At 30.1% G+C, this 115,343-nt stretch carries 134 protein-coding genes, 11 tRNA genes, 3 pseudogenes and 1 riboswitch (2 of these 149 cut by a window edge); of the genes and pseudogenes, 14 read left to right on the forward strand and 134 right to left on the reverse strand.

Going from position 1 to position 115,343, the window contains the following annotated elements:
- The 4 genes from eno to P344_RS06160 all read right to left on the reverse strand — a co-directional run.
- On the reverse strand, positions 1–518 hold the 5' end (the start) of the coding sequence (gene eno, locus P344_RS04365; RefSeq protein ID WP_025317667.1) for a phosphopyruvate hydratase. The gene continues 856 nt to the left of window position 1, outside the view; the window shows 518 of its 1,374 coding nt (coding positions 1–518); it begins with the start codon at positions 516–518; its stop codon lies off the left edge, out of view.
- A gap of 180 nt (positions 519–698) precedes the next feature.
- A complete protein-coding gene (locus tag P344_RS07590) occupies positions 699–866 on the reverse strand; it encodes an ATP synthase subunit c family protein (protein WP_236681366.1) in 168 nt (55 codons plus the stop codon).
- A gap of 348 nt (positions 867–1,214) precedes the next feature.
- Positions 1,215–1,997 (reverse strand): sodium/calcium exchanger protein, encoded by a 783-nt coding sequence (locus P344_RS04375; protein WP_025317668.1) that lies wholly within the window; start codon positions 1,995–1,997, stop codon positions 1,215–1,217.
- Positions 1,998–2,058: 61 nt separating this feature from the next.
- Positions 2,059–2,385 (reverse strand): hypothetical protein, encoded by a 327-nt coding sequence (locus tag P344_RS06160; RefSeq protein ID WP_051413787.1) that lies wholly within the window; start codon positions 2,383–2,385, stop codon positions 2,059–2,061.
- A 210-nt stretch (positions 2,386–2,595) separates the two neighbouring features.
- Between P344_RS06160 and trpS the strand changes: the two genes are divergently transcribed.
- On the forward strand, positions 2,596–3,618 hold the full coding sequence (trpS, locus tag P344_RS04380; RefSeq protein WP_025317670.1) for a tryptophan--tRNA ligase: 1,023 nt from the start codon (positions 2,596–2,598) through the stop codon (positions 3,616–3,618).
- A 35-nt stretch (positions 3,619–3,653) separates the two neighbouring features.
- Here the strand turns inward: trpS and P344_RS04385 are convergent, their stop codons facing one another.
- From P344_RS04385 to P344_RS04395, 4 genes and pseudogenes are all read right to left on the reverse strand, one after another.
- Positions 3,654–3,938: a beta/alpha barrel domain-containing protein gene (locus P344_RS04385; RefSeq protein WP_148552327.1), complete on the reverse strand. Its 285-nt coding sequence runs from the start codon at positions 3,936–3,938 to the stop codon at positions 3,654–3,656.
- Positions 3,886–4,777, reverse strand: a pseudogene (locus tag P344_RS04390) (PTS transporter subunit IIC). The gene P344_RS04385 and the pseudogene P344_RS04390 overlap by 53 nt, the downstream one beginning before the upstream one ends.
- Positions 4,725–4,892 (reverse strand): PTS transporter subunit IIC, encoded by a 168-nt coding sequence (locus P344_RS07950; protein ID WP_269078589.1) that lies wholly within the window; start codon positions 4,890–4,892, stop codon positions 4,725–4,727. Before P344_RS07950 ends, P344_RS04390 begins: the two are co-directional and overlap by 53 nt.
- A gap of 125 nt (positions 4,893–5,017) precedes the next feature.
- Positions 5,018–5,467 (reverse strand): PTS sugar transporter subunit IIA, encoded by a 450-nt coding sequence (locus tag P344_RS04395; RefSeq protein WP_025317674.1) that lies wholly within the window; start codon positions 5,465–5,467, stop codon positions 5,018–5,020.
- A gap of 153 nt (positions 5,468–5,620) precedes the next feature.
- On the opposite strand from P344_RS04395, the gene P344_RS07600 reads away from it, so the two are divergent.
- Both P344_RS07600 and P344_RS07955 read left to right on the forward strand, forming a co-directional pair.
- Positions 5,621–5,773, forward strand: a complete 153-nt coding sequence (locus P344_RS07600; RefSeq protein WP_236681368.1) for a hypothetical protein — start codon at positions 5,621–5,623, stop codon at positions 5,771–5,773.
- Between the two features lie 496 nt (positions 5,774–6,269).
- Positions 6,270–6,404, forward strand: coding sequence for a hypothetical protein (locus tag P344_RS07955; protein WP_269078590.1), 135 nt, complete (start codon positions 6,270–6,272; stop codon positions 6,402–6,404).
- Positions 6,405–6,461: 57 nt separating this feature from the next.
- Here the strand turns inward: P344_RS07955 and P344_RS04405 are convergent, their stop codons facing one another.
- The 10 genes from P344_RS04405 to P344_RS04445 form a co-directional block, all read right to left on the reverse strand.
- On the reverse strand, positions 6,462–7,340 hold the full coding sequence (locus tag P344_RS04405; protein ID WP_025317675.1) for a hypothetical protein: 879 nt from the start codon (positions 7,338–7,340) through the stop codon (positions 6,462–6,464).
- Positions 7,341–7,396: 56 nt separating this feature from the next.
- Positions 7,397–7,747 carry an aldo/keto reductase gene (locus tag P344_RS07105; protein ID WP_201773783.1) on the reverse strand — a complete coding sequence of 117 codons (351 nt, stop codon included), beginning with the start codon at positions 7,745–7,747 and terminating at the stop codon, positions 7,397–7,399.
- Between the two features lie 18 nt (positions 7,748–7,765).
- Positions 7,766–8,221: an aldo/keto reductase gene (locus tag P344_RS07110; RefSeq protein ID WP_201773784.1), complete on the reverse strand. Its 456-nt coding sequence runs from the start codon at positions 8,219–8,221 to the stop codon at positions 7,766–7,768.
- 70 nt (positions 8,222–8,291) lie between these two features.
- A complete protein-coding gene (locus P344_RS04415) occupies positions 8,292–9,482 on the reverse strand; it encodes an acetate kinase (protein ID WP_025317676.1) in 1,191 nt (396 codons plus the stop codon).
- A 19-nt stretch (positions 9,483–9,501) separates the two neighbouring features.
- Entirely contained in the window at positions 9,502–10,473 is a 972-nt protein-coding gene (gene pta / locus P344_RS04420; protein ID WP_025317677.1) for a phosphate acetyltransferase, read from the reverse strand.
- A gap of 259 nt (positions 10,474–10,732) precedes the next feature.
- Positions 10,733–11,386: a copper homeostasis protein CutC gene (locus P344_RS04425; protein WP_025317678.1), complete on the reverse strand. Its 654-nt coding sequence runs from the start codon at positions 11,384–11,386 to the stop codon at positions 10,733–10,735.
- A complete protein-coding gene (locus P344_RS04430; RefSeq protein WP_025317679.1) occupies positions 11,387–14,434 on the reverse strand; it encodes a DNA polymerase III subunit alpha in 3,048 nt (1,015 codons plus the stop codon).
- A gap of 11 nt (positions 14,435–14,445) precedes the next feature.
- Positions 14,446–14,802 carry a hypothetical protein gene (locus tag P344_RS04435; RefSeq protein WP_025317680.1) on the reverse strand — a complete coding sequence of 119 codons (357 nt, stop codon included), beginning with the start codon at positions 14,800–14,802 and terminating at the stop codon, positions 14,446–14,448.
- Positions 14,789–15,988, reverse strand: a complete 1,200-nt coding sequence (gene thiI, locus P344_RS04440; protein WP_025317681.1) for a tRNA uracil 4-sulfurtransferase ThiI — start codon at positions 15,986–15,988, stop codon at positions 14,789–14,791. Before thiI ends, P344_RS04435 begins: the two co-directional genes overlap by 14 nt.
- 17 nt (positions 15,989–16,005) lie before the next feature.
- On the reverse strand, positions 16,006–17,733 hold the full coding sequence (locus tag P344_RS04445) for a septation ring formation regulator EzrA (RefSeq protein WP_025317682.1): 1,728 nt from the start codon (positions 17,731–17,733) through the stop codon (positions 16,006–16,008).
- A 297-nt stretch (positions 17,734–18,030) separates the two neighbouring features.
- On the opposite strand from P344_RS04445, the gene rpsD reads away from it, so the two are divergent.
- Entirely contained in the window at positions 18,031–18,645 is a 615-nt protein-coding gene (rpsD, locus tag P344_RS04450; protein WP_025317683.1) for a 30S ribosomal protein S4, read from the forward strand.
- Positions 18,646–18,688: 43 nt separating this feature from the next.
- Here rpsD and nagB read toward each other — a convergent pair whose 3' ends face one another.
- The 26 genes from nagB to P344_RS06825 all read right to left on the reverse strand — a co-directional run bounded on the left by nagB (position 18,689) and on the right by P344_RS06825 (position 28,648).
- Positions 18,689–19,447 (reverse strand): glucosamine-6-phosphate deaminase, encoded by a 759-nt coding sequence (nagB, locus tag P344_RS04455; protein WP_025317684.1) that lies wholly within the window; start codon positions 19,445–19,447, stop codon positions 18,689–18,691.
- An 81-nt stretch (positions 19,448–19,528) separates the two neighbouring features.
- Positions 19,529–20,236: a hypothetical protein gene (locus P344_RS04460; protein WP_025317685.1), complete on the reverse strand. Its 708-nt coding sequence runs from the start codon at positions 20,234–20,236 to the stop codon at positions 19,529–19,531.
- Between the two features lie 197 nt (positions 20,237–20,433).
- Complete coding sequence (locus P344_RS04465) at positions 20,434–20,691, reverse strand: hypothetical protein (protein WP_025317686.1); 258 nt, start codon at positions 20,689–20,691, stop codon at positions 20,434–20,436.
- Positions 20,692–20,721: 30 nt separating this feature from the next.
- Positions 20,722–20,982, reverse strand: coding sequence for a hypothetical protein (locus tag P344_RS04470; protein ID WP_025317687.1), 261 nt, complete (start codon positions 20,980–20,982; stop codon positions 20,722–20,724).
- A 265-nt stretch (positions 20,983–21,247) separates the two neighbouring features.
- The gene (locus P344_RS04475) at positions 21,248–21,442 is read right to left on the reverse strand and encodes a hypothetical protein (RefSeq protein ID WP_025317688.1); all 195 of its coding nucleotides are present in this window, start codon (positions 21,440–21,442) and stop codon (positions 21,248–21,250) included.
- A 281-nt stretch (positions 21,443–21,723) separates the two neighbouring features.
- Positions 21,724–21,799, reverse strand: a tRNA-Phe gene (locus P344_RS04480).
- A 7-nt stretch (positions 21,800–21,806) separates the two neighbouring features.
- Positions 21,807–21,882 (reverse strand) — tRNA-Asp (locus P344_RS04485).
- A gap of 3 nt (positions 21,883–21,885) precedes the next feature.
- Positions 21,886–21,962, reverse strand: a tRNA-Met gene (locus tag P344_RS04490).
- A gap of 61 nt (positions 21,963–22,023) precedes the next feature.
- Positions 22,024–22,116, reverse strand: a tRNA-Ser gene (locus tag P344_RS04495).
- Between the two features lie 22 nt (positions 22,117–22,138).
- A tRNA-Ile gene (locus P344_RS04500) sits at positions 22,139–22,215 on the reverse strand.
- Between the two features lies 1 nt (position 22,216).
- Positions 22,217–22,293: transfer RNA gene (locus P344_RS04505), tRNA-Met, on the reverse strand.
- Positions 22,294–22,323: 30 nt separating this feature from the next.
- A tRNA-Ala gene (locus P344_RS04510) sits at positions 22,324–22,399 on the reverse strand.
- A 15-nt stretch (positions 22,400–22,414) separates the two neighbouring features.
- Positions 22,415–22,491: transfer RNA gene (locus P344_RS04515), tRNA-Pro, on the reverse strand.
- A gap of 27 nt (positions 22,492–22,518) precedes the next feature.
- Positions 22,519–22,595 (reverse strand) — tRNA-Arg (locus P344_RS04520).
- A 71-nt stretch (positions 22,596–22,666) separates the two neighbouring features.
- Positions 22,667–22,742: transfer RNA gene (locus P344_RS04525), tRNA-Cys, on the reverse strand.
- Between the two features lie 121 nt (positions 22,743–22,863).
- On the reverse strand, positions 22,864–24,483 hold the full coding sequence (locus P344_RS04530; RefSeq protein WP_038677621.1) for a DAK2 domain-containing protein: 1,620 nt from the start codon (positions 24,481–24,483) through the stop codon (positions 22,864–22,866).
- A 98-nt stretch (positions 24,484–24,581) separates the two neighbouring features.
- Entirely contained in the window at positions 24,582–24,911 is a 330-nt protein-coding gene (locus P344_RS04535; protein ID WP_025317690.1) for an Asp23/Gls24 family envelope stress response protein, read from the reverse strand.
- Between the two features lie 689 nt (positions 24,912–25,600).
- Positions 25,601–26,071 carry a lipoprotein gene (locus P344_RS04540; protein ID WP_025317691.1) on the reverse strand — a complete coding sequence of 157 codons (471 nt, stop codon included), beginning with the start codon at positions 26,069–26,071 and terminating at the stop codon, positions 25,601–25,603.
- A gap of 18 nt (positions 26,072–26,089) precedes the next feature.
- On the reverse strand, positions 26,090–26,359 hold the full coding sequence (locus P344_RS04545) for a hypothetical protein (protein WP_025317692.1): 270 nt from the start codon (positions 26,357–26,359) through the stop codon (positions 26,090–26,092).
- A gap of 26 nt (positions 26,360–26,385) precedes the next feature.
- Complete coding sequence (locus tag P344_RS07605) at positions 26,386–26,808, reverse strand: PTS sugar transporter subunit IIB (protein WP_025317693.1); 423 nt, start codon at positions 26,806–26,808, stop codon at positions 26,386–26,388.
- 32 nt (positions 26,809–26,840) lie between these two features.
- Positions 26,841–27,215 carry a hypothetical protein gene (locus P344_RS07610; protein ID WP_245565517.1) on the reverse strand — a complete coding sequence of 125 codons (375 nt, stop codon included), beginning with the start codon at positions 27,213–27,215 and terminating at the stop codon, positions 26,841–26,843.
- A 54-nt stretch (positions 27,216–27,269) separates the two neighbouring features.
- Positions 27,270–27,443, reverse strand: a complete 174-nt coding sequence (locus P344_RS07615) for a hypothetical protein (protein WP_236681370.1) — start codon at positions 27,441–27,443, stop codon at positions 27,270–27,272.
- Positions 27,444–27,472: 29 nt separating this feature from the next.
- A complete protein-coding gene (locus tag P344_RS07960; protein WP_269078591.1) occupies positions 27,473–27,604 on the reverse strand; it encodes a hypothetical protein in 132 nt (43 codons plus the stop codon).
- A gap of 396 nt (positions 27,605–28,000) precedes the next feature.
- On the reverse strand, positions 28,001–28,213 hold the full coding sequence (locus P344_RS06175; protein WP_025317695.1) for a hypothetical protein: 213 nt from the start codon (positions 28,211–28,213) through the stop codon (positions 28,001–28,003).
- A gap of 30 nt (positions 28,214–28,243) precedes the next feature.
- Positions 28,244–28,471 (reverse strand): hypothetical protein, encoded by a 228-nt coding sequence (locus P344_RS06180; RefSeq protein ID WP_025317696.1) that lies wholly within the window; start codon positions 28,469–28,471, stop codon positions 28,244–28,246.
- 9 nt (positions 28,472–28,480) lie between these two features.
- The gene (locus tag P344_RS06825; RefSeq protein ID WP_156028576.1) at positions 28,481–28,648 is read right to left on the reverse strand and encodes a hypothetical protein; all 168 of its coding nucleotides are present in this window, start codon (positions 28,646–28,648) and stop codon (positions 28,481–28,483) included.
- A 210-nt stretch (positions 28,649–28,858) separates the two neighbouring features.
- On the opposite strand from P344_RS06825, the gene P344_RS04560 reads away from it, so the two are divergent.
- From P344_RS04560 to P344_RS04570, 3 genes are all read left to right on the forward strand, one after another.
- Entirely contained in the window at positions 28,859–29,611 is a 753-nt protein-coding gene (locus P344_RS04560; RefSeq protein ID WP_025317697.1) for a DeoR/GlpR family DNA-binding transcription regulator, read from the forward strand.
- A gap of 112 nt (positions 29,612–29,723) precedes the next feature.
- On the forward strand, positions 29,724–29,921 hold the full coding sequence (rpmB, locus tag P344_RS04565; RefSeq protein ID WP_025317698.1) for a 50S ribosomal protein L28: 198 nt from the start codon (positions 29,724–29,726) through the stop codon (positions 29,919–29,921).
- Positions 29,922–30,009: 88 nt separating this feature from the next.
- Positions 30,010–30,094, forward strand: a tRNA-Leu gene (locus P344_RS04570).
- A 68-nt stretch (positions 30,095–30,162) separates the two neighbouring features.
- On the opposite strand, the gene P344_RS04575 is transcribed toward P344_RS04570, so the two are convergent.
- The 8 genes from P344_RS04575 to P344_RS06830 form a co-directional block, all read right to left on the reverse strand.
- Positions 30,163–30,783 (reverse strand): thiamine diphosphokinase, encoded by a 621-nt coding sequence (locus P344_RS04575; protein WP_025317699.1) that lies wholly within the window; start codon positions 30,781–30,783, stop codon positions 30,163–30,165.
- Positions 30,783–31,454 (reverse strand): ribulose-phosphate 3-epimerase, encoded by a 672-nt coding sequence (gene rpe / locus P344_RS04580; protein ID WP_025317700.1) that lies wholly within the window; start codon positions 31,452–31,454, stop codon positions 30,783–30,785. Before rpe ends, P344_RS04575 begins: the two co-directional genes overlap by 1 nt.
- 4 nt (positions 31,455–31,458) lie before the next feature.
- Positions 31,459–32,340, reverse strand: coding sequence for a ribosome small subunit-dependent GTPase A (gene rsgA, locus P344_RS04585; RefSeq protein WP_025317701.1), 882 nt, complete (start codon positions 32,338–32,340; stop codon positions 31,459–31,461).
- Between the two features lie 5 nt (positions 32,341–32,345).
- Complete coding sequence (locus P344_RS04590) at positions 32,346–33,356, reverse strand: protein kinase domain-containing protein (protein ID WP_025317702.1); 1,011 nt, start codon at positions 33,354–33,356, stop codon at positions 32,346–32,348.
- Positions 33,357–33,878: 522 nt separating this feature from the next.
- Positions 33,879–34,637, reverse strand: coding sequence for a PP2C family protein-serine/threonine phosphatase (locus tag P344_RS04595; protein ID WP_025317703.1), 759 nt, complete (start codon positions 34,635–34,637; stop codon positions 33,879–33,881).
- A gap of 5 nt (positions 34,638–34,642) precedes the next feature.
- Positions 34,643–35,680 carry a dual-specificity RNA methyltransferase RlmN gene (rlmN, locus tag P344_RS04600; RefSeq protein ID WP_025317704.1) on the reverse strand — a complete coding sequence of 346 codons (1,038 nt, stop codon included), beginning with the start codon at positions 35,678–35,680 and terminating at the stop codon, positions 34,643–34,645.
- 147 nt (positions 35,681–35,827) lie between these two features.
- The gene (locus P344_RS04605) at positions 35,828–37,927 is read right to left on the reverse strand and encodes a PTS transporter subunit EIIC (RefSeq protein WP_025317705.1); all 2,100 of its coding nucleotides are present in this window, start codon (positions 37,925–37,927) and stop codon (positions 35,828–35,830) included.
- Positions 37,928–37,975: 48 nt separating this feature from the next.
- Positions 37,976–38,206 (reverse strand): hypothetical protein, encoded by a 231-nt coding sequence (locus P344_RS06830; protein WP_148552328.1) that lies wholly within the window; start codon positions 38,204–38,206, stop codon positions 37,976–37,978.
- Between the two features lie 426 nt (positions 38,207–38,632).
- Between P344_RS06830 and P344_RS04610 the strand changes: the two genes are divergently transcribed.
- A complete protein-coding gene (locus P344_RS04610) occupies positions 38,633–39,478 on the forward strand; it encodes a MurR/RpiR family transcriptional regulator (protein WP_025317706.1) in 846 nt (281 codons plus the stop codon).
- A 148-nt stretch (positions 39,479–39,626) separates the two neighbouring features.
- Here the strand turns inward: P344_RS04610 and P344_RS07620 are convergent, their stop codons facing one another.
- The 11 genes and pseudogenes from P344_RS07620 to P344_RS06190 form a co-directional block, all read right to left on the reverse strand.
- The gene (locus tag P344_RS07620; protein ID WP_236681371.1) at positions 39,627–39,797 is read right to left on the reverse strand and encodes a hypothetical protein; all 171 of its coding nucleotides are present in this window, start codon (positions 39,795–39,797) and stop codon (positions 39,627–39,629) included.
- Position 39,798: 1 nt separating this feature from the next.
- Entirely contained in the window at positions 39,799–40,104 is a 306-nt protein-coding gene (locus tag P344_RS07625; protein ID WP_236681372.1) for an ATP-binding cassette domain-containing protein, read from the reverse strand.
- Between the two features lie 68 nt (positions 40,105–40,172).
- Positions 40,173–40,370: a hypothetical protein gene (locus P344_RS07630; RefSeq protein WP_236681373.1), complete on the reverse strand. Its 198-nt coding sequence runs from the start codon at positions 40,368–40,370 to the stop codon at positions 40,173–40,175.
- A 152-nt stretch (positions 40,371–40,522) separates the two neighbouring features.
- Positions 40,523–42,377 (reverse strand): annotated as a pseudogene (gene infB, locus P344_RS04620) (translation initiation factor IF-2).
- Positions 42,378–42,398: 21 nt separating this feature from the next.
- On the reverse strand, positions 42,399–42,698 hold the full coding sequence (locus P344_RS04625) for a L7Ae/L30e/S12e/Gadd45 family ribosomal protein (RefSeq protein WP_025317707.1): 300 nt from the start codon (positions 42,696–42,698) through the stop codon (positions 42,399–42,401).
- Positions 42,699–42,974 (reverse strand): RNase P modulator RnpM, encoded by a 276-nt coding sequence (gene rnpM / locus P344_RS04630; protein ID WP_025317708.1) that lies wholly within the window; start codon positions 42,972–42,974, stop codon positions 42,699–42,701.
- Positions 42,975–42,997: 23 nt separating this feature from the next.
- Positions 42,998–44,425 carry a transcription termination factor NusA gene (nusA, locus tag P344_RS04635; RefSeq protein WP_025317709.1) on the reverse strand — a complete coding sequence of 476 codons (1,428 nt, stop codon included), beginning with the start codon at positions 44,423–44,425 and terminating at the stop codon, positions 42,998–43,000.
- Between the two features lie 69 nt (positions 44,426–44,494).
- Complete coding sequence (locus tag P344_RS07640; protein ID WP_236681374.1) at positions 44,495–44,647, reverse strand: LSm family protein; 153 nt, start codon at positions 44,645–44,647, stop codon at positions 44,495–44,497.
- A gap of 58 nt (positions 44,648–44,705) precedes the next feature.
- Positions 44,706–44,867: a hypothetical protein gene (locus P344_RS07645; protein WP_330216938.1), complete on the reverse strand. Its 162-nt coding sequence runs from the start codon at positions 44,865–44,867 to the stop codon at positions 44,706–44,708.
- Between the two features lie 325 nt (positions 44,868–45,192).
- Positions 45,193–45,423: a hypothetical protein gene (locus tag P344_RS07115; RefSeq protein WP_025317710.1), complete on the reverse strand. Its 231-nt coding sequence runs from the start codon at positions 45,421–45,423 to the stop codon at positions 45,193–45,195.
- Positions 45,378–45,911 carry a methyltransferase domain-containing protein gene (locus P344_RS06190; RefSeq protein ID WP_051413795.1) on the reverse strand — a complete coding sequence of 178 codons (534 nt, stop codon included), beginning with the start codon at positions 45,909–45,911 and terminating at the stop codon, positions 45,378–45,380. Before P344_RS06190 ends, P344_RS07115 begins: the two co-directional genes overlap by 46 nt.
- A 316-nt stretch (positions 45,912–46,227) precedes the next feature.
- Between P344_RS06190 and P344_RS06195 the strand changes: the two genes are divergently transcribed.
- Positions 46,228–46,704, forward strand: coding sequence for a protein-tyrosine phosphatase family protein (locus P344_RS06195; protein WP_081717405.1), 477 nt, complete (start codon positions 46,228–46,230; stop codon positions 46,702–46,704).
- Positions 46,705–46,723: 19 nt separating this feature from the next.
- On the opposite strand, the gene P344_RS04655 is transcribed toward P344_RS06195, so the two are convergent.
- The 39 genes and pseudogenes from P344_RS04655 to tpiA all read right to left on the reverse strand — a co-directional run bounded on the left by P344_RS04655 (position 46,724) and on the right by tpiA (position 82,591).
- Positions 46,724–47,668 (reverse strand): 3'-5' exoribonuclease YhaM family protein, encoded by a 945-nt coding sequence (locus P344_RS04655; protein ID WP_025317712.1) that lies wholly within the window; start codon positions 47,666–47,668, stop codon positions 46,724–46,726.
- A gap of 57 nt (positions 47,669–47,725) precedes the next feature.
- Positions 47,726–49,555, reverse strand: coding sequence for a 2-oxo acid dehydrogenase subunit E2 (locus P344_RS04660; RefSeq protein ID WP_025317713.1), 1,830 nt, complete (start codon positions 49,553–49,555; stop codon positions 47,726–47,728).
- Between the two features lie 117 nt (positions 49,556–49,672).
- Positions 49,673–51,379 (reverse strand): phospho-sugar mutase, encoded by a 1,707-nt coding sequence (locus P344_RS04665; RefSeq protein ID WP_236681375.1) that lies wholly within the window; start codon positions 51,377–51,379, stop codon positions 49,673–49,675.
- Between the two features lie 104 nt (positions 51,380–51,483).
- Positions 51,484–52,143, reverse strand: a complete 660-nt coding sequence (gene phoU / locus P344_RS04670) for a phosphate signaling complex protein PhoU (protein WP_025317715.1) — start codon at positions 52,141–52,143, stop codon at positions 51,484–51,486.
- A 15-nt stretch (positions 52,144–52,158) separates the two neighbouring features.
- Positions 52,159–52,968, reverse strand: coding sequence for a phosphate ABC transporter ATP-binding protein PstB (pstB, locus tag P344_RS04675; protein WP_025317716.1), 810 nt, complete (start codon positions 52,966–52,968; stop codon positions 52,159–52,161).
- Positions 52,969–52,971: 3 nt separating this feature from the next.
- Positions 52,972–55,053, reverse strand: a complete 2,082-nt coding sequence (gene pstA, locus P344_RS04680; RefSeq protein WP_025317717.1) for a phosphate ABC transporter permease PstA — start codon at positions 55,051–55,053, stop codon at positions 52,972–52,974.
- Complete coding sequence (gene ptsS, locus P344_RS04685) at positions 55,053–56,309, reverse strand: phosphate ABC transporter substrate-binding protein (protein ID WP_025317718.1); 1,257 nt, start codon at positions 56,307–56,309, stop codon at positions 55,053–55,055. Before ptsS ends, pstA begins: the two co-directional genes overlap by 1 nt.
- Before the next feature lie 143 nt (positions 56,310–56,452).
- Positions 56,453–59,399, reverse strand: a pseudogene (locus P344_RS08130) (chromosome segregation protein SMC).
- A 126-nt stretch (positions 59,400–59,525) separates the two neighbouring features.
- Positions 59,526–61,058 (reverse strand): glutamine-hydrolyzing GMP synthase, encoded by a 1,533-nt coding sequence (guaA, locus tag P344_RS04695; protein ID WP_025317719.1) that lies wholly within the window; start codon positions 61,056–61,058, stop codon positions 59,526–59,528.
- A 4-nt stretch (positions 61,059–61,062) separates the two neighbouring features.
- Complete coding sequence (locus P344_RS04700; protein ID WP_025317720.1) at positions 61,063–61,587, reverse strand: phosphoribosyltransferase; 525 nt, start codon at positions 61,585–61,587, stop codon at positions 61,063–61,065.
- 79 nt (positions 61,588–61,666) lie between these two features.
- A riboswitch (purine riboswitch) is annotated at positions 61,667–61,764 on the reverse strand.
- A gap of 165 nt (positions 61,765–61,929) precedes the next feature.
- Positions 61,930–62,154: a hypothetical protein gene (locus P344_RS04705; protein WP_025317721.1), complete on the reverse strand. Its 225-nt coding sequence runs from the start codon at positions 62,152–62,154 to the stop codon at positions 61,930–61,932.
- Positions 62,155–62,178: 24 nt separating this feature from the next.
- Entirely contained in the window at positions 62,179–62,385 is a 207-nt protein-coding gene (locus P344_RS04710) for a hypothetical protein (protein WP_025317722.1), read from the reverse strand.
- The gene (locus P344_RS04715) at positions 62,375–62,842 is read right to left on the reverse strand and encodes a hypothetical protein (RefSeq protein WP_025317723.1); all 468 of its coding nucleotides are present in this window, start codon (positions 62,840–62,842) and stop codon (positions 62,375–62,377) included. The genes P344_RS04710 and P344_RS04715 overlap by 11 nt, the downstream gene beginning before the upstream one ends.
- 778 nt (positions 62,843–63,620) lie before the next feature.
- Positions 63,621–63,992 carry a DNA-processing protein DprA gene (locus P344_RS06200; protein ID WP_025317724.1) on the reverse strand — a complete coding sequence of 124 codons (372 nt, stop codon included), beginning with the start codon at positions 63,990–63,992 and terminating at the stop codon, positions 63,621–63,623.
- A 259-nt stretch (positions 63,993–64,251) separates the two neighbouring features.
- The gene (locus P344_RS06205; protein ID WP_025317725.1) at positions 64,252–64,689 is read right to left on the reverse strand and encodes a hypothetical protein; all 438 of its coding nucleotides are present in this window, start codon (positions 64,687–64,689) and stop codon (positions 64,252–64,254) included.
- Between the two features lie 140 nt (positions 64,690–64,829).
- On the reverse strand, positions 64,830–65,435 hold the full coding sequence (locus P344_RS04730; protein ID WP_025317726.1) for a ribonuclease HII: 606 nt from the start codon (positions 65,433–65,435) through the stop codon (positions 64,830–64,832).
- A 3-nt stretch (positions 65,436–65,438) separates the two neighbouring features.
- Positions 65,439–66,317 carry a ribosome biogenesis GTPase YlqF gene (ylqF, locus tag P344_RS04735; protein WP_025317727.1) on the reverse strand — a complete coding sequence of 293 codons (879 nt, stop codon included), beginning with the start codon at positions 66,315–66,317 and terminating at the stop codon, positions 65,439–65,441.
- A 74-nt stretch (positions 66,318–66,391) separates the two neighbouring features.
- Positions 66,392–67,267, reverse strand: coding sequence for a P-loop NTPase family protein (locus P344_RS04740; RefSeq protein ID WP_025317728.1), 876 nt, complete (start codon positions 67,265–67,267; stop codon positions 66,392–66,394).
- Between the two features lie 50 nt (positions 67,268–67,317).
- Complete coding sequence (gene rplS, locus P344_RS04745; protein ID WP_025317729.1) at positions 67,318–67,671, reverse strand: 50S ribosomal protein L19; 354 nt, start codon at positions 67,669–67,671, stop codon at positions 67,318–67,320.
- A 93-nt stretch (positions 67,672–67,764) separates the two neighbouring features.
- Positions 67,765–68,496, reverse strand: coding sequence for a tRNA (guanosine(37)-N1)-methyltransferase TrmD (gene trmD / locus P344_RS04750; RefSeq protein WP_025317730.1), 732 nt, complete (start codon positions 68,494–68,496; stop codon positions 67,765–67,767).
- On the reverse strand, positions 68,497–68,991 hold the full coding sequence (gene rimM, locus P344_RS04755) for a ribosome maturation factor RimM (RefSeq protein WP_025317731.1): 495 nt from the start codon (positions 68,989–68,991) through the stop codon (positions 68,497–68,499). It abuts the gene before it with no gap.
- A 2-nt stretch (positions 68,992–68,993) separates the two neighbouring features.
- Positions 68,994–69,245, reverse strand: a complete 252-nt coding sequence (locus P344_RS04760; protein ID WP_025317732.1) for a KH domain-containing protein — start codon at positions 69,243–69,245, stop codon at positions 68,994–68,996.
- A gap of 16 nt (positions 69,246–69,261) precedes the next feature.
- On the reverse strand, positions 69,262–69,564 hold the full coding sequence (gene rpsP / locus P344_RS04765; protein WP_025317733.1) for a 30S ribosomal protein S16: 303 nt from the start codon (positions 69,562–69,564) through the stop codon (positions 69,262–69,264).
- A 198-nt stretch (positions 69,565–69,762) separates the two neighbouring features.
- Positions 69,763–70,077 (reverse strand): hypothetical protein, encoded by a 315-nt coding sequence (locus tag P344_RS04770; RefSeq protein ID WP_025331902.1) that lies wholly within the window; start codon positions 70,075–70,077, stop codon positions 69,763–69,765.
- A gap of 367 nt (positions 70,078–70,444) precedes the next feature.
- Positions 70,445–71,443, reverse strand: coding sequence for a type I glyceraldehyde-3-phosphate dehydrogenase (gene gap / locus P344_RS04775; protein ID WP_038677626.1), 999 nt, complete (start codon positions 71,441–71,443; stop codon positions 70,445–70,447).
- A gap of 184 nt (positions 71,444–71,627) precedes the next feature.
- Positions 71,628–71,918 (reverse strand): hypothetical protein, encoded by a 291-nt coding sequence (locus tag P344_RS04780; protein ID WP_025331903.1) that lies wholly within the window; start codon positions 71,916–71,918, stop codon positions 71,628–71,630.
- A 342-nt stretch (positions 71,919–72,260) separates the two neighbouring features.
- Positions 72,261–72,497, reverse strand: a complete 237-nt coding sequence (locus P344_RS04785; protein WP_025317737.1) for a hypothetical protein — start codon at positions 72,495–72,497, stop codon at positions 72,261–72,263.
- Positions 72,498–72,752 carry a hypothetical protein gene (locus P344_RS04790; RefSeq protein WP_025317738.1) on the reverse strand — a complete coding sequence of 85 codons (255 nt, stop codon included), beginning with the start codon at positions 72,750–72,752 and terminating at the stop codon, positions 72,498–72,500.
- A 198-nt stretch (positions 72,753–72,950) separates the two neighbouring features.
- Entirely contained in the window at positions 72,951–73,223 is a 273-nt protein-coding gene (locus P344_RS04795) for a hypothetical protein (RefSeq protein WP_025317739.1), read from the reverse strand.
- A complete protein-coding gene (locus P344_RS06835) occupies positions 73,201–73,347 on the reverse strand; it encodes a hypothetical protein (RefSeq protein ID WP_156028578.1) in 147 nt (48 codons plus the stop codon). The genes P344_RS04795 and P344_RS06835 overlap by 23 nt, the downstream gene beginning before the upstream one ends.
- A gap of 57 nt (positions 73,348–73,404) precedes the next feature.
- Positions 73,405–73,569, reverse strand: a complete 165-nt coding sequence (locus tag P344_RS06840) for a hypothetical protein (protein WP_156028580.1) — start codon at positions 73,567–73,569, stop codon at positions 73,405–73,407.
- A complete protein-coding gene (locus tag P344_RS04800) occupies positions 73,570–74,460 on the reverse strand; it encodes an ATP-binding protein (RefSeq protein WP_025317740.1) in 891 nt (296 codons plus the stop codon).
- An 18-nt stretch (positions 74,461–74,478) separates the two neighbouring features.
- The gene (locus tag P344_RS04805) at positions 74,479–75,738 is read right to left on the reverse strand and encodes a DnaD domain protein (RefSeq protein ID WP_038677628.1); all 1,260 of its coding nucleotides are present in this window, start codon (positions 75,736–75,738) and stop codon (positions 74,479–74,481) included.
- Positions 75,739–75,962: 224 nt separating this feature from the next.
- Complete coding sequence (locus tag P344_RS04810; protein ID WP_025317742.1) at positions 75,963–76,661, reverse strand: folate family ECF transporter S component; 699 nt, start codon at positions 76,659–76,661, stop codon at positions 75,963–75,965.
- Positions 76,661–77,791, reverse strand: coding sequence for a bifunctional folylpolyglutamate synthase/dihydrofolate synthase (locus P344_RS04815; RefSeq protein ID WP_025317743.1), 1,131 nt, complete (start codon positions 77,789–77,791; stop codon positions 76,661–76,663). Before P344_RS04815 ends, P344_RS04810 begins: the two co-directional genes overlap by 1 nt.
- A gap of 8 nt (positions 77,792–77,799) precedes the next feature.
- Positions 77,800–80,640 (reverse strand): excinuclease ABC subunit UvrA, encoded by a 2,841-nt coding sequence (uvrA, locus tag P344_RS04820; RefSeq protein ID WP_025317744.1) that lies wholly within the window; start codon positions 80,638–80,640, stop codon positions 77,800–77,802.
- Between the two features lie 134 nt (positions 80,641–80,774).
- The gene (locus tag P344_RS04825) at positions 80,775–81,098 is read right to left on the reverse strand and encodes a hypothetical protein (protein ID WP_025317745.1); all 324 of its coding nucleotides are present in this window, start codon (positions 81,096–81,098) and stop codon (positions 80,775–80,777) included.
- A gap of 55 nt (positions 81,099–81,153) precedes the next feature.
- Positions 81,154–81,606: a hypothetical protein gene (locus P344_RS04830; RefSeq protein ID WP_025317746.1), complete on the reverse strand. Its 453-nt coding sequence runs from the start codon at positions 81,604–81,606 to the stop codon at positions 81,154–81,156.
- A 247-nt stretch (positions 81,607–81,853) separates the two neighbouring features.
- A complete protein-coding gene (gene tpiA / locus P344_RS04835) occupies positions 81,854–82,591 on the reverse strand; it encodes a triose-phosphate isomerase (RefSeq protein ID WP_025317747.1) in 738 nt (245 codons plus the stop codon).
- Positions 82,592–82,736: 145 nt separating this feature from the next.
- Between tpiA and P344_RS04840 the strand changes: the two genes are divergently transcribed.
- A complete protein-coding gene (locus P344_RS04840; protein WP_236681376.1) occupies positions 82,737–83,096 on the forward strand; it encodes a rhodanese-like domain-containing protein in 360 nt (119 codons plus the stop codon).
- Here the strand turns inward: P344_RS04840 and whiA are convergent, their stop codons facing one another.
- From whiA to P344_RS04895, 12 genes are all read right to left on the reverse strand, one after another.
- Positions 83,097–84,032 (reverse strand): DNA-binding protein WhiA, encoded by a 936-nt coding sequence (whiA, locus tag P344_RS04845; protein ID WP_025317749.1) that lies wholly within the window; start codon positions 84,030–84,032, stop codon positions 83,097–83,099. It lies immediately after the preceding gene.
- Between the two features lie 30 nt (positions 84,033–84,062).
- A complete protein-coding gene (gene secA / locus P344_RS04850) occupies positions 84,063–86,453 on the reverse strand; it encodes a preprotein translocase subunit SecA (RefSeq protein ID WP_025317750.1) in 2,391 nt (796 codons plus the stop codon).
- Between the two features lie 297 nt (positions 86,454–86,750).
- Positions 86,751–87,107, reverse strand: a complete 357-nt coding sequence (locus tag P344_RS04855; RefSeq protein ID WP_025317751.1) for a hypothetical protein — start codon at positions 87,105–87,107, stop codon at positions 86,751–86,753.
- Between the two features lie 114 nt (positions 87,108–87,221).
- Positions 87,222–89,165 (reverse strand): ABC transporter ATP-binding protein, encoded by a 1,944-nt coding sequence (locus P344_RS04860; protein ID WP_025317752.1) that lies wholly within the window; start codon positions 89,163–89,165, stop codon positions 87,222–87,224.
- Between the two features lie 112 nt (positions 89,166–89,277).
- Positions 89,278–90,513: a phosphoglycerate kinase gene (locus tag P344_RS04865; protein WP_025317753.1), complete on the reverse strand. Its 1,236-nt coding sequence runs from the start codon at positions 90,511–90,513 to the stop codon at positions 89,278–89,280.
- A 63-nt stretch (positions 90,514–90,576) separates the two neighbouring features.
- Complete coding sequence (gene trxB, locus P344_RS04870) at positions 90,577–91,524, reverse strand: thioredoxin-disulfide reductase (RefSeq protein ID WP_025317754.1); 948 nt, start codon at positions 91,522–91,524, stop codon at positions 90,577–90,579.
- Positions 91,508–92,716, reverse strand: a complete 1,209-nt coding sequence (locus P344_RS04875) for a prolipoprotein diacylglyceryl transferase (protein ID WP_025317755.1) — start codon at positions 92,714–92,716, stop codon at positions 91,508–91,510. The genes trxB and P344_RS04875 overlap by 17 nt, the downstream gene beginning before the upstream one ends.
- A gap of 20 nt (positions 92,717–92,736) precedes the next feature.
- Complete coding sequence (hprK, locus tag P344_RS04880) at positions 92,737–93,663, reverse strand: HPr(Ser) kinase/phosphatase (RefSeq protein WP_025317756.1); 927 nt, start codon at positions 93,661–93,663, stop codon at positions 92,737–92,739.
- Between the two features lie 103 nt (positions 93,664–93,766).
- Positions 93,767–95,731 carry an excinuclease ABC subunit UvrB gene (uvrB, locus tag P344_RS04885; protein WP_025317757.1) on the reverse strand — a complete coding sequence of 655 codons (1,965 nt, stop codon included), beginning with the start codon at positions 95,729–95,731 and terminating at the stop codon, positions 93,767–93,769.
- Between the two features lie 100 nt (positions 95,732–95,831).
- Positions 95,832–96,005 (reverse strand): hypothetical protein, encoded by a 174-nt coding sequence (locus P344_RS06845; RefSeq protein WP_156028582.1) that lies wholly within the window; start codon positions 96,003–96,005, stop codon positions 95,832–95,834.
- 30 nt (positions 96,006–96,035) lie between these two features.
- Positions 96,036–96,425 carry a hypothetical protein gene (locus tag P344_RS04890; RefSeq protein ID WP_025317758.1) on the reverse strand — a complete coding sequence of 130 codons (390 nt, stop codon included), beginning with the start codon at positions 96,423–96,425 and terminating at the stop codon, positions 96,036–96,038.
- Positions 96,426–96,461: 36 nt separating this feature from the next.
- On the reverse strand, positions 96,462–96,842 hold the full coding sequence (locus P344_RS04895; protein ID WP_156028584.1) for a hypothetical protein: 381 nt from the start codon (positions 96,840–96,842) through the stop codon (positions 96,462–96,464).
- A gap of 155 nt (positions 96,843–96,997) precedes the next feature.
- Here P344_RS04895 and P344_RS04900 point away from each other — a divergent pair, with 155 nt between their 5' ends.
- Entirely contained in the window at positions 96,998–97,270 is a 273-nt protein-coding gene (locus P344_RS04900) for a hypothetical protein (protein ID WP_025317760.1), read from the forward strand.
- A gap of 34 nt (positions 97,271–97,304) precedes the next feature.
- On the opposite strand, the gene P344_RS04905 is transcribed toward P344_RS04900, so the two are convergent.
- The gene (locus P344_RS04905) at positions 97,305–98,327 is read right to left on the reverse strand and encodes a ribose-phosphate diphosphokinase (RefSeq protein WP_025317761.1); all 1,023 of its coding nucleotides are present in this window, start codon (positions 98,325–98,327) and stop codon (positions 97,305–97,307) included.
- A 141-nt stretch (positions 98,328–98,468) separates the two neighbouring features.
- Between P344_RS04905 and P344_RS04910 the strand changes: the two genes are divergently transcribed.
- Positions 98,469–98,699 (forward strand): NifU family protein, encoded by a 231-nt coding sequence (locus tag P344_RS04910; RefSeq protein ID WP_236681377.1) that lies wholly within the window; start codon positions 98,469–98,471, stop codon positions 98,697–98,699.
- 561 nt (positions 98,700–99,260) lie between these two features.
- Here P344_RS04910 and P344_RS06210 read toward each other — a convergent pair.
- From P344_RS06210 to P344_RS04965, 10 genes are all read right to left on the reverse strand, one after another.
- A complete protein-coding gene (locus tag P344_RS06210; RefSeq protein ID WP_025317763.1) occupies positions 99,261–99,539 on the reverse strand; it encodes a hypothetical protein in 279 nt (92 codons plus the stop codon).
- A gap of 600 nt (positions 99,540–100,139) precedes the next feature.
- Positions 100,140–100,571, reverse strand: a complete 432-nt coding sequence (gene rpiB, locus P344_RS04920) for a ribose 5-phosphate isomerase B (RefSeq protein ID WP_025317764.1) — start codon at positions 100,569–100,571, stop codon at positions 100,140–100,142.
- Positions 100,572–100,661: 90 nt separating this feature from the next.
- On the reverse strand, positions 100,662–100,880 hold the full coding sequence (locus tag P344_RS04925; protein WP_025317765.1) for a hypothetical protein: 219 nt from the start codon (positions 100,878–100,880) through the stop codon (positions 100,662–100,664).
- A gap of 8 nt (positions 100,881–100,888) precedes the next feature.
- A complete protein-coding gene (locus P344_RS04930; RefSeq protein WP_025317766.1) occupies positions 100,889–101,506 on the reverse strand; it encodes a hypothetical protein in 618 nt (205 codons plus the stop codon).
- A 75-nt stretch (positions 101,507–101,581) separates the two neighbouring features.
- A complete protein-coding gene (locus P344_RS04935) occupies positions 101,582–101,869 on the reverse strand; it encodes a hypothetical protein (RefSeq protein WP_025317767.1) in 288 nt (95 codons plus the stop codon).
- A gap of 239 nt (positions 101,870–102,108) precedes the next feature.
- Complete coding sequence (locus tag P344_RS06850) at positions 102,109–102,348, reverse strand: hypothetical protein (protein ID WP_148552331.1); 240 nt, start codon at positions 102,346–102,348, stop codon at positions 102,109–102,111.
- A 130-nt stretch (positions 102,349–102,478) separates the two neighbouring features.
- Entirely contained in the window at positions 102,479–102,715 is a 237-nt protein-coding gene (locus P344_RS04950; protein WP_025317770.1) for a hypothetical protein, read from the reverse strand.
- A gap of 171 nt (positions 102,716–102,886) precedes the next feature.
- Positions 102,887–103,105: a hypothetical protein gene (locus tag P344_RS04955; protein ID WP_025317771.1), complete on the reverse strand. Its 219-nt coding sequence runs from the start codon at positions 103,103–103,105 to the stop codon at positions 102,887–102,889.
- 318 nt (positions 103,106–103,423) lie between these two features.
- Positions 103,424–105,187, reverse strand: coding sequence for a PTS transporter subunit EIIC (locus P344_RS07970; protein ID WP_025317772.1), 1,764 nt, complete (start codon positions 105,185–105,187; stop codon positions 103,424–103,426).
- A gap of 2 nt (positions 105,188–105,189) precedes the next feature.
- Positions 105,190–105,891, reverse strand: coding sequence for an N-acetylmannosamine-6-phosphate 2-epimerase (locus P344_RS04965; protein ID WP_025317773.1), 702 nt, complete (start codon positions 105,889–105,891; stop codon positions 105,190–105,192).
- A gap of 117 nt (positions 105,892–106,008) precedes the next feature.
- Here P344_RS04965 and P344_RS04970 point away from each other — a divergent pair, with 117 nt between their 5' ends.
- The gene (locus P344_RS04970; RefSeq protein ID WP_025317774.1) at positions 106,009–106,845 is read left to right on the forward strand and encodes a MurR/RpiR family transcriptional regulator; all 837 of its coding nucleotides are present in this window, start codon (positions 106,009–106,011) and stop codon (positions 106,843–106,845) included.
- A gap of 37 nt (positions 106,846–106,882) precedes the next feature.
- On the opposite strand, the gene mgtA is transcribed toward P344_RS04970, so the two are convergent.
- The 4 genes from mgtA to P344_RS04995 all read right to left on the reverse strand — a co-directional run bounded on the left by mgtA (position 106,883) and on the right by P344_RS04995 (position 111,683).
- Positions 106,883–109,582, reverse strand: a complete 2,700-nt coding sequence (gene mgtA / locus P344_RS04975; protein WP_025317775.1) for a magnesium-translocating P-type ATPase — start codon at positions 109,580–109,582, stop codon at positions 106,883–106,885.
- Positions 109,583–110,484: 902 nt separating this feature from the next.
- The gene (locus P344_RS04985; protein ID WP_148552333.1) at positions 110,485–111,024 is read right to left on the reverse strand and encodes an alkaline phosphatase family protein; all 540 of its coding nucleotides are present in this window, start codon (positions 111,022–111,024) and stop codon (positions 110,485–110,487) included.
- Positions 110,997–111,245 (reverse strand): hypothetical protein, encoded by a 249-nt coding sequence (locus tag P344_RS04990; protein ID WP_025317778.1) that lies wholly within the window; start codon positions 111,243–111,245, stop codon positions 110,997–110,999. The genes P344_RS04985 and P344_RS04990 overlap by 28 nt, the downstream gene beginning before the upstream one ends.
- Positions 111,246–111,386: 141 nt before the next feature.
- Positions 111,387–111,683: a PTS sugar transporter subunit IIB gene (locus P344_RS04995; protein WP_025317779.1), complete on the reverse strand. Its 297-nt coding sequence runs from the start codon at positions 111,681–111,683 to the stop codon at positions 111,387–111,389.
- 190 nt (positions 111,684–111,873) lie between these two features.
- Here P344_RS04995 and P344_RS05000 point away from each other — a divergent pair, with 190 nt between their 5' ends.
- Complete coding sequence (locus P344_RS05000; protein ID WP_025317780.1) at positions 111,874–112,215, forward strand: hypothetical protein; 342 nt, start codon at positions 111,874–111,876, stop codon at positions 112,213–112,215.
- Positions 112,216–112,275: 60 nt separating this feature from the next.
- Here P344_RS05000 and tyrS read toward each other — a convergent pair whose 3' ends face one another.
- From tyrS to P344_RS05025, 5 genes are all read right to left on the reverse strand, one after another.
- A complete protein-coding gene (gene tyrS, locus P344_RS05005; RefSeq protein ID WP_025317781.1) occupies positions 112,276–113,514 on the reverse strand; it encodes a tyrosine--tRNA ligase in 1,239 nt (412 codons plus the stop codon).
- A gap of 54 nt (positions 113,515–113,568) precedes the next feature.
- The gene (locus P344_RS05010; protein ID WP_025317782.1) at positions 113,569–114,075 is read right to left on the reverse strand and encodes a YtxH domain-containing protein; all 507 of its coding nucleotides are present in this window, start codon (positions 114,073–114,075) and stop codon (positions 113,569–113,571) included.
- A gap of 2 nt (positions 114,076–114,077) precedes the next feature.
- The gene (locus P344_RS05015; protein WP_025317783.1) at positions 114,078–114,431 is read right to left on the reverse strand and encodes a hypothetical protein; all 354 of its coding nucleotides are present in this window, start codon (positions 114,429–114,431) and stop codon (positions 114,078–114,080) included.
- A gap of 210 nt (positions 114,432–114,641) precedes the next feature.
- Positions 114,642–115,085 (reverse strand): hypothetical protein, encoded by a 444-nt coding sequence (locus P344_RS05020; RefSeq protein ID WP_025317784.1) that lies wholly within the window; start codon positions 115,083–115,085, stop codon positions 114,642–114,644.
- Positions 115,072–115,343, reverse strand: partial view of a hypothetical protein gene (locus tag P344_RS05025; protein ID WP_025317785.1) — the final stretch only. It continues 745 nt past the right edge of the window; only the last 272 of its 1,017 coding nucleotides appear in the window; the start codon falls outside the window, past its right edge — the gene reads right to left on this strand; the stop codon is at positions 115,072–115,074. The genes P344_RS05020 and P344_RS05025 overlap by 14 nt, the downstream gene beginning before the upstream one ends.

Below are 115,343 nucleotides of genomic sequence, written 5' to 3' on the forward strand. Positions count from 1 at the left end.
GGTGCTCCAACTGGCATAATCATAAATTCTTGGAAGTCAATAGCACTATCGGCGTGTTCTCCTCCGTTAATAATGTTTAACATTGGAACTGGTAATTTTTTGGCATTAACCCCACCTAAATAACGGTATAATGGAATTTCTAATTCACTGGCTGCTGCTTTGGCAACTGCCATTGAAACTCCTAACATAGAATTAGCTCCTAAGTTTTTTTTGAAATCAGTTCCATCTAAAGTAATCATAATATTATCAATTGCAACTTGGTCAGTAACTTCTATCCCAACAATTGCATCGACAATTTTAGTGTTAACATTATTAACAGCTGCTAAAACACCTTTCCCTTGGTAACGTGATTTGTCCCCATCACGTAATTCTAAGGCTTCACGACTACCTGTTGATGCTCCCGAAGGAACCATCGCTGATCCATAACCACCAAACTCAGTTCATACTTCAACTTGAACTGTTGGATTTCCCCGTGAGTCTAATACTTCACGAGCGTAAATTTTTTCAATTTTTGACATTTGTATATCTCCTTTTTTCCTAACCATATAATTATAAATACTTACTACTTTATTATATTACTTGAACTTAAAATGTAAACCTACGAAGGCAAAAAAATGTAGATTTTATCAATTTTTAAATAAATTAAACAAAGATAATATCGTTAAAAAAAGATAGATTTTTATAATCTATCTTTTTTATTAGGCAACAACAAAGGCTAAGATAATCGCAATAACTAAAGCATAAATAGTACCTGATTCAGTAATGGCATTCCCAATAATGAATAAGGTTCTAACTTGGTCCCCAGCTTCTGGGTTCCGTGCAATAACTTCAATTGTTTCCCCCAGTATAAGTATAACCTTGTCCAATTCCCGCACCAGCGCAACCAATTACGGCTATTCCGGCTCCAATATAACTTAAGTTAACTTTGATTTCAACATTAACAACTGGTGATCAAAACACCGCTAAGCAATTACTTACTAGTTCTAACACATAATAACCTTTCACTTCTATAATTAAAGTTTTTAATTGTTAAAAATAAACAACGATTCTTATCTTCCTTTAACAATCAAAAAATTAATTATTTTTATTTTAATGCTTCTAAATGTAGTAATAATTTCTACATTTACTGGTATTATAACATTAAAAAAATAATAAGTTAATAAAAATTTTATAAAAAACCTTAAATTTTTTAAGGAATTTAGTAATTTATGGCATTATGGTAAAGGAGTAATTGACGCAATCACCGTTAGGTTGACAGCTCAAATGCTAATAAAAATTAAAATAATAACAAGATTTAAAAAGATGCATACTTTTCAGTGGCGCACAACTTGGAGTTGAATTGTTAAGCGGGTTAAAACAACTAGAACAAACTGTATTAAAGTTAACATAAAGTACTGTAAATAATCTTGATCATATAAAATAATATGGTTTAACACTCCATCCCCTTGAAAAGCAATATCACCAAAAAAATTGATAACATTATTATATAAAATTGAACCAACTAACCCACCAAAGGCAATATTATTTTTTCCCATCTTAAGAAGCGTAAAAGTTAAAATTGTTTCGGGCATGTTTGTTACAAATGATAGTAACAATCCTCCCGCTGAAGTTTCGAGAATATGATAAGCATGGGGAACCACTCCCATAATTAATAATAAACAAAATGAAAAACTAACTAACACCACAATCGCAATAATAAAGAAAACAAATAGTTGTTTTATTGTTAAATGATTTTTTAACTCTTTCTCTGTGGTTTCATCTTCTTCATCATACTGACCAACTAAGTTTTTATCATAGGTTACTGGTTCTTTTTTATTTTGCCGTAAAAAGAAAAAGATTGTTGAAATATAGGACACCGCAAATAGTAATAAAACTCATGAGATATTAATTCCCGGAATTGTATATGCTAAAAAACGAAGGGCATTTAAAGTTTCCACCGTAAAATGCTGGGGAATAAAAGTTAAAAATAATACGAAAGAGAAACTTAACCCAACCATTAATAAAATACGATTTCATTTGTTTACCCGAATAAACAACTGGCAACGAATAAAAAATAAACTAATAAGAGCAAATAAAAATAGATAGTATTAATTTCCCCTCAATTGTATTCGTAAAAGATTGATGAGAAAATCCCGACCCCCACCCCATTGTTAAAGCAATTCTTGTTTCTGGTAAGGAAGTAACAGTTGCTAAAATTAAGGCGTCCGCCGCAGATTGTTTAATTTTTTTCCGCGCTGATCACGCCACTAAATATTCGGACATATATTTGAAAGCAAAAATAACCCCCACGGCAAAAAATAAAAACGGAATTCAGAGCACTGCTTGGGCTATTTTTCCCTCGTATAAATGTATCGGTTTAAATATATCAATATTTCAAGTAAGCAATTTTCCTATAGTTCTAAATACTTTCTATTTTTTCTAATTAATATTAATTATAATATATATTAAATAAAAAAAAGAAATCTTTATCTAAAATAAAAGTATTAACTTAGAAAAAATCCTAAAAATAAAGGAAAAAATCAATGTTCGATTTATAATTGATAATTATTTAATGATATGATTAAATAACAAACAAAAAATAAAGGAGGACACATCATGAATAACAAAAAACCAACAATCTTATCGGGGATTACCGCCACTGGAAAATTAACATTAGGAAATTATATAGGAGCAATGAAAAATTTTATTGAACTACAAAAAGATAATAACTTAATTATTTTTGTGGCTAATTTACATGCAATTACCATTCCAATTGACCAAGAAGAATTACGCGCCAATACTAAAACAATGGTTGCTTTATACTATGCTTGTGGATTAGATCCAGAGAAATCAATTATTTTCATCCAATCAGATGTTTTAGAGCATACCCAGTTAGGACACATCTTATTATGTAACACCACAATTGGTGAGCTTTCGCGAATGACCCAGTTTAAGGATAAATCAGTAAAAATGAAAGCGGAAAACGGAACGGAATACATTCCAACTGGACTATTGACTTATCCAGCGTTAATGGCCGCTGATATTCTATTATACGATGCTGATTTAGTCCCAGTGGGAAAAGATCAAAAACAACATATTGAATTAACGAGAAACATTGCGGAACGAATGAATAATAAATATAACCCTAACTTATTTAAAATTCCAGATGATTTTATTCCCGAAGTAGGTAGCAAAATTATGAACTTACAAGAACCGAGCAAAAAAATGAGTAAATCAAGCAATAATCCAAAGTCATACATTGGGATGCTTGATACTCCCGAAGAAATCAGAAAAAAAATTAAAAGTGCAGTTACCGACTCCGAAGGTATTATACGGTATGATGTTGAAAATAAACCCGGGATTAGCAATTTATTAACAATCTATGCGGCTTTAAAAAACATTACAATTGAAAAAGCAGTTAGTAACCTACAAAATTTAGACTACGGAGCATTTAAAAAAGCAGTAGCTGAGGAAATTATTAAAACTTTACAACCAATCCAAGAAAAATACCATGCCATTATGAACAGTGACCAAATTGATGAATTAATTGCGGCGGGAGCAAATAAGGCGCGTGCCATTGCGGTGAAAAAATTAACAAAAGTAAAAAACAGCATTGGGTTAAACTACAAACGAAAATAAAAATAACAAAGTACTAACATCTTGTTATTACTTTTTTAATTAAGCAGCGCATTTTTTTGCATTACTGTTTGATAATTCTCACTATTAAATAATAACGAACCAACCACAATCAAATCAAGTCCTGTTTTAATTAACCGCGCAAGATTTTCTCACCGGACACCCCCATCAATTTGAAAGGAAAGATGGTGATACTGGGTTTGGAAAGTTTTAATGTGTGCGAACTTTGCTCAAGTTGAATCATCAAAAGTTTGACCTGTAAAACCGGGCTTAATACTGACCACCGATACTATGGACAATTGCAATGGTAATGACCATCCCAATAATTCCCCCCACAAACGAAGAAATGAAACCAATTAGAACGGCATTGGGAACATAGAGAAAGACCGTTGGACAATCTAACGCTGGTTTAGCATTTGGAACAACTTTATCCGAAATTCCTTTGAAAGAAGGCACAATTTCGCGATAAACATATGCACCCCAATTAATAATACTTCTACTCCTGCGGCAAAGGTAAAGGCTTGAAGCATTCCTTGGATAAAGACATCATCCCCACTGCTAATAATATTTTTAGCAACTAACACATCATAGCCTTTTAAATCTCACGCTGTGAAATAGATTACTAAGTATAAAACAAACATTATAATTGCAAGAGCAATATTCGTATTTCTTAAAAAACTTAGTTCTTTGGGAAAATTAATATCTTCGATTAATTTAATTGTTTTCCGGCTTAGTTTGTCAACAATCATTCCAATCCAAGCAGCAAATAAATATGATAATGATCCCGTATGACCAACAGCTAGGGTATTGGATTTCGTAATTTTAACTACATAGTAATTTAAGAGCGCTGGAGAAATAATCATCCATAATGACATTAATAACGCTCCGGTTACCACGATAATTGATAAATCTTCATTAAGATTTAAACCAGCAATATTTAAAACTCCTGCTCCATAACTGACATATAAAATAAGACATGACCAGTTAAATAAATGTATTTATAAGCAGTAATTCTTGCCAATAAAATATTTAACGCCATTGCACAAATCATAATTAATGATCCGGCTAACACACAATTTGGGGGATTTGGCTTAAAAAAATCCTGGGCATTACTCATTGTTAGAAATTGCCCTCTTAATTCCAAATAATAAATTAGAGGCATTTTCTAATTTTTTAACAGCGCCGATTAAAATACCAGCGCCCTCGCCAATAATTAAAAACCCAATGGTCGTTTTAATGGTTGCCGAAATTGTTTTGGTAAATTTTTTGCGTTGCAATAAACAACCCACCAGGGCAAACAGATCAATTAAAATTGCGGGAGTACCAATAAATTATTTAAAAAAGTTTAACACAAATTTCCCAGTTGTATGGGTTAAAAATAATTCTATTTTTTCTTCCTCCTCTATTTATCATATTTCTTAATAATTTTAACCAGTTCTTTTTGGGAATAACAATTTTTTAAATCTTGTAAAAATTGTTGATTAGTAAAAAGCGTGGCAACTGCTTGTAATAATCCCATATGACTATCACCATCAACAGCTGCTAAAGCTAAACAAAAATTAACATGGTATTTTGGTTCATCTTTAAAAATGATGGGGTTTTTAAAATAAGTAAAACTAATTCCGGTTTTTAATATCGCCGGATCAACATTAATATGCATTAGTGCTAACTGCGGAGCAATTACATAGTACGGTCCAAGTTCATTAGTAATTTTAATAACTTTCGTTGGAAAGTCTGGAGTAACATAACCATGGTTGATCAACAATTGTGAGCCTAAATGGACTCCTGTTTGTCAATCACTAACCGGATTTTGGTCAGTATAATCAATTAATTTTTTATTAAATAAATTCATTATCTATCTCGCCTTTCTAAGCTATATTGTTCAATATGCTACCTTAATTGTAGTTTGATAAAAAATTGTTTCAATTTTAGGAGGATAATTTGTAAATTTTACCAACTAATGTAAATTTTATAGTAAACTCTTATATTAAAGGGGGAGAGGACAATGATTTCAATTATAATATTAACTTCTTATGACCTAACTTATTCGGAAGAACATATTGCAAAAGAAATTAACAAAAATCCAAATTATTTTATTAAAAATTCAATTACAACCATTAGTCAAGAATTAGGGGTGGCCATATCAACCATTTCATAATTAGCAAAAAACTAGGCTATAAAACTTTTAAGGAATTTAAGTTATTCATTTATGAAAAAAATAAGCAAATTAAAAATAACTTTAGTATTGAAAACGGGGGAAAACTACCAAAGTTAATACAAAAAATTAAGAATTTTAATATGTATTCAATTTTTGAAACAATTAATAATCTTGATTTAGATGAGCTCAATAGTGTAATTCATTGCATTCTTAACTCAAAGCGAATCTTTATTTATGGAGTTGGTTCGGGGGGTGGCTAGTGAGATAAACAATAATTTTCGAAGGCTCGGATTAAATTCTCATACTTCTTAGGATTTTCATGGCTAAATCTTATTTTTAAATTTTTTTAAAGAAAATGAATTATTTATCTTATTTTCAACTTCGGGATTAACCCGGGAAATTATTATTGAGCTCATTAAAATTGCCCATCATAACAACTGTCAAACTTTATTAATTACAACGCGGCAATATTTAACCAAGACACTCCAGCCAAACTTTGTTTTATATTATTAATGTGCATTATGATGAATCAGCTTATTTTCCAATTATTTCCAGTAAAATTTCCCAATTAATTATTAGTGATATCCTTGTTAGTATGTTAATTGAAAAACTAGCGGATAAACAACAATAAATTGAAAATGGTAAATATCTAATTGTTAATTGAAACCGCACTGGTTCTATTTTTTAGTTAAGCAATTAAATATTTCGCACGAAGGGTTCATTTAAATTCCCCAATTTTATTAGTAAAAACAGCTTCCATAACATCACTATAATTAGGAATGGATGTAAATAAATTACTAAAGGTAAGGGTCAATTTACCACGAATTAAATATTGAAAAAAATCATCAATATTTTTAATTGCCTTAATGTTACTTAAATAAACTGGTTCTAATGCCCCGGGGTTATTATAAACATCAGCTAGTCATGTCTTTAAAACATCGTCATTCGAACTATTTTGCTTAATCTTTAAGTACTTTTGGGTTTCTAAAATATTAACAAAATAATTACCCAAATCTTTGTTAATTTCTCAGTTTCAAAAATCATCACTGTTTAAATTAATTGTCGTGTAATACAAAGTAATGGTTGATGGTTGTCCCGAAAGGTTAATTTGTTGTAACGCAACCTGCCCACTACTATAAGTATAATTGGTACTATTTTTTAGCATCGGAAAAAGTTGAATAAAATTAGCAATTGTTTGTCAAGAAGGTAGCTTGTCTTTAGTTGGTGCTAAATAGATTTTAAATAAAACATTACTATTAATATCAAAACTATCGACTTTACTAGAATTATCATATTGGAGATTAATTGTTGGAGATAAGGTATGAAATTCATTTGTTCCATTAAACATTGAAAAAATTGAATCATCCCCCTTAGTATGGTGTGCTAAATAGTTGCCTTCCGCAATTTCTTCTAAGTGATAACCCGCTAAAAACTGGTTAATATCCGGGGTTAAACTATTATCTTCACTTGGTAAATAGGTTTGTGCTCCATGCCGGCAACTAACTAGATAATAACTAGGAGTTGCTGCTAACAAAATGGCAGTAATTACTGCTAAAATTTTTTTCATTCTAAACAATCAGTCCTTTTGTTGATGGTGAGATTAATAATAATCTCGGAAATAACTTAAAAATCAAAATTATTGGGATCTGGTCCTAACCGTTGTTCTGGGATAGTAAATAAACTATACATATCACTATCATCTAACCAAAAATCATCTAATTGCACATTGGAAATAATGCGTTCTTCATGACTTGACTTTGGCAATACCACAGTTTCTTGTTGAATTGTCCATTTTAAACAAACTTGACCAACATTTTTATTATGTTTTTTGGAAATTTCAACAATAATTGGAACTTCACTAGCTTTTCCTTGCATCATTGTGCTTCATGATTCCACCACAATTTGGTGACTACGACAATATGCTAAGACTTCACTATTATTTAGTCCCGGGTGAAGTTCAATTTGATTAACCATTGGTTTTACTTTACAATGTTATAGGAGTGCTTCTAAATGACTAACTTCAAAGTTACTTACCCCAATTGCTTTTAATTTACCAGCTTGATATTGTTCTTCTAATGCCCTGTAACATTCTAAGCGTTTTGGTGTTGGTCAATGAATTAAGCAAAGATCTAAATAATCAAGTCGCAAACATTCTAACATTTCATCAACTTGTTTTAAAGCCTTTTCATAATCATGGTCACTATTTCAAATTTTGCTAGTGATAAAAATCTCATCACGGGGAATCCCACTATCTTTAATTGCTTTGCCAATGATAACTTCGTTGCCATAATATTGGGCGGTATCTAAGTGACGGTAACCATTTTTTAACGCTGTTAATACCGCATGATAGGTTTCTTGTTCATCGGTTAATTTATATGTTCCCAAACCAATAATAGGAATTTGGGTTCCATTATTTAATTTTAATTTTTGTTCTAATACTTTTGGCATGAAGAGTACCTCACTTTCTTATCCATTTATATTTTAACTTAAAATAAAAAATAATCACTTTTAAAAGTGATTATTTTTGTGTTAAGTGGTAAGTATCTTCACAAATTATAATTTCTTCGTTCGTACGGATTGCATAAACGGGAACTGTGGCATTTGCACCAGAAATTAAGTTTTCCGAATCATAGCCTTGTTCATTGTGTTCTTTAACTAAGTCAAAGTTAATTAATTTAACTTCATTGGCAACTAAGCTTCGCATTATAGCTGAATTTTCCCCAATTCCAGCTGTGAAGACAATCGCATCGGCATTACCCCCTAATTCATTTAAATATGCCACAATATATTTAGCAATTCTTTTTGCACTCATTTTTAAAGCTAATTTACTACGGGGATTGCTCTCTGCACTCCCTACAACATCGCGTAAATCAGAAGAAACACCAGAAATCCCTAATAATCCTGATTTTTTATTTAAAGTATTGGTAATGGCAACAATATCTTCGCCAGTTTGACTCGCAATATAGTTTGGAATTGACGGGTCAATATCACCACTACGGGTTCCCATAATTAATCCTTCTAATGGGGTAATTCCCATTGAAGTATTATAACTTTGACCATTTTTAACTGCACAAATACTTGCTCCATTTCCTAAGTGACAAACAATGGCTTTTACTTTATCAATTGGTTTATTTAAAATTGTTCCTAGTCTTTTTGTAATGTAACGATATGATATTCCGTGGAATCCATAGCGGCGAACTTGGTGGTCAGTATATCATTTATATGGCCCAGAATATAAATAATTTTCAACTGGCATTGTGGCATGGAATGAAGTATCAAACACTGCCACATTTGGAACACTAGTAATTTTTTGGAAGGCTTCGATCGCCGAAATTGCGGGAGGATTATGTAATGGTGCTAAAATAACCATTTTTTTAATTTCCGCAAAAACTTCATCTGTAATGACCGTTGACTGCGTAAATTTTTCACCCCCATGCACAATTCGGTGTCCAATTCCGGTGATATCAGAAAAATCTTTAATAATTCCGTGTTCTTCTAATTTATTAATTAATACTTTCGCTGTTGCTTCATGGTCTTTTAAATCTTCTTTGGTTTCAAACTCTTGCCCATTAAATTTAATTTTAAAAACCCCATCTAAATAAATTCGTTCGGCCAAACCTTTACAAATAACTTCGTAATTATTCTCCCCGTTTACTTTATATAATTGAAATTTCATTGAACTACTTCCAGCATTGATCACTAATATCATTTTTTTTCTTTTTCCTTTCTTATTTTTGACTGCAAACATATGAATAAGCAGTCACTAATACAGTGTTATAAATATCATCAGTAGTCGCTCCCCGCGACAAATCGTTCACCGGTTTATCCAAACCAATAATAATTGGTCCAACCGCTTTAAACCCCCCCATTCGTTGAGCAATTTTATAGCCAATGTTTCCAGCATCTAAGTTAGGAAACACAAAAATATCAGCTCGTGATTTAATTGGTGAAGTTGGTGCCTTTTTCTTTCTAATTTCATCGTCCCAGGCCGCATCAAATTGAAATTCACCATCAACTAAGCAGTCAATGTTACGACTTCGAATAATTTCATAAGCAGTTCAAACTTTATTAACTGAATCACCAGCTCCTGATCCTTTAGTTGAATACGATAATAAGGCCATTTTAGGATCTTTAAAATCAAAAATTTGGGATGCTTCATATCCTAAATACGCAATGTCGGCTAATTCCTCAGCACTCGGATTAATATTTAAAGCACAATCCGTAAAAATATAACGTTCTTCATTACGAACCATTAAAAAAAATGAAGAAACTAAACTAACATTTGCTTTTGGACGGATAATTTGTAAAGCCGGGCGAATAATATCTTTTGTATCATAAGAAATCCCGCCAACCATTCCGTCAGCTTTCCCCATTTTTACTCAAATTGTTGCAAAATAATTAGGTTGTTTTACTAATCTAGTTGCTTCCGCAATTGAAGTTTTCCCTTTTCTAATTTCTACTAAGAAGTTTGCTAACGCATCAGTATTTTGTTCTTCAATTACAAGAATTTCAGCGTCCTCATCCATTAAGTTCTGCGGAACTTCATCGCGTCTTTGAAAGACAAGAACCGGTGTAATTTTTGTATTTTGGAACTTTGGTACTACTTCCTGAATCCGTTCGGAAGCTCCTTCAGGAAAAATAATTCGAACATTTTTTTCATATTTTTCAATGTTCTGCATTATTAACTCTAGCACATTCATTTCTCTACCTCTTTTCTGTATTTTTACAATAATAATTATATTACTAAATGAATATATTCCGTTAAATTTATTAACATTTTTAAAAATTATATTTGGTGCTATGATAATTTTAAAAAAATAGAGATACTATTAACCAGGGGTTAACAAGCACGGAAGGAGCCGATTTAATTGCTTATGCCTATTGCCCCAACATATTTGTTTAAAAGAAATTTTAGTTTCCCATACAGACCAAAAAAATATAAAAAGATTTAAATAAGTTCTACTTAATTTGTAGTAACTTATTTAAATCAATTTTTTTTGCTCAGGAATGATCAATACGAGCAGCACTTCCAATATGAATGGCGTCACAGTGTTTACTAATAATTTGATAATTGTCCAAATTAACACCACTTCCCCCTTGAATTTCAACCCCGTGGTGTCGGAGTTGATCAAAAATTGCTAGGTTATCCATAATCTTCGTAACGCCTCCCTGGGTTAAAACAGTACTAATGTTTAACTGGTGTAATTCGTGGATTGCTTTTTGCTTATTAATAATTTCGTCAAAAGCACGGTGAAAAGTTACTTTCAATGGTTTTGCTAGCACCACTAATTCTTGCATATGCGGAATGTCAACTTCTTTATTCGGAGTGATAATTCCCACTACAATTCCATCAGCTTTTGTTGTTTTAATATATTCAATATCTTTTTTAATTTGTTCAAATTCTTCAGGATGGTAGTAAAAATCAGCATCCTGGTGGCGTGTAATTACCCGAATTGGAATTGTACTTATCACACAACTTTCTTTAATAACATCATAATCGGGAGTATAGCCCCCATGCTCTAATTCGACACATAGTTCAATCCGACTCACATTTTGTGCTTGATTAATAACTTTAACATCTTCAACACTAGTTGCAATAACTTCTAAAAACATCTATTTATTCTCCGTGGTAATTAATTTAATCCGGTTCATAATTCCGTTAATTTTATCTTGGTAACTACCTAACTTAATATTTAACAAAATTACATTGTTAGGTTTAAGTAAAACAGCATATTGTTGATATTTATTGGCAAAAACAGTAATACTAATTGCCCCACTTTCATCATAACAATCAACAAAGGCCATTTTTTTATTATTCTTATCAAAAATTTCTTTTACCCGCTTAATAATTACTAAAATATTGGTTGTACCTTGAGACAATTTTAAATCACTAATTAAAGTCGTTTTTTGTTCATAATCTCCTAAAGTTCGAATATATTTTAGTGGGTGATTGGATAAGTAAAATCCTAAAAACTCATATTCTTTTTTAATATTATTAATAACATCATCTTCAAAAATAACAACTTCTGGTTTTTCAGCAAGATGAGGATTAATTATTAACTGCTCATTATTTTCCGAAACTTTAATAACTTCGACATAATTGGCCAGTAAATTATAATTATTAAATAACGTTGTACGATTAAAATTAAGATAATCTAACGCCCCGGTGTAACATAATGCTTCATAGGTTTTTTTATTTAACCCTTTTTTATATAACCGAATAAAAATATCATATAAATCTTGAAACTCCCCGCGTTCGTGGTATTCTTGGGCAATTTTATTATAAAATGCATAACCAATTTGTTTAATTACTAATAATGGTAAACAAATTTTATCATCTCTGGTTACATACGTACTTAGGGGTAAAATAATTGAGGGTGGTAAAATTCCTAAATTATTTTTTCTTGCTAATTGGATATAATCCGCTGTTTTATTTTCATCTCCAATTACATTTGTTAATAAACTTGCTAAAAATTGAGATGGATAATTGGCTTTTAAATAAGCCATTTGATAGCCCAAGAGAGAATAAGCAACTGCGTGACTACGGTTAAAACCATAAGCAGCAAATTTATAAATTAAATTTCAAATATCATTGGCAATTTCGGGAGTATAATGGTTTTTCACCGCATTATTAAGAAACTCGGTTTTTAACTCATTCATATAACTTGATTCTTTTTTCCCCATGGCACGGCGTAAAATATCCGCTTTAGCTAGTGAAAAATTGGCAACTTTTTGGGCAATTAACATTACTTGTTCTTGGTAAACAATAATCCCATAGGTCGGAGCCAAGATATCTTTTAACCGATCATCAAGGTAAGAAAATTTTACATGGTGATTTTTGCGTTGAATATACAAGGGAATATTGTCTTGGGGTCCGGGGCGATATAACGATGAGGTTGCCACAATATCTTCTAACTTATCTGGTTGCATTTCAATTAAGACCTTGGTCATTCCGGGTGATTCTAACTGAAAAATTCCCTTGGTGTCACCCGATGATAATAATTTAAAAGTTTTGGCATCATTCAGTGGGATTTTCTGCAAGTTAATCTTTACTTTTATTTCTTGATAAATATTATTAATAACATTATGCAAAATAGTTAAATTTCGCAAACCTAATAAATCCATTTTTAATAACCCTAATTCTTCTAAATAATTCATTGAATATTGGGTTTGATAAATACCATTATAACCTTCCCGAATGGGCACTACAGTTGCTAACGGTTTTTGTGATAACACTACTCCGGCGGCATGGGTTCCGGTTTGACGAGGTAAACCCACAATTTTGGGAAGATATAAAAAGATGTGGGGATATTTTTTACTATAAAAATCTAGAACATTGTTATTAGTAAAAGCATTTGTAAAGTTATAATTATCTTCTAAGCGAACGGCTTTACTCATTTTATCTGCTTCTTCTAAAGAGATCCCAAACACCCGACACACATCACGTAAGGCCATTTTCATCCCACTTGTTTGGAAGGTGACAATATGGGCAATATGTTGCTGACCATATTTTTCAAATAAATACTCCACCACTGCTTCGCGCTTATCATCTTGAAAGTCAATATCAATATCGGGCATTCCTTGGCGTTCCGGGTTTAAAAAACGTTCAAAAATTAAATTTTCTTGCACTGGGTCAATTGTTGTAATATCTAATAAATAGCTAACTAAACTCCCAGCAGCACTTCCCCGACCGGGACCAACATAAATATTATTTTTTTTTGCAAAATTAACATAGTCCCACACAATTAAAAAATAATCATTAAAATCCATTTGGTCAATAATGTCTAATTCATATTTTAAACGGACTAAATATTTATTTTCAACGTGGCTCCCTAATTTATATTTCATTCCCTTTTTACAAACTCCCCGTAAGAAATCACGACTAGCAACATTCTCAGGCGTTGGATACTTTAATAAATTATCATGAATATTTTGATGTTTTAAATCATAACCTTGAATATTACTAATAAAAGCACTAATATTATCTAAATATTGTTCATACTCCGAACTATAATTATCAAAAGCAAAGGTATCTTTGACCATGCTTTCTTTAAACAAAATTTGTTTTTTAATTGCATTAATAATTTTATAAGCATTAAAATCTGTGTTGTCAAAATAAAGAACTTTGTTATTTCAAATAATTTTATCATTCGTAACTAATTCTTTAAAAAAAGATAATAACATTAAATTATTATTATTAAGACCTAAATATAAATTATCAGGATTATTAAGCATTGTTAATAGTTTTTGGTAAAAAACAACATCATAATTAACTTCTTCAAAATTAATAATAATTTTTAAATGATCATTAATAAATGGTAACAAGGTTGAAAAATCAATAACATTATCTTTTTCATTATTGGTCATAATTCAGGATGAAATTTTAACAAGGTTAAAATAACCCGCTTGGTTAATCGCAAAGAGGTTTAAATTATATTTTTGATTATTAAAATAAGTATAAAAGTTTAAACCAATAATGGGCGTAATGTTATGGGAACAACATTTTTCATGAAATTCATAGACACCATACATGTTATTATCACAGATTGCTAAAGCTGGTAAACCATTTGTCTGTCCATAGGCCAGATAATTATCAATTCCAATTAGTGATGATAATAAACTATAATTTGTCCGAACATTTAAATGCATTTTGGCCATCATGATTTTCCTTTCTACAATTTAATTACAATAATAATAATCATAATCACAACTAAAATTGCTAAAATTGCAAACATTAAATATTTAAAAATTTGGGGTTTCTTTTTCGTATTAACTGATTTTAATAACTCCTCTTCAAGATCAATGACATTATCATCATAAAAATTTGTTTTCCCCATATCAACTACCTTAATATCTTCATCTTTTAAGTCTTTAATAATTGAAAATTCTTCATCAATCATCATTGTTTCTTCTAATAAATTAGTTTTAGTTTCTTCGGGAATTTTAGTTTTATTACGGGCTAATAATTTTAAATTAGCCGTACGCTCCTTATTTTTTTGTTCTTTTTTTGGAAATTTAACTTTTTTCATAATTTTCACCATAACTACCAATTGTGTATGTAACAATACTTTTCTCTATTATAACATTAAGAATGTCTTCTCACATTAAATCTTTTTCTTGCTCTTCGGCGACTGCTAATTTTGGTTTAATAATGGGGTTTTTCGGCACAAACAAACTACAACAATCTTCAAAAGGTAAAATTGAAGTTTCGTAAGTATCAATGTCTTTGGCAATTTTAATAATTTCATTTTTATCAAAACAAATTACTGGTCGTAAAACAGATAAACTGGAAACATCATTGATTGTATTAATACTTTCAATTGTTTGCGAAGCAACTTGTCCTAATGATTCGCCAGTAATAATTGCTTGGCAATGGTATTGGCGCGCTAAAATATTAGCAATTCGGTAAAACATTCGGCGCATAATCGTAATGCGGTAACTAGGTTCAGGGATATGCATTAACTCATGCTGTAACATTGAAAAATTAACAACATGTAAGCGTTGAGTTTGATTATTAGCATAGGGTGTTAATTTTTGAACAAGTGTTTTTACTTTTGCGAGGGCTTCTTTGGAAGTATGAGGTGGGGTCGCAAAGTGTAAATATTCAACACTCATTCCCCGTTTCATTGTTAAAAAGGCCGCTACGGGCGAGTCAATTCCTCCCGAGAGCATTACTAAACCTTTCCCAGAAATCCCAACTGGTAAACCCCCAAGTGCTGTCATTTGGTTAATAAAGACATAGCTAAAATATTTACGAACTTCAATATCAATTTGCATTTCAGGATGGTGAATATCCACTTTAACTTCCGTATTTTTCAAAATAATTGGCGCTAACATTTGTTTTAATTCGGTTGAAGTTGCTTGGTAAGTTTTATCATTGCGACGAATTTCTAATTTAAATGTTTGTGGCTGGTAGTAATTAATAAAAGCAATTGCTTGTTCAGCCATGTCAATTGGTTGGCGACTTACTTTTTTGGCTAATGACATTGAAGAAAAACCAAAAATTTTTTGTAAAATAGCAACAATAGTACTACTAGAACTAGGATTTAATAGTTCAATAAATAAACGGTCAAATTCTTTTTTAATTAAAAAGTCTTCTTTAAATTGGTGTAGTTTTTTCTTTACATTATTTACTAATAAAGTAGTAAAATCGATGCGGTTTTTCCCCTTAGTTGTTAATTCTCCATAACGGATTAATATGACATCAAAATTCATATGGTTGTTGTTTCCCCCTATTTATTTTTTTTGTTATTTTTAACATCAAATAATAATTTAATTGTTAAGTATAAAGTTGATTCATAATCATGGTTTTTATATTCTAACTGGGCATTTTTAATTTGTTCTTCGGCACTCTGGTTTGTTAAAATCAGTTTCTGTGAATAAACAAGGGCCTCTTGTGCTAAGAGATCTAATAAAATATCATTTTTAATTTTTTCAAATAATTTTAAAACATCTTTTCTTAATTTATTTAATTTAATACTAACATCTTTCACTTCAAATTCTTTGTTAATATCAAACGGGATTTTTTTAATCCGTTCCAAACTAGCACGGTATTCACTAATAATTTTCTGGTATTTATTTAGTAAATTTTTATATTGTAACTGGTTTAAGCGAACTTCCGCTTGCAACAAAACAACTTCTAACAAATGGATTGTTCGGCGGATTTCGGTTTCGACAAAATTTCTTTTTTCAATAATTTTAACAACTTCTTCTAAGGCATTTTGGGTTTCAACGGCATTCTCTAATAACCTGATTAATTCTTTATTGAAAAAAACATAGTCCCGACTATTCTTATTAATTTCTAATAATAATTTATTAGTATCATGGGATAATTGCTTAACTTTCCCCATTGCATCACGATGAATACTTTCTTCTTGCTCGGTTAAAACCGACGAAGAGCGTAACGCTTCAATCTGCTTAGAAATAATGGTAAAACTTCGTTCAATTTTATTAATATAATCCATCACAATTTTATAATATTTTTTAAAACAAGAAATAATCTTTTTCTGTTCCTTAATTGTTGTATGAAATTCACTAATCATATTAATAATTTCAATTGTTTTCTTGGTAGCTTTTTTGTATTGTAAATTATCAATATACCGAAAAACTAGCGATTTGTCATTATCAACTTTCTCTGCTAATTCATCAAAAGTAAATTTTAATAAATCCCGATTATTTTCATCCTTGTTAAAGAATAAATACTTATCTTTTAGTACTGATAAACGGTTCGGTACCACCTTAGTTAGTAAGGTAATAATTTGGGGAATATTATCTAAAATTTCAACAAAAATAGTCAACGAAGTTGTAATGTTACTTAATATTTGATTTGTTTTTTCAAAGTCCCCACTGGTTAAATATTCTTCAAATTCATCAAACATTAACTCAATTGATTTTTCAAAGTCATTAATTTTTTTCTCATCTAACGCAACATTCATTTTTAATTTTTCAACTTCAGCAATTAAAGCATTAAACATTACCTTATGGGAAAGAATATAATCACGTTGTAAAAGTTCAATTTGTAACTGTTCATTAATTTCATCTAATAATTTCCGAGCCTCTTGTTCTAATATTACTAGTTTATTATATAAAGGTTTCATTTTCGCGGATGATAATTGTTTACGATTTTTAAGGGCATATAACTTTCTAAAAACTTCAAAACAACTAATTAATTTTTTTTCATAAATTATTTCATACTTTGTTCGTCACACTACTAAGTCTTTCGCAAATTTATTACTATGCTGGGCAATTTCTGAGACACGAAAAATCTTATGTTTTAAGGGTAACCGTTTTAGAACATCAAACTTAGTTAAAATTTTAATTTCAATTTTTTTAAAGCGTTGTTTGCTAATTCACACCCCTAAAAAATAGCAAAAAATTAAAAAACATAAAATAAAAATAATAAAAAATGTTAATTCTACTGAGTTATGAATAATTCTTTGAATTAATGATAAACTAACCATCCGTTTCGCTCCCTTAAAAATAACTTTACACTTGAATTATAGCATTCAAAAAAAATAATACATAAAAAAGATTAAATTCTTGAATAAAGGTTAAGAATATTATACAATATTTTAGACAACATTTAGAAACAGCAAATAAACATGTTTAATCAATAGTCTATATTAGTGAACGTAATTATTTTATTAATATAATAAAGTAACCTTAGCTGTTAAGGCGAAGTTTATATATACTATCTTAAATAGAGTTTATTAATGATTTTTTTGTATGTCAAACTTTGATATATAGGAGGTTTTTTAATGTCACGTTACACTGGTAGCAAGTTTAAAAAATCACGTCGATATGGATTTAGTATTCTAGAAAACAATAAAGAGTTTTCAAAAGGGAAAAAAAGAGCATATGCTCCTGGTCAGCATGGTCAACGCCGAACAAAATTATCTAACTACGGAGTGCAATTACAAGAAAAACAAAAAATTAGATATATGTATGGTTTAACTGAACGTCAATTCCGTAATACTTATACAAAAGCGAAAAAAATGAAAGGGATTACGGGAACTAACTTCTTAATTATGTTAGAATCACGACTAGATAACTTAGTTTTCCGTATGGGCTTAGCACAAACTAGAAATGGGGCCCGTCAATTAGTAAACCACGCGCATATTTTAGTGAATGGTAAAAAAGTTGACATTCCATCATATATTTGTAAACCGGGAGATGTAATTAGCTTAAAAGAATCAATGCAAAAAAATCCAAAGATTTTAGAAAGTTTACAAGCGCAAATTAATACTTTAGAATTTGTTAAATTTGATAAAGTAAAATTTTCTGGAACTTATGTTCGTTTCCCTGAGCGTGAAGAATTAAATGCTAATATTAATGATGCGTTAATTGTTGAATGATACAACCGTTTGGTATAATTTCAACAAAAAAACAATATCAACATTAGTTGTTGATATTTTTTTATTTATTTTCATTAAGAGTAATTCCACTTGTTCGTAAAAGCTCGGCTGCAGCTTCTTTATCAACAACAACAGTGACATCATTGTGCATTTGTAAACTTGTACATGGCCATTCGTTTGAAATTTCACCTTCAATTAATTGTTTGATTGCTTGGGTTTTAGCGTGACCATCCGCAATTAAAATAATTTTTTTTGCATTCAGAATTGATTTAATTCCCATTGAAACTGCCTGTTTTGGCACCTGGTCAATTGAGTCAAAAAAGCGAGCATTTGCTTTAATTGTTGATTCAACTAAATCAACAACCCCGGTTAGCGAATTAAAATCTGCTGGTGGTTCATTAAATCCAACATGCCCATTAGTTCCAACTCCTAATAGTTGAATATCAATTCCTCCAGCTTTTTTAATCATTTCATCATATTGTTTTACAAAAACAACATAATCACCAGTTCCTTGGGGAACATGGGTGTTTTCCTTTTTAATATTAATATGATTAAATAATTTATCATTCATAAAATAATGGTAACTTTGGGGATGGGTTGGTTCTAAACCAATATATTCATCTAAGTTAAAAGAAACAACATTACTTCAATCGGTGTTATTTCGTTGATAATCATCAATTAAGTATTGATAAGTTGTTTCTGGGGAACTACCAGTGGCAAACCCTAAAACAATCTTGGGATTTGCTTGAACTGCATTCACAAACATTTTTCCGACTACTTTTCCAATTTCATTTTTATTTTCTACAACAATTAGCTTCATATTCATCCTCCCACATATCTTAACTTAATAATTATAAAACTTTTCTTACAGTAATAAAACAAAATTTTCAATCTTCTTAGTTTATTTAAAATTAAAAAAACTAATATTTCCTGGAAGTTTATAAATATCAAACACTACTTTTTTCTTTCCCAATGCACGGTATAATAAGGCTAAAATTACCATATTATTTTGTTCACGAATTAAATAATCCGTGCTTTTAACAGTAATTTTAATACCCACTTCAACATATTCAACTTTTTTAATGTCTTCTAAAAGAAAAGAAAAAGTTTTTGGTGTTTCTTGATTATCAATAATTCCATCTAAAATTACCCGTTTATTAGTAATTAGCAAAACACCTTTACAAACAAAACTAATTTTATTGTCTTTATCTAGTTTATGTAAATTAACATCATTGTTTTTAAAATGACATTTTTCTTTTGGTTCTAAATTAAAATAAATTGGTAAGATTTTTAAAGGTCGTCATAACGTAAAATTAACTTCTTCAACATTATAAATAAACTCTTGTTCTTTACTATTTAATTCAAGATCTAATTTCTTAACATATTTATAAAATTTATGGATAAAATCCTGGGTATAAGTAAAATTTTTTAAAATTCAGCGTTTAAAAATTCAATATTTAAAATTAATAAAATTATTTTTCCCCATTAATTTTTCATAGCGATAAATTAAGAACTTTGGTTTATATTTTAAATTATCTTCATTTAAAATATATTTTCATTCTTCTCGTTTATAATAAAATAATAAATCTTTTGTAAATCTTGTAAACATATGGTCACCTTATAATAATTATATAATGAAAAAATAGTAATTTAACTTACTATTTTTTATTTATTAATTTGAAGATGATGATGAATTATTGAAAATTCCTTTTATTCATTTTAAAATTTCCTGTTTTTTCTTTCCATTATTTGAAGATCTTTCCCTGTGTTTTACGATTATTGAATTAGAAGTATCATTATATAAATTTAAGAAAATTTTATTTTCATAACAATGACTAAAAAAGTTTTCAACAGAAAAAAATAACATGTTTTTTTCTTTCTAAATTGTTTTAATTTACTTTGAACATCCTCATAAAAACAACTAATATCATTTACTAATTTTACTTTTATCCCATCAATTTCATTTTGATATTTTTCTCTTTTGCGAATAGCTTCATAAGTTAATTTTTCAGTACATGAATCTATCTTGTTAGCTATAATTGAATTTGCTAATTTCTCTTCCATTTTTTTAATTTCCTCATGGACTTGATCTATTTATTTTTGTCTTAAATCTTCAATTAATTTTTTCATTATTTCATATTGTTTTACTGATGTATATTTAAAATTTAACGAATTGCGAGCTGCTACTTTTTGTAAAATTTCTGCAATACTGTCAACACGAGTTTGACCTTCATACTCTTGTTGTTTAGTCGTTAAAAAATTTTTGATGACTTCTGCAAATTCTTCTAAATTAAAATCAACATAATATTCTGAATAAATTTTATTTAGTTCTGCTTTAAGCATAGCTTTTGACATTTTAATAGCTTCTATCTCTTTGATTCTCACAGTTATCATTTTTTTTATTTCTCGGATTTGTTTTTTAATTTGACTAATAGATTGATCTATTAAACAAAATAGTTGATTTTCAACATAGTTTTGTTCTACTAATACCGTCTCATTACGCGCTTTATCAGCAATTTTTTGCTTTATATTATTAATAACTCCTTCTTTTAATGTTGGAAATGGATTTTCTAACTGATTGTCATTTAGGTCAGGGGGTATTATTTACTTCTATGAAAAATTAAAAGCAATTAGATAAATATGTATTGATTTTATTTTCTATTATATTAAATCGGTCTTCAAAAAAAGGGATGATTTCAGGATGGAATTTGTAATATTGTAGATTTTTTAAGTCAAAATTTAAAGCTCAACTTAAAGTAAAACCATATTTAAAATCTATATATGGTGCTTGCAATTCTTTTGGGCCAATTGGCATAGTTGTTAATTTTCCTTTTATGTTTTCGTTTTAAATAGTATAAAACCTTAATAAATATAAAACACCACCAATACTAATCAATATTGCTGGTGTTATATACAGTCAAAATAGCGTTTTTTTCTAATTCATTTAGTTATTTTATACCACCTAAACAATAACAAATAAACTGGGGGTTTTATCAAAATTATCTTGTGATTTTTAAACAAAAAAAGTGTTAATAAAAATTCAACCTTCTCTTAGTATTTTCCCTAGCAATATTAAGATAAGATTGAATTTGTTAATGGTGGTTCGGGACGGAATTGAACCGCCGACACTTTGATCTTCAGTCAAATGCTCTACCAACTGAGCTACCGAACCATTAAAATGGCGGTCTTGACGGGACTCGAACCCGCGATCTCCTCTGTGACAGAGAGGCATGATAACCACTTCACTACAAGACCATTTGGTTGCGGGGGCAGGATTTGAACCTACGACCTTCGGGTTATGAGCCCGACGAGCTACCAGACTGCTCCACCCCGCGATAAATTCTCCAAGAATAATACTATCATAATTTGGAAGCTAATTTCAGGTAATTTTTAAAATGGCGGAGAATGAGGGATTCGAACCCCCGCGTGGCTTTCACCACCTGGCGGTTTTCAAGACCGCTCCCTTCAACCAGACTTGGGTAATTCTCCACATATTTTTTTAATAAACAGATGGTGGACCCTACTGGGCTTGAACCAGTGACCATCCGGTTATGAGCCGGATGCTCTAACCAACTGAGCTAAGGGTCCATGGTAGCGGGAAAGAGACTTGAACTCTTGACCTCCCGGGTATGAGCCGAGCGCTCTAACCAGCTGAGCTATCCCGCCACATGGATTTGTTGTTATGTTATTTATTTTTGGTGGACCCGAACGGGATCGAACCGTCGACCCCCTGCGTGCAAGGCAGGTGCTCTCCCAGCTGAGCTACGAGCCCAATTTTAACAATAAATGGTCGGAAAGACAGGATTCGAACCTGCGACCCCTCGGTCCCAAACCGAGTGCTCTACCAAGCTAAGCTACTTTCCGATAATTAAGTTATTTAATTTAAAAAAATGGCACGCCCAGTAGGATTCGAACCCACAACCTTTTGATCCGTAGTCAAACGATCTATCCAATTGATCTATGGGCGCATGTCAAACATATTTATTATATAATAATATTTTATTATTAACAATATTTTCTTGTAATTTTGTGGTTAAAATGGAGGCACTAGTCGGACTCGAACCGACGGTGGGGGAGTTGCAGTCCCATGCCTTGGCCAACTTGGCTATAGTGCCGTGTATTATTTAAACCTTTTTTATATTATCATATTATTAAATGTTTTCAAGAAATTATGAAGAAAAAATAAGGATTTTAAATAATTTATTATTAAATTATTTAAAATCCCTCTCTGCAAAACTATTCAACAGCAATTAAATATGGGTATAACTGTTGTTCACCATTTACAATTTCATATTCAACATCAAAGTTTTCATCTAAGTATTTTTTAATCATATTAATATCTTTGGCTTCGGCATTTTCACCAATAAAAATTGTTACAATTTCTGTTGATTTGGTAATTGTTTTATCAAACAAGTTTTTAATAACTTCACTGATGTTTGGTTTCGAAAACATAATTTTTTTATTAACAATTCCCATATAATCATTTTTATTAATTTTAACCCCATCAATTGAAGTATTTTTTGCTGATCGGGAAATTGATAAACTAGTAACATTTTTAATGGCATTTTTTAAAGTTGAAAAGTTCTTTTTGGCATGTTCACCATGTTCAAATGATAACGCAGCAACCATTCCCTCTTGAACCGAAGTTGTCGGAACTACATAAACATTTGATTTTTTTTCTATTTTAGCTGCTTGTTGACCCGCTAAAATAGCATTACTATTGTTTGGTAAAATAAAGACATCAACAGCGTCCACATCTTCAATTGCTTTTAAATAATCATCTGTTGACGGATTCATTGACTGTCCCCCATAAACAACCGCTTGGACATTTAATTCGGTTTTAAAAAATTTAGAAATTCCATTCGCTGGAGAAACCACAATAATTGCCTCTTTATTTTTCAATTTACGTTCAACTTTAATTGTTTTGACATGTTTTTTAGCTTGTAAAGTCATGTTATCAACTTTAATATTACGAAATTCCCCAAATTGTTGAAGGAAAGTAATAACAGTTCCAGGCATTAAAGTATGGACATGGGTTTTTAAAATTTCTTGATCAACCACTGCCACAATTGATTTTCCACCTTGTTCAGCTAATGTTTGGCGGATTTTGGTAACATCAATTTTATTTATATAACTATCATTTAACATTACAATAGTTTCGGTACAATAACCAAATTTTTCTTCTAAATTATCCATAATAATATTGTTTTCTGAATTATCATGCTTCTTTTTCAACTGGGGAACTACTTTTCCCGTTGAAAAATATTCGGTCATTCCTTCAAAGATTTTTACCAAACCAAAGCCCCCTGAATCAACAACCCCAACTTCTTTTAAAACTGGCAATAATTCTGGGGTATTATTTAACGAAGCTGTTGAAAATTCAACAATTTTACCAAAAATATTGGGAACATTCATATCACCTGATACCGAATTAATATTTTCAGCAGTTTCACGAATAACGGTTAAAATTGTTCCTTCCACCGGCTTCATCACTGCCTTATAAGCAACTTCTTTAGCTTGCATCATTGCGGCTTTAATAGCATCTGATGTCAATAAAGTAACCCCTTTTAAACCATTAGCAAATCCTCTAAAAATTTGCGAAAGAATAACTCCGGAATTCCCACGAGCCCCCATAATTAATCCTCTAGCAAAAACATCGGCAATTTTACTAATTGAAGTTGAATCAACTTCATTAATTTCTTTGACCGCATTGGTCATTGTTAGATTCATGTTGGTTCCGGTATCCCCATCAGGGACTGGAAACACGTTTAATTTATCAATTTCAGGATAAAAATTATATAAATTATTATATCCACTAATTAATGCCTCTTTAAAAGAGTTTGCGTTAAATTCCATTTTTTTCATCACCTTACAAGCTTATTTATAACCGCTTATCTTAAGTATAATAATTTGCAATCTAATTTTTTAAATATCTCTTTTGATTTAATACATTTTTAGATTAATAAATCTAACACATTGACATTGACAGTAAAGTTACCCGGAAAAATATCCAATTTTTCTAATTCATACTTAATGCGAATTTGAACTTCTTGACTAACATCACGAATATTAACTTCTTCTAATAAAATTAAGTAAATTTTAATAACATAATCTTTACCATATTGTTTCAACGTGATTGACTCTGAGTAATTTTTTGTTAATATTGTGACATTTTCTTTTTCACTACTAAAATCACCAATTTTTGCAAAACCAGCGACTCCTGGTACTGTAATAACTGATGCGTAAGCAATATCTGCAATTTGTTCAATACTAACTTTTCCCATAACTAAATCACCTACAAAATTAATCAACATTATTAATTATATCGCGAAAAAATATTAAAGCAATATCTAAATTAATATGTTTCGACAAGGGCCGCTATACATATGCCCAAAAATCTTGCTACTATTTTATCAAATAATTCATTAGTTTTATATTAAAATCTTAACTTTTTTAAAATGTATTTTCATAGTACATTATTTGGTACTAGTAAAAGTATATCACAAAAATAAAAGACTATAAAATATAGTCTTCTATAATTAAGTTTAGTTTATTAATGGTTTTAAAAATTGGAAGTAATTAATTGAAAGTTTAATAAGTTAATTAGCACAAAAGATTTTTTAATTATTTTTAAATTAGTTAACAGTTGGTGCAACTGTTTTTAATTTAAGTTCAAAATTACCGAGTTAATGTTTTTAAATATTTTTGGTTTGTTCCGGTATAATTAGCACTAACATACACGGTTGTATTATTACCTAGTTTTTTCGCCACGAGAGTTAAATCTTACGCGGTTAATTCTTGGTGACAATCTTGATCACAATACAATTTAATAGTAAATTCTGGTGGATAGGCTTGGCCTAATGCATTAATCATGAGAACTAATTGCTGTTGGACACTTGTAACCAAACTAGCAATTTTACTGTCATCATAAACTTGCCCATATAGTAAAGTATCACTTAAAGAAATTGTGGTGTTAGCTTAAGTCAATTGCTTTGACACTTGGTGTACTTTGTAAAAAAGGTGTTTCCCCCGTTACTAAATCGGATAATAAATGGGCTTTATCACTATTGACACATAATTTTGTATAAAAACTTGTTCCGTTATCAATATTTTTTAAAATAGTTGGGATATCAAGTAAGTTTTCATAATCCGTAGTTCCTTTATTACTACTATAAAATAAAGTTTCCACTCATTTTTCATCGCGAATTTTTTTATTTAATTTATTATTAGAAATCACATTTCATAAAAAATGCACTAAATTATTAAATGAAACTACAGTAAACTTATCGGTTGGGTGTTGTTGCGAATTAATTTTTTGTTCAAACATTACTTGGGTGTACGATGATAAATCAACGCCACTACTTTTTTCATTACAAGCAATAATACTACTAGTTGTGGTTGCTGTTAAAGTTAACGCACTAAATAAAGCTAAAAGTCGTTTCATTATGAATCTTCCTTCCTATTAATGCATTTTAATTAAAGCAATAATGGCACTAAAAAGACCACGTGCTCAAATTGTTGCAAAAATCGCAAAAACATTTATTTTTAGAAAGCAAAAAATTGATTCATGACCAACGTATTCTAATTTTTTCTTTTGTTTACAATTTCACCAAATATGTAACCCCACAAAGAGCATTAACATAGCGCCAAAAACGCCAAAAACAATATAAGAATATTCTAAAACTTGGTTTGTTAAATTAGTTTCACTAAATAATAATAGGTTCTGAATCATTGTCTCGTTCTTCTCTAAATTTTATTCTATAATGGTCCGACTAAATCACGAACCCGATTAGCAACATGTTCCACATTAGTTCCAATAACTAGTTGTAATCCTTCATTACCAATCCGAATAATTCCAAAAATTCCAGCCGCTTTTAATTTTGCATCATCAATATTAGTTTTATTATCCTTTACAATTAACCGCAATCTTGTCGCACAGTTCTCAATAATTTTAAAATTATCTTTACCAACAATATCAACAATTGTTTGCGCCATTTGTTGATATTTATTCGCCAGTTCAGTTTGTTTAGCTTTTCCTTTTAATTTAACTCCAGCTTGGGCTTGGGTTTGAGCAATTATTTGTAAATCAACTTGGTTTTCAGCTTGGATCATCGTTGCCTGGCTAACATTCATGTCATCACCACTAGTTCCTGTTCGTTGACCGGTTGTTTTGTCATTCAAATCCCTAATAGGAGTAGGAATATTCATTTTTTTTAATTAATCAATACCAAATAAAATAATAAATAACTCCCATTACCATTGAAATTGGAAAGACTCATAACGGGGTTGGCCACAATCCGTGATCCCACATTATCATGTTGCAGCGACATAATTCATGATTTTGGAACCGAAATTAAGTAATTAATTAACCCGGCACTAAAACCAAATCCTAACCGAATTCCCATTCCAACGACCACCGCGGGGCAAAAATAGCTGTTAAAACTGCATGAATTACTAATAATGATGATGATAAAAAGATCCAAATAAACACTAGTGGTTCATCAATTCAAGTTAAGAACGAAACAAGGGCAACTTCCCCACCCAATAAAGGTAGCAACTTCATGGCGACGTGATTTATGTGCAGTCATAATCATTTCTAACCCAGTGGCAGAAATTCCTCCGAAGAATACCGGAAAGAATCCTTATTGGAAAATTCCAGATGTTTCAATTCCAGCACCATAAGCATTAATATCACCAAACACAATATAATTTCCATTACCTAAATTAATAATATTGGCAATATTATCGGAATTAATTCCCGGTAATAATGGGCCTTCATTTGGTAATTGGAACCACAAGAAAGATAATAATAACAATAAATAACAGAGAAAAGATCTTTTCTCTGTTATTTATTTTGATATGGATAGATGGTAACTCCTTTTAACAACCCGGCTAACCTCACCAGTTGGACACACGGATCATCAGGGGTTTTGTTTAACCAAATTGCCTTATAAACAGCGTAAATTTGAACACGCACAATATAGCTTAACCCGGCAACAATATAATTAGTTTCTAATGTACTATCATTTGTTAACTAATAATGACAATATTCAGCAGCATTCTTATCATTTAAATGATCAATCACCACAATTGTTTTGGCAACCTGGTCATGAGCAATCTCTTTTAATAAATCTAAATCATATTGGCGAGTATAAGCAGTTTGACTTAGAAAAAAACAATTAAACTCTTGTTATTAACCGCTGATTTAGGGCCATGGCGAAAACCAAGACTTGAATTAAAAAAGGTTGTTTGTTACTTCCTCGGTTGATAACTCCAATACTTTTAAATGGGCTTCTTGGGCATATCCTTTTAAAATATTTGACCCTAAAAAGATAATTCGGTGGTGTTCTTCATGAGCAATTTTTTTAATTGTTTAATAATCATTATTAATAATATTATCCACAATATTAATGATGTTATTAATTTCTTGCTCAAGTTGGTCGCTATTATCCTCACTAGTTAATGCTACTAAACAATATAATAACATCGAAGTGAAGCTGGAAGTCATCGCAAATGTTTTATCATTTGTCGCATCGGGCAATAATAGCACCAAAGCTTTGTGATCATCATGATTTTTAACTGCCAATTGGCCTTCTTTGTTACATATAATAATAATTTAAACTAAATCATTAATTAATTGTTTAGCATATTTAACGATTGCTTGGGATTCTGGTGAATTTCCAGATCGCACAAATGAAATTAATACTGTTGGTTGGTCTTTTTGAAAATATAACCCCGGGTTGGAAACAATATCGGTGGTTGAAATGCTAACTGCATCAAGACCCTGCGTTTTTAAATATTCAAATAAAACATTCCCAACAAATTCACTTGTTCCAACCCCCACTAAAATATACTACTTATATGTTTTATTTTGCAATTGTGCACGAAAAGTTTTAATTTGGGCAGCTAAACCATGGTATAACTTTAAAACTTCTCGTCACATTTTGGGTTGTTGAACAATTTTATTAATAGTAAATTCTGCTTTTAAATTATCAATTTCATCCCTTGTAAAATCTAACATAATATTTTCTCCTTATAAGTAATAAATATTATATATCAAAATATATATTTTTGTATATTTTTTTATAATTTATAATAATTTATATTAAAATTATAAGGTAATAAATTATGAATAATATTACCTATTAATAATTTATAAAATATCAAGATTAGCAATCAATCTTAATTTGATATATTATATAATGACATTAGAAGAAAAAAAGGAATTACAATGTTTAAAGTCGAGCGTCAAAAATTATTATTAAATTTTTTACAAACAAAAGAGATGTTTAATATGAATGAAATTATGGAATTTGTAAAACCTTACCATATTAAATATGTTTTATTGCGACGAGATTTACAAGAATTGGCAGCTAAGAATTATATTACGTTATCATATGGAGTTGTGAAATGAAACAATCAAATTAACGTTGAAGATACTTCCCGCTTGGAAAAATTAAATATTAATTATGAAGCAAAGAAAATAATTGCTAAAACTGCCCAACAATTAATTAATGATAAAGATGTTATTTTTGTCGGCGCGGGGACCACTTGTGAAGAGTTTATCCGCCAAATTACTAAATATGTTAAAATTATTACTAATTCTAAATTTGTTTACGAAGAAGCTCTTAAAAATAAGCAAATCGCCGATGCCGTTTTATTAGGTGGTCGTTTGCGTAAACGATCAGATGCTTTTATTGGTACTTTTACTGAAAAAGCTTTAGAAATTGAAACTTTTTATAAAGCTTTTATTTCGGTAACAAATGTTGATATGGAGGGAAAATTATATAATAATAACGAAACCGAAGCTAGTTTAGAAACAAAAGTATTAGATATGGCTAGTATCTCTTATATTATTTCCGATAGTAGTAAATTTAATTCGATTGGTTTTTTTGATTTTTATCATGCAAAAAACATTGATTATTTTGTTTGTGAAAAACTCCCCGAGATTAATCCGGAATTTAAAAGTAAATTTATTATTTAAATTTAACAAAAGAAATGAGGCGAAACCAGCTAAATCACTTAAAAGTTCCTAAAATATACTTGCTTTTATTTTCATTTTTGTTTATTATTTTATAGTATGAAGAGGTGATAAAATGTCAAGAAAATGTGATATCTCAGGAACAAGATCATTATCAGGGAATAAAAGATCACACGCAATGAATGCTTCTCGTCGTAAATGAAATGTAAACTTACAAAAAGTAAGAATTGTTGTTTATGGAGAATTAAAAACATTACGTGTCTCAGCAAGAACTTTAAAAACATTAAAACGTAAAGGGCAAATTTCACAATAATTATAATTCTCTTAATTAAATTAAGAGTTTTTTTGTGTTAATTATTTTTTTTTATCTTAAAAATAAGGTAAAATAACTATGGTAACTTGCCCATGTGGCGGAATTGGCAGACGCAGTAGACTCAAAATCTACCGAAGAAATTCGTATCGGTTCGACCCCGATCATGGGTACCATTAAAAATTTAATTTGTTAACAAAAAAGGTTATTTATTAAGATAATAAATAACCTTTTTACTCTTCTATTATTTAGTATAAATAACAATTACTGTTCCTGATAACACCTCAATTTCACCTGGTTGGTCATAAATAAATTCATTACTAATCACATTTGCGGATAAGGTTGTTAGTTCAAAGTCTTGGACATTATATTTCATTTTGGTAATGTTTACTTTCGCGGGAGTTAAACTAATTAGAGATAAGTAGCGATACCCCGGTAGGGGTGTAACCACATTTACTTGATGAGGTTTTAATAGATAACAATAATTATCATCATTTAACCATTTAACATTATATTGAACAATAAAACCAAACGATGCTAATTGCATATCAACCCGGGGCCCCTGGGTAATTAAGATAATTTCAGTTGGATGTAAAGCTAACGCCTCACTAATTGCTAATTCAGCATCAATTTCATTCTTAATAGCTGAAACTTTTACTAATTTATTAGTATTTTTTATAACTGTTTGATATTCTGCAGGGGATAATGAATCAAAATCTCCACAGGCTAAATCAATTGTTAAGTTATGATTTAAGAGAGCCAAACAACCCCGTTCAACCCCAATATGATAATAATCAGCATATTGGGTTAAATCAAGATTAGTTTGCGAACAAATAATTAGAACTTTAACTTGCTGGTCGTTCATTATTTTAGAAGTCCTTTTAATCTTTCTTGTAGATCAGAATGACCAAATAAATAACTACCCGCTACCAGCACATCAACCCCATAATCTTTACAAATTTTTGCGGTTTGCTCATTTATTCCTCCGTCAACTTCAATTAAAGTTGGTAAGTGGTGAACGTCAAGATAATCTCGCAATTCTTTAATTTTATAAGCACTATCCGCCATAAATGATTGACCACCAAATCCTGGTTCAACAGTCATTACCAAGACAACATCAAGAGCAGGTAAATATTTTAAAATTTCAGAGGTGGGAGTAGCTGGTTTAATTGCTAATCCCAATTTAATTGGATATTTATTTTTTAAACTTAAAAATTTGGTTAATTGGTCAGAAGTTAATGCTTCATAATGTAATGTTATGGAATTAGCTTTTGCTTTTATGAATGGCAATAAATATTCTTCAACAGATGAATTTTTAATTTTAACCATTAAATGACAATCAATAAATAAATCACTGTAACTAGTAATATCACTTAAGATTTTGGGACCAAATGTTAAATTGGGCACAAAATCACCATCCATTACATCAAAATGGATTCATTTTCCCCCAGCAGTGGCAATCGCTGTTAAATCACTTTTTAAATCTAGATAATTAGCACTCAAAACACTTGGTGCAATAATATATTCTTTTGGCATTATTTTAACCTCTTTCTAATTCCCCTAAAATTTTTAAATAATCTTGGTAAAAAAACTTTGGAATGTGGTGGCTTTTAACTAATTCTTTAATTTTACAACCAGGTTCTTGGTCATGTAAACAACCTCGAAATTTACATTCACTACTATACTTAGCAAAGTTTTGATATGAAATTGATAAATCTTTTTTGGTAAAACCTTTAATATCAAAAGAAGAAAATCCCGAACTATCAGCAATCATTCCACCTAACACTTCGTATAATTCAGTTTTGGTAGTGGTGTGTTTACCTCGACCCAAGGCTTTCGAAATTGATTGGGTCTTTATTACATCCTCATTAAATAAACTATTTAATGTTGACGATTTACCACTTCCGGTTTGACCAGTAAAAACAGAAATTTTATTGATAAGTAACTTTTCAAAATTAGTTCATGAGGCTGGGTCAAGAACTTTATTACTAATAAAACAAGTTTGATAACCTAATTTGGCATACCAATTCAGATAAGATTCATAAATGGGATCAGCTGGTGACACCAAATCTTTTTTTGTAAAAATAATAATTGGAGTTAAATCCTTATATTCAATTAAGGCTAAATATTTATCTAATAAATAAGAATTAAAATCAGGTTCTTTAATTGCACAAATAATAATTACCTGGTCAATATTGGCAATTTTTGGCCGATATAATTCATTTTTACGAGAAATAATTTCAATAATAATCCCCTTTTGATTTGGTTGGACTTCAATTTTAACCTTATCACCAACAATTGGGACTAACTTTTGGTGGCGAAAAATCCCCTTGAATTTACACTCATAAATTACACTATCATTTTTAACCTTTACATAACAAAATTCACTAATTAATTTAACAATAATACCTTGTTTTTGCATTTTAATTATAAAAGAAATGATAGTAATAACCCAATAATTAGTAATAATAAACCAAAAATCGCAAAAGTAATAATTAGATTGGTATTTAAAACTTTTGGAATAGCTAGATAACGGTCGCGAACTTTAACCCGCTTTCCTTTAATTTCAATGACATTCCGAAAATGTAATGGTTTATCTGCTTGATGGGTTGGGGTAAGAATCGCTGTTAAATCTTGATTAAACTGCTCAACTGTTTGGTAGCGTTCATTAGGATCTTTGGCAATTGCTTTTAAAATAACATTTTGTAAGCTTTGGGGCAGATGCGGATCAATTAATCGTGGTGGTAAGGGCAGTTCTTTAACATGTTTAACTGCTACTAAAGTCGGACTTTTTCCCACAAACGGAGCCATTCCAATCGTTAGTTCATATAGCATAATTCCTAGCGCATAAATATCACTTTTTTTGGTAGCTGGTTTGGACTGAACAATTTCCGGCGCCATATATTTTGAGGTTCCAATAATTTTATTATTTTCTAAATCTTCACTATTATTGTCTAAGATGGCAACTCCAAAATCAGCAACTTTAATCTTCCCATCATAAGAAATTAAGATATTTTCTGGTTTAATATCACGATGAATAATATCATTGCGGTGGGCTTCAATAATTGCTAAATTGATATCCTGAAAAAAATAAATTAGTTCATGTAAAGTACAAGGCCCTAAGGTTAATAAGCGGTTTTTTAAAGTGTAACCCTTAACTAGTTCTAAAACAATACACTGGCGATCATAAACTTCAAATGTTCCATAAACCTTCACAACATTATTATGTGAAAATTGGGCAATTGAATTATATTCTTTGTTAAAGCGGTAAACAGCTTCTTTATTTTTAGACAAACTAACCGACATTATTTTAATTGCCACGTTGCGTTTTAAAATATTATCATAAGCTTCAAAAACTTCGGCCATTCCCCCATCCGCAATCTTGCCAATAATTTCATAACGATTATGTAAAATTGTTCCACTTGTAATTTGTTCCATTACCTCACCCTTTAAATTATTAATTTAAACTCATAAATATCATAACATATAATAAAAATAAGAAAAATAAAGTTTTAATTAACAACTAATTAAAACTTTATTTTTATTTAGCATAATCAATTTTAACAAGATTAAATACTAACGAATTTAAAAACATGGTTAGGTTACTTACTCCCATTGTAATCGCACAAATTTGTTGATATTACTGCGGGAATTACTCCTAAATCTACTGTTCCCAAAATACTTAATAGAATTTTCATAAAATATCCTCTCGTTTCTACTTCCCACCGAAAAACCCTTAACACAATAAAATAAATATAAATATTCCCATATAATTAATAGTTTTTAAATATGATTAAAAACTATCCAATTTGATTTTACACTAAATAAATAAAAAAATTAAAAATTTTTAAAAACTTTTTCCATTTTAAAATATAAAATTAACTTAAATTAATTTAAAATAGTAAATAAAAAATAAAACTTAATTAAAATTATTCCTATAAAATCTAATTTAAAATAAAACTAACTAATTTCAAAAATCAACCCTGTTAAATTATCAGTTGAAAGGTTTTCTAAGGCACGATCAATTAAAATTTTAACTTTATCATTTAGTTTATTATTAGAAGTTAATGCATCAATAAAATCATATTTATCAACATAGTCATGAATACCATCTGTTGTTAAAATATAAGTCCCCATAACATCTTCAATAACATATGTATCAATTTTTAAAGTTTTAGTTGGTCCTAAGGCACTTGTTAAAACTTTTCAAAAAGTATTGGTATTATATTGTTTTTTATATTGACCTTGAAATTCTAATTCTTGCTTATCTTTTAATTCGGTAGAATTCCACATATTTTGATCGGCTGTAATTTGATAAATTTTATTATGATGTAATTTGTATAAACGTGAATCACCAACATTAACAACATAGACCTTTTGGTTGGCAATTAATGCTGCTACTAAAGTAGTTCCCATATCACTAGTATCTGGATTAATTTTAGCATAGTTAACCATCTCTTCTTGAATACTAATAACAGTTTTTCGTAACCACTGGTTAACTTCTTCATCATTTCATCCGGAAAAATTAAAATTTTGAAAGTGACTAACTAAGCTATTAACAACGAGTTGACTGGCAACTTCGCCATGCAAGTGACCACCCATCCCATCACAAACGACCGCTAAATAATTATTATAATTATTTGTGGTAAACTCAAAATAATCCTGGTTGTTGCTTCGGTAAGAACCGACATCTGTTTTATAACCAAATCTAATATTCATAATAATTACCGTCTTATAATCCCTTCTTTTTTAGCTCGTAACTGTCCACAGGCGGCATCAATGTCATGACCAAATTCCCGACGAACAATACAATTAATTTTATGTTTTTGTAAAGTATCAAAAAATTCATTAATATGAGTACTACGTTCATAAGCATTTTCTTCAACTTTATTATAAGGAATTAAATTAATATAAGCGTTCATTCCCTTTATTAAATTAGCTAATTCTTTAGCATTTTCAACACTATCATTAACATCATTTATTAAAATATATTCAAAAGTAACCCGGCGGTTAGTTTTTGCTAAATAATATTTAACGGCCTCCATTAATTTGGTAATCGGAAAGGCCTTATTAATTGGCATTAATTGATTACGGATTTCATCATTAGGTGCATGTAACGAAATTGCTAAATTAAATTGGGTTTGTAAATTGGCAAATGCCATAATTTTTGGAACTAACCCACAAGTAGAAATTGTAATGTGACGGGCCCCAATTTGATAACCTTTTGGTTCATTCACAATATTGACAAAATTAATAACATTTTCAAAATTATCAAAGGGTTCTCCGATCCCCATTACTACTAAGTGACTTACCCGTTCATGAGAAGTTTGCAAATAATTATTAACCATCACAACCTGGGTCACAATTTCAGCGATGGTTAAATTACGAGTTTTTTTCAATAAACCCGAAGCACAAAAACCACACCCCATATTACATCCGACTTGGGTTGTGACACAAACCGAATTTCCATAACTTTGGCGCATTAAAACCGTTTCGATTTTAAAACCATCAGGTAATTTAAATAAAAATTTAATCGTTCCGTCTTTTGAAACTTGTTGAGTTACAATTTCAAAAAAGTTAATTTGATAAATTGTTTTTAATTTATCCCGGTCACTTTTTGAAATATTCGTCATTTCGTCAAAAGAATAAATATTTTTACCATATATTCAATCATACAACTGACGGGCCAAATATTTTTTAAAACCCTTTTGGACTAAATCATCTTGTAACTGCTGCTCTGTAAAACTAAAAATTGATTCCATCAATGCCACTCCAATTATCTTTCTTTTATTTTATCATATTTTAATCTATTATTTAATGCTAAGGTTAAGCCAATAGTTTTTCAGTCCTTTTATTTTAACAAAAAAATATTCATTCTTTCTTGACAGAATGAATATTTGTTGGATTTATTATTTAGGTTGTGGTTTTTGTTCGCGCATTTCTTTTAATAATTCTTGCATATATGGTTTAATAACTTCTTGTTCGCCCCCATATACACATTGAACTGAAGTTCCACGAATTAAAACTCCCGCACAACCACCTAATGCTTTGATTCCTTCGGGATCAACTTTTGTATTATCAACAACTGTTAATCGTAAACGCGAAGCACATGAATCAACACCGGTGATATTAGCTTCTCCCCCTAAAAATTCAATAATTTTACGAGCTTTTTCCCGTTTAGCATCATCACCTTTACCGGCCGCTGCTAACACAACTTGGGCATCTTTGTCTTTCCCTGTTTGTTTTGCTTTAAAGTCCGCTTTAGTATATAACTTATCAGCTGCTCCTTCGCGACCTGGCAAGGCAATTTTTCCATATTTAATTGCAAAGTAGAAGGAAAAGAAGTAAACCGGGATAAAGATGGCTCCCACTCATAATATATGGTAGAAGTTAGTTCCTTTTCCACTAATAAATGGAATAATTCCAAAGACAATAAAGTCAATGAATCCTCCTGACACGGTCATTGAGGTGTGGGCATGTAATAATCCCATTAGCATAAATGAGATTGCACATAATGGCATATGGACACCATAGAATAACCATGGTGCAACAAATAAGAAGGTAAATTCAATTGGTTCAGTAATTCCGGTTAAGAAACACGTAAAGGCGGCTGAGAAATAAATCCCCATCACTTTTTTCCGGTTTTCTTTCGGAACGGCAAACCACATTGCTGTTGCTGCTGCTGGTAATCCAAACATCATGAATGGAAATTTACCAGTTTGGAAACGACCAAGGTTTAATCCTAAATCTTGAATTTGGGTAAAGGTTACCCAGGGATCAGCAATAATTTTATACATAATTGTTTGATCTCCAACTGCCGCGATGGTATTTGGATTTAAATGTGATACCCAGGCGGCAACTAAAACTTGGGCTTGATCATTTGTAATGGTACTCATATCAAATTTAGGAAGTTGAACCCCCCCCACTGTTAACCCATTGATTTGGGCTAAGAAATCTTTATAATCCAATGGTTTATTCATAACATTATTAATTAAATCTGGCATTGAACCACCAGCTTGGGTTCATCATAATGGTGAATAGAACACATGGTGTAGCCCAAAAGGTACTAATGAACGTTCAAAAATCTCAAAAATTAATGAGTCTAACCCCACTGGTAATTTCCCAGAGTTGTTACCAAATCAAGCTAAGGCTGTCCCAATTAACGGCCAGATAAACATAAAAATAAAGGCCAACGGAATAACAGCCATGAAAGTAATAATTGGAACTAATTTTGATCCACTAAAGAAACTTAAAGCGGAAGGTAATTGGGTTTTGTGGAAATGATTATATGCTCAGGCAGCAACCGCCCCCACAAAAATTCCTCCAAATACCCCAGTGTTTAGTGAATTAATCCCTAAATTAGCGGTTGTTAATTTATTTTGAACCGCTCAGGTTGAACCATAATAGAATAATAATCCGTATGAATCAACTTGGGTACTACTTGCATGAATAACTAAATGATCAGCATTTTTAACTAATTGACCATAAGAATCACTGGTGCGCATTCAGTTTAATAATTGCGTGGGATCCATTAAGGATGGATTGCGCAAGGAATCGGTGTTAACAATTAATCCGGAGAAGATTACTTTACTATCAGTCCCAATTATATCAACAGTATATTGATAATGGGAATATTCATTGTGCAAGAAAGCAAATTGAATTGCATTAAAGACTAAAAATCCAATCATCGCGGTTAAGGCGGCAACTCCAGCGTCTTCAGTATAAGCCATCGCTACTGAAATTGCAAATAAGACTGGTAAGTTACCAAAAGCGATGTTCCCCATTTGGTTTAAAAAGTTACCAAAATATCAGGCGGCACTATTGGCGTCAACTTTGGAAGTAATCGTTGCTCCAACACCAAGAAAAATCCCGGCAATTGGTAAGAGCGCAATTGGTAGTAAAAAGGCTTTACTTAATTTACTTAGGGTTCCCATTGTTCGTTGGTTTGATTGCTTTCATCAAGCGCGCGAGACAAATGGTTTTAACTTTGTTTGTTTGACTTCACTCATCGTCAAGTATTCCTTTCTGCTAATTAATACATATAAATAAATTAATTATTAAGTTATTCAAATAAACAGGGCTGATAAGGCAATAACAAAGAAAAACATGGCGGCAAATAATGAGATATTGCGCTTAAAATAACTCCATAAATTTAAATTCCGCTTGCTATAGTAATCTTCGGTTTTTGCTAGCCAGTGGCGAATGAAAAATCATAACCACAAGAAAAAAAAGCTAACTACTAATCCGACAATAAAAATTGATAAATAAGTAATATTTTGACTAGTCATCTTAATTTAATTGGATCCTATTTGCATTATTAATTTACCAAACCTATCTATTAAAATTTATTTCTAATTAATTTTATTTACACTAAAATATTTATAACCCCTAAACTTAAATAGTGCAAGGATAATTCCTAAAAATTTTTAAACTTTTCAGAAATATGAAAAAAGTTAGTAATTTTAAGAATTTTCCTGGACCGTAGAACAATAAGAAATTTTCTTGTTATTCTACTGATATTTTATTATAAAAAAAAATAAATTTTACCTTTTATTTTTAAAATTTTCAGAAATAAATTTTAAATAAAATAAAAAAATTATATAATTTCCAGAAATTATTCGGCATTTTCATTTGAAATTTTATAAAAGTTTAATGTAAAATTATTACAGGGATTCAGCAAATTATTTTCACAATAGAAGAGGGTATACAAGGTTATGTTAAAAGTACTTGAGTATGATAAAGCAAATTTGACTGATACAGAAATTTCAATTATTGAAAAAATCATTGAAGATCCAAAGTTTTTTACTAATAAAACAATTACCGAATTAGCCAAAAATTATTATGTTTCCGAGTCCACAATCACCAGAATGGCGAAACATTTAGGTTATAAAAATATTAAAAGACTCCAAATGCATGTTTATGAACGTTTAAATTTCTTATCAAAAAATTATTATATTAATGACACATTGGCCTTAGAAAACATTGTTAATAATATTCGGGTCTATTATTCTTATAGTATTCACGAAACAATTGACAACTTAGATTTACCAGTTTTAGATGGTTTGATTAATAATTTAGTTATTAAAAAAAGGATTTTTACATTTGGAATAGGGACTAGTTTCTTACCCTGTCGTGTCTTAAGTAATAATCTGAATATGATTGGTCATAATTGTTTTGCCACCGAAGATGTTCATAGTTTAATAGTTATGATGCAAAATATGGAACCAGAAGATTTATTAATTATCTTCAGTAAATCTGGTGTAACAAAAGAAATTGTTTCAATCATCAATTTAGCTAACAAGTTTAATATTGAGGTTGCGTTAATTACCAATAACAAAGAACTTAATAAATTATATCAAATAAAACATTTATTATTATTTGAATTACATTCCCAAGAAAACGAAGGGTTTCCGTCCTTATCCTTATCTGCTAAAGTTGTTCAAATTTTAATTGCCGATATTATTTTTTGTGCGTTAATTAAAATCAAACAACCTGATTTAGAAGATAAAATTATTCGGGCAAATAACTTAACAAAAAATTGAAATGATGAAAATTTTTAAGTAACGGGAAATTACAATTATTAATTATAAACAATTATCAATACAACAGATCAAATGTGATCTTATATTAATCATTAATTACTTATTAACTTGAACATCTTAGCCACATTATTATTAGCGTTTAAGATGTTCTTTTAATTTGGGCTGGTTAGTTTTTGCTATCAGCTGGCTCGTGGTTTTTATAATAATCAAACATTGCTTTGGTATAGTTAAAAACACTACCATACTCGCTAACAACGGCTTTTACACTCGTATCGGCTTTAAGTTTTCCGGCATTTAAATATAAAATCCGCTCACAAAAGTGTTTAATTTCTTCCATATTATGATATTATGGGATACCAATAACATCGCCCGATTATTGGCAATAATATTTTATTTATTTCTAAAAAAGTAAAAATAATTTTTTTAACTTCAATATCTAGCCCCGAGGAAATTTCATCTAAAATAACTAAATCCGGTTGGTGAATTACTGCTAACAAAATATTTAAGCGCTGTTGTTGACCACCCGATAAGCTATTAATATTTTTTTTCGCTAAATTAGTTAATTGATAAGTTACTAGTAAATTCAACACTTCATCCTTTTGGCATTTAATATTAAAAGTATCACAATAATAAATCATATCCATCACGGTAATTCCCATTGGGTATTTTAAATCTTAGAACTGAATACCAATTTGTAAACCCAGACTTTTAATTACTTCCCCACGCGTTGGGGGTTTGGGGGGTACTGATTCCCGCAATTAATTTCACTCAGAGTTGATTTTTCACTCCCATGAGCTCCAATAATTCCAATCCGCTCACCAGCATGGATCACAAAAGAAAAATCTTTAATGGCGGTTTTGGTTTGGTATTTCTTGGTTAAATTATGCACTTTGACAATTACTGCTAACATTAACTCTGAATTCTCCTTGTTTATTCCTTATAATAAGTATACCTATTTTTTAACTTCTTGAAAACTGAAAAGTTTAAAAAGGAAACTCTATGCAAAAATGGTAAAAAATAAATGGAGCAAAAGAAAAACCTAAGATTAATCTTAGGTATTAATTAGTTTTTAACAACTTTCTCTTCGTAAGCTTCTACAATATCGCCTTCTTTAAGATCATTATAGTTTTTGACAGTTAACCCACAATCACTGCCTTCTTTTGCTTCTTTAATATCATCTTTTAAGTGTTTTAGCGAAGACAATTCGCCTTGATAAACAACAACGCCATCTCTTAAAATACGAACTTTTGATTTTCGGGGGATAACCCCATCAATGACATGACATCCCGCAATTGTTCCAACTGCTGAGTGTTTAAATAATTGGCGAACTTCGGCTTGTCCGGTTACTACTTCTTCAATTACTGGGTCAAGCATTCCCTTCGCCGCCGCTTCAATATCTTCGATAACTTTATAAATCACATTGTATAAGCGAATTTCAACACCATCTTCATCTGCTTTTTTTTCGCACTTGGGCAGTTGGTCGCACATTGAAACCAATAATTAAGGCTTGACTGGCTAGCCCTAATGTCACATCACTATTGGAAATCCCCCCCACTGTTGCGCGAATAATGTTAACTTTAACCCCAGGAATTTTAATTTTTTGTAAACTTGCTTGTAAAGCTTCAACCGTCCCTTGGGTGTCAGCTTTTAAAATTAAATTAATCTGTTTTAACTGCCCATCTTTAATTTGATCAGATAACGCTTCTAACGAAAAGGCTTGCGATTTATGGCGTTTTTTAATAATATCATTAGTTTTTCGTTTTAAAGCAACTTCGCGGGCTAATTTTTCATCTCGAAAGACCATGAATTTATCACCGGCATTCGGAACTTCATTTAATCCGTGCATAATAACTGGAGTTGAAGGACCAGCTTGCTTAATTTTTTTTCCGGTTTCATCAGTTAAATCACGAACATAACCAAAAGTATAACCCGCTACCAACGCATCTTTTAATTTTAATGTTCCTGACTGAACTAATAAAGTGGCAACTGGACCAACCCCCTTATCTAAATGAGATTCAATCACGGTTCCAATCGCAAACCGGTTGGGATTGGTTTTCAATTCATTTAATTCCGCAATCAATAAAATTGTTTCTAATAATTCATCAATACCAAGGCGCGATTTGGCACTTCCTTTTACAAACGGTGTTTGGCCACCCCATTCTTCACTTGTTAAGTCTTCTTGGGCTAGTTGCATCATAACATTGTCAATATTAGCTTCGAGTTTATCCATTTTATTGACAAAAACAATAATTGGTACTTGGGCCGCTTTGGCATGGTCAATCGCTTCTTTAGTTTGGGGCATCACCCCATCATCAGCCGCCACGACTAATACAACAATGTCGGTTACTGCACTTCCGCGCGCACGCATTTGGGTAAAGGCCTCATGACCAGGAGTATCAACAAAAGTAATTTTTTGATTTGACTTTGTTAAAATTTGATAAGCCCCAATATGTTGAGTAATTCCCCCATATTCACCACCAACAATATTTGAATTACGGATTGTATCTAATAAGGTCGTTTTCCCATGGTCAACATGACCCATAATTGTGACAATTGGGGGACGTTGTTCTAAAGTGTCAGGGTTATCATCAACCTCAAAATTTTCTAATAAATTTTCATGCGTAACTGAACGCTCTTTTTTAAAATCTAATCCAAATTCTAAACTTAACTCTCCCAATTGCTCTTCAGTTAAAATAGTGTTTTGGTTTAACATAATTCCTTTCATAAAGAAATATTTAATCACTTCGCTGACTGGTTTATTGAGTTTATTAGCAAATTCCGCAATTGAAATTGCTTCTGAATAAACAAAAACCCCTTTTTCAACATGTGCTTCCACTGTTTTTAATTGTGATTGAATTCGATTTCTTTGGTTTTTAGCCAATGTTTTTTTCATTGGTTTATTTTTCCGATTTTCCATACAGCATCCTTCTTTTCTTTCTTAATTAGTCAATAACTCAATAATTCTTGTTGCTAATTGTTGATCAGATATCCCAATTGCTTTACAATTTTGTTTTCCAATGGCGGTTGATAATGTTTCAGTATCTAAACGGTTAAAATACGGAATGTGATAATAATAACATTTCTGATTAAACATTTTTTCTTGACTAGCTCCTATTTGCACTGTGGTGATGACAAGAAAAACTTTTTGGGCTTTAATGGCGTTAATTAACAATTGACCAGTTATTATTTTGCGGGCTCGTTGGCTTAGCCCAAGTAAGCTATAAATTTGGCTTTCCACTTAATCTCATCCTTCAACAATTTCTTTTTTTAGTTCTTCATAAAACTCATCGGATAGTTTCATATGCAAAGCTCGTTCCAGAGCGCGATTTTTTTTGGCTTGTTCTCAAATAGCTAATGTTGGGCGAAGATATGCTCCTCTTCCATTTAATTTTCCCGTGGAGTCAATTAAAACTTCATCATTCGTTGTTTTGACAACCCGAATTAGTTCTTTTTTTGGATACATTTGGTTAGAAACAACACACTTACGAAGCGAAATTTTCTTTTTAGTTTGCATTTTATTTACCTCATTTTACTTAACTATTTATCTGCGTAATAATCATCATATTCATCATAATTAATTTCTTCATCATCTTTATAATGATTATTTTCCTCAAAGAAAGATAAAGTATCTTCTATTGTGGCAATTTCTTTTTGTAATTTTTGTTGAATATCAACATCATTTTCTTCAACTAAACTTTCCACATGGTAATTTTCTTCGTTATCTAAATAACCATTGTTATCTTCAACTAAGTGTTCCTCAATAATTTCAAAAGTTTCAACTTCTGGTAATTCTCGGGGCGCGACGCTTTGTTTTTCTTCAAATTTAGTTTGTTTTTCTTTAACCTTATCTTTTAACTTAATTTTTAAATCCGCTAATTCTTCTTCATTAATATTCCCATTTCATAAAATATTAGTTTTATTAGTCAATGCTTCCGAATAGTTAATAATATTTAATTTTCATTTTGTTAATTTAGCAACTAATTTAGCAGCGCTTCCACCCTTACCAATTGCTAATGATAATTGTTCATCGGGAACCACAACATCTGCTTCCTTATTTTTATCATTAGTTACAATTGAAATTACTTTAACTGGTGATAACGAGTTAATAATAAATTCTTTATTATTTAGACTATAAATACAAATATCAATTTTTTCATCATTTAATTCTTCAATTACCTTATTAATTCGACTCCCTTTTGTCCCAACACAAGCCCCAATCGGATCAATGTTTTCATTGTGACTAAAAACAGCAATCTTACTACGACGACCAGGGTCACGGGCAATGGCTTTAATTTCAATAACTTTTTCAAAGATTTCTGGGACTTCCCGTTCCATCAATTTTGCTAAGAAATCATTGTTTGTTCGGGAAGCAGTAATTTGGCCAGCATTTTTTGATTTATTAACATCTTCGGCTAAAAACAAAATTTGATTACCAACATCATAATGGTCAGAAAAAATTAAATTTTTATGAGGCATATAAGCAAATGTTCGGCCAACTTCAATTAATAAATAACGTTCTTCAGCGGTAATCACAACCCCGCTCATTAAGTTTCCCTTTTCATTAATATATTCATCAAAAATTGAGTCTTTTTCAGCTTCTTTAATTTGTTGTTTAATAATTTGCCCAACTTGAATAATTGCTAACCGTGAGAATTCTTCGGAATTAATTGGTTCGTAAATAGTATCACCAATTGTAACATTTTCACCATATTCTTTTTTTGCTTCATTAAGACCAATTTCTAATAAATCATCTTTAACTTTTTTAACAACTTTTAATTCTTTTTGAACAGTAATTTGTCCGGTTTGGTTATCAATATTAACAATAATTGTTGCTTCGGGGTCAAAATGCTTTTCATAAGCTTTTTTAATCCCTTCTTTAATTGACTCTAAAATTATTGTTCGGTTAATTTGTTTCTCTTTTACAATTTCATCAATTGTACTTAGTAACTTTGCTCCATTAATCATGGTTATAAAATTTCCTTTCTTAAAATTTAACTGCACATCTAGCAAAATTTATATTTTGATAATTTGTTTTTAATTGTTTTTTAACACCTTTAACAAAATATTGTAAGGTGATAATTGGGTGTTATTATCAACTGCTTGTAAAGTTCCGGTGATTTCAGTTAAACCATTTACTGGTTGTTTTAGTTCCAGATAAAGGTACTTACTGATTAAGCTAATGGGCAAGTTCGGAAAAATTCCGTAGTGGTTTTTTAGCTTCCGGTGTTGAGATTTTCAATAAGTATTATTCTGATATTAAATCAAGCTCATCAATTAATGGATTAATTACTTCACTAATTTCAACTAAATAATCTAAATCAATTATTTTCGCATCTTTTGACTCAATTAAAATTTGTAAAACATTACTATTAAATTCTTTTAAATATTCAATATCAAATAATTCTAATTCTTATTCTTCTAAATAAGATTTTAATTTTTCAATAATTGTCAATTTAATTTGTTCTCAATTTTTCATTAACACCCAACCTCATTTATAAATATATAATTTGATTCGCATTAAAGAAAGAGCACTATCGTGCTCTTTCCTTCAACGCATTCAATTACACTTAAATAATAATACAAAAAATTATAAATTACAAGCAAAAGAAGTAAAAAGTTTACTAATAATTGATAAAATTTAAATTTTTCTTTTAATAAAAAGGAATCCTTTTGCCACTAATAATTTCTTTAGCAATTTCATTAACTTTATCAAATTTTTATATTTAATTTAGTTATCTTTTTCTCGCAGCAATTAATAGCATCATTGGTCTTCGCAATTCATCTTCTATCCCTAAAACTGTTGCTAATAGTTTACTATCCGGTTTTGGTTCAACAAGATGGGTAATTTCAAAACCATGGTTAATCAATTCATTAATATATGTTGTTAATGTTCGATAATATTTAAAAACTTTTTCACCTAAAAAATTCGTTTCACGAACACCTTCACTAAAATAATTGTCCACTGGCCAGTGCAAAATTTGCCCTTGGTTATTATAAAATCAATTTTCTGAACCCTCCGCCGTAAAGAATGGGTGTTCAACAAAAAAATAAACTCCCCATTTTTTGTTAAGTAATTATTAACCTTTGCACAAATATCAGAAAATGAATTTAAATAATAATGAAAAGTTAGTAAACTTAACACAACATCAAAAGATTCCTGAGGAAATTCAATATCTTCAATTGATAATACCAAATTATTAGATTCAGTGTTGATTGTTTGATAAAGGTGTTTTCAATAAATAATGTCAACAAAAATTTGACCAATGATAGCCCCTAGAATTTGGGCAAGTAAGAGCGCAGGAACTAAAAATCACCCGTGTAAATTGAACCATGTTTTTTGAATAATAAAAGACAATGTGATGGTTGGATTTAAGTGTGCAACCCCATGCAGTGCAGTTGAAATCATAGCTCCCAGGATCACCCCACATCTTCATCCAGCAACAATTGCCATATAGCCACCTCCGTTACCTTTGATATTTTTTAAAACCATGTTAGCAACAGCAGCATTGCAAATCACAATTAAAATAGCGGTGCCAAATAATTCAAGAGCAAAATGCGTAAAAAATAATTAAACATCATTCATAGCTATTCCCTTCCCAATTAGTCTTGTCTACCCATAATTGTACTATAAAGTATCAATAAAAAACCACTAAAAAATAGTTACTTTATTAAAATTTTTAAAATAATTATTAAATGCGAATAAAATATTTAAAAAGAAAAATTGAATTTTTTTAAAAATAAGTAATAATATAAGTGGGTGAAAAACTATGTATCGAAAAATTACTAAAAATCTTTATTTAGGAGATTATATGTCAAGAAATAGTGATTCATTGATTGATATTAACGCTGCTGAAGAATTAGATCAAAGCAGTGACCTTAGCCAACAAAAACTATTTATGAATCCTATTAAAACTGAAGAAAATGTCCAATATTTTAGTTTCCCATTTCCGGATTTTATCTTTACTGATCAAAAAATAAATATCCAACAAATTAAGGAGATTTTAAAACTCCTTGATTATTACATTAACCTTAAAGATGAAAATGTTTATTTACACTGTGTTCAGGGAATTAATCGAAGTGCTAGTGTTGCTTTTATGTTTTGTGTCATTAATAATATTGTTGATAATAATAACTTTGAAACAGCATTTACGGCGTTCAAAACAATTTATCCTGAAATTGAGCCAACACCTGGATGAGAATTATTTCTAAAAAAACGTTTTCCATATAAAAATTTGGTAAGTTAATGATTAACTTACCAAATTTTTATTTTTTATTAAAATGTTTAATAAACCAACGGTTTTCCACTGATAATAACCGTGGGGTCTGACCATTTAACTCAACTTTTTCTAGTTCTTTATCAATCCGATAAATTCGGGCATCTAAATTATCTAAAAATGATAAAATCTCAGCTTCTAAAATATGGGGTTCAACTGGTGAACCATATTCTAACCGACCATGGCTAGCTAAAATCATATGCTCTAACAAAATAATATTATCATTATATAAATTATGTTCTTTGGCAATTGTATGTAACTCATTAGCCATAATTGAAATATGTCCTAATAACTTACCTTCTAATGAAAAGTCACTACTTGTTCCGGTTGTAATTTCAACTACTTTTCCTAAATCATGTAGAATAATTCCACAATATAATAAATCTAAATCAATTAAGCGATCATGGTAAACATTCCCAACAGCTTTTGCCATTTGTAACATTGTTAAACTATGTCATAGTAGTCCCGACTGAATTTCATGGTGATTACGAATAGCGGCTGGTCAAATTTTAAAATGTTCTCCATATTTTTGTAAAATTAACCGCATAATGTTTTGATAATCGCTGTTGGTTAAATTATTTATTGTCTCTAAAATTCCATGGTACATAAGTTCCTTATCAAGTGGGGCAATAGGAATGAAATCTTCTAAGTTAACTGTTTCATTATCAACAACATCATAACTATTAATTTTTGCTTGTAAAACCTTACGGTATTCAATCACATTAATATTTACTTTATAAAAATTCCCTTTAACTCAAGTTTCCAAATCATGAGGTTTGGCGTCTCATAATCGAGCTTCAATTGTTCCAGTTTTATCTTTTAGTAAAATTGTCAAATAAGTATTACCATTACTTGCCACAGCTTGCGAGACCTTATCCGCAATGGCAATTAAAGTAATATTATTAGCTTCTGTTGTTAAGTCTTTTATATTCATATTTAAGTTGGTCCTTTCTAAAAAGAAAAAGTGGTGAAACATTATCACCCTTTTATTTTATAATAATAAACCTGGATTTGATAATAAATAAGCAACATAATGAATAAATTTGCTTGCCTCGGTAATATTAATCACTGATTCATCATAACCTAAAGTAATCATCATAATATCACGGATTGCAATGTCATTCTTTTCAACAACTACTGGTTTTTTAAAGATAATTCCCATTCCAATGCTGGCAATTTGACTTTCGGGAATGGTAACTGTCCCGCGGGTAATTCCATATTCACCAAAGTTTACAATTGAAAAGGTTGAATCTTGGTATTCATTCCCACGACTGTTTTCATTAACTGTTCGATCAATTAAATCAGATAATTTAATGGCAATTTCTTTTACCGATTCATCAGTAATATTATGCAAAATCGGCATTTTCATAGTGTTAATATTATCAACGCTAACCGCAATGTTATAAAATCATTTAAACACCACCGCATTAGTTTCACGATCATAGCGGGCATTAAATAATGGGAACTTTTTTAAACCATCATGAACAGCTTTCACATAAAATGGCATTAAAGTTAAATTAATGTTTTGCTGTAAATATGGCTCACGCATAATTGCTAATAAATTAACAAGTTCACTAACATCAACTTCCACATCAATAAAACCATGTGCAATGTTGCGTTTACTGTTCATAATTTGTTGTTGTTTATTAATTGATTCATCTGTTAATTTTACGACATTAATTTGGGAGTTTTCCTCTTCACCATTAGGTGGAGTTGGTAACTCATCTGCCGCATTTTCAGTAACATCTGCTAAAATTTCATTAGCATGTTGAGAATCTTCATTTTCATTTAAGTTAGCAATTGATGTTGTGTTATCATTATTGTCTTGGTTAATTTCAGTGTTGTCTAAAACTTCGGAATGATTGGTTGGGAATAAATCATCTGCCAACTCTTGTGGCTCAAAATTAATACTCGGGTCTTCAACATCTAATTCTTCATCAAAATAGATCGTTTGGTCAACATGAAGATTTTCAGCTGGGGAAGTATCACCAATAATTTCTTGTTCATTACTTTCCTTATTTAATTCATTTTGAATGTCTTCATAAACACAATGAATAGTTGTATCAGAAATTTGGTCATTCAACAGATGTTTTTTTTCCACAGATGGTTCTGGCGCTAGGTTAGCAATATTATTAATAATTTCTTGTTGGCTAGCTTTATTATTAAGTTCATTTTCAACATTTAATAAACTATTTTTAACGTTATCTAAATTAAACTCAAACGCTTCTAATTCCGCCGCAAACTCTTCGTTATTAATAATATCAGTCAACAATTCAGAAGTTAAATCTTGACTTGGCACTGGGGGTTCGGAATTTTCGAATGTCATTTTTGTCATTTCATTTTGGTTTAAATTTTCATTACCTAACTCAATTGTTGTGTCCCCTTCATCCGTACTCTTATCACTAGCAACTTCTCGCGATAATAACGTTTCAATTAACTCTTCACGAAATAGTTCCGTTTCGGATTTTTTATTATCATTTTGTTGATATGGGTTACGTTCATTATTATAACGATTATTGACACTAGGTTGGTTATAAACTCCATAAGTTCCTTGGGTAGTTGATGATTCATTATTTAGCACATGGGGACTATCCGCATCTTGAATTTCTAATAAAACATCGCCACTATTAATGACCTTATTTTCATACACTAAAATATTCTTAATAATTCCGGCCATTGGTGCTTTAATTTCATAAATCTTATTTTGCGTAACCACACTTGTTAATTTATCATTTGCTTTCACTTCTTGATCATTATTAACAAAAAGTTTATCAATAATCCCTTTACGATTATCATCTGCTTCAAATATAATTTTTACCATCTTGAAAAAATCCTTCCTACTATACGCATCAATCATAACATATTTTACATTTGATTTAAACTAACCTAAAAATATTAAATAAGAATTTTATTTTAAATAAAATTCTTATTTTTAAACCTAACTTAAATAATTAGCTTCTAGATCTTTAAACATGGCTTCCATTTTTGCTTTGGCATTTGGTGTTGAGTTATCAACACAAACAAAATAGAATTTAATTTTAGGTTCTGTTCCACTTGCTCGCACCGCAAACCAACTACCATCTTTAAAATAAAATTTTAATAAATCTTGGCCGGGCATATTGTATAAACCATTTAAATAGTCTTCTTTATTAACACATTTAATTTTATTTAATTGTTTAATTTCCTCATTACGTAATGTTTTTAACATATTTTTAATAATTTGTTTACCTTCAACGCCTTTTTTAACTAAGTTTACAGTGTAACAATAATAGTAACCGAATTTTTGGTAAATATCATTTAAAACATCATACAGACTTTTTCCTTGTTGGTGATAGTATCAGCAAGCCTCCACAATTACCATTGAGGATTGAATTCCATCTTTATCACGGGTAATATCTTTTAAAACATAACCATATGCTTCTTCAAACCCAAATAAGAATTTTAAATTGCGTTTGGGTTCTAAGCGCATTTGGGAACCAATTCATTTAAATCCGGTTAATGTTTTAATAACTTTAACCCCATAACTTTCCGCAACTTTATCAGATAAATTACCAGTAACAAAAGTATTATACATTACCCCATTTGGCGGTAAGGTATTATTTTTTTTGTAATGTGAAAATAAATACTCAATTAGTACTGGGGCAGTTTCATTTCCTGTCATTAAATAATAATCATTAGCAGCTGTTTTGACCGCAATTCCTAGCCGGTCAGCATCGGGGTCATTTAAAATGATAATATCCGCATCATGCTTTTTAGCATATTTAATTGCTAAATCATAACATTCTGGTAACTCCGGATTAGGATTAGGCGCATAAGTAAAATCAGGATCATTTGGATACTGTTCTTCAACAATAATGACTTCATATCCACATTCGCGTAAAATTTTTGGGGTCCAATCTTTACTTGTCCCGTGTAAGTTAGAAAAAACAATTTTAATGTTCCGAAATTGGTTTGGATAAAATTGCATTGCTTTCACATCATCAATATAATTTTGTTCAATTTGATGCGGAACATAAGTAATTAAATTGGGATCTGGATTTAATGCTAAATCAAAAACCTCATTTTTAATATTTAAATAGTATTCCCCAATCACATCCGTTGCAACAGGTAAAAATTGACAACCAAATTCATCATAAATTTTATAACCATTATATTCACGAGAATTATGACTAGCAGTAATAATAATCCCTGCTAAGGCATTAACCTTACGAATTGAATACGAAACCACGGGGGTTGGGCGTAATTCGTTTTTATCAAATAAAATTGCTTTAATATTATTAGTTGCTAAAATATTAGCAACTTCTTGGGCAAACTCAGTTGAAAAATGGCGATTGTCATGGCCAATTACCACTCCTTTTGTTTTTAAATCAGTTGGTGAATGCTGCGTTTGTAAAAATTGCATAAATGCTAAAGTAGCACGGCGAATTGTATAAAGGTTCATTCTACCAGTTCCGGCCCCAATAATTCCCCGCAATCCGGCGGTCCCAAATTCAAGGTCATTAGCAAAAACTTCTTGTAGTTCAGTTTCATTCATTTTTTCAAATTCTGCTTTTAATTTAGGATCTAAATTATGAGCATTTTTCCATAAGTTTAAATTATCTTGGTAAGACACCTCTTCCACTCCTTTATTTTTCGATAATAACACTCCTATTTTATACCATTCTCAAAATTGAGTAAATAATAAGTAATAAAATATTAAGAAATTGCCAAAATAAAAATGCTTTTTAAAAGCACTTGGAAATAATTATTTTAAACTGGTTTGTCAAAATCATAAGTACGTCCTTCAATAATATAAATTAAAGATTCCGCAATATTAATAACATGGTCACCAGCTCTTTCAATATATTTTAATTGTTGCATCGTTGAAGTAATTAATTTAATTTCATTTTTAGTTTTTGCTTCTCTAATTTTTTCAATTAATTCATCATTTTCAGAACGATAAATTTTGTCTAAATCAACATCATATTTCGGCATGTTATACGCTAATGAAATTTTTTCTTCTTCAAAAATTTTTGATATTTCAGTTAACATTTCAATTACTTTTTCAAGTAATTTTTGCAAATAACCAACTAGTTTATTAGATGGTTTGTATTTTAAATAATAGCGACAAATATTTTTTGCATAGTCAGCAATTCTTTCGACATCATGGACAATAGAAATAAAACCAACAGCACGGCGCAAATCACCTGCTACCATTTGTTGTTTAGCAATTTTTCAAAGGGAAACTTCAACAAAGGCTTCTTGCATTTTATTAATTGACTGGTCATTTTCAATTACTTGTTTGGCCATTTCTGGATCATCATTTTTTAGGCATTGAAACATATCATCATACTGATTGCGGGTCATTGAAATCATATCAATCACCATTTGTTTTGTTTGAGCCAAATCATTTTCAATTCTTACTCCCATAAAGACTACCTCCTTCTATTGAAATCTGCCAGTAATATAATTTTCAGTTCGTTTATCTTTTGGATACGAAAAGATAATTTTTGATTTATTATACTCTATTAATTCTCCTTTTAAGAAAAATGCCGTATAATCAGCAACCCGTGCTGCTTGTTGCATTTGGTGTGTAACTAAAATAATTGTGAAATCTTTTTTTAATTGTTGAATTAATTCTTCAATTTTTGAAGTTGAAATTGGATCAAGCGCACTTGTTGGTTCATCCATTAATAAAATTTTCGGTTTCATTGCAATTGCTCTTGCAATGCTTAACCGTTGTTGTTGCCCCCCTGATAAGGCTAACGCCGAATCTTTTAAATTATCTTTAACTTCATCTCACAACGCCGCTTTTTTTAAACTATCAACAACTAAACTATTTAAGATTTTTTTATCTTTAATTCCTTGACTGCGGGGACCATAAGCCACATTATCATAAATTGACATTGGAAAAGGAGCAGGTTTTTGAAACACCATCCCAATATCTGTTCTTAACTTAACAATATCTGTTTCCGGTCCATAAATATTTTTTCCATTTACTAAAATTTGACCTTTAAAAACAGTTTTTGGAATTAAATCATTCATCCGGTTAAACAAACGTAATAAAGTTGATTTACCACATCCCGATGGACCAATTAAAGCCGTTACCGCATGCTCTTTAATGTTCATCGAAATGTTGTATAATGCTTGTTTATTTGTTTTATAAAAGAAATCAACATTAACAACTTGGATTAAATCAGGATTACTGTCTGATGAATCAAAGGTTGGCTTATTAATAATAATATTTGGATCCATAATTTATTCCCCCCGATTTTGGTCTTTTTTATTTTTTCTTCTGCTAAATTTTGCGGTGATTTTTTTTCAATAATAATTTAAATTATCAATCTTTTTCAAACAATATTCTTTATAATTAAAGTTTTTAATCAATTTAATTCGTAGTTTCCATTTTTCTTTAAAGGAAATACTATGATAACCTGGAGTAAATCTTTTAGAAATCAAACTAGCACAGCCATTAATAATTAAGATTAATACCATAATAACAAAGGCTAGTTCATACATTACCCGCATTGCATCAGCGGTTGCTCCTTCTTTTCATAACATTAAAATTTCTGTTGTCATACTAGCCCCTGGTGACATAAATCCGGCAATTGGTAACCGCACCGCTGTTCCTAATGTTAAATAAACTGGGGCTGATTCGCCAATAATTCTTCCCATTGCTAAAATAATCGCCGTCATAATTCCTGGTAGCGCATTCGGAATAACAACTTTAACGGTTGTCGCTGTTTTGGAAGCTCCTAATGCTAATGACGCTTGGCGAAGAGCATTATCAACTCCGGATATTGAATCTTCAATACTCCTAATCATAATTGGAAGAATTACAATTGTTAAGGTTAGACCGGCAGCTAAAATGGACAGGGGTAAACGGCAAACCCCAATAAAGAATGCTAACCCAAAGGTTCCGTAAATAATACTTGGTGTTGATGCTAAAACATCAATGGTAAACCGTACTGCTTTTGTTAAAAAACTTGTGGGTTGGGCATATTCATTTAGATAGATTGCCACAAACATACTCAAGGGAATTGCAAAAATCATTGAACAAATTACTAATAGCAGTGTTACAAGAAATGTTGCTAAAATTCCGGTGCCTTCATTATAAGTTGATGTCGAAATTAAATCATGTCAGACCATTCCAAAGAGTCCCTTTACAATAATACTAATAATAATTGTTAAAGTAAAGGCAACAACAACAACAGTAGATGATATCATAAAGAATATTCCAATTCCGTCGCCAACTTTTGACCATCGACGTTTTTTTTCAATTTTTTTATAAAAGATCCCATTAATTTTTTCCGGACTGTACTCTTTACTTAAAACTAATGGTTTACCTGGCCGTTTTGTGTGACGAGTAATTTTACGTTTTCGTGATGCTTGCGAAGAAACAACAATAATGTTAATCACACAAACAATCATAAATAAAATTAACCCAATCGCATATAAAGCTGATTCATGCATTGGCCCTGAGTTTTCTAACATTTCTAATCCAATTGTGGAAGCTAAGGTAGCAATTGAAGAAAAAATAAAGTTTAAGAAGCCACTATTTAATTTTAATCCATTGGGCGCATTTCCACAAATCATCATAACTGCCATTGTTTCACCAATAATGCGAGCCATTCCCATCATTACAGCAGTAATAATTTTAAAATATGCTGAACGAAACACAATGCGATAAGTAGTATTTGTTTTACTTAACCCTAACGCTAAAGAACCAAACCGATAAGCATCGGGAACATTATCAATGGCATTGATACTCAATGAAATCATGATTGGTAAGCCCATAAAAGCTAACGTAATTGAAGTAACTAATAAATTAGCTTCGGCGGGGGCTCCTAATAACATAAATAATGGACCTAAGATTGATAAGGCAAATAGTCCAAAAACAACCGAAGGAATTCCGGCTAATAACTGGACAATTCTAATAACACGACGCTTCCATTTTGGTGATAAATATTCACAAATAAATAGTGAAGAAAAAATGGTTAATGGAATTGCAATTGCTAAAGAAAATAATAAGACAAAGAAGGTTGAAATAATAATTTTTCAAATTCCAAAGTCATTATTATTTGCAATTCATGAGCCACCACTTAAAAATCCTCAAAAACCACCAGCATAATTTTGGAAGAAATAAACTGATTTATAAATAATGAACCCCACTAAAACTAATAAAATAATAACTGTTAACATACCAAAAAAGTAAATTAACAATTTTGAAACAAAATCAGTTAATTGCTTACGACCCTTAAAGTTATTTAAAAACTTATATTTTAGGTCACTTAATCAAGTTTTAAAATTCCTTTTATTTGCTACTTCGTTATTTTTCATTAGTTACTTACCTCATCTGTTCCCTTATAAACTGGGTAGTTATGATCATAGTCGGGATTCTGACGAATAATATAATCCCAAATACTTAAATATTTTTTGTTCATTCCTCAACCGGGAAGTGTCCCATTCCCATTAATTGCAAAGTTAGTATTATTATTATACTTTAAAAAGTAAATATCATCATGGGTTAAGGGCTGATCTCCTTCATGAATATACCAATAGGCAGCATCATCTGGCGCTAGCGGGATGCCACGTTTTTTATAATCATCATATGGTTTTGGATCTAGCATCCAAGCAATAAATTCTAACGCTTTGTTAAAATGTTTTCCGACAGTATTGACTATTCCGGTAAATGGGCGAACCAATGAGTAATCAGGATTAAAATCATATGTTTTGGCAGTGTCATCATAGACATATGGTAGTTCTGATTTAGGATTACTTGCTCCTGTAACACTTGCGACTGCTTGAATTCCTAATTGCGGGTCACTTGCAACTCGTTCAATAAAAGAAAATGATAAATAGCCGATTGAACCCGGGGTTGTTGCTAAGGTTTGGTACATAGCTCCGTTTGAAGAAGCAACTTGATCAGTACTATAAATTTTTGTTTTAATAACACCACTTTCAAAGAAATCCCGCGTTCCACTTCCAGCTTCTCTGGTCAATGTATAAAAACCACTATTTCTGCCGGACGGGGAACAAACTAACTGATCTTTAAAAGCAGCTCCTCAGGTAATATTATGGTCATAAATCTTTTGAATTAACTTGGTTCCATCCCCACCAAAAAACGCCGAAAAATTAAGCGGAATTGGTTTATTTGTTAGGGGGTCTTTTTTTAAACTACACCCATTTGGTAAATGATAGGTTAGTAAAATATAATCCCGCGCAAACACAAAACGCAAAACATGCTTATTATTTCATAAATTTTGAGCATTAGCTCCATTATCACCCGATTTTGGAGTTGAATTAACATCCTTCGATAAAAATCCAAAGGCATAACTTCCATTTTGGGCCCCAACCAAGGCAGCCGCACTTCCTAAGGCATTATAAACAATATCCTCACCACGTTTTTTCTTATATTGTTCTGTAATATCATTCATAATGGGAGCCACTGAGGTACTTCCCCCCGCCACAATAACGTTGCTTGCTGTTGACACAGTTCAAATTACAATTGCAATCACTAGAATTAATACAAAAACAATAATTGTCATCATTCGATGGTTAGTAATTTCTTCCCATAGTTTTTTTTCATATTTCACACTTTTTGGTATTTTTATTATTGTGCGCGCCTTTTTTTTGACATTCCGTCTATTAGTCTCCTTATATCCGATGGTCTCAATACAATATAAATGTTTTCCTTAATTGTATCAAAAAAAATAAAAACAATATAGTTTATTGTTTTTTATTTTTTATTTTGAGCGATCATCTCTTCTGCTTGTTTTAATTTAATTCCGACAATTTTAGTAACCCCTTTTTGCTGCATAGTTGCCCCATATAAGACATCACAGTGTTCCATAGTTCCTACCCGGTGGGTCACAATAATAAACTGCGTGGTATTTACAAAAGTCCGAATATATTTCGCAAATCTTTCAACATTTGCTGGGTCTAACGGGGCTTCTGCTTCATCCAAAATAACTAATGGAATTGGACGCACTTTTAGAATCGCAAATAAAACTGACAATGCTACTAAGGATTTTTCTCCTCCGGATAATAAGTTTAAATTATTAATATTTTTTCCCGGGGGAGATATTTTGATATCAATTCCCGTTTCTAAAATATTATCTGGTTCGGTATAAATAATTTTCGCTGTCCCCCCACCAAATAATACTTCAAAAGTTGAAGGTAACGCCTGGTTAACTTCTTTGATTGTTTTATCAAATTGTTCTTCCATTAAACTATCCATTTCATCAATTGAACTTAAGAGGTTTTTAACAGCATTATTAATATCATCATACTCATTTTTCATAAAACTATAGCGTTCATACTCTTCTTGATATTCTTGAATGGCGTCCAGATTAACATTTCCGATCGTTGCTAATTCACTTCGCAATTCTTTAATTTCTTCCCGAATTTCATCTTCATTTTCAATTGATTTTAATTCTAATGTTTTAGCATGGTCATATGTCATATGATATTCCTCAGTTAAACGACTTAAATCTTGTTGGATTTTTGAATTTAACATTGTAATATCGGTATTTAATTTCACAACTTTTTCTAATAAAACTCCGGTGTAGTGTCTTTTTTCTGAAATAGCATTGTTTAACTCATTTAAATGGGTTAGTTGTTTTTCTTTTAGACTCCGCGCAACATTTAATTGTTGCTCAACTTCAGTTTTGAGAATTTCTTTGTGGTTTATTTGTTCAAGAATTCCGATAACATCTTTACTTTCTGCAACTTCACTTTCATCAATATTTTTTGAAGTTAATAACTGATATTCATTTTTTAATTTACTTTTATCCTGGTCAAGAATTTCAATTTGACGTTTGCTTGCACCTATTGAACTTTGATTTTCATTAATAATTTCATTAATTTCATCTAACTTATTATTTAGCTGGTTCAAGGTTTGGTTTAGCTCATCATATTTTTTTAATTTTTCATTAATTTGGTGTTTTAAAGTTTCCACTTCTTTTTCAGGATTAATTAGAATTTGTTTAGTTTTCCGATTTCCTCCTGAAATAGCACCCTGGGGACGAATTAGTTCTCCTTCTAAAGTTAGAACATTATATTTATAAGAAATTAATTTTGCCACTTCTTGAGCACTGTCAAAATTTTGACAAACAAGATAACGACTTAATAAATAGTCAATTGCTGGTTGGTATTCTTTGCTAGTTTTTACTAATTTATGAGCAATTCCTAAATAACCTTTTACTGATTGAATAATAAACTCTTCATCATCACGAAGATAATGGGGAGTAATAATATCCAGCGGGATAAAAGTCGCGTGACCAGCCTTATTTTGTTTTAAATAACCAATCGCTTTTTTGGCACTATCAACATTTTTTTACCACAATATCTTGTAGCCGACCACTCAAGGCAATTCCAATTGCTTGCTCATATTGTGCATCGACCGTAATTAACTCTTGGACTAGCCCAATAATTCCAGGTAAAACGTTCTTATTATTAATAATATTCCGAACCCCTTCATGTAAGTTATCATTATTTTCAAAACTTCGTTGTAAACGGTCAAGATCATTTTCTAGCCGAAAGATAGTTTTATTAAGGGCTCCTAATTCTTCACTATATTTGGTCTGCTCTTTTAAATAGTTATTTCGAATTGTTTTATTTTCGGATTGTTGAGTATTTAAAAGTGCTAACTTTTCTTGTTCATTATACAAAGCTATTTTTAGTTCATTAAAATCATGAAGCATATTGCTAACAGTAATATCACTGTTTGACATTTTTAAAGCATTTTCTTTATTATCTAATTCAATCTTCTGAACTTTTAAATCACTAATTTCATTAACTAACACTTGAAATTGTTTTGATAAGAAAGTAATTTTATTATCCAAACTATAATTTTCTTTACTTAAACTATTATATTCATTTTCTTTTAAAGTAATTTCTCGTTCAGCTTCTTGTTTTTCAAAGGTAATTACTTTTTGTTGTTCTTTTAGTTCAATTAGTTTTTGATTAAAGAAAGTAACATCTTTAACTAAGATCGCAAGTTCAATTTCATTTAACTTATCTTTTTTAGCTTTATATTTTGAGGCTTTTTCACTTTGCCGTTTTAAACTTGGTAATTTTCGTTCAATTTCATTAATAATGTCTTTAATTCGTGCTAAATTTTCGTTTGAACGTTCTAATTTTTTTAGCGATTCTAATTTTCGTTTTTTATATTTGGCAACTCCGGCCGCTTCTTCAAATAATGCCCGACGTTCTAATGGTTTTGCTTCCGCAAAGGAATTAACATTTCCTTGCGAAATAATAGCTAAGGATGATTTCGTGATTCCACTATCCATCGCAAAATCCTGAACATCTTTTAAGCGAACTCGTTGTTTATTAATAAAATACTCATTTTCACCACTCCCCCGAAAAGCTCGACGGGTTACTTCAATTTCATCATAATCAAGGTCAAAAAAACGATGGGAATTGTCAAAGGTAACTTTTACTTCTGCCATATTTAATGGCAGCTTTGAACCTGATCCGTTAAAAATAACATCTTCAACAATATTACCCCGTAACGATTTCATTGATTGTTCCCCTAAACATCAACGAATGGCATCATTAATATTTGATTTTCCACTTCCATTGGGACCAACAATGCCAATCATTTCATGCTCAAAATTAATGCTTAATGGTTCAGCAAACGATTTAAAACCAAATGCTTCTAATTTTTTTAAAAATAACACTGCTAAACACGTCCTTAACAATAAATCAATAATTGGTTTTTATTAATTTAATAATAATTCTTAATAATTATTCTATAAATTCCTAATATTTGCAAGATAAAAAATAAACTTTTTAGTTTTTAACTGTTATTCTCATTCAATTGTAGCTGGAGGTTTCGAAGTAATATCGTAAACTACACGGTTAATGCCGGTTACTTCACTAACAATTTTTAAGGAAACCCTTGCTAATAATTCATACGGTAATTGACTTCATTCAGCGGTCATAAAATCAGTGGTGTTAACACTGCGCAAGGCTAAAGTATAACCATAAGTACGCACATCACCCATGACACCAACTGATTGGACGGGTAATAATACAGCAAAGGCCTGTGATACTTTATAATACCATCCGCTGGCGTATAATTCATCAATAAAAATTTTATCCGCAGCTTGTAAAAGCATAACTTTTTCCTTTGTAATTTCACCAACAATCCGAACTGCTAGTCCTGGCCCCGGAAATGGGTGCTTATAAATAAAATCATGCGGGATTCCTAATAACTCACCAGTTTTACGAACTTCATCTTTAAAAAGTTCACGTAATGGTTCAATTAATTTAAAAGGTAAATTAGATGGTAACCCCCCAACATTATGGTGTGATTTAATTGTTGCCGAAGGTCCTTTTACCAAAACGGACTCAATAACATCTGAATAAATTGTTCCCTGTCCTAACCATTTTACATTAGGAATTTTTTTTGCTTCTTCATTAAAAATTTCAATGAATAACCTCCCAATGATTTTTCGCTTTGCTTCGGGACTTGTAACATTCGCAAGAGCAGCAAAAAAACGTTCTTGGGCATTAACCCGAATAATATTTAACTTAAATTTTTTTTGAAATTGTTGTAATTCTTCTCAGCCACTGTCCTGACGTAATAATCCGGTGTCAACAAAAATACAAGTTAATTGGTGGCCAATTGCTTTATTTAATAACACCGCACAAACACTAGAATCAACACCACCCGACATTGCCAAAACAACATGGTCAGTTCCAATTTGGCTAGTAATATGAAGAATCGTCTGGTCAATAAAATTACTTATTTTTCATTCTTTTTGACAATGACAAATATTAAAAATAAAGTTAGTTAACAATTGCACCCCAATTAAAGTATGAGTTACTTCGGGATGAAACTGTAAACCATAAATTGGTAAATTATGATGTTTAATTGCACTAATTGAATTAACACTATGAGCTAATTGGACAAAATCTTTTGGCATTTTTTCAATATAATCAGCATGACTCATTCAAACTTGGAAATTATTAGGAATATTCGCGAACAAATCTTGGAAATCATCAATAATTAATTCCGCAAAACCAAATTCCTGGCGGTCAGCTTTGCTTACTGTTCCCCCGAATAAATCACAAATTAATTGCATTCCATAGCAAATTCCTAACATGGGAACATTTAAATCAAATAAGGCTCGATCAATCTTTGGGGCATCACTCGCATAAACAGAAGCTGGTCCCCCAGATAAAATAATCCCCTTACAATTGGCTTGCTTAATTTTTTCATAATCCGTGTTAAATGGTCAAACTTCACAGTATACCTCCAACTCACGAATCCGGCGGGCAATTAGTTGGGTATATTGCGAACCAAAATCTAAAATAATTATTTTATTATGCACGATGTTATTCTACTTTATATATGTAAATGCCTTTTAATTGACGATACTTGTCATTATAATCAAAACCATAACCAACCACAAACTCATTTTTAAGAGCAAACAGATAGTCATATTCGAAACGTGGTTTTGGATGACAATCTGGTTTATCAGCTAAACAAACAATGCGCAAACTAGCTGGTTTCAATTTTTTTAATTCTTCAACTACAACATCTAATGTTTTTCCTGTATCGATAATATCTTCAATCAATAAAACATCTTGTCCAGTAATTGTTTTTGTAATATGTTTATTAAAAACAATTTTATCGGTTGACTTACCATCTAAATAACTCAAAACGCTAATAGTATCCATCACAATGAAAGTATCTAAGTGTCTTAACAAATCACTCATAAAAAATAATGCCCCATTCATAATGCCAACACAATGTAATGTTTTTCCTTGGTAAATGGCATTTAATTTTTGGGCATATTCCTTAATTTTTTCCTGAATTTCTGCTTCTGAAATGTATAATTCTAATTTATCAGTATTCATCCCTTATTCTCCTATTAAATCTAAAATATAAAAACATAAACTTGCCAAAGTTTATGCTGATGAAATTTAATGAATTACAATAAAATAATCATCAACTCATAGTGTCTCTTTTACGGAAAGACGTAGAAACGCTAGTCCATATTACTAGCATATATAAGTCTTAATATTTTTTATATTTATCTACATATAGAATATATCTTATTATTACTTGTTTTGCAACAATAAATTTGAAAACAAAATTAAAATCCTAATAAAATAATATTTTTTATTACAATAAAATCTAAAAAATTATATTTTTTTACCTTGCTCTATCAAACTGGGGTAATTTAGGATTTTTTAGTTTTATAAGTTCTTTTTTTTGATGATGTTCATCTTTTTCTCTAATAATTTGCGAGTTCTTTTTTCTAATTCATCAATTTCTTGGGGCCAATTGGTTTCTGGTCGGTTTTCCACTTTTAGAAAATCATCAATGCTAAGTTGTTCAACAGCTTCTTTAGAATCACAAAAATTAAAAATAAATGAATCTAAATTTATCGAGTTTTTGTTAGTAGAACTAGGCTCTCCCAAAAGTTCTTTGATAGTGCTAAGGTTCTATTCTTTTTTAGCTTCAATAGATTCTTGTAGGAAATCGACTTGTTGTTCATTTTTAAAAATTATTGAAGTATGTAAATAATCTTCCTTTAACTTAGCAGAATATAAAACTTCAAATATTTTTTGATAAAGTCTTTTCTGTCTTTGAAGTTCCTTAATTTTTTGTATAATTTCAACACATTTACGTACATCTTTACTATAGCACAAATAAGGTTCCTAAATCATTTTCAGTTCGATTTATAATAACATGCAACTTAAAATATAGTTCCTGAAATTCTTGATCTAAACCAAGAATTCGTGACATTAGTTGTTTTCTATTTTCCATAAGATTTTCTAATGAAGAAAAACTAAAAGTTAAGCCATCAACTTCTTCACAAATTTGATTCATTTCTAATTTATTGACTAATTCTTGACACTCAACACAAAAAACTTTATAAAAATTAGTATTTTTTAAAAATTCATTATATTGAGGTTCCTTAAAAATATCATCACAATTAAAATTATCTTTACTAATATTTTGTATTTTATTTATTAATAATTCATAAAGATCTCAATCAAGACCAATACAATCATCTAATTTTTTTTGGAAATCAATTAAGTTATTAATTTTACTTCCATATTCTATAATGTTCAACTCGGTAATTTTAGTTGCTATTTTCCCCATTAATTTGAGAGACCAATTTTCAAGAATCTTAACTTCATTTCTGACCTTGTTTTAAAAGACTATTATTTCTTCCAGCTTGTTTTTATATTCAATAGCACCAGAAACGAGGGGTTCTAAAAATTTTGTCAAATCTTCTATATTCATTTATTTGGCTTACTTTCAAGTGATTTATAAATACCACCCCATAATTAAAACAATTAATTTCATTGAAGATGTTATTTACAATCATTTTTAGTTTGATAATTATGTTTTCTTGCAAAAAAAATAAAATAGCAATTGCTAGTTTTAGGCAATTTAAATATTTAAAATTAAATTATTAAATTTTAATACTTTTATTTTGTTTGCATACCTTATTTTTTAATAGAAAATATTAAAAACTCTTGCTCCAGATTTAATCATCTGCTTAATGCCGCATAATGTCCTCAACATTTTCAACTAACAGTGCTCCTAACTTAAGATATCGATTATTTTTATTGTCCTTATTAATTTGATCAGGTAAACAAAAAAGTTTCTTTTGATAATCAATTATATAATTAAATAATTTTTCACTATCATCATATTTATTAGTTTGAATAAATAAAATTCGAAATGCGAGGGCAATAACAATTTTCCTAATGTCATTTTTTAGATTAATTACTTTTTGATCATAACTTTCAGAAATTATTAAACATTGGTTAATTGTTGAGTGAGAATTATTTAAATCGAAATCACTAATAGTATTTTTATGTAAAAAAAGACAATCTTGCCAACAGAGTTTGGTGGCAATGTTGACAATATTTTAGTTGTTATTGATTCTTCATAAAACATTAAAATTTTTTTTGATGGTCAAGTAACTTTTAACAAATTTCAATGTATGTTGAAGACCATACTGACTTGGTTTTGGACTAATAAATAACAATAAATTCTGATCATAATTTTGAAGCAAACTAAAATCACCATAATAAAATAATACAAACGGTGGTTTGTAAATTGATTTTAAAGATGGTGAATATTGGGGGTCTAAAACAGTAATGTATTGACACTTAATCTTTGTTTTAAAAGCATCTGAGGCTTCGAAAGAAATTTTTTCTTTATTATCTACTAAAGCTCGATAGATTTGATCCCAGTCACCATGATATTTTAATGCAAAATATAATAAAACTTTATTCATTAAATTTTCCCTTCTTTCTAATATTTTTAATATATTATTAGCGCTTAAAAATAATAAAAATTAATGCTTAGGAGGCATTAATTTATTTTTTTTGATTAGTTACATTATGATAACTTTCATTAATTCTTTTACTTTGTTTAAATTGGTTTGCTTATTTAATAAAATACTTATTCAAGTTTTGTGATTCATATATGGTATCCTTTAAAATAAATTTCATTATCAATAAGGGCTGTTATGACTTTAGGATCTATTTTTAAATTTACGATTTCAACTGCGCTGGTCTGGTATTGGCACTATTTGGTTGTAATTTATGATATGGAACATTTATAAATAAAGCATATCATTTGTTATTGTGGGCTACTTTGATCGTTTTGTATTTCAGCCATTTTTTCCAAGGCTTTTCGATAACTGTTGGAAATGTTTCCTGAGAATATTTAATTAATTTTTCTTGGAGATCGGTTTTAATAAAACATACTTCTAATATTTCATTGATTAAATCATTAACTTTAGTTTTAACTTGGGCTGAATAAGTAGTAGCAGTTTTTGTATAAAAGGACTGGAACAGTTCTGTCATTTGCGAGTCTAAAACATCTACCTTGATTTTTATAAAATCCTTATCAATTTTTATTACGACATTTAAGTCATTTCCTAATGTCTTGATTAAAATTAGACCCTCTTGATTATTGATAAATTCCATATTTAGAAAAACTTTCTTGGATGGAACACAGATTGGATAATGTTAATTCCATTTAATTATCTCTTTCTTAATTATACGCATATAATAATTGCTATTATTCCTATAAACTAAAAAATGATGTTTAATAACATCATCATAATTTATTTTTTAAGAAGTTTTTTGATTGGGGCATAAGTTTTTCGGTGTAACGGACACAACCCATACTTTTGCAAAGCCATTAAATGTTCTTTTGTTCCATAACCTTTATTATTTTTGAAATTATAAACCGGATAGCGTTTATGATAATCAATCATCATTAAATCCCTTGTTACTTTAGCAAGGATCGAAGCGGCCCCAATTGATTGGGATAAATTATCACCATCAATAATATTTTGATAATTAAAATGGACTGATAATTTTTCCGCGTCAGTTAAATTTAGGTCAGGTTTTACTTTAAGCATTTGAATTGTTTGTTCCATCCCAAAAATACTTGCCTGTTTAGGATTCATTTCTTCAACTTGTTCAACCGAAACCGTGTAAATTGCATAATCAAGGGCAACTTTAGTAATTTCAGTAAATAATTGTTCTCGTTGGAGTGCTGTTAATTTTTTACTATCTTTAATCGCTGGATTAAAATAATCCAGTGGTAAGACAACGGTTGCAACAACCAATGGTCCGGCTAAACATCCCCGCCCTGCTTCATCACTACCAGAAAAGATTTTAACTTGGGGATATTGTTTTAATAAATCTTGTTCAAACTGATTCATACCTTATCTTGTCTCCTCGCTGGGAGTTTCAAACGAAAGCAAACCAAATTCATTATTCCATAATTTATTTAAAAAATCTTGCACAATATTATCAACATTATCGGCATTAACAATTTGGAAACGATTTTTTTGCATCAATAATAATAGATCAAATCACGTACTAGGAGTATCAGTTGTGATTTTATAATCATTAGGGATTTGGTAGTTGCTAACTAGCACATTAAAATAATGCTCATAAATTCATTTAATTGCTGCTAAACAAATTTCTTCTTTTGGCAAAATTTCTTCTTTAATTGACCGCGTAAAAACAAGACGCAGGGCAACTTGTGGATCGTCAATGTTTGGTCATAAAATTCCGGGGGTATCTAACAAAGCAATCTGATCATTGAGTTTTAATCATTGTTGGCCCTTCGTAACCCCTGGTTTATTACCAACTTTTGCTGAGGCTTTATTAATTAATGAATTAATAACAGTTGATTTTCCAACATTTGGAATTCCTAAGATCATGATTTTTAACTGGGGGCTCTTAATTCCTTTCTTATAATCACGAGCTAACTTATCTTTTAAAATATCTAAAATTTTCGGAACAATAATTTTGGATATTTTATGATGTTTACTATCAACCAAAATAACTGGAATTTGTTGTTCTTGATAATAATTAAGCCACATTTTGGTAATTTTCGGGTCAGCTAAATCTTTTTTATTTAATATTATTAGGCGCAGTTTATTATGGCTTAGTTTTGCAACAACTGGGTTTGCTGAGGAAAACGGAATCCGACAATCAACAACTTCAATAACTAAATCAATTAATTTAATTTTTTCATCAATTTGCCGAATTGCCTTCGCCATATGACCAGGAAATCAGTTAATATTGGTTGTCATGCTCGTTCCTCATCTTTCTTTAATATTATATAAGAAAAACAATCTTTATTAATACAATAAAGATTATTTTAATTTTATAAATTATAGTCCTCAAATCATTCTAAGGTGATATTGGTGATCTTATCATTTTTAATATCATCTAAAAATGTCTCACACGCTAAAGTTAGGTCTGGCACTTCTTCATCAGGATTTAACATTCCTTTGACCGCCATAATTTTTAAAAATTGACTAATAATATCATCAACTGTCATATTAACAGTTAGTTTAAGACTATATTTTTCTTCAAGTTTATCTTTATATTTTTTTAATAAAAGCTTAAATGCTTTAATTGCAACAATTTCGACATTATCTTTAATATCAAAAATTCCTAGCATTTGGGTATGTCAATATACTTTTAAATTGGTAAAATTAACACCAGTAATTGCCGGAGTATCAATAATTTCAATATTGTTGTTATATTTTGATACTCGCTGGCGACCAAACAAACCGGTTCCGCCTTTTTTAGTACCCTCAGTAGCACCAAAGAATAAACGGTCCACAAAAGCAGTTTTCCCTGATTTTGGCATACCAATTACAATAATTTTTTTATCTTCAAAGTTTTTTAGATAAGCATCGCATTTTTCTCAGAAGCTAAGATTTTGTTGATCATTTGCTTCTTCAAGAGTTAATGCCATTAAAAGACAGATGATTCCTTTACTTTCAAAATAAGATGTTCATTCAACAGTTTTGCTTTCATCTGCTTGTAAACAATGAGTAAGAATAATCATTCGTTGCTTGTCTTTTAATTCGGGATCCTCATAATTTAATAAATTAGTTCCTGACGCCGGAATCCGCGCATCAGTTACCTCAATAATTAAATCAGCATCTTTTGCTAAATCATACACATTTTGGTTTGCTTTAACAAATTCTGGAGGAACCGAAACAATAATTTCTTCTCTCTCATCTTGCATAGTCTACACACCTCCTATTTATAAGATATTAAAAGACTATCTAAACTGATTTACTTTTTAATAACTTCTTTAATACGAGCTGCTTTACCATGACGATCTCTCATATAATAAATTCTTGCTCGACGTACTTTTCCGTATTTAACAACTTCAATTTTATCAATTAAAGGTGAATGTAACGGGAAGTTTCTTTCTACCCCAGCCCCATTGCTAACTTTTCTAATTGTCGCTGACTGGCTAATACCACTACCTTGGAGTTTAATTACGACACCTTCAAAAATTTGGATCCGTGATTTATTTCCTTCTTGAATTTTAGCATGGACTTTAATTGTATCTCCTGATGAGAATTCAGGGTGATTATTACGAAGTTGATTTTCAACAACTTCTTCTACTAAACGCATGTTCATGTTGTTGTTATCCTTTCTATTAAATAATTAATCTATGTTATTGGATTGGACAATGGTTCATAGCAACTAACGAAGTAGCCTAGCGGAACCATTTTATTTGTCATTGTTTTTAATTTCTGTTAACCAATTTTCCTCTTGCTTTGTTAAAGTTAAATTTTCTAACAAGTCGGGGCGACGAAGATAAGTTCTTTTCAAAGTTTGGTACTTTCTCCAATCGGCAATCTTTTGATGATGACCACTTAATAAAACATCTGGGACTTTTTTTCCCTCAAAACTAAATGGTTTCGTATACACGGGGTAATCTAACAGTTGGTTAGAAAACGAGTCATTTTGATGAGAATTTTCATTAATAACATCCGCACAAAGTCTTGTTACACTATCAATAATAACCATACTAGCTAATTCACCACCAGTTAAGACATAATCTCCAATTGATAGTTCTAAATCGACATAGTCACGGATTCGTTCATCAAATCCTTCATAATGCCCACAAATTAACATTAAATCATTGTTATTGCTTGCTAAAGATTGGGATAGTGATTGTTTTAAGGCTTGACCTTGTGGAGTTAATAAAATTACCGTCATCCCCGCGGTTTTATTTGCTTGAATTGCCTTAACCACGGGTGGGGCCATTAATACCATTCCTTCTCCACCACCATATTGATAATCATCAACTTGGCGATGCTTTAATTCACTATAATTTCTAATATCGACAATTTTAATTGTAATAATCTTTTTCTCAAGGGCTCTTTTAATAATGGATATCCCCATAAAATCATTAAACATATTAGGAAATAAAGTTAGAATAATAAAGTTTTTTTGCATTTAAATCACCTTATCTAATATGATTATTTTGTTTTTTTGATCAATTTTTTTTACATATTCATCAACATAGGGAATTAACATAATTTGGTTATTATGATGTAAAAAAACTTCAAAAATTGTATGAGCTTTGGTGGTAAAAGTATTTTTAAGAATCCCGATTTCGTGGTCATTATGTATTACCTTATAATCAACAAGATCTTCAATAATTGTTAATAACCCTGTTGGTAATTCTTTATCTGGTAAATAAAGCACTGTTCCCCGGAGTTGAACAACTTCGTTAATACTATTAAATTCTTTAAATTTAATAATATACTGACTATTAGTTTTTTTTAGATTCTTAATTGTTAATTGTTGATAAACACCTTGTTGTTTAAAAAAGAATACCTTATTAACTAACATTTCCAAGCTTCCTAGGAGAATTAACATTGTTGCTTTAACTTCACCTTTAATAGCATGCGGTTTATTAATTTTAAAAACTTTAGTTAACTCATTCATAATTATAATAATTCAAATGTTAAATTAACTTTTTTATAATCAATTGCAGAACGCAAATTAATTAATTTTCGTAAGCTATTGGCAACTTGCCCATTTTTACCAACCACATGGCCAAAGATTTCTTGGTGACACATTACTAGTAAATTAACAATATCTTGTTCTAACGAAGGAAGTTGACGAATTTCATAAAATAAAATACTATCTTCCTTATTGATTAACGGCTCAATTAGTTTTGTTAACTCATCAATATACATTGCACTTTAACCTTACCTATTTTTTAGGACTTTTTTGGGTTTTAACATTAGCTTTTTTAGCAGTTTGTTTGTCGTTGTGTAATCTAGTCATTAATCCTTCTTTACTTAAGATGTCACGAACAGTATCAGTTGGTTGTGCTCCTGTTTGCAATCATTTATAAGCAATTTCATTATCAATGTTTACTTCACCATTAATTGGATTATAAGTTCCAATTAATTCAATGTATTCACCATCACGTTTGACTCTAGCATCAGTTGCAACAATTCGATAAAAGGCTGCTTTTTTTCTTCCTGTTCGTTTTAAACGTAATTTAACCATTCTTATATTCCTTTCTATTTTTCTAGTTGTTAAACAATATAACTTAGCACCTTAAATATCATATAACATTATAAAAATATGTCAAGTAAAATAACTTAACATCAGTGTTAATGTAAATTAATTTAGAATTTTATTATTTATCAAACCATTTTTAATAAAATTCATAAAAACCCTTTTTACTAAGGGTTTTTATGAATGCTAACTAAAGTTAATTGCTTGGATTTTACGACGCGAAATTTCTTGAATTTCATTCGTTAATAATTTATAAATTAAATATTGAATATAAATAAAATCAATGTCTTGTAATCTATTGCCATAATTTTCAACGAGTTGACGTTCAGCTGTGATTAAAAATTTTTCTTTTTCCTGTTTTAGATTTAAATTTTTCCGAAAATGGTGATAATATTTTTCATGGTATTCTGCTCATAACGCATCACATCTTAATACTAAAATTTTATACATATCAGTTAACAAAAGATTTAATCGTTCAAGGAATCCATCTTCTGATAACACAATGGAACTATATTACTAATTATTTTTAAATCTGTTAATAACATATAAATGGGGTTGGTACTATCAATAATTTTTTCAGTTTGGACTACTATTTCCAACTAATTTTTGATATAGTGCAAATCAATGCTCATTGTTTTGATATGATTGCTACCTACTCTCTACGAAAATTGCTATAAATTATCATAGTTTAATTATAATACATTTTATTTATTAACAAAGTATTTTTTTGTGTAATATTTTATTATTATAGATAATTTTTATAATTTTTTGGATATAAAAAAGATTTGAAAAAGATAAACACTTAGAATAATAAAAACGACAAATAAAAAATACTAAGGATAACCTTAGTATTTTCTTAATTTAAGAATTATAATGATCCAAAGTAAACTACTGTTCTTACCATTTGTGATACATATGACATTTCATTATCATATCATGAGTATACTTTTAATAATTGTTTTCCATCAACTTCAACAATTTTTGTTAATGTTGCATCAAAGATTGACCCATGTGATTCACCAATAATATCTGTTGAAACAATTGGTTGTGTGTTATATCCTAATGTTTCTGATGCAGCAGCTTTCATTGCATTATTAATTTCATCAATTGTTACATTTTTTTTCAATTCAACAGCTAAGTCAACGATTGACCCTGTAATTGTTGGCACACGTAATGCCATTCCATCTAATTTACCTTTTAATTGTGGTAAAACTAAGGCCACAGCAGCAGCAGCTCCTGTTTTAGTTGGCACAATGTTAGCAAAAGCAGCACGTGCTCTACAAACATCATCATGAGCTAAGTCTAATAATCTTTGGTCATTTGTAACCGCATGCACTGTTGTCATGTATCCTTTTTCAATTCCAAATTTTTCATCTAAAACTTTGGCAACTGGTGCTAAACAGTTAGTTGTACAACTTGCTCCTGAAATAATTGTGTCATCTTTAGTTAAATCTTTATGGTTTACATTATAAACTATTGTTTTAATTCCTTCACCTTTAGCTGGAGCTGAAATCATAACTTTTTTTGCTCCGGCTTCTAAGTGTAATGAAGCACCTGCTTTATCAGCAAATCTTCCTGTTGATTCAATAACAACATCAACACCTAATTTTCCTCATGGTAATGCTTTTGGGTCTTTTTCTACACATACGATGATTTTTTTACCATCAACAATGATAGCACCTTCTTCAGCTGAGATTTTTCCACTCATTCATTTACCATGTGCTGAGTCAAATTCTAATAATGTTGCTAATGTTTTAGCATTTGTTAAGTCATTAATAGCTACAATTTCAACATTTTTTTCTTCAAATAATTTTCTAAAAGCTAAACGTCCAATACGTCCAAATCCATTAATTGCGATTTTTGTCATAATTTGTCTTTCCTCTATTCTATTTCCTAATAATAAATAATATCTAGTCTGTTATTCATCCTCTATTCTTGCACTATAAAATAACGCTAAATTCTGAATACATCCTTAAATTTATTTTACACTACCCTTACTATTTTACAATAAATATTTCAAAATAATTAATAATTTTAATCATTTTTTTAGTTTAAATTTTTGCGATTATATATTCATAAATTAAGAGCAAATAAACAGCAACTAAATAAAATAAATATAATCCAGCATAGCTAAGATAATGCTGTCATTTTGGGGAGTCAATTGTTCAATAACTATTATTTCATTTTAAAACTGTTCCGGTTGATAAATTAATTGCTGGTGCACTAAAACTATTTACGAAACCAGGTTGAACTTGGACATTAATTGAACTAAGTGGTGCTAAGATATAACCAGGATGATTAAACATCATTGCTCATTGTCCTCAAACATTTAAACTATTCATAATCATCATTGCTTTATTATATTGTGTTAAATAAGTTAACTCTTTTTTAATTGCAGTTTTAGGGGGTAATTTAATAAACTGTGATCTAACAACATTACTAATAATTTTAATATAATTAATTAAATTAACAATTTCCCTGATAAATATAATTTCTCTCCAGATTGATGAAAACTATTTAGCAAAATATTAGCTAAACTAGCGGCCACTTTGATACCATTGCATATTCTTTGTCCATTATGTTCTCCCTTCTCAATGAAGTTAATCAAAATAGATGCTAAATTATTAATTTAGCATCTATAATTAACTACATTAATCGGTAGCTAAAACATTATAAATTTTGTTTTAATCAAACAGTCCGTCAATTTCAATTCCATCAACATAATATACTTCACTTTCTTCATATCAAGATTTCCCGCTTTTTCATTCGTCATAAGTTCTTCCTTCTAAACTGATAAATAAGCCATTTGTGGCGGCAGAACTACTAAATCATTCTTTAGAATTATTAATATTTCATTTAACAAAATCTTTAAAATAATTAGTAATGGCATTAATTCGGACTTGTTGCTTATCTCCTCACACTTAGGGATCTTTGGCATTATTTAATAATACATTTCACTCATTAATAAAATAGTTAATCTCTTCCATATCCTGCTCTTTTAATGCTCTTAAAAAATATTTAGCATCATGTCAACTAATATGTAGTTGAATATAACTATATGATTCCTTTCAATAATTGTGTGATTCAAATTTATTTGAAACATTATCAATTGTTACTATTTCAACTTTTGAATTATTACTGTCTTGTTTAATTAGCGAAGCACTAAGAGTTGACATTCCAATGACAAAGGTATTTAAAATTACTTAAAATTTCGTCATTTTTTATCCTCCTAGTGAATAGATACCTATTCTTTAAAATATTAGCATTAAAAAAATAAAAGACAATAAAAATAATCTATAATTTAAAATTAATAATATAAAAAATCTTGATTCTAATTCATAAGATTCTACGAATTAGGAACAAGATTGGTATGACTAATCTTTATCAACATTTATAAAAGTGTTTTGGTTAAAGGGAATACTTTCTTCATAAATAATGGGATTCCCATATAAATCTAAGGCAATTGTTTCAAAACTTACTAATAACTGGACTTGGGTTAATTTATCAAACAAGGGCATTTTTGCCAAATATTCCTGGGCCATTTCATTTAACTCGTTAGTTAACACTGGTAATGATTTATGTTGTAATAAACTAAACGATGATAATAAACTGCGATATTCTAAACTATCTTTTGCCCCCCGGACCATTTGCTTTTAAAAACTCATCTAAAATATCTTGTTTTTGTTGTTTAATTTCTCGAAATTTTTCTTCGGAAATATAATGTTTTTGAATAAAAGCATCCTTATCAGTTGTCCATTCATTTAAAAACAAGATACGGTGTAAATTTCGTTCAAAACATTCAAATTTAAACTTATCATCGGAATCAGGTTAATAATTTTTGATTAAGTATTCTTGGCGATCACGGACAATAAACCTAATTCCGTGACCTTTTTCATGCCAATATTTTAGAATATCCAAGTATTTAATTTCACAAAACTGGTTATTTTGATTAAAACATTTTACTTGATATTTATTAAAATCATAAGTTAGCATTTATTCTTCCATGCCTCTTCTACTATTTCCCAATAATTCAATTTCACTAGCTAAACCCCGAATTCGATCAACAATCCGTAAGGCTTTAATTTGGTTCGTGGCACTATCATGTAAATCATTTTTAATATTACAATATAATAATATTAATTTTGTTAAGTTAAAGTTTGATGTGAAAAACACCGGCTTATTCTGACTAACCCGATCATTTAAAATTCGGAATAATAAATCATCGCGCACCCAAGCCGAGACGCTTTCACCACCAATGTCATCCAAAAATAAAACATCAGAGCTTAACAACTTTTCAACTAAAGAAGAATCATTGACAGATAAATTAAAGGATGCTTTAATTTTATTAATTAAATTAATAACCGAAATAAAAGCAATTTTTTTGCCATTATTAGCAAGCGTATTCGCTAAGCGAATTGCTAAATAAGTTTTGCCAACCCCTGGATTACCATAAATATATAATCCTTTTTTGCGGGTTCCTTTTACAAATTTAATCATTTGTTCAATAATTTTTTTTAAATTTTTAAAATTAAGATCCTGGTCAACATCGTTTAAACGTAATTTAAATAATTCATCACTAAAGTCATAAACTACATAGTTATTTTTAACCCGGTGGAGCTCATTATAAGCAATTCGGTGATTACATTCAACCCGGGTTAAAACTAGTATATTATTTTCATAAATAAAATAATATTTATAACCTTGAAAGGACTGGGGACAAAGCGCTAAATTAGGATTATATTCACAAAGATGGTAGTTATCAAGATATTCAACAAAAAAATCTTGAAACTGTTGCCAGTGTCTTTGGTCAAAGTTAATATCTTTTAAATTTTGAATTAATTCTGCATTTGCTTTAATTTTTGCTAATAATCCTGATTGTCCCATGATTCCCTAACCTAATTCCTATAAATTTTTTAATTCCTCAATTAATTGCTTCTCATCAATTTTTTCCCCCGAAAAATCTGGTTTTGATTGTTCATATAACTGTACATACTCTAAATTTTTAATCTCACTTGCTTTTAAGTCTTGGCTAAAACTACGGGTTGCTTGACTATTAGTTTTAATTGCATTTTTGGTTGTTTTTGCCCGTTGACTTTTAACATATGCTTCTTTCAGATGATCCATTGCTTTTTTAACCGTTATAATTTTTAACTGGTTAAAGGTATTTGCAATTTTTTCACAATAACTTCGTTCAATCCGTTTATTATTCTTAAATCAGACATATTCAATTAAACAATTAACAACTCCATTTTTTAATTGATAATTCAAAATTAAATCCCGAATAATATCAATTTCAATCGGTGTTGGTCGAACATTATCTCGTAATAATGTTAAATATTCAATTGGATCAATTGTGGCCATTTCCTTGATTTTAGCTTCTTTCATACTTGAAGGGTTAACAACATTTTCTTCATCAATAATTAAGTTTAACTGTTCACCGTTAATTTGTTTTTTCAAAGTTTCTTTTTGGTAAAAATCTGATAATAACATTTGGAATTTATGATAACTAAAAATTCTTGTTTTATTTTCAACACTGATTGCTTGATAAATAAAGTTAGCAATATCTTTTGTTAAAATATGATAATAATTTGCTAATTGGACAATCTTGTCCTTGTAAGGCAAATATAATTTACTATTGGCGTTTTTACCAGCTAAATACTTATCAATATAAATAAAATCAATGTTTAACAAAAGATTGGGATTTTGCAAGGCTGTTGATTCACTAGTAATATCAATATATTTATCATTTTTTAAAAACTTTTCCTTAATTAATAAGAAATTTTGATGTCCTAATTTATCCGATAAATAACTACATAACACCGGATTTGAAAAGAAAGCATCGGGGGTAATGGGAAGTTGTGGTTTTAAAATATAATAGGTTCCCTTTCCCCGTTTTAAAACTTTCAATAAGCCAATTATTTCCAATTGATGTTTTGATTTAATTAATTCATCATATGTCATTTGTAAGATTGCTAAGAAATGTTCTGAACCATACTTAGTGTTGATATCTAATTCAATGTCATCATATACTAACATTAAATATAGGGCATGAGCCTGGTGCCCAATAATTGGACGATACAAATATAATACAATTAAACGATCATAATTTGTTAAGTCGTAGTCTCGTTTTACTAAATACTTAACTTCTGATTCTATCTTCATACTCTTAAATTCTCCACTATTCTGTTAATTTCACTTATTTAATATTTTAATGACACATTTTATAAATTAATTCACAATCCATTCTAATCTTACAAATTAATTAAAAAAGTGTAAATATTAAATTAACAATTTTATTTTATTTGCGACTTATCCACATCTAAAAAGAGAATATTATGAGTATTTATGAGATATTTTTAAGTTTTACACATATCAACAATTTTTAACTATTGTTGATTTAACTTTTGTTTACGAAAATTAAAGTAGTTTAAATTAAGTTCACCTGTTCGAATTACCCACAAATCTAAGTTATGACGAAGCATAATTAGTTTGTACATTACCACAAATGATGATAAGGTAATTGGTAAGTAAATTACCATTTCAATTGGCATTTTAATTAATTTCGCTTGGAAAATTGGTCAGGCAATAATTTGGGTTCATCCAATTGCGTATAATCACAAGGTATTTAATCCAAATGAAATTAAACTAAAGGTTAGGATATATAAAATAACTGCTTTTCAATATCATCCTTTATTACTACGGAAAATAAACACTAAACTGCCCATAAAGCCATATAAAACAACATTAAAAGTAAATCCTAAATTGAAACTTCCCAAAATATTAATTAATGATCCAATTAAGTCCGCAGCAATTCCCGATAAAACCCCCATAAAAGGACCAAATAACATCCCAATCACAAAGATTAAAAAGTTACCTAGCGCTAATTTAATAACGCCAATCCCAGCAATTAAAATATTATACCCAATAAAATTAGTTAACACTGTTGATAGTGCTACTAACATACTACTTACGGTAATTACTAAAATATTAATTTTCCGAATATTTTTACGATCTAACCAGCTGGCAAGACCTAAAAAAATAGCAATTAAAACCCCCGCACCAAAACTTGTCAAAATATAAAACATTATTTTCACGTCCTTTCTAAATAAAAACTATAAACAAGCGGAACAAAATATAATGATCCACAGACCAAAATATTTTTATCCTGATTTTGAATAATAAATTTTTTTCAATTATAAACTTTATTGTTAAAATTAACATCTTTAAGATTTCACGCCAATGGATGCTTAAATGTTGTAATATATAATTTACTATTAAAGTGGTTTTTTAGTAATTTTAAATTTTCAAGATAATTTTTTTTACTAGAAGAAGCAAATAAAACCATCGTTTCTTTATCATTATCAATATCTAAAATATCAAACGTTTGAATTAAGGCGTTAATTCCTTCGGGATTGTGCGCTCCGTCAATAATAAAATAAGGATTTTTATTTAAAATGGTAAACCGTCCTAATAACGGAATAATTTTAAAAATTTCATAATTAATTGTTAAGTTTAAAAACTCCATAATTTTAATAACTAACCCAACATTATATTGTTGATAGTAATTAATTGCTTTCAAATATTTATCACTAATGATAATTTGTTCTTTATTAACATATTTACTAATAGTTTTTAAATATTTTTTACAACTATTAGAAATAATTAAGGGATTATTATTTTTAACAATTTTGACTTTATTAGCAATAATTTCTTCAATCGTGGTTCCTAATACTTCGGTATGGTCAAAACCGATTGATGTTAAAGCTACTAATAATTGGTTCGCAAAAACATTCGTAGCATCGTGGGCCCCGCCAATGCCTGCTTCAATAATTGCAATTTTAACATCTTTTTCAATAAAATAAAGAATCGCCATTAACGTTCAAATTTCAAAAAAAGTTAAGTGGTATGCTTGAACATCGGGGTGAATCTTTTTTAATAATCTTTTTAAATCATCATCACTAATATAATCATTATTAACTTTAATTCGTTCATTATGGTTTAAAAACGCGGGGGATGTGAAAAGGCCCACTTGCTCATAATCAGGAATTAGTTGCTTTTGTAAATAATTCGAAGTTGAACCTTTTCCATTGGTTCCGACCACATTAATTACCTTAATTTTATTTTGCATATTATCATATTTTTCAGCTAGTAATTTACTGAGCTGATATTCATCTTGAAACGGTTGTACTTTAACAATTTTCTTCTGTACTTTCATTTTCTCTCTTACTTCTCCAACATTTTTTTCAAATATTTCGCGGTATAACTAGCATCAGTTTTTTTGGCAACTTGTTCGGGCGTTCCGGTAGCAACAATTTTGCCACCACCAACCCCACCGTTTGGTCCTAAATCAATAATATAATCGGCAACTTTAATAACATCTAAATTATGTTCAATGGTAACAACCGTATCACCATTATCCACAATCCGGTTTAAAACTTTTAGTAATCTTTTTACATCATCAATATGTAAACCGGTGGTTGGTTCATCTAATAGAAATAATGTTTTCCCAGTTGCTCTTTTTAATAAGAAGGTTGATAATTTTACCCGTTGGGCTTCTCCACCGGATAATTCTGTTGCTGATTGACCTAATTTAATATACCCTAAACCGACTTCTTGCATGGTTGTTAATTTTTGTTTAATTTTTGGTTGCTTTTCAAAAAAGGCACATGCTTGGTCAACGGTCATTTCCAGCACGTCATAAATATTTTTTTCTTTATATTTTACCATTAAAGTTTCATCATTATAACGTTTTCCTTCACAAACTTCACACTGAACAAAAACTGTCGGTAAAAAATGCATTGAAATTTTAATAATACCATCCCCTTGGCAATTTTCACAACGACCACCGGGAACATTAAATGAAAATCGTCCTTTTAAATAACCACGGGCTTTGGCTTCCGGTGTTCCGGCAAATAAATCTCTAATATCATCAAAAACAGAAGTATAAGTGGCCGGGTTACTGCGAGGTGTTTTCCCAATTGGATCTTGGGAAATATTAATAACTTTATCAATATTATCAATTCCCACAATTTTATTATGAGCACCGGGACGTTCCGTTAAGTTACCAAGGTTCTTTTTAATTCCTTTTCATAAAATTTCATTCATTAAGGTTGATTTACCACTTCCCGAGACACCAGTTAAACAAATAAATTTATTTAAGGGGATTGTCACATTAATATTTTTTAAATTATTTTCCCGGGCTCCTTTAATTTCCAACGTTAGACCATTCCCACCGCGACGGGTTTTCGGAACTTCAATGGTTTCTTCTCCTTTTAAATATTTACCAGTAATTGATTCAGGATTAGCCATGATATCATCCACGGTTCCAATGGCGACTACTTCACCACCATTAATCCCGGCGGCTGGGCCAATATCAACAATATAGTCACTAGCCATGATAGTATCTTCATCATGTTCAACTACAATTAACGTGTTTCCTAAATCACGTAAACTTTTTAAAGTATCAATTAACATATCATTATCACGTTGGTGCAGACCGATGGAAGGCTCGTCCAAAACATATAAAACTCCTGTAAGCTGACTTCCAATTTGGGTTGCTAAACGAATTCGTTGGGCTTCTCCTCCAGATAAAGTTTGGGCGTTTCTTGACAATGTTAAATAACTAAGGCCAACACGGTTCAAGAAATCAAGACGGTTAACTAATTCATTAATAATTAGCCGGGCAATTTCTTGTTGTGTTTCGGTTAAGCTTACGTTTAAAACAAATTGTAGCTCATCTTCGACTGATAAATCGGTAAAATCAGCAATATTTAAATTATTAATTTTAACCGCTAAAGGTAGTTTATTTAACCGTTTGCCTTGACAAGTAGTACATTTTTTATCAGCCATAAATTGTTTATAGTACTCTCGGGCTGATTCACTAGTTGTTTCGGTATAACGGCGTTCAATTAACTGGCCAATTCCTTCAATATAATCATATCCCCGCATCGTGTTCCCACTGGCTGTGCGAATGTTATATTCAATTGGTTCATCACTACCGCGAATTAAATATTGCAATTGTTCTCGGGGTAAATTTTCAATTGGTTGGTCTAAAGGAATATTGTAGTGATTAGCTAATACTTTAAATTTTTGTCATTCAAGATTAGTTGTATTAACAATATTTTTTAAATAAACAATGCCCCCCTGTAAAATTGTTAAGCGGCGATTAGGAATTAATAACTCTTCATCAACTTCTAATTTAACTCCTAAACCTTTACATTCATAACAAGCACCCGTTGGGGAGTTAAATGAAAACAATCGCGGTTCTAACTCAGGAATAACAAAACCACAAATACTACATGAATAATTTGTTGAAAATAATAATTCTTTGTTTTGATCAAGCAAATAAATTTTAACTAACGAATCACCATATTTTAAAGCAATTTCAATTGCATCATGAATCCGACTAATCATATCTTCATTATCACGAAAAACAATCCGGTCAATAACAATGTCAATATTTTGACGTTTATTTTTATCTAATTCAATTTCATCATCTAAGGACTTAATTTCATCATTAACCTTTACACGTAAAAAGCTTTCTTGTTTTAATCGTAAAAAAAGATCTTTAAAACTTCCCTTTTTGTCACGCACAATTGGGGATAAAATCATTAATTTATCATCTGCTTTTACTTGTTGTTTTAAATTATTAATAATTTCTTTGATTGTCACTGATTTAATAATCCCGTGACCATTAATACAATAAGGGGTTCCTACCCGGGCATATAATAATCTTAAGTAATCATAAATTTCTGTCACAGTTCCCACGGTACTGCGGGGATTATGACTAGTTGTTTTTTGATCAATCGAAATGGCGGGTGATAGCCCTTCAATTGCATCAACATCGGGCTTTTCATTGCCTCCTAAAAACTGGCGCGCATAACTAGACAAACTTTCAATATATCTTCGTCGTCCTTCTGCATAAATCGTATTAAATGCTAAGGAAGATTTCCCACTTCCTGATAATCCAGTAAAAACAACTAATTTATTTTTGGGGATTTCAACATTAATGTTTTTTAAATTATTTTCCCGGGCCCCTTTAACAATTATTTTATCTTTGCTCATTTTTGATAGTTCTCCTCTTGTAAACTCATTCTATCTAATATTGTAATATAGAAAGTTAATTAAATAAATATTTTTTAAAAATAAAAATCCGAAAAGAAAAAAGAGTTATCAACTGAACACTCTTTTTTGTTATTTTATTTTAATTCTTTTTTCATTTCTGATACTTTGGTATCAATGTATTGACTATAACTACTTACCAGTTTTTCATCACCTTCTAAGTAAAATAGAATTTTCATGATTTTATCTTCTAAATCAGTTAGTTCTTCATCATCTTTATAAATTTCAATAAAATAAATTTCTACTAGTTGCTCAGCAATTTCTTCATTAGCAACTGATTGTTCATAATAGTTATTATAATTTGCTTCATTAAGAATTTCACCTAAAAATGAATCAAACAATTTCTCATCGTTCATTTTTAACTTAATTTCTTGTAATAATTGGATTAATTCTGGTTTCATTATATATCCCTCCGTATTTTTCTAAATATGATATATATTTAATTCTACTATACTTTTAGAAATTTGTCTTGTTTAATTGGTTATATCTTTCTAAATAGTTATCACAACTGGTAATTGTTGTTTCAAACTGGTTATTGAGTATCATAATTTTATCCTGGTAAATTTCTTTGTTCATGTTTAATGTTTTGATCAATTGTAAAACAATTAATTGTAAACGTAAAACCAACTCTGTAGAATCAAGCAACGTAATGGCATTAATTAATAGCTTTTGATATTTATAACCAACAACTGAATTATTTTCTGAACCAACTAACTTTGTTTTATTTTTAATAATTGTACGGTTTAAGTGTCCATATTCTTCATCAAAATAATACCGGGTAATAAATTCTTCAATTTCGCTTTCAAATTCTAAGGGGTCTTTTTCTTCGCGGCGATAAAAAACGCTTCTTTTATCCCCATTGGCATAACCTTTCCCCACTAAATTGGATAAATCTGTTGTTAAATTCAATATTATCTTCTAATTTTGCTTTTAGAACATACATCATTCTTAAAACATAACCTGCAAATTTACGTTTATTATCATAATTAAAATCATAATACTTTAAAATGCCCAAACAAATCATAATATTATTTTATAAGCCTAAAATTTTATAAGTATTATAAATATTAATTAATTCATCAATTAAAAATAATACTTTAATATAGTTTCCATTACTGTGACCACCTATACTATTTTAATTTTATTAATTAACTTATTATTTTACTAAACCTAAAAATGAACTTGGTTCTAAACTAGCACCACCAACTAAAGCACCATCAATGTCAGTTTGACTTAATAATTCTTTAATATTGTCTGGTTTAACACTACCCCCATATTGAATACGAATATCATTAGCAACGACATCATCATATAAACTAGCTATTTTATCACGAATTACACGACAAACATCTTGGGCAATTTGCGCAGTGGCAGTTTTCCCGGTTCCAATTGCTCAAATTGGTTCATAAGCAATAACAATTGTTTTAACATCTTCTTCATTAATACCTTCTAAGGCTTTTTCAATTTGACGAGTAACAACTTCATTTGTTTGTTTTTTTTCATATTGAGTTAAGGTTTCCCCACAACAAATAATTGGTACCATTCCCTTGGCTAATAGTTTTTTTGCTTTTTTATTAACAGTTTCATCAGTCTCGTTAAACATTTCACGACGTTCAGAGTGACCAATAATAACATGGGTAATGTTTAAATCTTGTAGCATTTCAACTGAGATTTCCCCGGTAAAGGCTCCTTGACTTTCAAAATGACAGTTTTGCGCAGCAATAATTAAATTTTTTGCGTTTTCCTTAGCAACCGCTAAACTAGTAAAGGGTACTCCCACTCCGGATTCCACCGTGATTCCGGCAACTTCTTTATCAACTTCTTGAATAAAATCAACAGTTTCTCTCACTGTTTTATGCATTTTTCAATTTCCAATAATAATTTGTTTTCTCATTGTTTACCATCTCTTTCTATATTATTTTTAAATAACATTTTAATTATATACTTTTAATATTATTAAAGTAAATAACTAAATTTATTATTCCCATTTTTGTTAATTCTAAATGCTATAATAATATTAATTAGAAATGGAGGATACAATGATGTTTTTTAGTTCTTTTCAAATGAAATATAATACTAAACAATTAAAAAAATTGCCCAAAATTATTATTTCCCCAAAATGATTAGTAGTTGATGTGCGGCCAAAAGAAGATTGAAAAGAAAGTCACGTTGTTAATAGCATCAATGTTCCCCATCATTTATTTAAATTACTTTATCATAAAAAAATTGATAAAAATAAAAAAATCTTGTTTATTTCACAAGGGGGGCGTAGTCACTTAGATTTATATAAATTATTACGAAAACATAATTTTAAAGTTTATATTCTGGACGGGGGATGAAAAAAATTACATGAAACTCCTGAGTATGATGAGTATCTTACTTATTCTCCCATTGATTAATTATTTTAAATTTTCATAATATATTTTTTTAATTTCCCGAAATAAATGGTTTACTCCTGATTTTGATAATTCTAAATTATATTTATCATATAAAAGATCAGATAATTCTTGTAAAGATGATTCCGGATTAGCAAGGCGTTGATAAGCTAATTTTTTGGTATTTTCGTTGAGTTCATCAAAAAGATCATGATCAACTAAATAGTTAATCATCATAACTTGTTCAATACCTGCCTTTGTTGATTTTTGCTGATTAGAAATTTCAATATTATTTAGGCGATTAATGCTATTGGTCATATCACGCGAAATTCTTGTGTCTTCAAACGTTAACACACTATTAATTGCATCAATTAACTTTAAAAAATCAGAAACCAAAAAAGATTTCTTAATATAACAAACATATTTATCATGGCGTTTAGTAATTTTAAATAAAAAACGGTATTTACTTAATAACTTTTTAAAATATAACACCGATGGTTCTTCGCTAAACTGAACTTCTAAATGGTAGTTACTAGTATTCGGTGAATTAACACTTCCACAAGCAACAAAGATTCCGGCAATATAAGCCCGGTGGCAATGTTCTTCTCAATCATCAGGAATTTCAATAATTTTTTGGTGGTGGGCAAAATCATAAACATGTAATGCTTCTAAAATATAACGAGAATTCTTTTTAATTTTTAAAATAAATGTTTTATGTTTTTTTAATTTATTAGATTGCACTATAATTGTTTCAATTTCCGCATCAAAAGAATGACGAAAAAAAGTATATATTGCACGGATTACGGGGTTGCTAATTGAACTAACTTCAAAATTAAAATAATGGTCACTAATATTTAATTTCATATTATATTTAGTGAAACCTCCCAGAAAAGCTTTCTGGCAGCAAGGCGCAAATGATTTTTTAACAACTTCCTCTTTAACACTTAGAGCAAAACTCATTTTCACCACCCCTTTACAATAATCTTGGTTCTAACCTTTTTGTTTAAATTCGCGAACTTCTTGTTCTGAGTCATTTAACGGCTCAACTTGTGCTTGATTTTCTACTCTGCGAATAACAACATTTGCTAACTTAATAACCACATCATGGGCAATTGTTAATTGCATATGTTCAAATAATTTAGCCGCTTCTTCAACATAAGCATGTAATGGGTTAGTTTGGGCATAACTACGTAAATAAATTCCGCTTCTTAGTTTTGAAGCTTGGTCAATATGTTGGGTTCAATATTCATCAAAAGCCATAATAATTACCCCCCGTTCAATTTGGATCATCACATCAGCGGGAACATCTTCTGTTCTTTTTAAATAAAACTCATACATTTTTTCACTAATTAGTTTAGCAACTTCTTGGCGGTTTAATTTTTCTAAATCCGCTTTTGTAATTGAATTTTCAACAACAACCTTCCCATTAATTCCTTTAATTAAATCATCATAGCGGATAAACCACTCACCATGTGATTCATTAGCAAACATTCTGGTTAAATCATAAGCAGCCGAATACTGCATTTTTTTTATGATGGGTTTTAAATCACTAGCAGTTAAAATTTGATTTCTTCGTACATACATGGCTTCCCGGTGTTGGGCTAAAACATTATCATAATCTAAAATATTTTTTCGTTGATCAAAGTTCATTCCCTCTACTTTTTTTTGGGCATTTGAAATCGCTTTTGTTAACATTCGTGATTGAATAAAATCACTACCTAAACGCCCAAAAATTTTTCTTAACCGTTCACCACCAAAACGTAACATTAATTCATCATCCATCGCAACATAAAATCTCGAAAAACCAGGGTCACCTTGCCGACCTGAACGACCGCGTAACTGGTTATCAATTCGGCGGGCTTCATTTCGTTCAATACCAAAAACAGCTAATCCGCCTAACTCTACAACACCATCACCAAGTTTAATATCGGTTCCCCGTCCGGCCATATTGGTAGCTAAGGTAATGGCCCCTTTGACACCAGCCTTAGCAATAATGTCCGCTTCGCGCTCATGGTTTTTAGCATTTAACATTTCAAATTTTAAATTAGCATTTCTTAAATAGTGCGAAACAATTTCAGAAGATTCCACAGAAGTTGTCCCAATTAAAATTGGTTGACCTTTTTCATGCAACGTTAAAATTTCTGCCATTAAAGCTTTCATTTTAACATCGCGATTGGCAAACATATAATCTGGCTCATCTTTCCGAATTACTGGTTTATTAGTTGGAATCTGAACAACCCGCATATTATAAATTTTAATAAATTCTTCTTCTTCTGTTTTTGCGGTCCCTGTCATCCCACTTAATTTATTATATAATCGGAAAAAGTTTTGGTAAGTAATGGTTGCCATTGTTACAGTTTCTTGTTCAATATTAACATTTTCTTTTGCTTGAATCGCCTGGTGTAACCCATCACTATATGCTCTTCCGGGCATTAACCGTCCCGTAAATTGATCAACTAACACAATTTCACCATTCTGAACAACATATTCTACGCCATTTTTAAAGACAAAATTAGCTTTTAACGCATTTAAAATTAAATGGTATAATTCAGTATTTTGAATATCAAATAACGAATTAATTGAAAACATTTTTTCTGCTTTTGTAATTCCCTCGGGCGTTAAATAAACTTGTTTAGTTTCTAAATCAATTTCAACATCATCATCTTTTTTTAAAGATTTAGCAAATTGATTAGCTGCCATATATTGGGGAGTGCAATTTTTTCTTCCTCCCGAAATAATTAATGGGGTACGTGATTCATCAATTAAAATAGAGTCAGCTTCATCAATAATTGCAAAATTTAGGCCCCGTTGAACTTTATCACCATATTCTTTCACCATATTATCACGTAAATAATCAAATCCTAATTCGGCATTGGTTGTATAAGTAACATCACAACTATAGGCAGCTCGTTTTTCACTCTTGTTACCACTTCGTAAGTTTAACCCAACGGTTAAACCTAAGAAATTTAAAACTTGTCCATTAATTTCCGAGTCCCGTTTTGATAAGTACTCATTAACAGTAATAACATGAACTCCTTTGCCCTCTAAAGCATTTAAGTAGGTTGGCATTAACGCCGTTAAGGTTTTCCCTTCCCCGGTTTTCATTTCACCAACATCTCCCTCGTGTAAAACAATTCCACCAATTAATTGTACTCGATACGCATGTAACCCTAAAATTCGGCGGGCTGCTTCCCGAGCAACTGCAAAAGCTTCAATTAATAAATCATCTAATGTTTCATCTTCTGATAATCTTTTTTTAAACTCTGCTGTTTTTGCTTGTAATTGTTCATCTGACAATGCTTGCATCGCACTATCCATTGCGATAATTCGATCCGCTTTTTTACCATGTTTTTTGACAATTCTTTTATCACTTGCCGCCATTGTATTTCTCCTTTTTCCTTTTTAAATAAAACATTCATATTTATTCTATCATAATTTTTCCAGACCATTAGAATTAATATGCTTATCATTAAGAAATCAGTAGTACATTGTCAGTAAATAAAAAGCAAAGAGTAATTTCTTTGCTGATTAATAACTATCTTGTGGCATTTAAATATAAATAATTTCAAAAGAAAGTTATTTGATTATTATAAATTGTTTTAATTGTAAAATGGCTAATATTAAAAGCAACATTTTTAACCTTAATTTGTTTTTTTAAACCTTTAAAAACATCTTGGATTAATGGGTGTTTTCAGGGAAAAACAATTTTTGGGAATTTATTGTGACATATAAATCTTTTTGGGTGGGAAACGGAATAATGTCATTAATTTTATCTTCTTGTACATTAATTCCTAACAGACGTGTCATAAAATCTAACATCTTATCATTGTCATGCAAAGAAATTATTTCACTAAAGTTTAATGAAACAAAAATTTGGTTCATTGGATCATAACGTAATTCACGAAAACCATCATTAATAGCAACAATTTCATCATTAATTTTGGTTAATGATTGTGGGTTGTGACAACTAACGAGCACTCCACTTGGTCCAGTAATAATACTTGCTAACGCAAAAAATGAAAGCATTTTTTTCATAAGTTTCCTCCTTATCTAATTAAATTTTTAATAATTAATTAAGAAAGAATGCTCTCATTTTATTTATAAAATTTCTAAAATAAATTTTAGTAATTTTTGGTAAAATTGCGACAATTATTTGGTTTGGTTACCAGCTTTATATAATTGTAAAAATGGTCCTTCTTTACTAATTAATTCTTTAAAGGTTCCTTGTTGAATAATTCCAGTTCCTTTTCCTAACACAAAAATTTGGTCTGCATTTTTGTTGGTACTTAACCGGTGGGCAATTGAAATTGTTGTTTTACCAACCATTAATTTTTCTAACTCAGCTTGAATTTCTTTTTCAACAATATTATCTAACGCACTGGTTGCCTCATCAAGAATTAAAACTTGTGGATTTTTTAAAATCATCCGGGCAATTACTAACCGTTGCTTTTGGCCTCCGGAAAGCATAAATCCCCGTTCTCCTAAAATTGTTTGATAACCATCTCTTCAACCCATTACTAAATCATGTAATTCCGCTTTTTTACAAGCAGCAATAACTTCTTCTTCGGTGGCATCAAATTTTCCATATTTAACATTATAAATAACATCACCATATAAAATTTTTGGTTCTTGTTCAACATAGCCAATATGTGATAGATAACTTGGTAAATTCAAAGTTTTTAAATCAGTATTATTAACTAGGACTTCCCCGGTTGTAGGATCATAAAAACGTAACAATAATTTTGAAATTGTTGACTTTCCGCTACCAGTCTCTCCCACAAAGGCATAACTTTTGCCAGCTTTAAAAACAAGATTTGTTTTGGGTAAAATTGTAACCCCTGGTTTTTCGGGATATTCAAATGTAATATCTTTTAAAACAATATCTCCTTCAATACTTTCTACTTTGGGAGCATTTAAGTTAGGATTAATTGTTGAAGAAACACGAACTAAACGCATTACACGTTTTGTTGATGCCGTTGCTCTTGCTAACCCCGGCACTAACCCTACTAATGTTCAAATTGGAAAGGCCAAAGTGTTAACTCCGGTAATAAAAGAAGGTAAAATTCGAATCATATGGTCAGTACTTTCTTTTCCTCCGTATAATCCAATACTAGCAACCAAGACAATAACTGTTAAAGCTAATGCACAAATAATAATAATTGTGGTCATCCATGTTTGAATCCGGTTTAATTTTTTATTAACCCGGTAGTATTCCTTGTGAATTGTTTCAAAACAAACTCGTTCATATTCTTCAGTTCCGGTTGCTTTAATTAAAGCAACCGCCCCAATCCGGTCAGTAACATTCCCATTAACATCTGTAATGGTTGATTTAACATTTTCTGATTCAACTGCTTGTGAACGGAAAGTTACCGAAATTGCGGTCATAAATACTAAAGTTGATCCCAAACAAATTAAAGCTAATTTTCAATCAATGTTTAACAATGAAATTGCACTTCCAAAGAAAATAATCGGAATGCTAATTAAATTGGCTGGTGTTAACTGGGACTCATCTCCAATTGTTTGGGTATCATTAATTAATTTGGTAATTGTTTCACCAATTTTTTTATCAGAATAATAACCGATATTTAAATTAACTAAGTTATTTAAAACTGCATTCCGAATATCAATTTCAATAGTTCGCCCGAACATTCCCCCAACTCGCTCACGAACATTGGTTGAAATTAAAGCAACAATTAAATCTACTATAATAATAATTAGTCAGACTCATCAACTAATCCCCGTGCTCTTTAAGTTTGAATCATTACCAAAATAAAATAAAATTTCATCCATTAGTTTACCAATTAAGTAGGTAATTGCAACAATTGCCACTGCTGAAATTACCAATGCTAATATAATTGTGAATGATCGTAGCAAATATTTTTTATAATAAATCGCTACTAATTTAAAAAAGCCAATTTCTGGTTTTTTAATTCCCTTCATCATTTCTAATGGCGTTTGGTATTTTGGTTTTACTCTTTTTGGTTCGTTGGCATCCGCAGACAATTTATGTTCTAAAGCATTAATATCAATTATTTCATTTTTTTTTATTCATAAATATCATCCCTTGTCTCCCCATTTTTTTCTCTCTTTCATTATATCAATAAAAACTAAATAAAAACACGAAAAAATTTATGTTTTAATTTCCCCATCTAGTATTATTAATTATAATCAAATAATAAAAACCACGCAAGTGGTTTTTATAAGATTATTTATCTTGTACTGCTTCAATTCCTGGTAAAGTTTTACCTTCCATATATTCTAAACTAGCACCCCCACCAGTTGAAATGTGGGTAAATTTATCTTTATATCCTAATTGAATAGCTGCTGCTGCTGAATCACCACCACCAATTAAAGTAAAGGCATCTGGCAATTGGGCAATTGCTTCACAAACTGCTTTAGTTCCGTTACTATAATGACTAAATTCAAAAACTCCCATTGGTCCATTTCATGCCACAGTTTTTGCACCAGCTAATTCTTTTTTAAATAATTCAATTGTTTTTGGTCCAATGTCTAATCCCATATAACCTTCATCAATGTCAACACCATCGGTTACTTTGGCGGGAACATCGGCAAATTCCGGAGCTTCTAAAGCATCAACGGGTAAGATAATTTTACTGTTTGCTTTTGCTAAAAATTCTTTAGCAACTTCAATTTTATCTTCTTCTAATAATGAGTTTCCAATTTTATGACCTTGGGCAACAAAGAACGTATATGCCATTCCTCCCCCAATAATAATTTTGTCAGCTTTAGTTAATAAGTGATCAATGACTCCAATTTTATCAGAAACTTTTGCGCCCCCAATAATTGCCACAAAGGGTTTCACTGGATTATCAACCCCTTGGGCTAACATTTTAACTTCTTTTTCCACTAAGAACCCTAAACATGATAAGCCAATGTTTGTAGCAATTCCAACATTTGAAGCATGGGCACGGTGTGCAGTTCCAAACGCATCATTAACAAAAACATCACCAAGACTAGCTCAGTATTTTCCTAAGGCAGGATCATTTTTACTTTCGCGTTTTGCTTTTGCATTACCATTTTCATCAACTTTTAGATTTCCGTTGGCATCCAAAATATCAGCAAAACGTGTATTTTGGAATAATATAATATCTTTATCTTTCATTCCAGCAATAGCTGCTTCTAATTCTGGTCCTTCAAAAGCATTTACAAATTTAACGGGCATTCCCAATTTATCACTAAGAGCTTTCGCTACTGGAGCAATGTCTCGTTTTTTTAAATCCGCTTCTGTTTTTACTTTTCCTAAATGTGAAAATAAAATAACTTTTGCATTATGATCAATTAAATATTTAATTGTTGGTAATGCAGCAGTTATTCTATTATCATCAGTAATTACACCATCTTTCATTGGCACATTAAAATCAACTCTAACTAAAACCTTTTTTGAGCAAATTTCAACATCTTTTAATTCTTTTTTTGCCATAAAGTTTTCCTCTTCTTTCTAATGTTGTATCAACATATATATTTTATAACAAAATCAATAATTTTATTTTAAATTATCAATATATTCAATTGCAAACTGGGCTGCTTTCGCCCCATCACTAACTGCTGTCGCAATTTGGCGAAGGGTAGTATTAGTTACATCACCAGCCGCAAATAATCCTGGTACTTTTGTTTCACAACGACTATTAGTAATAACATAACCATTCTCATCTAACACATTTAAATCTTTTACAAAATCAGTAATTGGAATTGACCCAATATATGGGAAAACGGCACTCACTACTAATTTTTGTTCAGTATTATCTTTCACATTCTTGATCATAACACTTGTTACTTTGTTTTCTTTCGAATCATTAATTTTGGTAACGACACTGTCTAAGATAAATTCTATCTTCGGATTTTTCTTCGCTTTGGCTAGTAAATTATCATCCGCACGAAACTCTTGGCGACGATGAACTAAATAAACTTTGTTAACAAATTTAGTTAAATATAGCGCTTCTTCTAAAGCTGCATAGCCCCCACCAACAATGACAATATCTTTATTTTTAAATAAAGCCCCATCACAAACAGCACAGTAAGATACACCATGCCCATATAATTCTAATTCACCGGGAACACCAATTTTTCTTTCAACTGTTCCAGTTGCAATAATCACAACCTTACTTAATAAAATTTTGCCCGAAAATAATTTTAATTCAAATAAATTGGTATCCGTTTGTTTAGTTATGTTAACAACTTGGCCCCCAAGATAGGGAATATTTAAGTTTTGGGTTTGCATAAACATTTTCATTGCTAAATCTGGTCCTTGAATACTATCAAACCCAGGATAATTTTCAATTTCACTTGTTTTTGTCATTTTCCCCCCCGGGGCTCCTTTTTCAATCATTGCAATTTTGGCCATTGCCCGGGCCCCATAAATGGCAGCTGTCATCCCCCCAGGTCCGGCTCCAATAATTAGAATATCATAAATATCATTAGTATTGTTTTTCATACAATCACCCTCCTTGTCGCCATTTATAAACAGAAATATATTGAGCAAAAATAATTAATAAAATTCCAAATAGAATAAAAAATCCAATTACTATAAAATCTAACACTGGCATATTAGTTAGAAAGAGATCATCACCAGTTCGCTGGGTCTCGAGAATAATCCGAATTAAGTTATAACCCGCAACATATAAACCAGCTTGCACACCACACCGTAAAATAATTAACCGGTGCGGGTTTTCAATTTTTTCTAACTCCCAATGGTTAGCTTTAATAATTTGCTGCAACCGTGCTCACTTATATTTAAAATAATTAATGACAAGTTCTTTTTTTGTCATTCGACTTTTATTTTTAAAATAAATTTTTTTTAAGTTAACTTTGTTACTTAAATTTTTAACAACCATTGGGTCAATCTTAAGATCATAATATCATTTATCCCAAACGCCCTTATATGATAATGTTGTAAATGCTGGTTCTTCTTTTTTAAATTTTTGATAATAACTATATTTAAAAATTAACGGCACCAACACAATAATTAATCATAAAATAACATTGGCAAATGATTCATATAAGAAAATTGGTTGAAAATATTGCACATGGGCAAAATCGGTTGGGTCTACTCCCATATCAAATTCTGGAATTCCAACAGCTTTCGTTGGATAAAACAGATCTGGGATTGGGTTTGGAACATACCACTTAAACATATTATTACGAATAAAGACTGGTAACCACATTAAACTTTCGCGCGAAGTTGGGGCACCCATTATTTCGTGGTTAAAAAAATTTCCTCATCTTCCTAAGGCTTGTGCTAATAAAATATGGGGAATAATTAAGTCAGCATAGACCCAAATTGAGATATTTGTGCGTCGTGATTCATAATAAAACCAACCTCAACCAGCAAAGAGACCAAATAATAATCCCCCATGAATGCTCATTCCGGGCAATCAAAATTCTAATAACTCATAAAACGGCACTGGATGGTCTGGATCTAATTTCCCAAAAATACTAGCTCCAAATAAGGATAAGGGAACTAAAATAAAAATTCCAATATATAACCCCTGGGTTGGGATTTTTCGTTGGCGAAATTTTCACCAGGCTATTAAAATTACAATTACAAAACCACAGAATATTAAAAATCAGTATGGTCGAAATCAATTAGCATATGTATCGCGAGCAATTCATGTACCTAAATTCAAAAGTTAACTCCTCCTTAAATTTATTTTGTTAGATTATTGTGTAAACGATTCTGCAGGATTTTAGTAGAAGAAATCCCCGCTTCTTCTAATTTTAACTTCGCAACGGCGGTTTCAACAAGTTCACTAACATTACGCCCATAAGTAACGGGGATGGTAATGGTTGGGACTAAACTATCAAAGATTTTAACAAATTGATATTCAGAACCTAGACGGTCAATTGATTTATATTCTTCATCATCAAGATGAATTAGTTCAACAATTAAGTCAATTCTTGTTTCTTCTAATAAAACTTGGAGTCCATAAATTTTACTTAAATCAATGATTCCTAATCCCCGCACTTCAATTAAATTTTTTAATATTTCATGCGAACGTCCATAAATCTTATTATTTTTTTGCATTAACAAAATGCGATCATCACCAACAAATAAGTGGTTTTTCTTAACAAGTTCTAAGGTCATCTCTGACTTACCAATTCCCGACTTTCCTTTTAGTAAGACACCCTTCCCAAAAACATTTACTAAAGAAGCATGTTCTTCGATAACGGGGGCAAAATATTCATCAAAAAATTCTAATAATAATTGATAAATCCGACTGGTTGGCATGTTTGGAGCTCTTACAATGGGGCATTGATATTCATTAGCAATTTTAATTAATAAATCATCATTAAACCTATCAGTTAAAATAATCATCGGGATATGTTCATTTAAAATAAACTCATAACGTTGGGTTCTTGTTGATTGGTCTAATGTGGAAATATATAAATATTCTTTATGAGATAATAAAATTACTCGGCGATTAGTATTGTCTTTTTCAGGGTCAAAGCCGGAAAGTTCTAAGCCAGCCCGGTTAATTCCATAAACTTTAATTTCACGTTCTAAACTATTTTCACCAGCTAGAACTTGATAATTAAAATTCTTAATAATATCTTTAACCACTAATTTACGCATTTCGATTCCTCCGATATCCTTTAATTAATAATAACATATTCAATATTAATAATTTCGCTTTTTAAAAATAGTTTTAAAGAAAAAATAAGTTATTAAACTTATTTTATTGGGCTTCAATTTCAATAATAATATCCCGCAACTCTGCTGCTTTTGCAAAATCCAATTTTTCACTAGCCTGGTACATTTCTTTTCGTAAATCATTCAATAAGGCTTCTTTTGCTGTTTTGTATTCTTTGGAATTTTTATTTTTAATTTTATGTAATTTATCATCGCGAATTTTAATGTTAGTGTAGTCACGAATTGGTTTAATAATAGTTTGCGGTTTAATTTCATTCATAATATTATAGTCATTTTGAATGCTACGGCGACGAAGAGTTTCTTTCATTGCTTTTGCCATCGCATCAGAAATGCGATCCGCATATAAAATAACATGCCCATTAGCATTCCGTGCAGCTCGTCCAATCGTTTGAATTAAACTTCGCTCATTTCTTAAAAATCCTTGTTTATCAGCATCTAAAATACAAATTAACGAAACTTCAGGAATATCAATCCCTTCCCGAATTAAGTTAACTCCGACAATACAATCATAAACTCCCTTGCGAAGTTCTAGTAAAATTTGACTGCGTTCTAACGTTTTTAATTCACTATGAAGATAAGCCACTTTAATATTTTGTTCTTGTAAATAACTGGTTAAATCCTCTGACATCCGAATTGTTAAAGTTGTAATAAATACCCGTTCATTTTTTTCTCTTCGTAATTTAATTTGTGCAATAATATCATCAATTTGGCCAACAGTTGGTTTAACTTCGACAGTTGGGTCTAATAAACCAGTCGGACGAATAATTTGTTGGGTTACTTGGTTATTTAGTAATTCTAATTCATAATCACCCGGGGTGGCGGAAATATAAACAATATTTTTTAACTTTTGGTTAAACTCATCAAAGTTTAATGGACGATTATCCAAAGCACTTGGTAGACGAAAACCATAATTAACTAAGGTTTCTTTCCGACTGCGATCAGTATTATACATTGCTCTAATTTGCGGAAGGGTCATGTGGGATTCATCAATGATTGTTAAAAAATCAGTTCCAAAATAATCAATTAAAGTATATGGTGGTTCACCCGGTTGACGTAAATCCAAATGTCGTGAATAGTTTTCAATTCCTGAACAAATCCCGGTTTCGCGTAAGGCATCTAAATCATATTCTGTACGTTGTTCTAATCTAGTTGCTTCCAAAATTTTTCCCTGACTGCGTAACTCTGCCAACCGTTCTTGGAGTTCTTTTTCAATATTTTCAATGGCAATTTTCATACGTTCGGGGCTCGTAATATAATCCTGGGCTGGAAAAATTGTTAAGTTTGTTAATTTTTGAATAATATCGCCGGTTAACCCATCAACAACCGAAATATCATCAATTTCATCACCAAATAAATCTAACCGAATAAAATTTTTCATATTTCACCCTGGCGCAATTTTAATAATATCACCTTTTGCACTAAAAGTTCCGGGAATTAATTCAATGTCATTTCGCGTATATCCAGAGCCAACTAAATAAGCTGATAATTCTTTTTTACTTAAAATTTGATTCCGTTTTAATTCAAAAAATGATTTCCGATACTCACGGGGATCCTGGGCCCCATAAATTGCTGCTACTGAAGCAACAACAATAACATCTTTTGTTGTTGAAAGTGCATTTAAGGCACTTAAGCGCATCATATCTAATTCCATATTTTGTTTAGCATCTTTATCAATATACAAATCTTTACTGGGAACATAAGCTTCTGGTTGGTAAAAATCAAAGTTACTAACAAAGTATTCCACGCGGTTATCGGGAAACAACTCTTTTAGTTCAACATATAATTGCATTGCTAACGTTTTATTATGAGCCATTACTAAAGTTGGTTTATTAATTTGATTAATAACATTGGCCATCGTAAAAGTTTTTCCGGTTCCCGTAGCTCCTAATAAAACTTGATGACGTTTATTCGCAAGTATTCCCGCGGTAATTTCATTAATTGCAACTGGTTGGTCACCAGATGGTTTATAATCTGATACTAATTTAAACATTTTTTTCTCACCTGTTTCTTAATATTATTTTATACCAATTATAAAAAATTATCTCTTCCTTTAAAAATATAAAAAGATGTTTATTGAAACATCTTTAAATTTATAAAATATTCGAATTAATATTACTAATCGGTAAAATTGCTGCTGACCAAAAGAAATTAGCATAATCATCGGGGTTTGCTTTGGCTTTCGCAATCATACTTTCATTCATAAATTCATTAGTTGGCAAACTTGCTTGTTTTAATTGCAATAGTTCGCCATTCGGATTGGGCATAATCTGCGCAAAACATCCCTGAACCCCAGCCTATTCATGTTTAGTATTTCCAATTGTTGTCACAGCATAAACTGCTACTGCAATTTTATTAGCCGCTGTCGTACCAAAATCATCGTTTCCCCACGGATTTAATTTTTCCATTGAATCATACTTTAGTCATTGGCTTGGTTTTGGCTGATAGGGATCGGTTGGGTTATCTTGATAACTATATTCAAAGATAAACTTCCCATCTTTTTCTGTATATACAAAACTATATTGTAAAAAATTATTTACTTTAGTAATGACAACAGGAGAAGCGGTTTTTACAAATTGGTTATTACCAGGAAAATCAAATTGTTCTTTTTGCTTACAAGCAATTAAACTAGTAGCACTAGTAGCAATAATACTTAAATTCATTAATGATAATAAAATTCTTTTCATCGACACTCTTCTGCTAATCTTCAATTGCATTTCGTTCTAATTTCCGTAGTTGTTGTTGTGATAATTTTGTGTATAAATTTTTTCGTTATGTGTTTTATTTAAAATTTCTTTTACCTTAGCTTTAATTTGTTGTTTTTGCTCTTCTTTTAAAATCAAAAGATCACTTCGCTTTCGGGCATATTCTTGTGTTGATTCCACTTGGCCCATCGCATCAAAGATAATTCCGATTTTTCTTGTTCCATAACAAGCATGTAAGAACCACACGTGCAGAACAACTAAAGAATATAGTAATTCCGAAGCAAAAGAATTACCAATAATTTTTATAGAACAGGAAACGGTGGAAACAAAAAAAGAGTTAATAAAACCAGCATCTAAAAATCCGTACATAAAGAAAAACAGAAAACTACTTTTCAGCAAAAAGCACCTGTAAACAAGAAAAAAAATAAGGCCAGTTAAAATAGAAAATGTTGCAAGACAAACAAAACGTCCAACAACTTTAACTAAAAAAATCAGAAACTACTAATACTAATTGTAAAGTAATTCCCAGTCGCAGTCGGTTAAATAAACCAAAAGTGGAACCAAATAATTCGGAAACAAAAATTCTTAAAATTAAAACTCCTATGGCAACTCATAAAACAATTAATATATATTATTTAGATGAGAATGAACCTAATTTAAAATTGCGAGAAATTAAAAATTACAACCAAGACACAATTGCTGTTGTCAACAAAAATGATAGTTTAATTAAACCCGCTAGTTTCTTACCTTCTTTTACGAAAGAAAATTGTTTTAGTTTTAACTGATTTGTTAAAACTAATTATAAAACATGGAATAAAATAAAATAAAAAGTCAATTTATTATTAATTGACTTTTTATTAATTATTTACTAATTTTTTTAATTAAAGTTTTAATTTTTTCATTAAAAGCTTGGTAAACATCCGATAAACTTTTTTTAGCAACCATTGCTCCAATCATTGATGAAATTAATTCGGCAATTTTAATAATTTCTAATCCCTCAAAACGGTGTTCTTCAGGAATATCAATAGTATTAGTTACAATAACTTTTTTCGCATATCCTTCTTTAATTAATTCAGTTAAGCGGTCCCGTGCGGGGTTTGAGAAAACCCCATGGCAAGCTAATAAATAGACATCTTTTGCCCCATGTTGTTTTAATGCTTTCGCAGCATTGCAAATTGTTCCCGCCGTATCAATCATATCATCAACAATAAAACAAACCTTGTCTTTAACATCTCCTAACACAAACTGTACTTCACTAACATTTGGTTTTGGTCTTCGCTTATCAATAACCGCAATATTTGTTACTAAGTTACCAAGACTATCAGCAATTTCACGGGCGCGCACTAGTCCCCCGTGGTCTGGTGACACAATTGTAATTTCTTCTTTAATATTATCTTCTTGAATTTTGCGAATGATGGTGCGCGCCATTTCTTGGGTTGTGCGTAAATCATCAACTGGGACATCAAAGAATCCCATTGATTGGGGAGAATGTAAATCAACAGTCATTACCCGGTTGGCACCGGCTGTTGTAATTAAGTTAGCTACTAATTTACAAGTGATTGGTTGGCGACCACGGGCTTTCCGATCTTGACGCGCATAACCAAAATATGGAATAATAACATTGATAGTTTGGGCACTCCCTCTTTTTAACGCATCAATGGCAATTAATAATTCCATTAAATTTTCATTAACAGGATTTGATATTGATTGAATAATGTAAATATCTTTTCCCCGCACTGAATTAACAGCTCTTGTTAAAATTTCCCCATCCGCAAAGCGATTAATTTCCATTTCTTCTTTTTTAACACCTAATAATTTACAAATTTCATCGGTTAACTTATCCCCGGCTGTTAATCCATAAATACTATAGTTTTTTTCTTCCACTATCATTTCTTCTTTCTATTCCTTATTATATCCATCTAACATAATGTTTTTTATAATTATATTATAAATAATATTCCTAAATAGTAAACAATGTTTTTTAAATAGTTAAATAATGTGTTATAATTAAACAAATGCGGTGGTATGATGGATTTAAATGAAAAAGCAAAAGAAATAATTCAAAATCTTCGCCCTTATATTAATCAGGATGGTGGAGATATTGAATTTGTTGAAGTGAAGAATAATATTGTCTATGTTCGCCTAGCTGGGGCATGTATTGGCTGTGGTTTTATTGACAGTACCATTAAAGATGGGGTTGAACAAATTGTCAAAGAAGAACTCAAAGAAATTGAAGCCGTAGAAGTTATTATGTAACTTCTTTTTATTTTGATAAGTAGCATCTTTTCGTAATCATTCAGTTAAACTAACATCGTTATCATATTCTTGCTCTGTTAAATTTGCTGCTAAGACTTGACGAGCAACAAAATTATAATTGTGACGACTAAAATATTCACCACTAATATGTTTAATGGCAAAGAATACAAAAACCATTAAAACAAATCCCGGCACAAGTTGTATAAATTGTGTTCCAAATGTAGTTAATGCATTTAAAGTCGAAAAACAACCCGTTACCGGATGGCGACTAATCCGGTAATTTCAAACTATTAATAATGAAAATAAAATTACAAAAATAATACCAAACGCCAAGCCACTTAATAATTGGCAAGTAATCCACAATTCAGGAATTTTCGTAAAAGCAACCACTAGAAAATATATTATTCAAATAGCAAAAGCTCCTAAAATTGTATTGCGAATCCCCATTTTTTAACAATAACTGGATAAAGTAGGATGCCAGGGATAATTTGGGGAATTCACCAAAATTCCTGGGTTAAATGTAAATATTTAGTTATTATAGGTAAGATTTTGATAAGTTTCTTAAATTTGTTGGGCTAATAAGAAATTATAAAAATCACCCTGGAGAAATTCGCGTATCACCCTCACAAAAAATAAAATTACCAAAATACCACTAACTTTTCATCAGGAAAACTTACTAGCTAATTTTAATTGTTGGCGATCAAACGCCCCAATATATTCTTTGCGTTCTTTTAGTTTAAAACAGCAAACAAAAGAAATTAGCATAAATCCTAAAATTAAGTCAAACAAAATATAATAATCCATTTCATAATTTTTATTAACACTCTTTAAAAAGTTCAAAATATTTAGTTCACTAAAATTAGCAATGATCACCACCGGAAATAATAATGAGACTGTTAAAAATGAATTAGTGCGGTATGAATAAACTTAATTAAAACATAAGTATCAAATTGAATTTGAAGCAACGCCAAGCCCAAAACATAACGCACAAATAATGAAAATAGTTTGGCTGTGGGAAATTGCAAGCGCTAAAATAATCCCGAGAATAATTGTGGCATATGATAGTCAAACCAAAAACGCCGGGTTAATAAACCAGTAATTTACGAAGCAGGAATAAAAAAGATTGTCGCATAAAAACTTGCACTAACGCCGACTAAAATTCCTAAGTTTTTTCAATTAATATTAGCAGTAAATAAAATGAAATTATAATTTAAATTTAAAATTGCTGATAATATTAATCAAAAAAAGAAGTGTTGAATAATAAAAAAACCATTGTTTTTTAGTTTTAAAATGTCTTTTGACTAACAAGAAAACATATAAAACAATTACAACAATAGTTAGCAATGGATATAAAATCAAACTATCTCAATCTTGCATAATTACCCCACTTTATAATTCTTTAATAATTATATGATAATTATTCCAAAATTAACCGGGATTTTAATAATTATCTAATTTGGTAACTCGCTTGGCATGGCGACCAGCATCAAATTGGGTATCCAGAAACTCTTGTACAATTCATAATGCTTTATGGTTTGCAAGTAAACGGGCTCCTAAGGCTAGCACATTTGCATTATTATGTTCCCGAACTAGTTTCGCAACGGTTGTTTCATTACACAATGCTGCCCGAATTCCTTTGACTTTATTAGCAGCAATTGAAATTCCAACCCCCGTTCCGCAAATAACAATTCCTAAATCAGCAGTTTTATTAACTACTAATTCCCCAACTTTAAAACCATAATCTGGATAGTCAACTGACTCAGGAGTATCAGTTCCAATGTTAATTACTTCATAGCCATTATCTTCTAAATATTCAACAATTGCATTTTTCATCTCCACCCCAGTATGGTCATTTCCAATGGCAATTTTCATGTTCCTTCACCTTTCTTATGTTTTAACTATAACATACTTTCTTTTTAAAATTAAAAACCTGTACTTAATTAACCTAACCACAAAAAATATTTAAAATAATTGTGGCATATTTAACGCGAGAGTTAGCTTTTGATCAGCATACTGTAATAATAAATACGCACACTGATTATAATTTTGGTGTTCACTCATTTTAAAATGAATATATTGTTCATTTTTAATATATCATAATTTTAAACACTGAATAATAAAATTAAACTTCACAATTAGTTTTAAATTACTTAGCGCCCGGTTTTTTTGGGCATCATACATATATGAAATTAAGCGATTATAAACATTCTTTTTATCTTGCGCTTTTTTAAATTAAATTCAGCAATAATCGGATTGCCAATATACTGATTAAAAATTGTTTTAATAACTTCCTGATCTTGTAAATTAATAAATTTAATAGAAATTTCTGTTTTTTCCACAAATTGTAAGTAAGTTTTAATATTATTAATTAAAATATCATCATCAATTGATTTTGGTAACACTCAACGGTGGGGGTGGGTATTATGTAAAATAATTGTTAAATAATATTTTAACTTGTTAATAATTAATTGCCTTAAAACCTTGTCAAAATTTAGTAAAGTTTGATCATCACGATAAACATCATTATTACAACTAATTTGCAACGCAAAATCAAAATCAAAATATTTCATTTGCTTATTAATAATTCAGGCATCCGAATATAAACTAGGCTTCACCTTGGGAACTGTTAAAATTCTAAATAATTTCATATATCGTGATAATTCCGGATATTGGCGAATATCTTCTAAAAACTGGTCGATAATATTTTTGCAAATAAAAGTTTTATAAGTGTGCTTAATTTTGATCACAATTAGCTTTCAATTTTTTGTCATTGCTAAAATTGAATCAATAATTTTTTTCTTTTTCATTTTCTTAAATCCATTAAAATATCTGTCTTATTTTCATAAATTTCTCAGTTGTATTATTCTTAGAAATAAGAAATATTATTTCTCGTTTAATATCTCTAGTAATTTTTGGGGACTCATCAGTGTCACAGTTACAATTAAATTATTATGCTTATTAATAACTACATATAGATTATTTTTAAAGTTATCTAATTTAATATAAAAATTCCGTGTGGTTTCAATTCGATCAGTCGAATTATCAATCATTTTAATAATCTTTTCTTTAATAATTCATTCATCGACTGTTTTAAAAGCAGCGATTCGCTCTTTAATTCGTTGTAAGCTATGATATGAAAAATTAAAGTTATGTTGATAATAATAGCCCATGTTAAAAACCTCACTTACTCTTTATACCATTGTAATTATATATTAACAAATAAAAAAATAATTTTTATCTTTTTTAGATTTTTTTGGTTATTATCACTTTTTTTTGCTTTTTAAGCATGACAAACATAAAACTACCAATAACCCAGTTAATAATTCAATAAATAAACAGAATAATAGTAATATAACCCATAATTGTATTGTTTAACTGGCCACTAACCTGATGGTAGTTACTTAAACTATTAGTTGTAAATTTGGCAATTGTTACCACTAGTCACAACGCAAACGGAACCACTAGCCTTCTCTAGAATTAACTCTAATGATAACTCATCCGCTTTAAAAATATCCATTAAAGTAGCAATTACATATAATAATAAAGCTGTTGATAAGACTAAATAAGCTAGGGATAGTAAATATGGTAAAGGACCAACTGCTAAAATACTCTCTCCAACATTTGGAACTGGATAAGTGATACTTGACATAATACTAATTGTCAAACAAATGTTTAAAGTAATTAAGGCAATTAACGAATAGTAAACAAGAGCGGGAATAATTAAGTAATTCTTATTAATTAAGATTTTTATTTTGTAAGGTCTTTTATTAAATGAACAATTAACGCAATTGTCACACAACAAATAACAAAAATAATAGCGCCCCATTTTCTAAATTAATATTACTATAAATATTAAGAATGGGAAAAACAACAATTTCCAAAATGGTGTTAATTCCTAAGTCATATCCTAATAGATAAAAGTAAAAGCGAAACATACTTAAGGAAAAGATTTTTCACCCTAAGGCTACCCGGTTTTTAACATGGTTATATAAAGTTTGGTAATAATGGGAAGCCATTTCATAACCTCTTTTAAAATCAAAGAAAGTTTCTTTTTTATTGGTATTTAAAATAACCTGGCGTTCTTTTTGGTAAATTTCTGTTAAAGCGCCAATAACCCCTCTCTATCAATAACTTCTTTATAACGCGTAAAATCACCTTCAATTAAAGCGGTTTTTCTAAATCCCGCACTAGGTAACAAATTCTGGTTTAACCGGAGATTTTTCATATAATAATAAATCCTTTTTAATTCCTGAAGTGTTATTTTTTAAAATATTAATTTTCATGTTCTCTAAAATAGTGTGTAACTTATTATAATTATACAATAAAAAATCAGATTTTGTTTTTTTATACTGGCGCATCCCAATGATTGTCGACATAAAAGTTGATTTAAAAGTCGGAATAATCATTGCAAATAACATTCCTAAAATAATTAACTTAAACGGACTTAAAATTTGTACTAAGTTACTATTCCCTTGGTTATCAATTAGTCAATTTACCCAACTTGAATAGGCAAAATAAGATAAAACAATAAAAACTAAAGTAACTAAATTTCTTGTAATTAAACGTATTATCCACCTGTTAACTTTCTAACTAATTTTTCACATCATAGTTTATTCATTTCTTAATTTTATTGTATCCTAAAAAATGATAAGAAAAAACATGTTTAGGTTATTTTTAATCACTAAACATGCCCCATTTTAATCTGAATCCGTTAGTTAATATTTTTATAATAATTTATTAATTTGTGCGCTTAAAACAACGACTTCCCCACCAAACACAACCTGGATGTTATCACCTTTGATAATTGAACCAGCAGCTCCTTCGTTGCGAAATACTTGAGGATCTATTTTTGTTGCGTCTTTGACTGTTACCCGGAGTCTGGTTGCACAGGATGTGACAGAAATAATATTTTCTTTCCCACCAAATCCTTTAATAATATTAAGGATTCGTTGATCCGCATCACTAGTTGCGGAGGGTTGTTTTTTTAAGCTAAAATCTTTTTTACTTAGTAATCTCACTTCATTGTTTCCACGGCCAGGAGTTGGTAAATCTCAATGTTTAATCGCAAAGTAGAAAGTACAAAAAGCGATGATACCCTCCCCGATGGCAAATAAAAAGGCATAATAGAACTTAGTTCCTTTCATTACTGGTAAGGCCCCATAGATCATTAAGTCAATAAAACCACGGGCAAACCCAACACCAACATGGGCACCTACTAATTGCATAAACATATATGAAAAACCTGATAACGGTACATAAATTAAATAATATAAATAGGGAACTATAAATAAGAAGGTAAATTCTAATGGTTCAGTAATTCCGGTTAGAAAAGCAACTACCATTGCTGAACCAATTACTGAAATAGTATTGCGGCGATTTGATTTATTAGCGGTTAAAATAAAGGCAATTCCAATTCCCATACACACTCCCAAATAAGTTGGATAGTCTTGGGTAAATCTTCCCGCATGAATATGTGCATACTTGGTAAATCATTCAAAAATTGGAATTGAACTAGCACCACCATTAATTGGTAAACTATTATAAGGCAGTCCATTAATAAAGTTTCAAATTGATTGATCGCCATTAATTGGATTATCTTTTAAAAGGTCTAAAATATGTTTAATCTGTTCATTTGCAACATCAACATTTGCTTGTTGAATGGCATTCATAAAGATCTCAGTTGATAAAACTCCTCCAAACGGAGTAGTAAACGCCACCGCAATCACAATTTGGTGCAGACCAAATGGCATTAATGCTCTGGTAAAAATCCCATATGCTAAACCATCAACGCCAGCAGGTGCTTTGGCAATATTTTCGCCAATAATATTAATTGCTTGACCAACCCATGGTCAAAAAATTAAAAAGATAATGGCAATTACAAAGCTTAACGGAATCATTACAAATGGTAAAAACCGTACGCCACTGAAAAAACTAATTGCTGATGGTAATTTTAAGAGGTGTAAACGATTATAAACATAGGCAGTAACCGCTCCTATAATAATTCCTCCAAAAATAGATGTTTGTAAGGACCTAATCCCTAAATTACTAGTAATTAAGCTATTTAAGCCCTCACCGCTATGAAACCACATAATGTTTTTTAAAGTATTTCCTTCAAAATGAATGAATGGAATTTGGGAAGAAGAAAAAACTAAATAAGATATTATTGCAATAAAAGCAGCGGCACCTGACTCACTAGTAAAAGTAATTGCCACAGCGACACAAAACATAATGGCAAAGTTAGCAAAAATAATTTCACTCATTCCTTTAAAAATGTTCGCGGCAATAACTCCACTAGCACTATAATCATTTGCCCCAATTGCTCCGCTAATTCCTAATAGTAGTCCGGCAAACGGCAATACGGAAATCGGTAACATTAGGCCGCGGGCAAATTTTTGCAAATTAGCTGATCACTTATTTTTACGTTGTTTCCATCATTCTTTTACAAATGAAAAACTATTTTTATTATCTGTTTGATACTCTTTGTTCAATATTATTCACCTTCATTCTTTGGTAATATTTTCATAAAATGTTCGGTAATTACTTGCGGACGCGTAATCGCACTTCCCACGACTACTGCTCAAACATGATCAAAACTTAATAAATCTTTAACTTGTTCTGGATATCAAATGCCACCTTCAATAATTAGATGGCTTTTATTAATAACTGGCTTTAATTCTTTGACAAATTGATAATTATTATCTAAATTTCCTAATCCTACTGTTTGGGAAGTATAACCACGTAAAGTTGTGGCAATAAAATCAAATCCTAATCTTTCAGCATTCTCAATATCACTAATTTCCGAACAATCAGCCATAATTAGCTGGTCAGGATAATTTGTTCGTAAATATTCGACAATTTCTTCTAAACTTTCACGGGGACGATTACGGAAAGTGGCATCTAAAGCAATGACATCCACTTGTAATGCAATTAATTGTTTAACTTCTGCTAAAGTCGGGGTAATAAATACTTCACTATTTTCATAATGTTTTTTAATTAGCCCAATAATTGGAACATTAACTACTTCTTTGATTGCTTTGATATGTTCAACTTGGCTTAATCGGAGCACTTCCGCCCCGCCTTGCACACATGCTAAAGCAATTTTTTGCAATACATAACTATCATTTAAAATTTCATCATCAACTGCTTGACATGATACTATAAGTTTTTTCCTAATTTCACTTGTAAAACTAATATTATCTCCTCCCCTTTGATAAATATATTGCAATTTTTACTTTTTTACAAATAAATTTTATAATTATGAAAATTTTTTACATAAAAAGAGTTATAATAATTTCCAAGAGGTGACAAGATGGGACAATTTAAAATTTTAGAAATTAATAATCCACAAAATACTCATAGTGATTTAACAATCATTGATTTTATTAATAATGAAACAGAGTATTTTATTAATAATAATATCCAAAAGATTGCCCAAAAATGCTATGTTTCAACAGCTTCAATTAGTCGCTTTGCTAATAAAAATGGGTTTCAAACCTTTCGAAAACTCCAACAGTATGTTCATGAAAAAAACGAATGACAAAAAAAACATTATCGGTTATCAACCGGAACCCAACTCCAAGATAGCATTAATAATATTACTACTTATAATATCTATGCAATTAATGAAACAGTCCAAAATATTCAACACCAACAATTAGAAGTTCTTGTAAATGATATTATACAAGCAAACCGAATTCTCATTTTTGGTGTTGGTTCATCCTGAATTGCTTGTGAAGAATTAGCAAATAATTTGCAAAAAATTGGAGTTAATATAGCTTGTAATAAAGATTTTCATACCCAATTATTAACAATCCCCGGGTTAACAGCTAATGACCAAATTATTTTATTTTCAAAATCTGGACGCACCAGAGAAATCTTAGAAATTCTTAAAATAGCTTTTAACTATAAAATTCCCGTTACTTTAATTACTTCAAATCTAAATTGCGGATATGAAAAATATTTACATAATAAAATTCTCTTTCGAACGCTTAAACAAATCTCACGCTATTCTGCTGTTTCTTCTAAAATTATCCAGTTATTATTTGTAGACATTGTTTTTAACCAAATTATTGAAAAAAATAGTGATTATAAAAATTACATTATAAATGGTACTAAAATTGTTAAAAGTTGAAATAGTGCTAAATAATAAAACACAGATTCTAATGATCTGAGTTTTATTATTTTTATAGTCACCGGTGGTAAATTTTGATGTAAATAAACTTTGCCAGCTGACTCAGCAAGCAATAGGATATAATAATCATCACCAAGAACGCAAAATAAATCCCTAGTAATGGACGCATTCCCAATTCAGTTCCAATAATGGTAAAGGGAATCACAATTCCAATTGTAATAACTGCTAAGGTGGCGACATTTAGTTGCCAAGCAGCACGCGATTGGATAAACGGAATCCGACGAGTGCGGTACATTTGCACCACTAAGGTTTGAGTTAGCAATCCTTCAACAAATCAGCCAGTATGGAATAAACTAATTTGTTCAGGGGTTGGGTTTCCTTGTGATAAAACCCCAAAATAATAACCCATTATTGCAAAGGTAATAATATCAAAAATTGAGGAGACTGGTCCGTTAATAAAAACAAACGGAATAATGTCTTTGGTTGTCCAAGTTTGTGGTTTTGCTAAAAAATCAGCATCTACTTTATCAAAAGCCACAGCAAATTGCGACATATCATATAATAAATTTTGAAATAGTAATTGAATTGGTGCTAAAGGCACAAAAGGTAACCATGCCGAGGCAATTAAAACACTTAAAACATTTCCAAAATTTGATGAAATTGTAATTTTAATATATTTCAAAATATTTCCAAAGATATTACGTCCCTGAATAATTCCTTTTTCTAAAACTAATAAAGACTTTTCTAATAAAATAATATCAGAAGCTTCTTTAGCAATATCAGTTGCATTATCAACCGATATTGCGACATCACTTTGACGTAACACCGGAGCATCATTGATCCCATCCCCCATAAAACCAACAGCATGGTCATTAGCTTTTAACGCATCAATAATTTTAGCTTTTTGTAAGGGGTTTAATTTTACAAAAATATTATTTCGTTCCACCACATCTCGTAATTCATACTCACTTAATTTTTCTAAATCTTCGCCATTCACTAAGCCCTTAACATTCAAATCTACCCGGTCACAAATTGCTCTTGTTACTTGCTCATTATCTCCGGTTAAGATTTTTAATTCAACCCCATTTTGTTTCAATAATTTAATCATTTTCGCAGCAGATGGTTTTGGTTTATCTAAAAAGGAGATAAAACCTAAAAAAATTAAATCATTTTCATCACTTGTTGTATAATAATCATTTTTTTCATGTCCTCGTGAGTAAGCAACTCCAATTACTCGCAGTCCTTCGGTGTTTAAACGATTAGTTGTTGCATTAATCATTCTTAAATGATCATCACTAAGGGGTACTAATTTCCCATCATATTCAATGCGGTTACAATTTTTAACAATTTCTTCAATTGCCCCTTTACAAATTAGGGTATGGTGGTTATCTTCACCTTTGACAACAACTGTTAATTTTCGTCGGTTAAAATCAAACGGAATTTCATCAATTTTAACATAATCATTTGTCATTAATTTTAAATTATGTTGTTCAACATATTTAATAATTGCCTTATCCATCGGATTTTTTAAACCAGTTTGATAAAGGCTATTTAAATAAACATAATTTAATAATTTTTCATCTTGCTTATTATTTAATAATGTATAGTCAATTAACTCAATATTATCATTTGTTAGCGTCCCGGTTTTATCCGTGCATAAAACATCAATGGCCCCTAAATTTTGAATTGCTTCTAGTTTTTTAACAACAACTTTGGCCTTACTCATTTTGCTAGCCCCGCGTGCTAAATTAGAAGTAACAATCATTGGCAACATCTCAGGCGTTAATCCAACCGCCACTGAAATTGCAAATAAGAGTGCCCCAACCCAATCATTTTTGGTAACACCATTAATAACAAAAACAATTGGCACCATCACAAACATAAAACATAATAACAACCAAGTTGTTCTTTTAATTCCCTTGTTAAAACTATTTTGTGGTCTTTTTTCAGTAATTGTTTTTGAAATCGTTGCATAATAGGTATTTTCTCCAACCCCAATTACAATAGCAATCGCACTTCCTGACACCACACTTGTTCCAGTATAACAAATATTTTGTAATTCTAATAAATTTGATTTTTCCTTATTATAACTAGCATGTTTTTCGACTGGTAGTGACTCTCCCGTTAATGAAGACTGGTTAATAAATAAATCATTACTTCAGAGAATGCGAACATCAGCGGGAACCATATCACCACTTGATAAATAAATTAAATCTCCCTGCACTAATTCATGAATTTCTAATTCTTTGGCTTCTTTTATTAATTCAGTATTATTACTTGCGACAACTTCATCAACTTTTTCATCCTCAGTTAGTCGAATAACCGTAATGGTGTTGCTAACTAAATTAGTTAATTTTTTTGTCACTAAATAACTGCGGACTTCTTGAATATAAGATACCGTCGTACTAATAAAAATCATCACTAAGACAATAACCGTTCCGACTAGCTCAAAACTATCACCATTCATAAAAAAATAACTTAGAAAATTATACAGGGCAATACATCCTAGCACAATGTTAAATGGATTTAAAAATACTTTTAATAACTCTAAAAATCATTGGAACCTAACTTCTTTTAAAGTATTATCACCGTATTCTTTGGCAATTTCTTTTGCTTGGTCAAAATCTAACCCAAATTTTGAAAGATGAAAATGATCTAAAATCGCCACTTGTCCAAGTTGGGCAATTCTTTTAATTTCATCAGTTTTAGCAAACCCAATTTCTTTTTTACCTTTTCTTTTTTTTACCTGCATTCATTAGCCTCCTCTTAATTTATTATTAATTAAGAACAAAATTTTGAAACCAGGCAAATATTATTAAAATTAATTTTTAACTAAAATTGCTGGTTAAAATATTCATTCTGTTAACTAGATTGTTCAGTTGGCACATCTGCTCGGACACTTTAACCACTCCTTTTATTTTTTTAATTAATCTTATTTATTTAAATAATATCGTATAACAAGCGCTAAAACAAGCATAACAAAAAAAAGTTAATAACTTTTAGTTATTAACCGGATTTACTACTGGCTCAGTTAGAACTTTCGGGTTAGCAGTTGGTAAATTTAGCATTAACTTAAATTGTTTTTTCCATAGTTTATTATAACCAACTGAAATTCCAAAAAAAGAAAGTAAATTGCAAGATATTTAAGAAGTGAATAAACTAAAGCAACCCAAATGCTTGCTGTTACAAAGTTTAGAACATTTCAATATGTTGTTATCCCGTTAGTTAACCACCCAAAGATTAAGCGGAGCAACATTCCAAAAATAAATTAGTTATTTATTAGTTTTTGTTAGTTTGCTAAGATATCAGGGGATGAAAAAATTCCTACCAGTTAATTTTTACCAATATTTTATAAAAGATCTTTTAAATATCTAAAATATCATTAATATATTTAAGAGATAAGTTATAATATGAGAGTAGTATAAAAAATTGAATTAAGTGGGTGAAAAAATGAATTTATACTTATTAGTGTGGGCGCACTATCATATACTTTAATTCTATCTGGAATAACTCCTGATTGCAAAATATCTTTTTTAGTATAAACAATTCAAGGAACCGTCATTTCCGGAATGTTTGGTCGTCCATGATATTGAGACAGTCCTCCATGATCACTATTAATAATAAATGGTGTGTCATCATACATTTGTTTAGCTTTTAACTTATTATAATTATCCCTATTTGCTGATCAGTTTTTGTTAATGCTTGGTAGTATTCTTCAGAATTATATTCACGAGAGTGTCCAGTATCATCAGGATCTAAAAAATACATCCATGATAAACTAGGTTTGGTGGTATCAATTTGGTGTTCTAACACATCTAAATAACGCTCAATTGAATTTTTTTTGGTATTTGTTTGATAATAATAATCAATAAAATTCTGACCATATGCTTTAAAATCAAGACTTAAAGCAATTGACTGTACACCTAATAAAGAAACAAACGCCGTTTGAATTCTTTCGTGAGTTACTCATCATCCCGCGTCAAGATTACTTTGATGAATTAAACCAAAAATTGAAGTTTGCTTGACTAACTTTGCTTCATCAATATAAATAGAATGGTGAATATTAGTTAATGGCTGATCAACAATCCCGTGGTTTTCGGGACCTGTTACCAATAAAATTGTTGCTCAATTTCCGGCAGAAGAATTTGACAACTCACTACGCACATCTAATTTATAAGCATCATGGTCCATCATGGGCAAAGATTTGGAATGGTTGCTTTTTGCAGCGCATACGCTGCTAACCCATCATTTGCCAAAACAACGATATGTTTGGGATGATAAGTAAGTTTATTTTTCATAAGAAACATATTTAATATATTTTTGTTGATACGATGGTATCCTGCAATTGCCGCAAGTTCCAGAACAGCTATGGAAACTGCTCTGGTTAATAAAAAACTGGCATGTAATTTTCGCATCTTAGACCCTCATCTTCTTTCTTCTAAGTTTACTTACAAATTAGTGTATGTTAAAAATCAAGAAAATTAAAAAAAATTATCTAAAAATAGATAAATTTTTAAAATTTTTTCAATTAATTATTTGCAGCCTTTGCTAATTAATTAAATATTTGCCGTAAAATCAATGATTGAATTCGCATCATTTTTAACATACAAGTTTGAAGGAAGTACTTCCACTTTAATATCTTTATTTTCTGGTAACATTCCAATAATTTTATTTTTTAAGTATTCAACTTGTGGTGTTAATAACACAATATCATAATCATTGATGTTTAAATTATTTACTGTTACAGCTTCAAATTTTCATTCTTTGTTGTCTTGGACCAAAACATTATTAATTTTTTCAACAATTGTTTTTGTGCTAATTCCTGCAGAACATACTAAACAAATTTTTTTCATTTTTTCCTCCATTGGTCATATCGAAATCTATAGGTATAAGTTATACTAATAAAATAGTAATAACGTAATAATTTCGCAGGATTATTTTAGCATAATTTTACAATAAATGATATAATTATAAAAGAATTTGTCCAATTATTTTTAAGATAGTTCGGCAAATTACATATAACTTAAATTTAGGAGGATAAGAATGCTACCAGAAAAAATTGATTCTTTTATTGAGGACCATGTCGATAAACCATTGTCAGAATATATTAAAGAAAATCCAAGATTTATTCTAGAATTTATTAATACATTATCATGAGAAGAAAAATTTGAGTTAATAAATGACTATGTAGCACAAGATGATGAAATTGAACACGCAATTAATACGATTAATAAGAAAATTTCATTATTCATTGAAGATGAAATCAAAGAACGAGTAATTCAAAACATCTCAGAAGAAGAATACTTAAGACATAAGGCAATTGTGGAAGTATACGAAAAAGCAAAGGCTGAGTATGAACAAAATAAAAAATCAAATATCAATTAACTAAGGTCAAATATAGAAAAAAAGGATTTGAATAACATTATTCAAATCCTTTTTCTTTATTTATAAGTAAATAATATGGTATTTTCGCTTACCGCGACGAATAATTAAAAATTTATTATGTAAAAAATCTGGTGGTGATAAAACTTTGGTTTCATCATTAACAACGTGGCCATTAATAGTAATTGCATTTTTGTTCAAAAACTCACGACCTTCACGTTTCGAACTAACAACTTCACTAGCAACTAATAAATCTAACAAATTAAGATTTGGTGATTCTAATTGGTAGTGAGGAAGACTATGTTGAATGCTTGTTAATTCTGATAATGATAATTCATGTAAATTACCATTGAATAAAGCATCCGAAATTTTAATTGCACGGGCTAACTCATCTTTCCCGTGAACAAATAATGTTAATTCTTCGGCTAATCTTTTTTGCCCTAATCTTTTAAACGGTTCTTTTAAATGGTCTTGTTCTAATTGCTTAATTTCTGCTTCTGATAAAAAAGTTAAGAATTTTAATAGTTTAAAAGTTTCAATGTCTTCTTGATTATAAAAGAATTGATAAAACTCATATGGCGAAGTTTTCGTTGGATCTAACCATACAGCCCCTGATTCAGTTTTTCCAAATTTAGTCCCATCAGCCTTAGTTAATAAATTCATTGTTAACCCACAAGCTAAATTATCTTCTCCCAGTTGCTTACGAATATAATCCGTTCCCGAAGTAATGTTTCCTCATTGATCACTGCCCCCGGTTTGGACTGTACAGTCATACTTTTTATATAACTGGTAAAAATCATAAGCTTGTAATAAAGTATAAGAGAACTCGGTATATGATAACCCACTCTCAATTCGCGAAGTAATGCTTTCTTTATTTAGTAAATAACTAATATTAAATTCTTTTCCCATGTCGCGTAAAAAATCAATTAATGAAATGTTATTTAGTCATTCACCATTATTAACAATTTTGACATTCGGAATTAGTTTTTCTACTTGTTGTTTGATGCTTTCCACATTATGCAATACTGTCGCATTATTCAACAATACCCGTTCGCCTTTCTTTCCGCTGGGGTCCCCAATCATTCCGGTTCCTCCCCCAATAATTGTAATTGATTTAAAACCACATTTAGCAAAACGTTCTAACAAAATAATTTGAATTAAATGGCCAACATGTAAAGAATCTCCCGTCGGGTCAAAACCACAATATACTCCTTTTTGTAATTCTTGTGATTTTAATAGTTTTTCTTTGTTTGTTACCTGTTTTAATAGTCCTCTTCAAGTCAATTCTTTAATAATATTCATTGTAAATTCCTTTCTATTAATCATCTTATTGAAAAAACTCTAAGTAAATAGAGTTTATTTTTTATTTTGATTCGATATTTTTTTAGTGGGTTTTGGGTATCCTTCTTCAATGATTTTTTCTGAAATTGAAGCAGAGGTTTTTTTCAAATCATCACTAACCTTGATTCCAGCGTAAATGGCAGAGACAGTAATTTTTGCTAAATCTTTGGCTACTGCCCGAACATTCGGAGATTTTGCGGCTGCTTTGATTAGTTTGACGGCACCTTGATCAAGTTTTTTCAGTGCTTTATAAGCCATCTCTTTGGTTGAAGCAGAATCTAAAATATCAACTGCCCCCTTAACATTTTTAATTTTAACTTCAATATTAGTGGCAATTTCATCAGACTCAATTCCTTGTGATTTCTCCCAAACAATTTCAATTTTATTAACCATATCTTTTAACTGCGGATTATATTTTTTAACCATTTTAACAAAATCAGCGCGTAATTCAGAACCTTTTTTAGGGGCAATTAACATTCCAACAACCATAATTGCTACTGTTTTTAATAATTTAAAAGCCATAATTAATCATCCTCAGAATTAGCAAAATCTTTTAGTTTGTCAACTAATCGATAAGCAACGTCCTTATTTCTTGAAATAACTTTAATTCAAGCTTTAACATTTCGTTTCGTAAATGCTTCAAAAACATCAACATAGTTTGATATTTTTACCACCGTATCAACTGTTGAGTTTAGCATTTCTGATTTATATGTTAAGTCCTCAATAAAATAATCAAATTTTTTCGCCGCAATCGCAACTTTTCGCGCCGCAATAATTCCATATAAACAAAAAATAATTGCTAAACATAATAAAATAATAATTAAAATTGTTTCTGAGATTAAAAGATTATTGTCACTAGCTAATAAGTATAAATTCATTTTTTCACCCACTTAATTCAATTTTTTATACTACTCTCATATTATAACTTATCTCTTAAATATATTAATGATATTTTAGATATTTAAAAGATCTTTTATAAAATATTGGTAAAAATTAACTGGTAGGAATTTTTTCATCCCCTGATATCTTAGCAAACTAACAAAAACTAATAAATAACTAATTAATTTTTGGGCTAAAATTAAATATTTTTAATATTTAATTTGATAAGATTCCATTTTATTATAATATTTTTTACTAAATTTTAATTTTAATAATTTACCTTTTTTCACTAAAAAATCATTTTTAATTGTAACTCCCAATGAAGTAAGCCCCCTTTTTAAAGAATGGTTTTTAAAATTATTGATTAAATTAGCAAAAGAATAATTTTCTTGCAAACCAATCATAATTATTGCTTGAAAGTCAGAAAAACCTAACACTAATTCATCAAAATTAAGATCATAAAGCTCAACAGTTGGGGATTTAGTTGCTCTCGCTAAAAAATCGGTCAGTAATAATTGATGATTGCAGAAATTAATCGTAGAAGTTAATTCCGTTAATGACGGATGACTTGCTAGTAACCTTGAAAATAAATTATCTTCTAAATTAAAAATGTCATCTTTGATTAAAGAATCTGGTTGCTTATTTGTCTTCATTATTATTTAATTCATTTTTAATTCGTTCACGACGACTTTCATCTGCTTCTTTAAGATTTTCTTCTTCAAGATTTAATTTCCTCATATAATAAGGATTCCGACTCGTGTAAAAATCAACAACTTGTTTTTTGGCTGAATTATCCTTAACATTTTTTAAATTCTCCATCATTTGTTGATGTTCCGAAGAGCCTTGAATAATTGGTTTTGGTCTTCGGAGAAATTGACGGTCAAGATTATTTTCTTTTAATTCACGAGCAA

The sequence above is a fragment of the Spiroplasma mirum ATCC 29335 genome, assembly GCF_000565195.1.
Lineage (GTDB): Bacteria > Bacillota_I > Bacilli_A > Mycoplasmatales > Mycoplasmataceae > Spiroplasma > Spiroplasma mirum.